A 113866-nucleotide genomic window follows, 5' to 3' on the forward strand; every position below is an offset into this window, starting at 1 on the left:
GCGTTGGCGAGCTGGCGCGCGCCTCTGGCGTTTCTGAGGTGACGATCCGCCAGGATCTTAATCTGTTAGAAAAACGCAGCTATCTGAAACGCGTTCACGGTTCTGCCGTTGCGCTGGAAAGCGACGACGTTGATGCCCGCATGATGTCCAACTTCACGCTTAAGCAGAAGCTGGCACAATATGCTGCATCGCTGGTCAACGATGGCGAAACCATCTTTATCGAGAGCGGCAGTGCCAACGCCCTGCTGGCCCGCTATCTGGCCGAGCGCAAGCGCGTTACGCTGATCACCGTCAGCCATTACATCGCCCATCTGCTTAAAGAGACCGACTGTGATGTGATCGTACTCGGCGGCATGTATCAGAAAAAGAGTGAAACCGTGGTTGGCCCGTTAACCCGCCTGTGTATCCAGCAGGTGCACTTCAGCAAGGCGTTTATCGGGGTGGATGGCTATCACGCGGAAACCGGCTTCACCGGCCGGGATATGATGCGTGCCGACGTGGTCAATGCGGTATTAGCCAAAGGCGTAGAGAACATTGTGCTGACCGACTCGTCAAAATTTGGCCAGATCCAACCTAATCCATTGGAGCCAATGAGCCAGATTGGGCGGGTGATCACCGATTCACGTATCGCCAACGACTACCAGCAATTGCTCAAACGCCAAGGTATCAAGTTGGATCTGGTTAACGAATAACGGCTGCGGGGCCCTTCGGCCCCGTGGTAAGGTTACTGCCCGTAGTAGGCATGCGCACCGTGCTTGCGCAGATAGTGCTTGTCCAGCAGGGTCTGCTGCATATTGCCCAACCCAGGCGCTAACTGGCGCGAAAAGATCCCCATATAGGCCAACTCTTCCAATACGACGGCATTATGTACAGCGCTGTCAGCGTCTTTGCCCCAGGCAAATGGGCCATGGGAATGCACCAGCACCGCCGGTATCTGGGCAGCATCCAACCCGCGCTCTTTGAAGGTTTCGACGATCACCTGCCCGGTTTCCCATTCATAACGGCCGTTGATCTCTTCGTCCCGCATTAGCCTGGTACAGGGAATATCACCATAGAAGTAATCTGCATGTGTCGTTCCCCAGGCGGGGATGGCTAATCCGGCCTGTGCCCAAATGGTGGCGTGGCGCGAGTGGGTGTGAACAATCCCACCCGCTGCAGCAAAGTTCAGGTACAGCACCCGGTGGGTATCCGTATCGGAAGAAGGCTTTTTACTCCCCTCCACCACCTTGCCGCTCTCCAGTTCCACCACCACCATATCGTCACGGGTCATGGCATCGTACTCAACGCCAGAAGGTTTGATCACCATCAGCCCCTGCTGGCGGTCTACGGCGCTGACATTGCCCCAGGTAAAGGTCACCAGATGATGGCGCGGCAACTGAAGGTTGGCTTCCAGCACCTGTTGTTTGAGTTCGTTTAGCATGATCATATCCTTGTGGCTTGGTCTGCGACCATTGTCAGCAGGCATGCCACAAGGCGGTATGGGATAGATCGCTAAAGACCACGTAGAGTTCTGCTGGATACACAAAGATGTGTGGTGGCTGATTCGGAATAATCGCCTGCCGACCCGGGCTAAATTAAGACTATTTCCCTATTTATCCCCCGTCAGAGATTTATACTGAAACAAGGCGAAAAAACCGCCCTGATTTTTTAATTGCCCTATTTTGTGCAATAAATGCCATTTTTTATTTCAAGGTTGTCTGGAAGGCAGCGCCAGGCCAGTTTGCTGATTACTGCCTATACTAAAGCTGTACTATGCCAGCAAAGTAGTTCCATATAGCCGATGCTAAGGAGAACTCATTATGATCATTAATCAACGTTTTGCCACCGCCGCCGTGGTGATTACCCTGGCCCTGTCGCTGAGTGCCTGTTCGAATATGTCTAAACGTGACCGCAACACGGCGATTGGTGCCGGTGCAGGTGCGGTAGGTGGTGCAGTGCTGACTAACGGCAGCGCGTTGGGGACCGTCGGCGGTGCCGCTGTTGGTGGTATCATCGGTCACCAGGTGAGCAAATAAGCCACGGCTTGCCGATACCTCTGCCAATAGGCTAGCAAAAGCTTTACGCTTTGACGTCTAATCGAAAATACTTTCAGGTCTATTCACACGTTGTTTTTACGAGCGCTGCCGCAGTAACCTCACTACGGCAGCGTTTATCCGTATGATTAACCACCAGCCAGTTTTACCTTCATCCCCTTGGCTTCCAACAGTTGCTTAAGCAGGTCGCGTTTGTCGCCCTGGATCTCGATCACGCCATCCTTCACCGAACCGCCACAACCGCATTTCTTTTTCAGTTCAGCAGCCAGTTTATCCAGTGCCGCATCATCCAGATCGACACCGGTGATCAGGCAAACCCCCTTGCCTTTTCTGCCGCTGGTCTGGCGTTGAATACGCACGATGCCATCGCCTTTGGCGCGCTCTGGCTTGGCTTCTTCCTGCTTGATACGCCCGCTGTCGGTGGAGTACACCAGGCGGCTATTATCATCATTCATGCTGGGTTCCTTACGCCAATGAGGCTCGAATAGCGCTGAGCGCTGCCGCTGGATCGGCGGATTGCGTAATCGGACGGCCAATCACCATATAATCAACTCCAGCGGCCAGAGCCTGCACCGGCGTCATTACGCGGCGCTGATCGCCAGCGGCACTGCCTTCAGGGCGAATACCTGGAGTAACCAGTTGGAACTGATTGCCACAGGCAGCTTTCAGGCGTGAAGCTTCCTGTGCAGAACAGACCACGCCGTCCAGGCCACAGTCGCGCGTCAGGCGAGCCAATCTTTCCGCCTGCTCTGCCGGGCTGAGTTCGATACCAATAGCGCGCAGATCTTCCGCCTCCATACTGGTGAGAACGGTTACGGCAATCAATAGCGGTGCATCCGCGCCATAAGGCAGCAGCGCCTCTTTGGCCGCGTTCATCATGCGAGCACCACCGCTGGCATGTACGTTCACCATCCATACGCCCAACTCCGCCGCAGCGGCTACGGCATGTGCCGTGGTGTTAGGAATATCGTGGAATTTCAAATCGAGGAAAACCTCAAATCCGCGCTGATGCAGATCGCGCACGATCTCAGGCCCGAACAGGGTGAACATCTCTTTACCCACTTTTAGCCGACAATCTTGCGGATCGATGCGGTCGGCAAAGGCCAATGCGGCGGAACGGTCAGCGTAATCCAATGCCACGATGATGGGCGATGATTTTAAGTCATTGTTATTTGAATTATTTTCAGACTTCATAGCTTCTACCTTGTGTGAAATGGACATGATGAGTAAGCCGCCAGCAAAACTGACCGCCGCATTCTACATGCCAGACAGCGGAAATCCCAGTCACGCAGTCTGTTGCCGTTACGTATTGTTAACGCAGCGTTGGTCATCGACTGTCAATAACCCCCTACGCCCTTAACTCAGGGTGAGTAAAACGCGGTAAAGAAGCGTAAATTATTAATCAAATAATTTGATTAACATACTCAAGCCTATCCGATTTCATCCGTTTATAAATGCTCTATTATTCAATACATCGAAAGCGGAAACACTTTCACCCTCAAAACTAAATTGGAGATACTCATGAAAGGCATCAAATATTTTGCAGCAGCTACCGTTCTGGCCCTAACCTCATTTGCCAGTGTTGCCGCTGAGCCGGTCAGTCAGCAACAGGCACAGAAACTGACAGAAGTTGGCGTAGTTTCTGCTGGTGGAGCCACCACATTGAGCAGCCTGGAAGCCAAACTGGCGGCCAAAGCCGAAGCCCAAGGCGCTAGCAGCTACCGCATTGTCGCCGCCGGTGGTAACAACATGCTGCATGGCAACGCGGTCATCTATAAATAAGTTCGAGCCAACCTCTAGATTATCTGAACGGGCGCTGCATTCGGCGCCCATCCTCTACGACACCACACCTCACCTGTTTTTATTCTGGTACCAACTTGCGGCAGACATTCAGTACCAATTGCCGCAGCCAACGATGAGCCGGATCCGCCTCGGCACGTGGGTGCCACAGCTGCGATATCGTAATCGGGCTGGTGGTTACCGGCAGTTCAAAAGCCCAGAGTGTCGCTACGCCCCCATCAATATTGGTCACCTGTTGATTGATCAGGAATGAGGCAGGCACCAACGCCACCAGATCAGATTCCTGAGCTACGGCCAAGGCAGCTGGAAAACTCGGCACCATGGCGGCAATGTTGCGCCGCAAACCTATTTCAGCCAATGCTTCGTCTACCGGCCCATAGGTGTGCTCCCGTCGGGAAGCGACAACGTGGCCCAAAGCGGCATACTGGCTGGCCGTCACCTCGAATTCCCGCGTCAGCGGATGCCCCGCTCTTACCACGCCAACGAAGCGATCCCTGAACAGCGCCTGCAGGCGTATTTCCGGCCCCATGGTTCCCAAAACACCAATCTCAAGATCGACCAGACCTTCACGCAGATGCTTTGAGGTTTTCTCTGGCTTGGGCGAAAAACGCAGACGCACTAAAGGCGCTGCCTTCGCCGCGGCCGAAATCAGTGAAGCTCCAAATGCCTCCACAAACCCCTCATTGGCACGAATGATAAAAGTTCGCTCCAGCGTGGCGAGGTTCAATTCTGTGGCTGAAGGACGCAGCACCGAACGCGCCGCAAATACGGCATTTTGCGTACGTTCACGAAGCTCCTCGGCATATGGCGTCAACACCATGTGCCGCCCGGCGCGCACCAACAAGGGATCTTCGGTAACGGTGCGTAGCCGGGTGAGCGTGCGGCTCATGGCCGAAGCGCTTAAACCAAGACGACGCGCAGCACCAGCCACGCTGACTTCAGCAAGCAACGCATCAAGGGCGATGAGTAAATTGAGATCGGGTTCAGTCATGGCTCATAGTATCTCGACCAGAAAAATGAGGAAAGCGTGGCGCGTTTGTATAGTTCACTTATGTTACAAATTTATTAAATTTTTATTACACACTAGACAGATCTGCACCGCTGACTTAGCTTGATGGTAACCTCCCGCGTAAAAGGCAGCAAAATGAGCGAGATATCGACACTGACCATCAAGATCCCTCTGGCACTGAAAGAGCAAATCAAGGCGATTGCCTTGGAAAACCAGCTTTCATTGAGTGCGGAGGTTTGCCAACGGCTGGAACATAGCTTCGAAGTCCCGGCCAAAGCCAACAAGAAAGTGGCTCCGTTGCATCATGACGATATTGATAATCAAGGTACCGAAGAGGAAGTTGAACAACCTCTTAGCCAGAAAGAGCTGAAGAAGCTGCGCCAACTGCTGAAAGGCGGCGCGAAAGGCAGCAAGAAAAAATAAGGCTAAATGAATTTGTAGGCGATGAGCATTAACTCAGTTCTCCCCCTCTCCCACAGGGAGAGGGAACCGACCGAGTTGGGATGAGGCGCAATTATTGCCCATCTAGCCCGCGTATAGGTTTAACCGAAGACCAGGCCCGGCACGAAGGGCAATGCCAGTAAAGTGAATGGGCGGTAAAGCCGCATTTGTGGCAGCGGTAGCGTGGTTTGGTGCGGATCTGCTCGCCCACCATATCCCGCAACAACAGCAGGCTTTCTTTGGCGCGCCCGTCTTCTGCATCAGCCAGATGATAATCCATCAGGCGATAAAACACGCGCATGGTCGGATGGCGCTGCAACTGGCGATTGATGTACACCTGCACCACATCGCTCCCTTCCTTCTGCTCGATCACTTCCGCCAGCATCAATTCCGCCGTGGCACCGGTATTCTCCGCCACACAACGTTTGAGGAAGTCTGCCCAGTCTTGCTCTTGTTGAGGCAAGTGCTGGTAGCATTCCTGCAGCATCGGCAACGCTTCGCTGACCAACTCCTTGTCTTGATCCAATACGCGCGTCAGCGTTTCTACCGCCTTGGCATACTCCTCTTGCGCCATGAAGATACGCCCAACCATGATCGACACGCGAGCGCACTGTTTATCCGCCGAGGCCGCGCGCTTGAGCAGGCTCATCGCCTTATCCAGATCGTCGCTGCCCATCGCCTGCAGGGCCAGCTCACAATAAAAATGTGCGATCTCGACGCGCTGCTTTTCCTTACCCAGCTTGACCAGTTTTTCTGCAACTTCGATGGCTTTCTGCCAGTCGCTGGTGGCCTGGTGGATCACCAGTAATTGCTGCAGCGCGGAAACACGGAAGTCTTCTTCATTGATTAACTGGCTGAACATGTCTTCGGCGCGGTCATACAACCCGGCGGCCATATAGTCACGCCCCAGTTGCTGTATCGCCAGCAGACGCTGTTCGAAGGTTAGAGAAGCGCTTTCCATCAAGGCCTGATGGATGCGGATGGCGCGATCGACCTCACCACGAGAGCGGAACAGATTGCCCAACGTCAGATGGGCTTCAACGGTATTGCTGTCCTCTTTCAACATGTCGAGAAACAGATCGACCGCTTTATCCTGCTGGTTGGAAAGCAGGAAGTTAACCCCAGCCACGTATTCACGCGACAGGCGGTTGGCTTCCTGTTGTTTATCCTGCTGAGCACTTCTGCGCCCCATGTACCAACCGTACGCGGCAGCTACAGGCAGCAACAGAAACAGCAGCTCTAACATAACAGATTATTCCTTGCTGACTGCGGGCAACGGTGCCGGCTCGACAGGTGCTTCGAGTTGCAGTTCCAGCCTTTTGATTTTCCGCTCTGCACGCCCAAGAGCGATACGTGTGCGCAGATAAAATAACCCACAAATAATCCAACCCAGCACAAAGCCAGCACCAAACAGGGTGGCCAACAGGGTTGATACCGGATATTCGCCCTGAGCAACCAAATAGTTAAACGTCACCACCTGGTCGTTATGCGCGCCCAGCGTGACTGAAGCCACGAATATCACCAGAACCAATAAAAAAATCAGTAAATATTTCACATTCTTTCCCGCAATGCCGAGTGAATCGGATGAACTCTACCCTCAAGGCCACAAACCGGAACCCAATACAGGGTTTGCAGCCCACGGGTAATTGCCGCTAAGTGGCGTCCCTATGACTTAAGTTAGCATTTCCCGTCGTAGCAGGGAAACCCTGGCAGACGATAAAACCGTAGATCTGCTGGGATATTCAGCAAGAAATGCAGCGCCTGAGCAAATTAATGAGAAAGCTTCTCAAAAACACGGGTTTGATAAGATATGGGGGCGAAAGAACAGATTGCAATGCGGGGTAAAAACCAGCGTTGATGCGGCCCCGAGTTGGAGCCGCGATTGGTGACAACGTCACGATAAATTTTCATCACCTTCCGTGCTAAATCACTTATCGCGTTCCCGCTCGCCGATTTCCTGCTGCTCCTGCGGGGGAATGGTGAGTGGCCCAAACCAACGCTGAGCCAGCCAACTTGCCAGGGTAACCAGCAGCCAGCTAATGACAATCGCCATCGCCAGATCCCGCGGCCAATGCATGCCGAGCATCAGGCGGCTTCCCATCACGCCAAATGCCCAAACCATCAGTACCGCTACGGTTTTAAAGTGCCTCCGTGGCCACAGTAACCCGACCCCCAGCAATGCCCACGTAGCGGCAAACATCGTGTGGCCTGAAGGGAACGAAAAGCCGGTCTCAAACTGCCAGTGTTTGCTCAGCCATTCAGGCACCAGCGCCTGGCCCTGCAACTGCTCTTTGACCAAGGCGCTACGCTGCTTTCTGTCCAACGAGTAGAAGTATTTTTCATCAATCTGATGGGTCGACTCCAGCCATATGACAAACGGCCGAGGTGCCTGCACCTGCTCTTTGATGGCGGATTTGACCGCCTGACCAATTCCGACTGCCGCAGACAGCAGGATGAACAACCCCACCGCCGCTTTCAGCCGAAAGCGTAAACACCACAGAAACCAGGCCGACAGCATCAGGCTGGTAAGGATCCCCCAGGGCGCAGTGACGGTTTCCGTCACCCAGAACAGCGCTTTTAACAGGCCGTCATTACCGCCGGGTTGCCAGTGCCACCCAAAAAGCCAGACCGCGAGGGGCAACAACAACAGCACAATCGCTCCGCCCGCCGTGCGTTTTGCTATCTTTAACATCCCATTATCCTTCCGCTGTGGTTAACCCGCAGTGTAACAATCTTGCTAACCCAGCAAAACAAGAGAAATTAGGCAGATAACTCACCTATTGTAGCAATAGGGGCGGTAAAACGCCGGATGCTGCTTTGCTGAGCACCACTCGGCCAGAAGTTATGGCAAAATAGCCACTAATGTATGAAATAGCGATCGTCGCCGTCTGTTTTAATGCTGGTCAGTCCCCTGTTCCAGTCGTAGGATGCACGCAGCGATTTGACAGGTAGTGTTTTTGGAGAGTGACATGCAGCTTAAACGTGTGGCGGAAGCCAAACTGCCAACACCATGGGGTGATTTTCTGATGGTGGGGTTCGAAGAACTGGCCACCGGGCACGATCATCTGGCACTGGTTTTCGGCGATATTACCGGCGAAACACCGGTCCTCTCACGGGTTCATTCCGAATGTCTGACCGGTGATGCGCTGTTCAGCCTGCGCTGTGACTGCGGTTTTCAACTGGAAGCCGCGTTGGAACAGATCGCCGAGGAAGGCCGTGGCATTTTGCTGTATCACCGCCAGGAAGGCCGCAATATCGGTCTGTTGAACAAGATACGTGCCTATGCCTTGCAGGATAAAGGGGCGGACACGGTGGAAGCCAACCATCAGCTAGGCTTTGCCGCCGATGAGCGAGACTTCACTCTGTGCTCCGATATGTTCAAACTGCTGGGGGTGGATGCGGTGCGCCTGCTGACCAATAACCCGAAGAAGGTCGAGATCCTGAGCGAAGCGGGCATCAATATTTCTGAGCGCGTACCGTTGATCGTTGGCCGTAACCCGAAGAACGAGCGTTATCTGGCCACCAAGGCCGCTAAAATGGGCCATTTGCTGGACAAAAACTAACAACAAGGGCGCCTTTGGCGCCCTTGTTCTCTCTAGAGCATTTTACGGATAACGTAGTGCAGGATGCCGTCATTCTGGTAATAAGTCAGCTCATTGCCGGTATCAATGCGGCAACGGGTATTCACCACCACCTTCCGGCCATCGGCATAGGTGATATTAACCGGAACCGTCTGGCCGGGTTTCAACGCCTGCAAACCACTCACGTCAATCAGTTCCTCCCCCGTCAAACCCAGCGTTTTGCGCGTTATTCCCTGCGGGAATTCGAGCGGCAAGATGCCCATACCGATCAGGTTGGAACGGTGGATACGCTCAAAGGATTCCGCGATCACCACTCGTACCCCCAATAAACGAGGGCCTTTGGCTGCCCAGTCGCGGCTGGAGCCGGAGCCATACTCTTTACCGGCGATCACCGCCAGTGGCACCTGCTCTTGCTGATACTGCATGGCGGCATCATAGATCGCCATCTGATTCTGCGAAGGCAGATGGCGGGTATACCCCCCCTCCACGCCCGGAACCATTTCGTTACGGATACGGATGTTGGCGAAGGTGCCCCGCATCATCACTTCGTGGTTACCGCGGCGCGAACCGTAAGAGTTGAACTCTTTCACCTCGACACCACGCTCGCTCAGATAACGCCCCGCCGGGCTGTCGCGCTTGATGTTGCCCGCAGGCGAGATATGGTCAGTGGTCACCGAGTCTGCCAGGATTGCCAGAATACGTGCGCCGTGAATATCCTGCACCGGATCCGGTTGCGCTTTCATGGTACTGAAGAATGGTGGATGGCGAATATAGGTAGAATCGGCTTGCCATTCGTAGGTCGCGGAACCGGTCACCTGGATCGCTTGCCAACTGGCATCGCCATCAAACACTGCACCATATTCCTTATGGAACATTTCGGTGCTGACTTCTGCTACGGCTTGGGCAATCTCCTGGCTGGTAGGCCAGATATCCTTCAGATAGACCGGTTTGCCGTCGTGGCCTTCGCCCAACGCATCTTTGGTCAGATCAACCTTCATGTTACCTGCCAGCGCATAGGCAACCACCAGTGGCGGCGAAGCAAGCCAGTTGGTTTTTACCAACGGATGGATGCGCCCTTCAAAGTTACGGTTACCGGACAGCACGGCCCCTACGGTGAGATCCCCTTCCTTGATCGCCTGCTCAATCGGTTCAGGCAACGGGCCAGAGTTACCAATACAGGTCGTACAACCGTAGCCAACCAGGTTAAAGCCCAATTGCTCCAGATACGGCGTCAGTTTGGCGCGATCGAAGTATTCGGTCACCACTTTGGAACCCGGTGCCAGTGAGGTTTTTACCCAAGGTTTAGTCTTCAAGCCCTTTTCAACGGCCTTTTTGGCCAACAGGCCAGCGGCCATCATCACGCTCGGGTTGGAGGTATTGGTACAGGAGGTAATGGCTGCGATCACCACCGCGCCGGTATTTAGCTCCAGGTTTTTGCCACCCAGCGTGAAGCTTTTCACTTCCTGCTTATCTTTCTGACCGCCAATTTCCAACTCGGTCGCGGCGGTGAATGCTGTTGGCACCTGCGGCAGCGCGACGCGGTCCTGCGGGCGTTTCGGCCCTGCCAGGCTTGCCTCAACCGTTGACATATCCAGCGACAGCGTGCTGGTAAACACCGGTTCATCGCCTGGATTACGCCACATCCCCTGAGCCTTGGCATAGGCTTCCACCAATGCGATCTGCTCAGCGCTACGACCACTTAACTGCAGGTAGCCCAGCGTCACGTCATCCACCGGGAAGAAGCCACAGGTTGCCCCGAACTCTGGCGACATGTTGGCAATGGTTGCCCGGTCTGCCAACGGCAAATCAGCCAGCCCATCACCATAAAATTCAACAAACTTCCCGACGACGCCGTGCTTACGCAGCATTTGGGTAACGGTGAGCACCAAGTCGGTGGCTGTAATACCCTCGGATAACTTACCACTGAGTTTAAAGCCCACCACATCCGGGATCAGCATGGAGACCGGCTGGCCCAACATGGCTGCTTCGGCCTCAATACCGCCAACGCCCCAGCCCAGAATACCAAGGCCGTTAATCATGGTGGTGTGGGAGTCGGTCCCCACCAGGGTATCGGGGTAAGCGATGCGTTGGCCGTTCTCTTCGGTATGCCAAACGGTTTGCCCCAGATACTCCAGGTTCACCTGATGGCAGATGCCGGTGCCGGGTGGCACCACGCGGAAGCGGTTGAAGGCCTTTTGCCCCCAGCGCAGGAAGGTGTAGCGCTCGTGGTTGCGCTCCATTTCGATGCGCACGTTTTCGCCAAAGGCGTCATCGTCACCAAACTCATCGACGGTAACCGAGTGGTCAATGACCAGATCGACCGGTGACAGCGGATTCACCTGATCGACTTTCCCGCCCAGGCGCAGAACGGCCTCTCGCATTGCCGCCAAATCCACCACGGCAGGCACGCCGGTGAAGTCCTGCATCAGCACCCGCGCCGGGCGATAAGCAATTTCACGATCGGCATGACCGGTTTGCAACCAGCCTACGATCGCCTTCAGATCGTCAACCTGTACCGTATCACCATCCACATGGCGCAACAGGTTTTCCAGTAACACTTTCATCGATTTCGGCAGCCGGTCAATATCCCCTAACTGTCTGGCCGCCAGTGGCAAACTGTAATAGTGATACTCACTACCCAGTGCTACCAGCTTATCCATACTCGTTTTGCGAAGATCGGACGACATAGCTCCTCCATTTTTTATTATGTCAAACCAGGGTGATTTCTGAGGTGTTATTTAAAGATAACACAAACGCCATGTAACGTTTTGATAACAACACGTATTGATCATAACGATAGGCAGGAGTAATCAAAGGCAGGAAGCTACTGGTAGGTCAATGAGTTAGCAGGTATCAGACAATAAAAAACCGCCCGTCGGCGGTTTAAATGGTGTAATGAGGTTCAAGTTAACGGCCTATTTGGTCGGCAGTTTGATGTCCTTGAACATCGCTTCAATCTCGTCATTGGTACGTAAAGCCACGGCGGTATCGACCACGTCGCGCGTCAGATGCGGTGCGAAACGCTGGATAAAGTCGTACATATAGCTGCGCAGGAAGGTGCTGCGGCGGAAACCGATTTTGGTGGTGCTATAGGTGAAGATATCGCGGGCATCCACCATCACCAAATCCGGATCCTGCACCGGATCGACCGCCATGCTGGCGATCACGCCAACACCCAGCCCCAGGCGTACATAAGTCTTGATGACGTCAGCATCGGTAGCGGTAAACACGATACGTGGCGTCAACCCCGCCCGGTTAAACGCGGTATCCAGCTCTGAGCGCCCGGTAAAGCCAAAGGTATAGGTGACGATAGGATACTCGGCCAGCTCTTCAATGGTAATATGGCTCTTGCCCGCCAAAGGATGATCGGGCTTCACTACTACCGCCCGGTTCCAGTGGTAGCACGGCAGCATGATTAAGTCGTCATACAGGTGCAGCGCTTCGGTAGCGATGGCAAAGTCTGCCGAGCCTTTGGAAACCGCTTCGGCAATCTGCGTTGGCGAGCCCTGATGCATATGCAGCGACACGCGCGGGTAACGCTCGATAAAGCCTTTAATCACATTGGGCAAGGCATAGCGTGCCTGGGTATGGGTGGTTGCCACATACAGCGAACCTTTATCCGGGTAAGTATGTTCCCCCGCAACGGCCTTAATGGCCTCCACTTTGGACAGCACTTCGCGAGCAATGCGGATAATTTCCTGGCCAGCAGGCGTCACCTGGGTAAGATGCTTACCGCTACGGGCGAAAATCTGGATACCTAGCTCATCCTCCAGCATCCTCACCTGCTTGCTGATACCCGGTTGCGAGGTATAGAGACCTTCAGCCGTGGAAGAGACGTTGAGGTTATGATTCACCACTTCTACGATGTAACGAAGCTGCTGCAATTTCATATTTGAATACCATCCTAGGTTAAAACACTGCGGCCTGCCGCAGCCAGGTATCTCGGTGTTGTCCCGGTATGCTTAATTCTCACAAGCCTTAAACACAGTGATTTCGCCCAGATGCTGATGAAAACGCCGTTGCTAATAAGCTTTAATCATAAAAAACGTTTTTATATAACCATTATATCATGTCGCGCCACCAAGTATAGAGCCGCTTCACAAGATGATAACGATCTTTTCGCATGATTATCAACGCCGCACCCTGCCGATAAAAATAAGAAAAAGCAGAGAAGAATAGATCCGCCAGCCGATTTTCGCCAATAAAAAACCAGCTCACTGAGCTGGTTTTTTGCTGTTGCCTTGCGCCTGGGTTACTTCTTGCCTTCAACCCATTTGCCATCAACGAAGAATGCGGACCAACCGGTGGCCTTGCCGTCTTTCTCTGATGAGACATACTGCTGCTTGGTTTTACGGCTGAAGCGCACCATCGTCTTGTTGCCTTCCGGATCGGCCACCGGCGCATCGGCCAGATAGCACAACTTCTCCGGCAAGCGATCTTTGAAGCGCAGCAACTCTTCCACTAACGGCGCACGGGTTTCACGCGATTTAGGGAAGGTGTTGGCCGCAAGGAACACGCCTGCTGCCCCATCACGCAACACAAAGTAGGCGTCCGATTTCTCGCACGGCAACTCTGGCAGCGGGACCGGATCCTCTTTCGGCGGAGCAACTTCACCGCTGCGCAGGATCTTACGGGTATTCTTGCAGTTTTCGTTGGTACAGCCCATGTACTTACCAAAGCGCCCCATTTTCAGGTGCATTTCGGAACCACACTTCTCACACTCAACGATCGGGCCGTCGTAACCTTTCAGGCGGAATTCGCCCTGCTCGATTTCGTAGCCGTCACAGGCCGGGTTGTTACCGCACACGTGCAGCTTGCGCTGGTTGTCGATCAGGTAGCTGTCCATCGCGGTGCCACACTTCTGGCAGCGCTTACGGGCACGCAGGGCGTTGGTTTCTGCATCATCCCCTTCGAGGATGTTCAGCACTTCCGCTTCCGGCACCAGGTTGATGGTGGTTTTACAGCGCTCTTTCGGCGTCAACGCATAACCGGAACAACCAAGGAACACGCCGGTACTGGCAGTGCGGATACCCATTTTGCGGCCACAGGTCGGGCAGTCAATGCTGGTCATCACCATCTGATTTGGGCGCATGCCGCCCTCTTCAGGATCCTTCTCGGCGGTTTCCAACTGCTCGCTGAATTCGGCAAAGAATTCGTCCAACACCGCTTTCCATTCCGCCTGGTTGTTGGCGACCTGGTCCAGGCCATTTTCCATGCGTGCAGTGAAGTCGTAATTCATCAGCTCACGGAAGTTTTCTTCCAGGCGATCGGTGACGATCTCACCCATTTTTTCTGCGTAGAACCTGCGACTCTCTACCCGCACATAACCACGATCCTGAATGGTCGAGATGATCGAGGCATAGGTAGATGGACGGCCGATTCCGCGTTTTTCCAACTCTTTAACCAGCGAAGCTTCACTGTAACGTGCCGGTGGCTTGGTAAAGTGCTGGCTCGGGATCAGCTTTTGCAGATCCAGCTCGCTGCCCACTTCGACAAACGGCAAGGTGCGATCTTCATCACCCTTACGCAGCGCAGGCATCACTTTAGTCCAGCCATCGAAACGCAGCGTACGGCCTTTGGCACGCAGCAGGAAATCGTCGGCTTTCACCGTCAGCGTGGTGGAGTCGTATTGCGCCGGTGTCATCTGACAGGCGACGAACTGACGCCAGATCAGCTGATACAGTTTCTGCGCATCCGCTTCCATATCTTTCAGCTGTTCAGCCAATACGCTGACATCGGAAGGACGGATCGCTTCGTGCGCTTCCTGGGAGTTTTCTTTGCTGCTGTATTGGTTAGGCGCCTTCGGCAGGTACTTGTCACCGAAGTTGTCACCGATATAACCACGCACCATGTTGACCGCGTCCTGGCTCAGGTTGGTGGAGTCGGTACGCATGTAGGTGATATGACCTGCTTCATACAGACGCTGCGCCATCATCATGGTTTTCTTCACGCCGAAGCTCAGGCGGGTACTGGCAGCCTGTTGCAGCGTGGAGGTGATGAACGGTGCACCCGGTTTGCTGCTGGTTGGCTTGTCTTCGCGGTCCAGCACCGTATAACGGGCTTTTTCCAGCAGGTTAAGCGCGGCATGAGTCTGCTCACGGTTAACCGGTTTGAATGGCTTATCGTGGGCGTGGGTGACTTCCATCTGCAGCGCAATTTCGCCTTTCGCCAGCAGATCGGCATGCAGTTCCCAGTATTCTTCGGGTACGAATGCCTTGATGTCGCGCTCACGCTCCACCACCAGCCGTACCGCAACGGACTGCACCCGGCCAGCGGACAGGCCACGGGCAATTTTTTTCCACAGCAGTGGCGACACCATATAGCCCACCACGCGGTCCATAAAGCGACGCGCCTGCTGTGCATTGACACGATCGATATTCAGCTCGCCTGGCGCTTGGAACGCCTGCTGGATCGCGTTTTTGGTGATTTCGTTAAACACCACGCGGCTAAAGCGCTTGTCGTCTCCACCGATCACTTCCCGCAGGTGCCAGGCGATGGCTTCCCCTTCGCGGTCAAGGTCGGTTGCGAGGTAAATGTGGTCAGCATTTTCGGCTAACGACTTTAACTCGGCGACCACTTTTTCCTTACCGGGCAAAATCTCATATTGCGCTTCCCACCCGTGGTAAGGATCGACGCCCATGCGATTGACCAGCGCGGTCTTTTCATCTTTCTTGACTTTCTTTTTGGCTTTGTCTTTGGTTTTGTCTTCGGTTGACTCAGCGCTCTTTTTGCTAGCTGAGCCACTGGTCGGCAAATCACGGATATGACCGACGCTGGACTTCACCACGTAGTCATTACCTAAATATTTATTAATAGTTTTGGCTTTTGCCGGGGACTCAACTATTACGAGAGCTTTGCCCATAATTACCTTTACCTGAATTTAATACTTCTAAAAAGAAGCCATTTGTCTCGCCGTACCGCGGCAATTCGTATCTCTTATTTATATTGCGGTACTCTGGCAAGAGATCAACCTGTTTTTTTCTAATGGTTGCCTAACTGGTCAACCTGAACGCATTTAGCCAGCCTAACCTGTTCACGCCGAACCCCAGAGGCCAGGCCAGCTATGACCTGCGTTGAGCGTAAACAAATCCTTCCACCGGAAGCCGCAAAATCCCACACTCTACCTGATAACAAACGCGACGCAACTTAATTAGCGCGGAAAATCTCATTTCGCCATGGCGGGCCAAATCACTGGCCGTCCAGACGGCAATTAAACCTTAGCTGGTTTGCGGACAAACGCGAACCCGCGCTAGAATACGTTCAGAATTTTCGCTTGCAGGAGAAATAAATGCGTAACAATACTCAACCCATCGAACGAGCAGATCTGCTTACTGAAGCAAATAACATCATCCGCCAACACGAAGATTATATGCACGGCATGGTGGCCACTGACGTTGAGCAGAAAGGCAGCGTGTTGGTTTTCCGCGGCGAGTTTTTTTTAGATCCCGAGGGTCTGCCAACCGCAAAAACCACCGCCGTATTTAATATGTTTAAGCACCTGGCCCATGTGCTTTCCGAGAAATATCATCTGGTGGATTAACCATTAAAAACGGGGCCATCTGGCCCCGCGTAAACATAGCCTTGCTGGCTTACAACAGCGGTTTTTCGCCGCGTTGCCACCAGCGCAACAGCAGACGATCGGCGCTCTCTGCCGCACTGCTGGTAAAGCGATCGATGAAGCGTTTACGGCGAGCATAACGCACCCCCACCACCTCATGGTTTTCCATCTCGGCAATCAACAGATCGTCACTGGTGCCGACCGCGTCAACCAGCCCTTTATCTTTCGCCTGAGTGCCATACCAATGCTCACCGGTCGCGACTTCTTCGATAGCCAATGAAGGGCGTTGCTGATGAACAAACTGTTTGAACAACTCGTGAGTTTCGTTCAGATCTTCACGGAATTTTTCCCGCCCTTGTTCGGTATTCTCACCAAACAGGGTCAAGGTGCGTTTGAACTGGCCAGCGGTGTGCAATTCCACGTCGATGTTGCTCTTTTGCAGCAAGCGATGGAAGTTGGGGATCTGGGCAACCACGCCGATCGACCCAATGATGGCAAACGGGGCTGCCACAATGCGGTCGGCCACGCAGGCCATCATGTAACCGCCGCTAGCCGCGACCTTATCCACCGCCACCGTCAGGCGGATACCGCCCTTGCGCAGGCGCTCCAGCTGCGACGCTGCCAGGCCATAGCCGTGCACCACCCCACCAGGGCTCTCCAAACGTAGCAGCACTTCGTCCTTGGCCGTAGCTACCGCCAATACGGCAGAGATCTCTTCACGCAGTGAGCTGACCTCATGGGCATCCATGCTTCCCTTGAAGTCCAGCACATACAGGCAAGGTTTGACTGCCTCTACCGCACCGGCCTTGGCACGCTGTTTTTTCAGCTTCTCGTCGGCCTTGTTCTGCTTTTTGAATTGCTTGCTCCAGGCCTTCTGCTCTGCCGCCCCCATGCGGGCAAGGCGCATTTCCCGTTGCATTTCACGATATTGCTCACCCAGGTCGGTAAGCTGTAGTTCCCCTTTCTGCTGGCTCTTGCGCTGCCCGAGGCTCACCGCCAGCAACGCCAGCGCGGCAATAGCAATCACCACCGTGGCAACTTTGGCCAGGAAAAGGCCATAAACAGATATAAACTCCACAGATACCGCCTTTATTTACAGTTTGTTAGTTGAGCGGGAGCAGCATGCAGCGCCCCTACCTACTTTTTAGCAAATGGCACCACGGCTGTCGCGCCTAAATGAAAATTCAGATTGATGAGCATGCGGTGCACCTCCGTGCTATGGGGTTGCCCGTAGCGGTAACCAAGCCGCTATTGTACCGTTTTTGTTACAAAAGAATGCCGTTTCTGTAGGTTACTCATTGAAAATGCGATCCATTTCAGGCATATAACAGACATTATTCATCAAATTACTGACAAAAATTCGCAGCGGATCGCCATTGTGGTTGAGCAACTCTGCTCCTGCCCGCGATCCGCAATCCACCCAAGCTCCCAGCCATAGCGCGGGAGCCGCCAACCAGGCGCGAGGAACTATTGTGCATTACCAACCTAAGCAGGATCTGCTCGAACAACGAATTATTCTGGTGACCGGGGCGGGCGACGGCATTGGCCGTGAAGCGGCGCTGACTTACGCTCGTTACGGCGCACAGTTGGTGCTGCTTGGCCGCACGGAAAGCAAACTGCAGGCCGTTCAGGCTGAAATTGCCGCCATCTCCAGCGCCCCGACGCATATCGTTACGCTGGATTTGTTACACACCACGCCAGAGCAGTGCCAAACCCTGGCGGAGGACTTGGCCACCAAGGTGCCACGCTTGGACGGCGTATTGCAAAACGCCGGTCTGTTGGGCGATATCGCCCCAATGGCCGAGCTTTCGATGACCATGTGGAACGAAGTGATGCAGGTCAACGTAAATGCCACCTTCATGCTTACCCAGGCGCTGTTGCCGTTGCTGCTAAAATCAAATGCGGGTTCGTTGGTATTCACCAGCTCCAGCGTTGGCCGAACCGGCCGTGCTGGCTGGGGGGCCTATGCCGTTTCCAAGTTTGCCACCGAGGGGATGATGCAGGTATTGGCCGATGAGTATAAAAACCGTAACTTGCGGGTAAATTGCATCAATCCTGGCGGAACTCGCACCAAAATGCGTGCATCTGCTTTCCCACAGGAAGATAAAAACAAGCTGAAAACACCGGCCGATATCATGCCACTCTATCTGTATCTGATGGGCGATGACAGCCGCCGTAAAACCGGCATGAGCTTCGATGCTCAGCCCAACCGTAAACCCGGCGCCGCCGAATAAGGAAGCTTTTAACATGGCTGAAGATCGTCACCAGCAACGCCAGCAACGGCTCAAAGAACAGGTGGATGCACGCATTGCCGCCGCGCAGGAAACGCGTGGTCTATTGCTGGTCTTTACCGGCAATGGCAAAGGCAAGACCACCGCTGCATTTGGCACCGTCACCCGCGCCGTCGGTCACGGTATGAGAGCTGGAGTGATCCAGTTCATCAAAGGCCAGTGGCCCAACGGCGAGAAAAACCTGCTGCAACAGCACGGCGTGGAATTTCAGGTGATGGCAACCGGCTTTACCTGGGAAACTCAGGATCGGGAAAGCGATACCGCCGCCTGTCAGGCCGTCTGGCAACATGGTAAGCGGATGTTGGCCGACAGCAGCCTGGATATGGTGCTGATGGACGAGTTGACCTATATGGTGAGTTACGGCTATTTAGAGCTGGCTGAGCTGCTGGAGGCGCTTGAGCAGCGTCCTGCGCACCAGACGGTGATTATCACCGGTCGTGGCTGTCATCGCGATTTGCTGGAGCTGGCGGATACCGTGACGGAGATGCGGCCAGTGAAGCACGCGTTTGAAGCGGGGATCAAGGCTCAGCAGGGCATTGACTGGTAACTGAATAATCCGTGGCCAAGCCAGAAGGCAAGGCCACGGTGATAAATTTAGCTACGCTTGGAAGACTTGGCCGGTTTACCCGGTTTGCTGCTGCCTGGTGCGCCACGACGGCTACCGGGAGCAACCTGGCTGTGACGTTTTACCGCACGGCGGATCTGGTTAGCCTTCACACGGCGACGATCGCGTTCCACCGGCAGTTTGCTGACGGTTTCCGGTTGCAGCTCCACCAGCTCACGCAGATAGTTGATCGCCTTGAGATCCAGCTCGGTATAGCCGCCACGAGGCAGGCCTTTTGGCAAATCGATATCGCCGTAACGCACGCGGATCAAACGGCTTACCTGCACACCAACGGCTTCCCACAGGCGACGTACTTCACGGTTACGGCCTTCGGTCAGCGTGACGTTGTACCACTGGTTGATCCCTTCACCACCCTGGAAGGTGATGGTACGGAATGCCGCCGGGCCATCTTCCAGTTGGACACCTTTGCTCAGTTGCTTGAGCTTTTCATCGTCGATCTGGCCGAACACGCGCACGGCGTACTCGCGTTCAACTTCGCGGCTTGGGTGCATCAGGCGGTTAGCCAGTTCACCGTCAGTGGTAAACAGCAGCAAGCCTGAGGTATTCACGTCCAAACGCCCTACCGCTACCCAGCGAGAGCCTCGCAGTTTTGGCAGGCGATCGAAGACCGTTGGGCGACCTTCTGGATCGCTACGGGTACAGAGTTCGCCTTCCGGCTTGTAATACGCCAGCACGCGGCAAACCGCTTCTTCGGATTCTTTGATCGAGACAACATGACCGTCCAGACGAATTTTCATCCCGGCGACCACTTCAACGCGGTCGCCCAGTTTGGCGATCTTGCCGTCGACGCTGATGCGACCCGCCTCAATCATGGTTTCTATTTCACGACGCGAGCCATGGCCAGCATTCGCTAATACTTTCTGTAACTTTTCGCTCATTGAGCAACCTCTAATGTCGCCTTCACAGGCGTCGGGGGGACTTTGCCGCCACTCTCAGCAAGGAGAGACGGCCGCAAAGATTAGCACTTGGTCAAAACCAACCGCTTATTATACAGGCTTTATCCCTCCTTGGCACTGACTTCGTCCGGCTGTTTAGCGGAAAGGCGCTGGATCGCCAGCCCCTTCACGGATCACTTCCGGAGAGGATTCAGTCAGATCGATAACCGTGGTCGGCTGCTGGCCCAGGAAACCGCCGTGGATCACCAGATCCACCTGCTTGCCAAGGTGTTCGCTGATCTCTTCCGGATCGGATTCGGCAAAATCATTGCCAGGCAACATCAGCGTAGTCGACATCATTGGCTCATTGAGCACTTCCAGCAATGCCAGAGCGATCGGGTTAGATGGCACACGCAGGCCGATGGTTTTACGCTTGTCATTCATCAGGCGACGAGGCACTTCTTTGGTCGCTTTCAGGATGAAGGTGTAATTGCCCGGCGTATTGTTCTTGATCAGGCGAAACGACGAATTGTCCACATAGGCATAGGTCGACAGCTCGGACAGATCGCGGCACATCAGCGTAAAGTTGTGGTTGCCGTCCAACTGGCGAATACGGCAAATACGCTCCAAAGCCGCCTTCTCTTCAAGTTTGCAGCCCAGCGCGTAGCCAGAGTCTGTTGGATAGACGATCACACCGCCCTTGCGCAGCACCTCTACGGCCTGATTGATCAGGCGCGGCTGCGGGTTGTCCGGGTGAATATAAAATAGCTGGCTCATCTCTAACTCCTGAAAATGATGCACGCGCAAAACAACGCCCGCGTTAAATCAATCTACTAGGTTCTGTTGGGGCAGTGGCCAATCGCGCCACACCGGTTCAACACCGCCGGGTAACCACAGTTTGCGACCCAACTCAATCCACGAACAGGGCTGATGAAAATCCGAACCCTGAGACGCCAATAATTGATAGTCCTGCGCATATTTAGCCAACACCGTACGCTCATGGGGGGCTTGCTGACACTGCGCCACCTCCATCGCATCGCCGCCATGTTCGGCAAAATAGGCCAGCAGACGCTTCAGCCATTTGGCCGTCAGATCGTAACGGCCCGGATGCGCCATCACCGCTTGACCACCGGATTGATGAATGACATCAATGGCTTGTTCTATTGTACACCACTGTGGCGGAACATAGCCGATTTTCCCTTTGGCGAGATACTTCTTGAACACCTGCGCCATGTTGGCGGCCATGCCCTGCTGCACCAGAAAACGGGCAAAATGCCCTCTGGTGACCGCTCCGTCCCCTGCCAGTTGTTGTGCTCCGGCATAGGCATCGGGAATACGCGCTTTCGCTAACCGAACACCGATTTCTTGCGCCCGCAGATTACGGCGCTCGGTCTGTTCGATCAGCAGCTGTAACAGTGCCGGATGGGCGATATCGAGCCCCAGCCCGACAATGTGGATCTCATGGTTTTCCCACAGGGTAGAAATCTCGACGCCGTTAACCAGCTGCAAAGGCAAGGCAAGATCGGCTATCGCGGCCGCAGCCTCTGCCAATCCGTTGGTGGTGTCGTGATCGGTAATAGCCAGCACGCCAACGCGCATCTCAACGGCTCGCTGCACCAGTTGAGTCGGCGTTAAGTAACCGTCCGAAGCGGTGGTGTGGCTGTGGAGATCGTACAGGGTAAAAGCGGAGGATTGTGGGCTGCTGTCTGTCAAAAGGGATATCCTGCGATGGCTTGGCTTTCTATCATAACCGTTATGGATGGCCGGACGGAAATCTATTCTGCCGATGGCGTTCCCGCCAGATTAACGATTTCACGCTAGCCGCTAACATATTGTGCAAAAAGAGAGTTGACATTGCCTCGCCGTTCCAGTTAACTAGTACACAAGTTCGCGGCAATAGCCGTGTTGGATGAAAATACAGAGAGCAACATGATGACTAAGCACACTTCTCTTCTTCGCTGGTGGCGTACTTCCCAATCAAGGGTCGAGTAATCACGCATACCTGTCATCTGACACTGCAGATTCCCTAGGCCCGCTCATTACAGCGGGCTTTTTTATGGACAAGATTTGACTGGAACTACCGAAGATGAACATCAAACCACAGCTCAAACTACTCACGGCACAGGCCGGTTACCGCAGCGATCCGACGGCGATTTTTCATCAGCTGTGCGGCGCCCGCCCTGCCACCCTGTTGCTGGACTCGGCGGAAATCAACAGCAAGCAAAACCTGAAAAGCCTGCTGATTGTTGACAGTGCCCTGCGCATTACCGCCTTGGGCCGTAAGGTCAGCCTTCAGGCGCTAACGGCTAACGGCGCAGCCCTGCTGCCACTGTTGGATGAGGCCTTGCCTGCCGACGTACAAATCCAGGTTCGCCCTAATGGCCGTGAGTTGACCTTCCCGGCAATTGATACGGTACAAGACGAAGATGCCCGCCTGCGTTCATTGTCGGTGTTTGATGCGTTGCGCACGATGCTGACTTTGGTCGATGCGCCAGCCGATGAGCGTGAAGCCATGCTGCTCGGCGGCCTGTTTGCCTATGATCTGGTTGCTGGCTTTGAAGACCTACCAGAGCTACGCCAAGACCAACGTTGCCCGGACTTCTGTTTTTATCTGGCAGAAACGCTGCTGGTGCTGGATCACCAACGCGGCGTAGCTCGTTTACAAGCCAGCGCATTCACCGGTGACAACGCTGAAACACTGCGTTTGCAGCAGCGTCTCGAACAGCTTCAGGTGCAATTGCAACAGACTCCGATCGCCATTCCTCATCAGAAACTGGAAGACATGCAGTTAAGCTGCAATCAGAGCGATGAAGAGTACGGCGCAGTAGTCAGCCAGTTGCAGCAGGCCATCCGCCACGGTGAGATTTTCCAGGTGGTGCCTTCTCGTCGCTTCTCTCTGCCTTGTCCTAACCCGCTGGCGGCTTACCAGACGCTGAAGGAAAACAATCCAAGCCCTTACATGTTCTTTATGCAGGACAACGAGTTCACGCTGTTCGGTGCCTCGCCAGAAAGCGCGCTGAAATATGAAGCCACCAGCCGCCAGATTGAGATTTACCCAATTGCCGGTACTCGTCCACGCGGACGCCGCGCTGATGGTTCACTGGATCTGGATCTCGACAGCCGCATCGAACTGGAAATGCGTACCGACCATAAAGAGCTGGCGGAACACCTGATGCTGGTCGACCTGGCCCGCAACGATCTGGCCCGCATCTGTGAAGCGGGTAGCCGCTACGTGGCCGACCTGACCAAGGTAGACCGTTACTCATTCGTGATGCACCTGGTTTCCCGCGTGGTCGGCAAGCTGCGTAGCGATCTCGACGTGCTGCATGCCTATCAGGCCTGTATGAATATGGGCACGCTGAGCGGTGCACCGAAAGTGCGCGCCATGCAACTGATTGCCGCCTCTGAAGGCACCCGTCGTGGCAGCTACGGCGGCGCGGTGGGCTACTTTACCGCTCATGGCGATCTCGATACCTGTATTGTCATTCGTTCCGCGTATGTTGAGGACGGCGTTGCCACCGTGCAGGCCGGTGCCGGTGTGGTGCTGGACTCCGTTCCGCAGGCGGAAGCCGATGAAACCCGTAACAAGGCACGTGCCGTGCTGCGTGCCATCGCCAGCGCGCACCAGGCCAAGGAGATTTTCTAATGGCCGATATCTTACTGCTCGACAACGTCGACTCCTTTACTTACAACCTGGTCGATCAGCTGCGTGCCAGCGGCCATCAGGTCGTGATTTACCGTAACCAGATTGCCGCCGAGGTCATCATCGCGCGCCTGCAACAGATGAAGCAGCCTATTTTGATGCTGTCCCCTGGCCCAGGTACTCCAGCCGACGCGGGCTGTATGCCCGAACTGTTACAACGCCTGCGCGGCCAGATGCCAATCATCGGTATCTGTCTCGGCCATCAGGCGATTGTGGAAGCTTATGGCGGCCACGTTGGCCAGGCCGGTGAGATCTTGCACGGCAAGGCTTCTTCCATTACTCACGATAACCAGGGGATGTTTGCCGGTATGGCCAACCCGCTGCCGGTCGCCCGCTATCATTCACTGGTCGGCAGCAATATCCCTGAAGGGCTGACCGTCAATGCTCGCTTCGGCGACATGGTGATGGCTGTGCGTCACGATGAACACCGCGTATGTGGTTTCCAATTCCATCCAGAATCCATTCTGACCACCCAGGGCGCGCGTTTGCTTGAGCAGACGTTGGCCTGGGCGCTGGCGAAATAATCAAGGGGAACCGACTATGCAACCTATTCTTGAAAAACTGTATCGCTCGGAGTCGATGAGCCAGGAAGAAAGCCAGCAGTTATTCAGCGCTATCGTGCGCGGTGAGCTGGAACCTAGCCAACTGGCGGCGGCATTGATCAGCATGAAGATCCGCGGTGAGCACCCAGAAGAAATCGCCGGAGCAGCCAAGGCGCTCTTGGCCGATGCTTTACCGTTCCCACGCCCGGACTATGCCTTTGCGGATATCGTCGGCACCGGCGGCGACGGCACCAACAGCATCAATATCTCCACGGCCAGCGCCTTTGTCGCTGCAGCCTGTGGGGTCAAGGTGGCCAAGCACGGCAACCGCAGCGTCTCCAGCCGTTCCGGTTCATCCGATCTGTTGGCCGCTTTCGGGATCCGACTGGATCTGCCTGCGGAAGAATCCCGCAAGGCATTAGACGAACTGGGTGTGTGTTTCCTGTTTGCGCCGCAATATCACACCGGTTTTCGCCATGCGATGCCGGTACGCCAACAGCTGAAGACCCGCACGGTGTTCAACGTCCTCGGGCCGTTGATTAACCCGGCTCGCCCACCGTTGGCGTTGATTGGGGTCTACAGCCCGGAGCTGGTGCTGCCAATCGCCCAAACCCTGCGCGTATTGGGTTATCAACGCGCTGCCGTCGTACACGGTGGCGGTATGGATGAAGTGGCGATCCACACCACCACTCACGTAGCCGAACTGAATGACGGCGAAATTGAAAGTTATCAACTGACACCTAAATCCTTTGGGTTGGAAAGCCACCCGTTGGGCTCCCTGCTGGGCGGATCGCCGGAAGAAAATCGTGACATTCTGGCAAGGTTGTTACAAGGTAAAGGCGAGCCAGCGCACGCCGCGGCGGTCGCCGCCAACGTCGCACTGTTGCTGAAACTATTCGGACAGGAAGACCTGCGCCAGAACGCGCAGCAGGCATTGGAAATGATCCACAGTGGGCAGGCTTACCAGCGTGTCACTGCTTTGGCAGCAAGAGGATAAATGATGCAGGAAACCGTGCTCAACAAGATTGTTCGTGACAAGGCGCAGTGGGTCGCGGCACGTAAGCAACAACAGCCATTAGCCAGCTTTCAAAACGAAATCGTGCCAAGCGAGCGTAGCTTTTATCATGCGCTACAAGGCACCAGAACGGCATTTATTCTCGAATGCAAGAAAGCCTCTCCTTCCAAGGGGCTGATCCGCGAGAATTTTAACCCGGTAGAAATCGCCTCGGTGTATAAGGACTTCGCCTCAGCGATCTCGGTACTGACCGATGAGCAATACTTCCAGGGCAGCTTCGATTTTCTGCCGCTGGTGAGTAAAACCGTGTCCCAGCCGGTGCTGTGTAAAGACTTTATGATCGACCCTTACCAGATCTATCTGGCACGTCACTACCAGGCCGACGCCATTCTGTTGATGCTGTCGGTGCTCGATGACGAACAGTACCGCCAACTTGCCGCGGTGGCACACAGCCTGAATATGGGCGTGCTGACCGAGGTGATTAGCGAAGAGGAATTACAGCGCGCGGTACAGCTCGAAGCCAAAGTGATCGGCATTAACAACCGCGATCTGCGCGATCTGTCTATCGATCTGGATCGCACCCGCACTCTGGCTCCTAAAGTGCCACATGGCGTGACGGTGATCAGCGAGTCCGGCATCAACAACTATCGCCAGATCCGCGAACTCAGCCGCTATGCCAACGGTTTTCTGATCGGCAGCGCGTTGATGTCGGAAACCAACCTGCGCAGCGCGGTACGCCGCGTGATCCTGGGCGACAACAAAGTCTGCGGCCTAACCCGGCCGCAAGATGCCGCAGCCGCTTATCAGGCAGGTGCCAACTACGGGGGTCTGATCTTCGTTGGCCGTTCCCCGCGTAACGTGGACATTGCCCGCGCCAGGGAAGTGATCGCCGGAGCACCGTTGAAATACGTGGGCGTTTTCTGTGATGCGCCGATCGCTACGGTCGCGCAAACTGCCGAGCGCCTTGGTCTGCATGCGGTGCAACTGCACGGCGCGGAAGACCAGGCTTATATCAACGCCCTGCGTGCCGAGCTGCCAGCCACCTGTCAGATCTGGAAAGCCTTGAGCGTGAAGGACAACCTGCCCGCTCGCGATCTGCAACAGGTCGATCGTTACCTGCTGGATAATGGTGCTGGCGGTACCGGAGTTCGCTTTGACTGGTCGGTGTTGCAGGGGCAAACGCTGGACAACGTGATGCTGGCAGGAGGCCTGAGTGCGGACAACTGCGTAGATGCGGCCCAACTGGGCTGCGCGGGCCTCGATTTCAACTCTGGCGTAGAGAGCCAACCCGGCATCAAAGATGCCGAGCGTCTGGCGGCGGTGTTCCAAACCCTGCGCGCCTACTGATTGCGAACCTCATTTAACGGATAATAACGGGAAAAATAATGACGCTGCTTAACCCTTACTTCGGCGAATTTGGCGGTCAGTACGTGCCGCAAATTTTGATGCCAGCCCTGAAACAACTGGAAGAGGCCTTCGTCAGCGCCCAGCGTGACCCTGAGTTCCAGGCAGAGTTTATCGATCTGCTGAAAAACTACGCGGGCCGCCCAACGGCACTGACGCTGTGCAAAAACCTGACTGCCGGTAGTAAAACCAAACTCTACCTGAAGCGTGAAGATCTGCTGCACGGCGGTGCCCATAAGACCAACCAGGTATTGGGCCAGGCACTGCTTGCCAAACGCATGGGCAAGACCGAGATCATCGCGGAAACCGGCGCTGGCCAACACGGTGTCGCCTCTGCGCTGGCCTGCGCCCTGCTCGGTCTGAAGTGCCGTATCTACATGGGCGCCAAGGACATCGAACGCCAGTCACCGAACGTATTCCGTATGCGTCTGATGGGCGCAGAAGTGATCCCGGTGCACAGCGGCTCTTCCACGCTGAAAGATGCCTGTAACGAAGCGCTGCGCGACTGGTCTGGCTCTTACGAGAAGGCCCACTACATGCTAGGCACTGCCGCAGGCCCGCACCCGTTCCCGACCATCGTGCGTGAATTCCAACGCATGATCGGCGAAGAAACCAAAGCTCAGGTGCTGGAGCGTGAAGGCCGTCTGCCGGATGCCGTATTGGCCTGCGTTGGCGGTGGTTCCAACGCCATCGGCATGTTTGCCGACTTTATCGATGATGTCAGCGTTGGTCTGATCGGCGTTGAACCCGCCGGCCTGGGGATCGAAACCGGCCAGCATGGTGCACCGCTGAAACACGGCAAAGTGGGGATCTACTTCGGTATGAAATCACCGATGATGCAAACCTCTGAAGGCCAGATCGAGGAGTCTTACTCGATTTCCGCCGGTTTGGACTTCCCTTCCGTTGGCCCACAGCACGCCTATCTCAACAGCATCGGCCGCGCAGAATACGTGTCGATCACCGATGATGAAGCACTGGAGGCTTTCAAGGAGCTTTCCCGCCACGAAGGGATTATCCCGGCGTTAGAGTCTTCCCATGCCCTCGCACACGCGCTGAAAATGATCCGTGAAGAGCCGCAGAAAGAACAGATCCTGGTGGTTAACCTGTCCGGCCGCGGCGACAAAGACATATTTACCGTTCACGACATTCTGAAAGCACGGGGAGAAATCTGATGGAACGTTATCAGCAACTGTTCAAGCGGTTGGAAAATAATAAAGAAGGCGCTTTCGTGCCGTTTGTCACCCTCGGCGACCCAAACCCGACGCTATCGTTACAGATTATCGATACGCTGGTGGATAACGGTGCAGATGCCTTGGAGTTGGGGATCCCCTTCTCTGATCCGTTGGCCGATGGCCCAACCATTCAAAGTGCAGCGCTGCGTGCTTTCGCTTCCGGCGTTACGCCAACGCACTGTTTTGAAATGCTGGCGGCGATCCGTCAGAAACACCCTGATATTCCGATTGGCCTGCTGATGTACGCCAACCTGGTGTTCCACGGCGGCATTGACGCATTTTATCATCGCTGCGCGCAAGCCGGTGTAGATTCGGTGTTGATCGCGGACGTACCTTTCGAAGAGTCCGCGCCTTTCCGCGCGGCGGCAACTCGCCACGGTATTGCGCCAATCTATATTTGCCCGCCAAATGCGGATGAAGATTTACTGCGTGAAATCTCGTCCCACGGCAGGGGTTACACTTACCTGCTGTCACGCGCCGGAGTAACCGGAACGGAAAGCCGGGCGCAGTTACCGCTGCACCATCTGGTCAATAAGCTGCGCGAATATCATGCGGCACCGCCGCTGCAAGGCTTTGGTATCTCTGAACCTTCACAGGTCAAGGATGCGTTGCAAGCCGGAGCAGCCGGGGCAATCTCTGGCTCGGCAATTGTTAAAATCATCGAACAGAATCAGGCACAACCGGCAGAAATGCTGGCCAAACTTGGCAAGTTTGTACGTGAAATGAAAGCCGCTACCCGCGTTTAATCTCCCCGCCCTCAACCACCGGATACTACGAAAGTATCCGGTGATAACACTTTGTTTACCCTCAATCTTGCCAAAGATATTTTCGCAAACAATTTGAACAAACCAGCAACCTGCCCCACAATCATATTTGCCGCTAAATATTCAGTGGTTCAGTGCATACGATTTCGTTAGCTGATTGAAATCAGCCTTTAATTTCAACAATAACATATGCAAGGAGAGTCATTTATGAAGCTATTTAAAACCCTTTCGGCGCTGTGCATGGCGGCTATTTTGGCTATGGCAGTTTCTGCCTGTGCTCCAACGGCAAAATCAGAAGGGACTGGCGGCTATATTGACGATACGGTCGTCACTACCAAAGTGAAGTCAGCACTGCTGGCGGATAAAACCATCAAATCCACCGAGATTAGCGTTGAAACCTTTAAGGGCCGGGTACAGTTGAGCGGTTTTGTCAGCTCCAGTGCCGATGCTAACCGTGCTATTCAGGTGACACGCGGCGTGGCAGGAGTTAAATCCGTCGAAAACGATATGCGCATTAAATAACTGAAGAGGGAGGCGCCGAACAGCGCCTCCTTTATTGCTGGCTTAGAAGCGGTAACCCGCACCAAACATAAACACCCACGGATCCAGACGCGTATCAATGCTCTGATGTTGATCACCCGCATCAAAGCGCACCTTGGTCTCGATATTCATCCACCAGACCGACATATTCAGCATCCAGTGCTCATCCAGGTTGTAATCCAGGCCTGCCTGCCCGGCAACACCCCAGGAATTTTTCAGATCCAGATTGCTTAAACCCGCATCCTTGCCGTTGTCGTTGAATTTCTCGTCGAAGAACATGGTGTAGTTCACACCAATACCCAGGTATGGACGCAGCTTGTCCTGCTTTTCGCCAAAGTAGTACTGCGCCATCAGCGTTGGTGGCAGTTGACGAACGGTTGCAATATCCCCGTTGACCGCTGGGCCACCCAGAGAAACTTTATGGCGGAACGGCGTTGCAGCCAGTAATTCGACGCCGATATTGTCCGTCACCATATAGCCAAAAGTCAGACCCAACTGGGTGTTGTTATTGGCGTTGAAAGATCCTTGGCCTAAAACGTTGTCCGAACCTGCATTGGGACGAACAGTTGCAGTCCCTGCACGGAACAGGAAATCACCCGCTTGATGCGCGCTTGCTACCATAGGAGCCATCAGAGCCCCTAACACCACCAGAGTTGTCTTTTTCATTATCCATTCCATTTGTGTGGTTTACAGTCCCGATGAATATACCTATTAACAGGTATTTATGATCCCATCGAGATCACATCTTAAGTGTAAAAATTTAAATTCCCACCAAAAACAAAGCCACCTAAGGTGTTAATAAATCGATAATTGATCTGAATCAATAAACGCCTTTTGTTGCAAATTTTATGCATGTTTACATTTCTGTTACCAAAAAAAGTTGCTAAAAAAAATGCCTCTGCGTAATTTCATCATTCCTGTTGGTTTTGGTTGGGCCGGTAAGGAGTCGGTGGCAATCAAGATGAGCGAAATTCAAAATCCCTGCACCAGCTGCGGCGCCTGCTGCGGTTATTTCCGAGTATCATTTTATTGGGCCGAAGCGGAAGATGGCGGCGGCGTGGTACCTATATCCTTAACTGAACCCTTGAGCCCCTTTCTGCGCTGCATGCAGGGGACCAACAGCAAGTCCCCGCGCTGCACCTCGCTGGTGGGTGAGATTGGTCAGGCGGTGTCCTGTTCGATCTACCCCAATCGCCCTAGCCCCTGCCGCGAATTCGATCAATCCGGGGAAAACGGCCTGCGCAATGAGGCCTGCGATCGGGCCCGTGAGCGCTACGGCCTGCCGCCCTTGCCGGTTCCCCTGCCATTATCATTGTCAGAGACCATAATCGCCCAAGAAATCAGCACAGTGCCATTCGCGGGGTGCCACAGCGGCGCGGAACAGGGTACAATCGCCCACTGATTTAACTACGTTCCCGACGCCAAGGAGTCTGCATGCCAAGCATGCCAATTACGGCCAACACGTTGTACCGTGACAGTTTTAACTTTTTCCGTAATCAGGTTGCCAGCATTGTGCTGTTGGCACTGCTGACCGCATTCATTTCTGTGCTGCTTAATCAGGCGTTTAGCCCCGATATCGAGCAGTTGAAGATCCTGACCGCGACGGAAAGTGATTTGGCCTCCAACGCCGGTGCCGGCATGGGGATCCAGGAAATTATTCAGCAAATGACGCCTGAACAGCAGATGGTGCTGTTGAAAGTGTCCGCCGCCGCCACGATTTCCGCTTTAGTGGGTAACGTGCTGCTGGTGGGGGGCATGTTGACGCTGATCCGCCTGGTTTCCGAAGGCCAGCGTACCAGTGCGCTGCGGGCTATCGGGATATCTGCCCCGCTATTGCCGCGTTTACTGTTGCTGTTGTTTGTCTGCACCTTGCTGACTCAGCTTGGCCTGACGCTGTTCGTCGTGCCCGGAGTAATCATGGCGATCTCGTTCTCGTTGGCCCCGGTGATTTCTGTGGCCGATGGGAAAGGCATGTTTGCCTCACTGAAGCTGAGCTGCAAGCTGGCCTTTGCCAACGCGCGGGTGATCGTACCGGCGATGATGCTGTGGTTGGCGGCCAAGCTGCTGGTGCTGTTTATGGTCAGTCATTTGTCTGTGTTGACGCCACACGTTGCCAGCATAGTGCTGACGGCTTTAAGCAATCTGGTTTCTGCCCTACTGCTGATTTATCTGTTCCGGCTGTATATGCTACTGCGAGACACTGCGCCCGCTTCTGGCGTGTCCCTGGATAAAAGATAAACAGGGTCTGTTGACGTTTAAGGGCACGCTTTTAGCGTGCCCTTTTTATTTACTGTGCCGTACCCGGTTCGGCCTGTTCCTTACTTTGTATCAGCTTGAGTGCCAGATAAAGGTCGGGCACCAGGATCAGATCCTTATCACGCCCCACCTGATTGATACGGAACCAGCGTGTTAACTCAGTGCGCCGTCCGGCCAGCACCAGCTTTACGTTACGCTGTAATAAATCACGTTTTAGCTCATCAATGGCCGCCAGTACGCTGATATCCGCATGGGTAAAGCTGGCCACCGCATCAACCACCACCCATCGCGGCTGGAACGGCGTACTGTCGACCAGATTGAGGATGCGCCGTTTGAAGTAGGCCACGTTAAAATAGGTCAGCGGGGAGTTAAAGCGGTACATCATCACGCCCTGCACCGCCTTCACCCCATTGTTGTTGCCCATTGAGTGGATCATGCCTTCCTCATTGACTCCCAGCAATTGCTCCGTAGGGCGGAACACGGTGCGGAGAAACTGCATCAGGCCAAGCAATACCGCCAAGCCAATGCCGCTGATCACCCCCACCAGCAGCACGCTGACGAAGGTGAAGGCCGCCAACCTGAACGCCTGGGCGTTACGCTTGCGCAGGATCCAGATGCCGCGAATGTCGATCAACGACCAGGCGGCGTACATCAGCACCACACCTAATCCGGCCACCGGAATAAATTGCAGCGGCGAAGTCAGGAACAACAGCACAATGCCAATGACAATGGCGGCAATAATTGATACCAGCTGGCTCTTGCCGCCATTGGCATCGTTTACCGCCGTACGCGAATCGGCCCCGCTGATGGCAAACCCTTGCGACAGCGCGGAAACAATGTTTACCAGCCCCAGCGCACGGAACTCCGCATCAGCATTAACCTCGTAGCCATTTTTCGCCGCAAAGCTGCGCGCCGTGAGCATCATGCTGACAAAGCTGACCACCGCCAGGTTGAGCGCCGGTATCACCATGTCACGCAATAAGCCCGGCTGAAAATCCGGCCACTGGACGATAGGCAGCATGCCGCTGAAGCCCCCTACGGTAATAATACCGTGCTGCTGCAAATTACCCGCCCAGGTGATAAAGGCGACCAACACGATGGCAAACAACGGCGCAGGCCAGTTAGGCCGCAACTTTTTAACCCCCACCAGCATCGTCAGCGTAAGCAATGAAATGCCCATCGTCGGCCAATCGCTGTGCAGAATGTTGCCGGGCAAGGCATAAATACGCTCAATCAGCTGCGCCGGTGGCGTACCGAACCCCAGCACTTTACCGATCTGATCGACGATGATGGTGACCGCCACGCCGTTCAGCAATCCGCTGAGGATCGGGCGCGAAAGCAGGTCTGCCAAGGCCCCGAGCCGGAAGCGGCTGGCCAGCAAACACCACCCCCCCGTCATGGCGGTCATCATGATGGTGAGCTGCCAGTGCAGCTCCATACTTCCTGCGGCAAGCGGAGTCACCACGGCAGCAATCACCGCACAGGTTGCCGCATCCGGCCCGACAATCAACTGCCGCGACGAGCCAAAAATGGCATAGGCGATCATCGGTAAAATACAGGAGTAAAGCCCGACCACCGGGCTGACACCGGCCAATTCGGCATAGGCAATCGCTACCGGTAAAGCTACCGCTGCGACCGATAACCCCGCACGAATATCCGGTTTCAACCAACCGCGTTCATATCCTAACAAATGCGTCAAACCGGGCGTCCACGCCCGCAGAGACTTCCACTGCATAGCTATTTTCCATGGTAAATTATGCGGCTATTATTATGCTTAATATGCGTCGTACACCCTGCGCTTGCAAATAACCGACGGTAACAATCGTAAGTTTATGCAAATTCTGGTGTTTACAGCAGCAATCTAGCGGACGAACACCGATAATCTGCCCTTTAGTGCGATACACAGAACGGGCCAATTCCGGTATAGTCGCCCGATGAACCTTTGATGGATTGATTTATGAAGCAGTTTCTTGATTTTCTACCCCTGATTGTCTTTTTTGCCTTTTATAAGCTTTACGATATCTACGTCGCCTCGGGTGCCTTGATCGTCGCCACCGCCCTGGCACTGGTCTTTACCTGGCTGAAATATCGCAAGGTAGAGAAGATGACGCTGATCACCTTTGCCATGGTCGCCGTATTCGGCACCTTGACCCTGGTATTTCACAACGACCTGTTTATCAAATGGAAGGTCACGGTCATCTACACCCTGTTTGCCCTGGCGCTGCTGATCAGCCAGCTGATACTGAAAAAGCCGCTGATCCAACGCATGCTGGGTAAAGAGCTGACCCTGCCGGACAGCGTCTGGAACCACCTTAACATTGCCTGGGCCCTGTTCTTCCTGGCCTGCGGCTTGGCCAATATCTATGTGGCATTCTGGATGCCGCAGGACGTTTGGGTTAACTTCAAGGTATTTGGCCTGACCGTGCTGACGCTGGTCTTCACCCTGTTGAGCGGGATCTATATTTACCGTCATATGCCTGAAGAGCAGAAGAAATAATGGCCGAACAACGACCTTTGCCTAGCGGTGAGCTGGTGCTGCGTACGCTGGCCATGCCGGCAGATACCAATGCCAACGGCGATATCTTTGGCGGCTGGCTGATGTCGCAAATGGACATCGGCGGCGCGATCCTGGCCAAAGAGATAGCCGAAGGGCGCGTGGTAACCGTGCGGGTAGACGGCATGACCTTTCTCAAACCGGTCGCTGTAGGTGACGTGGTGTGCTGCTATGCCAACTGTATCCGCAGTGGCCGCAGCTCGATTACCATCAATGTGGAAGTTTGGGTCAAGAAGGTGTCTTCTGCCCCAATCGGCCAGCGCTACCGTGCCACGGAAGCGGTCTTTACCTATGTAGCGGTAGATGACGGCGGTAGCCCTCGTGCCCTGCCAGACGGCAAGATGAACTTCCGCGTTGGCGAGTAAGCCTACGCCAGATAGCAAAAAGGTCGCAAACGCGACCTTTTTTATTGCTTACTCGACCGTTGAACCTTCCATTTTGAAGACGATGGTCTTCGTCAGGTTCTGCGCGGTTTTGGCTTCATAGCGCCATTTACGCATTGCCTGCTTCACCTCACGCTCGAACATATTACGTGGTTCCGCAGACAGAATACGCACGTTAGTCACACGCCCGTCGCTATCGACATCGAACTGAACCTTGACCTTGCCTTCAATCTGCAACGCCTGGGCGCGCGGTGGATACATCGGTTTGCCGATGCTCAGAGCTTTCGGCCCCAACTCACGGGAAGTCCCCGGCGCGGGTGCTGATGGTGCCTGTTTAACCGGTGCCTTATCGATCGGCTTGGCTTCGGATTGATTGTCGAACGGCGAAGGTTCACGCGGTTCGGTCTTCTTCACTTCACGCTTGACCGGCTTCTCTACCTTCGGCTTCGGTTTTGGCTTCGGCTTGGGTTTCTCCGGCTCCGGTTTAGGAATGGCTACCGGTACTGGCGGTGGCGGCTCGGGCTCCGGGATCGGTTCTGGTTCTGGCTCAGGTTCTACCTGCGGCTCCGGTTCCGCCGCAGCCGGCGGTGGCGGTGGCGGTTCTGCCAACGCGGTCATATTCACCATCATGACGCTGATAGGGGCATCTTCCTGCTTAGGCAGCTCCAACACTTCGTTGACGGAAGCGTAGAGCAAGGCGGCCACCAGGGCACTGTGCAAACCAACGGAGAGGACAATTGGCACGGAAATTCGGCGAATAAGGAACATTTTGTTTAGCGGCATAATGATTCTGTTTCCTCTGGTGCGCCAAGTTTAAATGCAAATAGCAATCATATTCAATAACGAAAGACAAACTATCGCTTTAATCGGCATCATTAGGCGCTAAAACCAGCAAACTCATAGGGATATTAACGTTTAATTAGCCTTTTATTGAGCTTTTCATACGGATTGTTAACCACTATGTCCCCTCACTCGTCATTCGCAGCACACGCCGTTATCCTCAGCACGGTAATGAATTTTTATCTGGATTGGCATTCCCTTGTCACAGGTTTTGCGCTACTTTGTGATTACCGTTGTATGGCAATGATTTTAAAGGTGAAATATGCTTTATCTGATCTACGCACAAGACGTACCTGGCACGCTGGAACAGCGCATGGCCGTTCGCCCCAGCCATCTGGCTCGCCTGCAAGCGCTGCGTGATGAAGGCCGGTTGGTGGTCGCTGGCCCTAACCCGGCTATCGATAGCAACGATCCAGGCCAGGCTGGATTTACCGGTTCTACCGTGATCGCCGAGTTCCCTTCGCTGGAGGCGGCAAAATCCTGGGCATCACAAGACCCGTACGTAGACGCTGGCGTATACGGCGAAGTCACGGTGAAACCGTTCAAGCAGGTATTTTAAGCAAAAAAAAGCCAGCACGGAGGTGGCTGGCTAAAAGTGGGTTCTTCGAGGGAATATCTTTATTCGCTAAACATACTCGCCAAGCGGAGCGATCGCCATCTATCAGTGTGATAGGTCAACCATTGCGAGCCGTATCGGTAAGAACCCACTTTTGTAGATCGGCAAACATCGCCTCCCATTCCTGCTGAGTAATATCCATGAAGCCGAAGAAGCGCAGCATGAAGGCTCCCTCGGTAGCCAAGAAGGCCAGGCGCGCCTTTCTCCCCGCTTCGGTGGTCAGATCCAAACCTGCTATGCGGCTGCGATACCATTCTCGCGTACTGTCCAGATGTTCTGGCGTCTGAATTAACGTCGCCATCAACCCGGCCGCCTTGGCGCTGGAAGCCTGATCCGAACTACGGGTAGCCTGCATATGCGCCTGGACGATGGTTAACGGGTCCGGATCGCTGCCCGCGATATCGTCAAAAACCTGCTCATAAACCTTGCCCCAACGATCAAACATCGCATCGATAAGCGCATCTTTGCTACCAAAGCAATATTGCACTCCCCCCTTGGAGATCCCCATGGCTTTAGCCACCGAATCGATAGTTAACCCTGCCGCACCTTGGGTCGCCACAATCTCTTCTGCGGTATCCAGCACCTTGTCACGATCGATACTCCGTTGACGCCCCATTGAGAAAGCCCCTTTTCAATACGTACGTATGGATTTATATTATAGCAGTATACCACCGGTGCTACCGGGTGGTTACCGTAAGGTGACGCAGCCGCGTCATCGGTTTACTAGGATACTCTTTATGCACGCCCAAAACCGCTGGCTGATCCTGGCAATGATCTCCAGTGCGCTATTTTTAATCATTACTGATATGACGGTGCTTTATACCGCGTTGCCGCGCCTGACCCAGGCATTGGATGCCACAGCTTCGCAAAAACTGTGGATCGTTAACGCCTACCCGTTGGTGGTTGCTGGCCTGCTGCCCGGAGCTGGCATGTTAAGCGACCGTCTTGGCCACAAGAAAATGTTTATCGCCGGTTTGCCGGTCTTTGCCTTGGCCTCACTGTGCGCCGCGTTCTCCCCCAGTGCCGAGCTGCTGATTGCGTCACGGGCTTTCCTGGCCATCGGGGCCGCGATGATGATGCCTGCCACGCTATCCATCGTGCGCCACGTCTTTACCGATGAGCGTGAGCGTGCGCTGGCAATTGGCATCTGGGCCGCAGTGGCCTCCGGTGCCGCCGCGCTTGGCCCGGTGGTAGGCGGCGTTCTGCTGTCCTATTTCTGGTGGGGCTCGGTATTTCTGATCAACGTGCCGGTGGTGATGCTGGTCCTGCCGCTGGCGGTCTATCTGATCCCTCGTTGCGGTGGAGACAGCCAACGCCCCTGCGACTTTATTAGCTCGCTACAGATCATGTTCGGCCTGGTGGCGTCGATCTATGCGCTGAAAGAGCTGAGCAAACCCGCGTTCTCCCTGAGTGACTTCGCCATTGCGGCGGCGCTCGGTACGCTGTTCCTAACCCTGTTTGTCCGCCGTCAGCAACGGGCGCAATACCCCATGATCGATTTCTCACTGTTCCGTAATCGCCTGTTTGCCAGCGGTGTCGGTGTAGCGATCGTTTCAATGATCGCGCTGATCGGGGTCGAACTGGTGTTAAGCCAACGGTTACAGTTGGTGCTAGGCATGACGCCGCTGCTGGCCGCGTTGTTTATTTTACCCATTCCGGTAGCGTCTGCTCTGGCTGGCCCGTTGGCCGGGGCCTTGCTACCGCGTTACGGCGAACGCTCCATGTTGGTAGGCGGCTTTATTCTCACCGCCTTAGGCATTGCGGGTGTCGCCCTGTGGTATCAAGGCAACGTCATTATGCAGTTGGTCTGCCTGTTTGTGGTGGGCTTTGGCCTCGGCGGTGCCATCACCGCTGCCTCAACGGCCATTATGCTCAATGCCCCCGAAGACAAGGCGGGCATGGTCGCCGCCATTGAAGATGTCTCGTGGGAGTTGGGTGGCGTGTTAGGCGTCACGCTACTGGGCGGGTTGATGACGGCGGTCTATAGCCACAGCCTGGTATTGCCTGCCAATCTGCCCGTAGGCGATCTCGCTTATGACAGCATTGATGAGGCGTTACGGTTAGCCGGAAACATGGGGGCGGATAGCGCAGAAAGGCTGACCCAGCTGGCTAGAGGTGCCTTTGATCAGGCCTTTATTGCCGTACTGATCGCGGCAGCGCTGCTGACTACCCTGAGTGCCGGGGTATTAAAGTTTGCTTTGCGCAAAAAGTCACCGCATTATTTTAATCGCTAACGTTAAGTGGGCGCTGTATGCAGCGCCCACTCAAGCCGGTTGAGGAATATCGGTTGTCTTCTTATACTTTTGTGGCTTGATCAAGTAACAACGCTGTGGCTTGAAAGACGACGGGTAAATTGGTTTGAGCGATTGAATTGATGCTTAGTAGCAACTTTAACCTTATGATAGATCCGGTTAACCTGTTTTGTATGGATATCAATCTAGATAATCGAAACAAATAATCAGGAGAAGATTATTATGGCAACGGCAAAGAAAGCGACCAAGACTCATATCGGCCTGGACACCAAACAATCAGCAAAACTCTCTGAAGCACTGAACGCCCTACTGGCTAACTACCAGGTGCTGTACATGAACGTGCGCGGTTACCATTGGAATATTTCCGGCCCGCACTTCTTTGAACTGCACGTCAAGTTTGAAGAAACCTACAATGACCTGCTGACCAAGGTGGATGAACTGGCAGAGCGTATTCTGACGCTGGGTTCCCAGCCTCGCCATGCCTTCAGTGACTATCTGAAAACGGCGGATATCAAGGAAGACACCAATGTCACCGACGATAAAGGCACCCTGCGCGGCTTGCTGGAAGGTTACGCCATTTTGTTGCAACAGCAGCGCGAACTGCTGACGCTGGCCGCAGAGGCCGGTGACGAGGGTACCTCTTCGCTGATGAGTGATTACATCAAAGAGCAGGAAAAACAGGTGTGGATGCTGAACGCCTATCTGGGTAAATAATCCAGGTCCAGCAAATAGCAGAACAGCCCGTTACGGGCTGTTCTTTTTTTACCACTCATAAGCCACAACGAACAATAAGGCTCTGCGATGTTGATCGTCCAAACGACGGCGAACACGAATGATATGCCGATTGCTGCACGACTGGCGCTCCAGCCAACGGTGCCTGCGCCTCTGGCTCTGCCGTAACATCCTCCAGCGGCCCACTTCATTTCTACTGCGTCTCATTTTACGTTACCCATCAATGCCAACCGCCGGCATTATAGCCCTTTCAACGCGCGATCCAAGTCGAGCGTTGACCACCGCCACCCTCCCACAGACGACAAAAAGTATGGTTTTTATTTTCAGCAAGTCCCTTTAGTCAATCATTTTTATGTAACTTAACTACCGAGAAAAGGTTTCACCTTTGTTGTTCTGTGCGTACACTCATTATTGGTGGCTTACGAACGGAAATTTTTGCCTTTATGACAACCTTTTATACCGTAATTAGTTGGCTCTTGGTGTTTGGCTACTGGCTGCTTATCGCCGGGGTCACATTGCGTATTCTGATGAAACGACGCACGGTGCCTTCGGCCATGGCCTGGCTGCTGGTGATCTATATTCTGCCATTGGTCGGTATCGTTGCTTATTTATCCTTTGGCGAACTGCACTTGGGCAAGCGCCGCGCAGAGAGAGCCAAGGCCATGTGGCCTTCAACCGCTCGCTGGTTGAATGAGCTTAAAGGAAGCAGCCGGATTTTTGCTACCGAATATAGTGAAGTGGCCCGCCCGCTGTTCCAGCTTTGCCACCACCGCCAAGGTATTGATGGCGTCAAAGGCAATCAGCTACAGCTGCTGACGACCACCGATTCAACGATGAATGCCCTGGTGCGGGATATCGAGCTGGCACGTCATAATATCGAGATGGTGTTTTACATCTGGCAGCCCGGTGGGCTGGTCGATCAGGTTGCCGAATCATTGATGGCCGCCGCACGCCGTGGCGTACATTGCCGTTTGATGCTGGACTCGGCTGGCAGCGTACAGTTCTTCCGCAGCCCTTATCCCAGCATGATGCGTAACGCCGGTATCGAAGTGGTTGAGTCACTCAAGGTTAACCTGTTCCGCGTATTCCTGCGGCGTATGGACCTGAGACAACATCGCAAAGTGGTGCTGATCGACAATTACATCGCCTACACCGGCAGTATGAATATGGTCGATCCACGCTTCTTCAAGCAGGATGCCGGGGTTGGTCAATGGATCGACCTGATGGCACGTATGGAAGGCCCGGTGGCAACCACGATGGGTATCGTTTACGCCTGTGACTGGGAGATCGAAACCGGCAAGCGCATTCTACCACCGCCGCCAGACGTGAATATCATGCCGTTTGAACAGGAAAGCGGCCACACCATCCAGGTTATTGCCTCCGGCCCGGGCTTCCCGGAAGAGATGATCCATCAGGCGCTGTTGACGGCGGTCTATTCTGCGCGTGAACAGTTGATCATGACCACTCCCTACCTAGTGCCAAGCGACGATCTGCTGCACGCCATCTGCACGGCAGCGCTGCGTGGCGTTGACGTCAGCATTATCGTCCCACGCAACAACGACTCAATGATGGTGCGCTGGGCCAGCCGAGCCTTCTTCTCAGAGCTGCTGGAAGCGGGCGTGAAGATTTATCAGTTTGAAGGCGGGTTGTTGCACACCAAGAGCGTGTTGGTCGATGGCCAGCTCAGCCTGGTCGGCACGGTCAATCTGGATATGCGCAGCCTGTGGCTGAACTTTGAGATCACCCTGGTGATTGACGACAGCGGTTTTGGTGCCGATCTGGCCTGCGTGCAAGATGATTACATCGCCCGCTCGCAGCTGTTGGACGCCAAGCAATGGTTGAAGCGCCCTTACTGGCACCGCCTGGTCGAACGCCTGTTTTACTTTTTCAGCCCGTTGCTGTAAAAGCGGCAACGAGCATGGTTTAATAACCTCAAATCATTTGTTATCAGGATTTTTATATGGACTTGAATAATCGCCTTACCGAAGATGAAACGCTGGAACAAGCCTACGACATCTTCCTGGAGCTGGCCGGCGACAATCTGGATCCCGCGGATATTCTGCTGTTCAATTTACAGTTTGAAGAGCGCGGCGGTGCCGAGCTGTACGATCCGGCAGAAGACTGGCAAGAGCACGTGGATTACGATCTGAATCCGGACTTCTTTGCCGAGGTGGTGATCGGCCTGGCGGACAGCGATGGCGAGCCTATCAACGATGTCTTTGCCCGCGTACTGATCTGTCGCGAGAAAGATAACAAGCTGTGCCACATTTTGTGGAAAGAATAAGCCGGTTAACGGTATAAAAAAACCTGCCAAATGGCAGGTTTTTTATTATTAATCAACCCATTACAACGGATCGACTTTCAGGCACGATACCGCATGACGGAAGCTGCCTTCCAGCAATGGACGCGTTTTAGCGCATTCCGGCCCGGCAATCGGGCAACGAGTGCGGAACACACAGCCAGAAGGCGGATTGATCGGTGATGGCAATTCCCCTTCCAGCAGTTGGATCTGCTTTTCCTTCTCCTTGTCAGGATCCGGCACCGGAACTGCCGACATCAGCGCCTTGGTATAGGGGTGCTGCGGGTTATGATAGACCTCATCATAAGTGCCCAGCTCCACCGCATGGCCCAGATACATCACCAGCACCCGATCGGAAATGTGTTTAACCACCGCCAGATCGTGAGCAATAAAGATTAGCGATAACCCCATCTCGCGCTGCAATTGCTGCAACAGATTCACCACCTGCGCCTGAATAGATACGTCCAAGGCGGAAACCGGCTCATCACAAATCACCAGTTTCGGTTCCAGGATCAAGGCGCGTGCGATGCCAATACGCTGGCACTGGCCGCCGGAGAATTCATGCGGATAACGGTTGATCAGGTTCGGCAACAGGCCCACCTTCAACATCATCGCTTTGACCTTATCCTTCACTTCCTGACGCGGCATTTTCGGATTATAGGTACGCAGCGGTTCGGCGATGATCTCACCGATAGTCATACGCGGGTTCAGCGAGGCCAGCGGATCCTGGAAAATCATCTGAATATCGCTGCGCGTTTTGCGCCAGTCGGCATCGCTCATGCCCAGCAGATCTTTGCCCAACCAGGCAACGCGGCCACTGGTCGCCTTCACCAGGCCGATAATTGCCCGCGCGAAGGTGGATTTACCGCAGCCTGACTCCCCTACCACCCCTAGCGTTTCGCCTTCAAACAGGCGTACGGTGACACCGTCCACTGCCTTCAGCGTTTTAGGTGCCTGCCAGAACCACTGCTTGTCATCATGAATATCAAAGTGAACTTTCAGGTCTGCGACTTCCAGCAGCACTCTTTTATCGGTTGCGGTCATACCAACGCCTCCACTGGCTTGAAACAGGCGCGCAGGCGCCCCTCACCAAACTGCTCCAATGGCGGAGCACTCGCGCACTGCTCCATCGCATACGGACAACGCGGTTGGAACGGACAGCCTTTTGGCAAACGCAGCAGGTTCGGCGGATTACCAGGGATGGTCATCAACGCTTCACCTTCGGCATCCAGACGTGGCACCGCATTGAGCAGGCCGATGGAATACGGGTGGCTCGGATGATAAAACACATCGCGAGCGCTACCGTATTCCATGGTGCGGCCAGCGTACATCACCAAGACCTTGTTGCAGATCCCGGCAACAACGCCCAAATCATGGGTGATCATGATGATCGCCGTATTGAATTCACGCTTCAGTTCGTTTAGCAGCGTCATGATCTGTGCCTGCACGGTAACGTCTAGCGCCGTGGTTGGCTCATCGGCAATCAGCAGTTTTGGCCGACATAGCAACGCCATGGCGATCATCACGCGCTGGCGCATCCCGCCGGAAAACTCATGCGGATACATACGCATACGCTTACGGGCTTCCGGCATTTTGACCGCATCCAGCATGCGGACCGACTCTTCAAACGCCTCGCTTTTGCTCATTTTCTTATGCAGCATCAGCACTTCCATCAACTGCTCGCCAACCCGCATATAAGGGTTCAATGAGGTCATCGGGTCTTGGAAGATCATCGAGATCTCTTCGGCCCGCAGCTTGTTGAGCTGGCTTTCTGGCAGGTTGAGAATTTCACGTCCGTTGAATTTTGCCGAGCCACCGATACGGCCATTGCTGGCCAGCAGGCCCATCAACGCAAATGCCGTCTGTGACTTTCCGGAACCCGACTCCCCAACGATACCCAAGGTTTCACCCGCGCGTAGATCGAAGTTGAGATCGTTCACCGCGGTGACATCGCCGTCTGGCGTACCGAACGTCACACGCAGATCTTTGACGTCCAGCAGCAGTCCGTTTTGTGGTTGAGAATTAATGCTCATGGTTGCACTCCTTAACGATCTTTCGGGTCGAGGGCATCACGCAGGCCATCGCCGATAAAGTTGAAACAAAACAGAGTGATAACCAGGAAACAGGCTGGGAACAGCAGCAACCACGGCGATACTTCCATCGAGTTGGCACCATCGCTCAACAATGCGCCCCAACTGCTCAACGGCTCCTGAGTACCTAGCCCCAGGAAGCTGAGGAAGGACTCAAACAGGATCATGCTCGGCACCAGCAGCGAGGCGTATACCACCACCACGCCCAGTACGTTCGGCACGATATGCCGCAGGACGATATTGCGAGTCGATACGCCGCACACCAGCGCCGCTTCGATAAACTCTTTGCGTTTAAGGCTGAGCGTCTGCCCGCGCACGATACGTGCCATATCCAGCCACGACACCATGCCGATCGCCACAAAGATCAGCAGGATATTTTGCCCAAAGAAGGTCACCAGCAGGATCACAAAGAACATAAACGGGAAGGAGTTCAGGATCTCCAGCAAACGCATCATCACCGAGTCGATCTTGCCGCCCAGATAGCCTGACAGAGAACCGTACAAGGTGCCTAGTACCACAGCCACCAGCGCCGCAGCCACGCCCACCATCAGCGAGATGCGTCCACCAATGGCCACGCGCACCAGCAGGTCACGCCCTGAGGAGTCAGTACCGAAATAGTGCCCCGACTCCAGGTTAGGCGCGGCGGACATCATTGCCCAATCGGTGTCATCATAAGCAAACTGCGACAGCCAGGGGGCACAGATCACAAACAGGGTGATCAGCGCTAACACAAACAGGCTGGTCACCGCCGCACGGTTGTGCATAAAGCGGCGACGAGCATCCTGCCACAGACTGCGCCCTTCAACTTCCAGCTGTTCGCTGAAGTTTTCCAGAGCTTCGCTGTTCTTTTTCGTCAACATCTTGCGTGCTCCAGCTTAGTAACGGATTTTCGGATCGATCACGGCATACAGCACGTCAACGATCGCGTTAAACAGGATGGTCAAGCCGCCGACCAGAATGGTCAGGCTCAACACCAGCGAATAGTCACGGTTCAGTGCACCGTTAACGAACAACTGACCAATTCCTGGCAGGCCGTAGATGGTTTCAATTACCATCGAACCGGTGATAATCCCGACAAACGCGGGCCCCATATACGACAGCACCGGCAGCAGCGCAGGTTTTAATGCGTGGCGCAGAATGATACGGCGCATCGGCAAACCTTTGGCACGGGCGGTACGGATAAAGTTGGAGTGCAGCACTTCAATCATCGAGCCACGAGTGATACGGGCGATGCTGGCGATATAAGCCAAAGACAGTGCCACCATCGGCAGGATCATGAACTTCAACGCCCCACCATTCCAGCCCCCACCGGGCAACCACTTCAAGGTGATGGCGAATATCAACACCAGTAAGGGGGCGACAACAAAGCTGGGGATCACCACACCGGTCATGGCGAACCCCATCACCGTATAGTCCCACTTGGTATTCTGCTTCAACGCAGCAATGACGCCAGCGCTCACTCCCAGCACCACCGCCAGTACAAATGCGGCGAAGCCCAGTTTGGCAGAGACCGGGAAAGATGCCTTGACCAGGTCATTGACCGAATAATCTTTGTATTTGAACGAAGGGCCGAAATCGCCTTTCGACAGTTGCACCAAATAATGCCCGTACTGTTTCCAGATCGGATCGTTAAGGTGGTATTTGGCTTCAATGTTAGCCAATACTTCAGGTGGCAGCGCGCGCTCACCGGTAAATGGGCTACCGGGTGCAAGACGCATCATAAAGAACGAGATGGTGATGAGGATAAATAGTGTCGGGATCGCCTCTAACAAGCGACGAAAGATAAATTTAAGCATTGCCCTAACCCTGTGCTTGAGCCTGATAACGGCTTATAGTCTTAAAATAGGCTGGCGACCCGTGTCGCCAGCCCTGGCCGCATCAATGCTTGATGATGTACAGGTTTTTATCGTAAACGTTATCAAGTGGGTCTTTGCCGGAGTAACCCCCCACGTAAGGTTTCACCAGGCGAGCATTCACATAGTAATAAAGCGGAACGATAGCAGAGTCTTTATCCAGCTGAACTTCGGCTTTCTGATACAGGCCGGCACGCTCTTCTTTGGTTTTCGCCGTCAACACGTTAGCCATCAACTTGTCGAATTCTGCACTCTTATAGTGCGGAGTGTTACTGCTACTGTCCGACAACATCATGTTCAAGAAGGAGCTTGGTTCGTTGTAGTCGGCACACCAGCCAGCACGTGATACGTCATAGGTGCCCTGATGGCGTGTATCCAGGAAGGTTTTCCACTCCTGGTTCACCAGCTTCACGTCCACACCCAGGTTTTTCTTCCAGATAGACGCGGCAGCAATGGCCAGTTTCTTATGCAGATCGGAAGTGTTGTACAGCAATGAGAAGGTCAGCGGTTTGCCTGGGCCATAACCGGCTTCGGCCAGCAGTTTTTTGGCTTCTTCATTGCGCTTTTCCTGCGTCCAGCCAAACCACTCTGGCGGGGTCAACTTGGCACCGTCGGTGTAAGGAGGAGTAAAGCTGTAAGCTGGCAGGTCACCCTGGTTCTTCACCTTGTTGACGATAATGTCGCGATCCATCCCCAGCTTCAGCGCTTCACGAACGCGAGCATCGGTGAACGGTGCTTTTTGGTTGTTGATTTCGTAGTAATAAGTACACAGGTAAGGATCAACGTGCACTTCGTTCGGGATCTCTTTTTTCAGCTTCTGGAACAGTTCGATCGGCATGTTGTTATAGGTCATGTCGATTTCGCCGGTACGGTAGCGGTTGACGTCAGTGACTTCTGAAGCGATCGGCAGGAAGGTGACTTTATTAATGATAGTTTTGGCGTTATCCCAGTATTGCGGGTTACGTTCCAGCACGATACGTTCGTTAACCACCCAGTCTTTCAGCTTGTATGCGCCGTTGCTGACGTAGTTCTGTGGCAAGGTCCACTTTTCACCAAACTTCTCTACCGCTTCTTTATTCACCGGCTTCATGGCGTAGTGCGGGGTCATTTCTACCAGATACGGAACCGGCTCGGTCAGCGTCACCTGGAAGGTATGATCGTCGATGGCTTTCACGCCCAGCGTCGATTTGTCTTTTTTACCCGCGATGATGTCATCCACGTTTTCTACGTGGGCATATTGCAGATAGCTGGCATAAGGAGAGGCGGTTTTTGGATCAACCAAACGCTGCCAGCTATACACGAAATCTTGTGCCGTTACCGGCTCACCGTTCGACCATTTGGCGTCTTTACGCAGGTGGAAGGTCCACACTTTAAAATCTTTGTTGTCCCAGCTTTCTGCAGCCCCCGGCACCACTGAGCCATCCAAGCTGTTATTTGCCAACCCTTCCATCAGATCGCGCGTCACGTTGTTTTCAGGCACGCCTTCGATCTTGTGCGGGTCTAGGGATTGTACTTCGGAACCGTTGTTCTTAACGATTTCCTGCTTGTCTGCCAGCTGTACGCCTGCTGGCACATCAGCCGCAAAAGCAGTTCCTGCCGCCGTAAAGCCTAGCGCCGCAATAATGCCTGCTGCCAGCAGGGACTTCTTAGTGATGTTGGTCATGTGTATAAACTCCAGTTTTTATTATCACAACTCCGTCGTGGGAGCTGCGTTGCCCGTTAACCGGGGGTTGCTATGGCTGGACGCCGTGGAACGAAACGGCGCTGCCTTTCCTGTGTATTACCGGCCGCTATCACCGCTGGTAACACCCTTCATTACTGCTTGATGATGTAAAAGTTTTTCAGATCGATATAGTCTTGCGGATCTTTGCCGGTGAAACCACCAACCGTAGGTTTGACCAGGCGAGCACTGACCCGATAATAAACCGGGACCAGTGCAGAATCTTTGTCCAGCAAGGTCTCGGCTTGTTGATAAATGGCACTGCGTGCAGCTGCGTCCGGCGCTTGCAGGGTGCTGGCCATCAGCGCATCGAACGCCGGGCTTTTATAGAAGAAGGTGTTATTGCTGCTGTTGGAAAGCAGCATATTCAGAAACGCGCTCGGTTCATTGTAATCCCCACACCAGGTGGCACGGGCCACATCAAACTGCCCTTCATGACGGCTCTGTAGCGAGGTTTTCCACTCCTGATTTTGCAGTGTGACCTGTGCGCCGAGGTTCTTCTTCCACATTGAGGCAGCAGCAATGGCCTGCTGCTTATTTTGATCGGAGGTGTTGTACAACAGGGTAAATTTGAGCGGCTTCTCAGCGGTGAATCCCGCCTGAGAAAGCAGTTTCTTCGCTTCTTCGTTGCGTTTTTCCTGCGTCCACCCAGCCCACTCCGGCTGGCTGAAGTTGCCCCCCTCGGTAAAGGTTGGCGTAAAGCTGTAGGCGGGGATTTGGCCCTGGCCCATGATCTTGTTGGCAATAATGTCGCGATCCAGCGTCAATTTGACAGCCGCACGTACGCGCTCGTCGGTAAACGGCGCACGCTGATTGTTGATCTCATAATAGAAGGTGCACAGGTAAGGGTTAACGTGCAGCTGTTCTGGGATCTCGCGTTTCATTTTGGCATACAGATTCGGCGGGATGGCGCTATTGGTAATATCGATTTCACCGCTGCGGTAGCGGTTAATGTCGCTGACCTCGGAGGTCAACGGCAGGAACGTGGCCTGCTCGATCACCGTCTTGCTGTTATTCCAGTAGCTCGAACTGCGTACGAGCACGATACGTTCGTTGACGACCCACTCGGATAAGCGATATGCCCCGTTGCCCACGTAGTTCTGTGGCAGTGTCCACTTGTCGCCAAATTTCTCGACTACCGACTGTTTGACCGGCTTCATTGAGGTATGGGAAAGCATACTGACAAAATAGGGCACCGGCTCGCTGAGCGTCACCTTCAACGTTTTCTCATCAATGGCGCTGACACCAAGCGATTCAGGCGGTTTCTTACCGGCAAGAATAGCGTCAATATTTTCAATTCGTGCGTATTGCAGGTAGCTGGCATAAGGAGAGCCCGTTTTGGGATCCGCCAAGCGCTGCCAGCTGTAAACGAAATCCTGCGCAGTCACTGGGGAACCATCGCTCCATACCGCCCCTGGACGCAAGTGGAAGGTCCAAGTCTGGTAATCAGTGTTTTCCCAGCTTTCCGCCACCGCAGGGGCCAGATGGCCATTGGCATCGGTGCTGACCAACCCTTCCAGCAGGTTGAGGATAATATTGCTTTCAGGCGTTCCTTCGACCTTATGCGGATCCAACGAAGCGACTTCTGAACCGTTGTTGATCACCATGCGCTGCAGTGGTGCCAATTGCACACCGGCCGGAACCTCAACGGCCTGCAGGTTTTGGCTGGCGATCATCCCCAACACGGCGGCGATGATAACGGCCAACGGTTGATGCTTCGTGGTTTGCGGCATAGTACAGGCTCCTTTTCACTGCTAAGCAATAATGGTGAAATAGTTATCAAGCAGGCTAAATAAACAGATACCAGCAAAAATCATTCCTATCTGGCACGCCAAAGATAAGATTTTTCCGTCTGACAAGTTGCTCGGAAATTAGCAGAAGCAAAAATTCATAGCCAATAATTTTTACAGAAATGTTAAGCATTTCTCTTTTATTATCCCATAGCCCTACAGACACCTAGCCTTCCCACTTGCCCAGAGAGAGATTAATGCCATGATTTTATTAGATAAATAACAGCTTCACTTTTAACCTTTTCTTCTCAGATGAAAAAAACCACTCAAAAGAAACATTCAGTTAACAAAATCGCCGTTCAGAGAATAAACACCTGCCTATGCGTGGTTAATCACTAATAACACCTGTGTGAAACGGAGACAAGCCCTACAGAATGATGTGATTAAATTAACAACAGTTTTACCCATAGGGAGACAAAAACCCCCGCCACGGGGATTATAAAAGTGGAGAAAATAACATCTTGGTGCTTTATCAACCGATAAAGTGAGATTTGTGCCACAGGATTGGGCAATAGAATGAAAAGTAGGCAGGTTGTGCACTTTAATAATGCATTGGCTGAGATAATTTGAAAAATTAAAAATAACTTAAGCCGCAAACAAGATTATCCGCGGCTTTATTAAGGTTATAACAGCCCTAGGAAAATGGCTTTAATCCCGGTGACAATAAATTCGATCCCCAGCGCCATCAACAACAGCCCCATGATACGGGTAATGACGTTGATGCCGGTTTGCCCCAGTAGACGCACCAGCAGCGGAGCTGCCCGGAACAATAGCCAACAACAGAAAGCGAACAAGGCGATCGCCACGGTAAAACCTAACAGGTTCTGCCAACTGTGGTAACGAGAGCTCCAGACGATGGTGGAACTGATGGCACCCGGCCCGGCCATCAGCGGCAGCGCCAAGGGAACGACCCCGATGCTTTCACGGATCGCGCTCTCTGATTTTTCCTGCTTGTTCTGTTTGTCTTCACCTAGCTTGCCGCTGATCATCGACATGGCGATGGTCACCACCAGAATGCCGCCTGCAATACGGAAAGAATCGATAGAGATACCAAACATACGCAATATGCCCTCGCCCAGGAACAGCGAGGTCCACAAAATAATCGCCACCGACAGGTTAGCCGTCAGGTTGGTTTTGTTACGCCCGACCTCGGCCTGATAGCTGGTCATGCTGATAAATACCGGCAGAATACCTACCGGGTTGACCAACGCAAACAGGCCGACAAAGAACTTGATGTAGCCGGAAAAATCCAACAGAGATTGGCCCACGAAAAACTCCGCATAAATAGCTGTAAAAAGAGACACTGCCGATGCGCGCTAATGTAATGGAATTACGTCAGCTAATCCATCCACCCAGACAGCATTTTTCCCTACCCCAACAGAATGTTACAAAACAATTCGCTATTGTTAATGCCTTGTATGTTGTTTGCTGACATCAGGTATCATCTCATCCACCATCAAACACATTGTTGATAATCGCTCTCAACAAACGTCAGCTGAAAGGTGTCAGCATGCGATTTTTATGACGTAAATCACAAAATATCTACTCAGGAATAGTTAAGCTCTTAGTCGTAGTCAAAAGGGAGTACGAGGTAGAGATACCGATTTCTCTCTCGCTTGCCTACTACCAACTTGCACTTGGTAAAGCTCTTTAAGTAAATCAGCAGTATGGGTCGCTAACTGCGGGAAAAGTCTCATTATTTAACAGACGCCTTCCTGACAGATGTCTATACTAGTTCCTCGAACGGCTTATTTACTGAAAGAGTTTAACATTTATCAGGAGAGCATCATGGCTGTAACGAATGTCGCTGAATTGAACGAGCTAGTTGCACGTGTCAAAAAAGCCCAGCGCGAGTATGCCAACTTCTCACAAGAGCAAGTTGATAAGATCTTCCGCGCCGCTGCCCTCGCCGCCGCAGATGCCCGTATTCCTCTGGCTAAACTGGCCGTTGAAGAATCAGGCATGGGTATCGTTGAAGACAAAGTCATCAAAAACCACTTCGCTTCCGAATACATCTATAACGCCTATAAAGACGAAAAGACCTGCGGGATCCTCTCCGAAGATGAAACTTTCGGTACCATCACCATTGCAGAGCCAATTGGCCTGATTTGCGGTATCGTGCCAACCACCAACCCAACTTCTACCGCAATCTTCAAAGCGCTGATCAGCCTGAAGACCCGTAACGGCATCATTTTCTCCCCGCACCCACGTGCCAAGAACGCCACCAACAAAGCCGCAGATATCGTGCTGCAGGCTGCCATTGCGGCTGGCGCACCGAAAGACATCATCGGCTGGATCGACCAGCCAACGGTTGACCTGTCCAACCAGCTGATGCATCACCCAGACATCAACCTGATCCTGGCAACCGGTGGCCCAGGCATGGTTAAAGCCGCTTACAGTTCTGGTAAACCGGCTATCGGCGTTGGTGCCGGTAACACTCCAGTTGTAGTCGATGAAACTGCCGACATCAAACGCGTTGTTGCTTCCATCCTGATGTCAAAAACCTTCGACAGCGGTGTGATCTGTGCGTCTGAACAGTCCGTGATCGTGGTGGACTCCGTATACGATGCAGTGCGCGCGCGCTTCGCTTCCCACGGCGGCTACATGCTGCAGGGCAAAGAGCTGAAAGCCGTTCAGGACATCATCCTGAAAAACGGTGGCCTGAACGCCGCTATCGTTGGCCAGTCTGCACCAAAAATCGCTGAAATGGCCGGTATCAAAGTGCCTGCCAACACCAAAATCCTGATCGGTGAAGTGAAACTGGTTGACGAATCTGAGCCATTTGCTCACGAAAAACTGTCACCTACCCTGGCAATGTACCGTGCCAAAGATTTTGAAGACGCCGTCAGCAAAGCAGAGAAATTGGTCGCCATGGGCGGTATCGGTCACACCTCTTGCCTGTACACCGATCAAGATAACCAGACTGCGCGTGTAGAGTATTTTGGCGACAAAATGAAAACCGCACGTATTCTGATCAACACCCCGGCTTCTCAGGGGGGTATCGGTGACCTGTACAACTTTAAACTCGCTCCGTCACTGACGTTGGGCTGCGGTTCCTGGGGTGGTAACTCCATCTCTGAAAACGTCGGTCCAAAACATTTGATCAACAAGAAAACTGTAGCGAAGCGAGCAGAAAACATGTTGTGGCACAAACTTCCTAAATCAATCTACTTCCGCCGTGGCTCACTGCCAATCGCGCTGGAAGAAGTGGCTACCGACGGGGCAAAACGCGCCTTTATCGTTACCGACCGCTACCTGTTCAATAACGGCTATGCGGATCAGATCACCAAAGTTCTGAAATCACACGGTATTGAAACTGAAGTATTCTTTGAGGTTGAGGCTGACCCAACGCTGAGCATCGTACGTAAAGGTGCCGAGCAGATGAACTCCTTCAAACCAGACGTGATCATTGCGCTGGGTGGTGGTTCACCAATGGACGCAGCAAAAATCATGTGGGTGCTGTATGAACATCCTGAAACCCACTTCGAAGATCTGGCACTGCGCTTTATGGACATCCGTAAGCGTATCTACAAGTTCCCGAAAATGGGCGTGAAAGCGAAAATGATCGCCGTCACCACCACTTCAGGTACCGGTTCAGAAGTGACACCGTTTGCGGTTGTGACCGATGACGCGACCGGCCAGAAATACCCACTGGCTGACTATGCTCTGACCCCGGACATGGCGATTGTCGATGCCAACCTGGTGATGAACATGCCTAAATCCCTGTGCGCCTTCGGCGGCCTGGATGCGGTCACCCACGCCCTGGAAGCCTACGTTTCCGTACTGGCCAACGAATATTCAGACGGCCAGGCGCTGCAAGCGTTGAAACTGCTGAAAGAATATCTGCCAGCCAGCTATCACGAAGGGGCGAAAAACCCGGTTGCTCGTGAGCGTGTACACAACGCTGCTACCATCGCCGGTATCGCGTTTGCCAACGCCTTCCTGGGTGTTTGCCACTCAATGGCCCACAAACTGGGTTCTGAGTTCCATATCCCGCACGGTCTGGCTAACGCCATGTTGATCTCTAACGTTATCCGTTATAACGCCAACGACAACCCGACCAAGCAGACCGCCTTCAGCCAGTATGACCGCCCTCAGGCACGTCGTCGCTACGCGGAAATCGCAGACCACCTCGGTCTGAGCGCTGCCGGTGACCGTACCGCACAGAAGATCGAGAAACTGCTGAAATGGTTGGACGAAATCAAGGCAGAACTGGGTATTCCAACCTCGATCCGCGAAGCTGGCGTACAGGAAGCCGACTTCCTGGCCAAGGTCGACAAACTGTCTGAAGATGCGTTTGATGACCAATGTACCGGTGCTAACCCACGTTATCCGCTGATTGCCGAACTCAAGCAAATCTTGATGGATACCTTCTACGGTCGCGAATTCAGCGAAGCGACTGAAGAAGAGGCGGTAGTTGTAGCACCGGTTGCAGCTAAAGCGGAAAAAAAGTCCAAGAAATAACCGTTCTCTGAATGGTCAAAACCCGCCGAAAGGCGGGTTTTTTTATGCATGAGATAAATTGCACCCAATGAGCACCACGCTATTTGGACAGCAATCCCAGCTGACCTACAGGGTGGCATCAAAAAACGCCGCATAGGCCTTCTGCGGCGCTTATGGCGCAATATCACTCTGGAGCTTTGATCGCTTCCTTATAGTGCTTGCGGCATACCGAAACATAGCTTTCGTTACCCCCGATCACCACCTGCTCCCCCATATGCATCGCCTTGCCATCATCCCCCAGGCGCAGCACCATATTGGCTTTACGCCCGCAATGACAAATGGTCTTCAATTCGACCAGTTTATCGGCCCAAGCCAGCAGATGATGGCTGCCAACAAACAGTTCCCCAAGAAAATCCGTGCGCAAGCCATAACACAGCACCGGAATATCCAGCTGGTCGACCACCTCGCAAAGTTCTTCAACCTGCTCCTTGGTCAGAAACTGGCTCTCATCCACCAGCACGCAATGCACGGGCTGCTGCTGGTGCTCCTGATTAATCATGGCGTACAGTTGAGTGGCGTTATTGTAAAGCTGTGCTTGCGACGACAACCCAATCCGCGAACTCACTTTGCCCACGCCAAAGCGGTGGTCGATCTCCGCGGTAAACACCAACGTACGCATACCACGTTCTTGATAATTATATGAAGATTGTAACAGCGCCGTCGATTTCCCCGCATTCATAGCGGAATAATAAAAATAAAGCTGAGCCATGTGGCCGCGACTCCAATGGTTTAAAATATATACCCAAAGACTTTCCGGTTGTAGCGTAGCCTCCGTTGACTCATCCTCTGGTCTTGCTGGCGCGCTACACTGCGCCCTTGCCAATCAGGGCGAATATATTCAGCCCCGGTTAATGAGTCTGTTGCGGTTAACAACGCTGCGGCCTGAGAGACGGAGGGTATATACTGTCGGAAGGTGCAGGTTGACAGTGTAGCATAGACCGTGGCCAGACTCAGCAAGCGGGCTGACATTATCTTGGCCTAAGAAAATAGCCATCAACCAAGTTTCATGTGAAACATTTTACACGCGCAACGGACACTTTTACATCTATTTACAGATTACTGAGGTTTATCAAGCACAATTAATTATTGTTAATGATTAACTAAATTCATTAATGCTCAAGCGGATATGTACTGTCAGCAAGCAAACAGCCTGCCTTGCCCCTCCCGCCAGCAATGCAATTAAATGTGTTTTGAGCGATGACTGCCCGGTTAATTGGAACGCTTAACAACTTACTCACTCCTGACAGGCTGTTTACCGTTATACCCCCATTCTTTACAGTACTAGTCCTTTTGGGGAAGTGATTATGGACACAAATCCTTCCCGATACTGTTATAGAGCATAATTATGCCACGTGGGCCAAAATGACTTTAAGCTCGGCGATTATGCCTTGCGGTTGGACAATTTGGCTTAAAACCCAGGGGGGGGATTAAAGCCTGTTTCCCCTATGTTATTAGTCGGACAGTTCTCAATATCGGTTTTTTAAAGATAAATTTAGTCACTCTTTCAATTTGGCTATTGCAGAAAAGAAAGGAGCACTCTATTATTATCGTCACGCCCCCCCACCAATATAATTTGAGACTAGAACAATGAGCGAAGCATTGAAGATTTTGAACAACATCCGTACTCTACGTGCACAGGCAAGAGAATGCAGCCTGGAAACACTGGAAGAGATGCTGGAGAAGCTGGAAGTTGTTGTTAACGAACGCCGCGAAGAAGACAGCCAGGCTCAAGCAGAAATTGAAGAGCGCACTCGTAAACTGCAACAATACCGCGAAATGCTGATTGCAGACGGTATTGATCCAAACGAGCTGCTGCAAACTATGGCTGCTACCAAAGCCGCTGGTAAAGCAAAGCGTGCTGCACGCCCAGCTAAATACCACTACAAAGACGAAAACGGCGAAATGAAAACCTGGACTGGCCAGGGCCGTACTCCAGCCGTGATTAAAAAAGCTATCGAAGAGCAAGGCAAGTCCCTGGACGATTTCCTGCTGTAATAGCATTTTAGTTACCTTAAAAAGGCTCCCTATGGGAGCCTTTTTGCTTTGCAGCCACGGCAATCACCTTGACCTTCACGCGGGTGACTAGCAAAATTCTGATTTACAGGAAAAGAAAAAGGGGCCGAAGCCCCTTTATTTTACCCGTCTATCGTTCGGTTACTGAACGTTATAAAACGCCCGATACCAATCAACGAACCGTTTAACCCCTTCATCAACGCTGGTCTCCGGTTTAAACGCGATAGTCTGGTAAAGCTCATCGGTATCCGCACTAGTATCCAAAACGTCACCAGGCTGCATCGGCAGCATATTTTTGTGCGCCGTGATACCTAGCGCTGCCTCCAGAGCATGAATATATTCCATTAACTTAATAGGGCTACTATTGCCGATATTATAGACATGGTAAGGCGCAGAACTGCTGGCTGGAGACCCTTGCTCCACCGTCCAATTGGCATTGGGCTGAGGAACGATGGCCTGCAAGCGCACTACCGCCTCGGTAATATCATCAATGTAAGTAAAGTCACGATGCATCTCACCGTGGTTATATACATCAATACTCTCACCGGCCAATATCGCCTTGGTGAATTTAAACAGCGCCATGTCAGGACGCCCCCAAGGGCCATATACGGTGAAAAAGCGCAGGCCGGTGGTTGGCAGACCATATAAATGCGAATAGCTGTGCGACATAAGCTCATTGGCTTTTTTCGTCGCCGCATACAGGGATATTGGGTGATCGACCGAGTCATCCGTCGAAAACGGCAGCTTGCGATTCAGGCCATAAACCGAGCTGGAAGACGCGTACAACAGATGCCCAACCTTATTATGCCGACACCCTTCAAGAATGTTCAAATGGCCAATCAGGTTGGAATCAGCATAAGCCAAGGGGTGATCCAGCGAATAACGCACCCCGGCCTGGGCGCCGAGGTGAATGACCCGCTCAAACTGATGTTCCGCGAACAGCTCGGCAATTCCATTGCGATCGGCCAAATCCAGTTTGATAAACTGAAATGCTGGCTGATTAGCCAGCATGTCGAGTCGTGCCTGTTTCAAGCTGACAGCGTAATAATCATTCAGGTTGTCGATACCGACAACCTGATGCCCCATGGCTAGCAGACGCTCCGTTACGTGATAACCAATAAACCCTGCAGCGCCTGTAACCAGGAATTTCATGCTCACCTCTTAGATGACCGGCTTAATCGATGCGCCACGACCAATACCATAATACGTAAAGCCACGAGCTTGCAGACGTTCTGGATCATACAGGTTACGGCCATCAAAAATGACGGGCTGCTTCAAGGCTGCCTTAATCGCATCAAAATCCGGAGCACGGAAATTCTGCCATTCGGTACAGATCACCAACGCATCGGCTCCCTGTAACGCCGCTTCTTTGGTCCCCATCAGTTTCAGATCGGCACGTTGCCCATAGATACGCTGCGCTTCGGCCATGGCTTCCGGATCATAGGCCTGCACACTGGCACCTAGCTCCCACAGCGTCTCCATCAGTACGCGGCTGGACGCTTCACGCATATCGTCGGTATTAGGTTTAAACGCCAAGCCCCACAGCGCAAAGGTTTTGCCTTTTACATCATTAGCAAAATGATGCTTGATGAACTGGGCCAGCTTATGTTTCTGCTGGTTGTTCACCTGCTCTACCGCCTGCAACAGCTTAGGCTGATAACCGATATGCTCTGCGGTACGGATCAGCGCCTGAACGTCTTTCGGGAAACAAGAGCCGCCGTAGCCGCAGCCTGGATAAATGAAGTGATAGCCAATACGCGAATCCGAACCGATCCCCTGACGCACTTTTTCAATGTCCGCACCCAGCATCTCTGCCAAATTGGAGATTTCGTTCATAAAGCTGATTTTGGTCGCCAGCATGCAGTTGGCAGCATATTTGGTCAGCTCTGCGCTGCGGATATCCATCAGTATCATGCGGTCGTGATTGCGGTTGAACGGCTCATACAACTCACGCAGCGGCTCGATGACGTCTTTGTTGTCGGTGCCCAGCACGATGCGCTCAGGGCGCATACAATCGGCAACAGCGGCACCTTCCTTGAGGAACTCCGGGTTGGAGACGACATCAAACGCCAAGTCGCTGCCACGCTTGCGCAACGTTTCGGTCATCACTTCACGAACTTTATCAGCGGTACCTACCGGTACGGTTGACTTATCGATCACCACTTTACGGTCTGTCATATGTTCGGCGATGGTGCGTGCCACGGCGGTGACATATTTAAGATCGGCAGAACCATCTTCGTCCGGTGGCGTTCCCACAGCGATAAACTGGATCGTGCCATGATCAACACCGGCTTTCGCATCGGTAGTGAAATGTAGGCGACCAGCTTCATAGTTTTGCTGTACCAACGAAGTCAAGCCCGGTTCAAAGATCGGAATATTGCCTTTTTTGAGGTTTTCGACCTTCTGTTCATCGATGTCGATACACATGACATCATGACCCACGTCAGCCAACACGGCTGCCTGCACCAGGCCAACATAGCCAATACCGAAAACGGTTACTTTCATCGGGAAGTCCTAATTTTCAAATTTAACAAAAAGTTATCAAGCTACTCCTGTTCGTCTGCCACCCTAGGCAGCAGCCAAACCAACAATTCTTTACCCATGTCGGGTGGTCTTTTCGTCTCGACACGCGATGCGTCAAAGAGCTCACAAACGGGCTTATCAACCGCAAAGGCTACAAAGGTCCTGATGATCTATCCAAGTAGCTCTATTTTCGCTCTCAAATTGCGCACTTACTCCGCCATACGAAAAACCTGCAAAGTATACCAGCTTAAATCGGCTGAGTATTACCCCAAGTTCAAATAGCAATAAATTAAGACAACTTCCTATGGAAACGACGGTGATGGAATAGTCAGAGACAATTGCGGAAGTTCTATTGATGATTTATTCAGCACTTAGCATCAGACGTAACCGGCCGCCGCTGCCCCACACCTGGCACTGCCAGGCATCACAGCGTTGGCTAATTTGATTCATGTAAGTGGTGCCAAGCGTTCCCAAGGGTACGCCATTACTTAATTGAATCAGGTTATCCCCTGTATTTACATTGGCATGCAAACCGGCAGAGGCCAGCACCAGATTCTTATATTCGGCATGATAGTAGCCCACCAACAGCGGAAATTGGCCTTCCAACTTGCCTTGGCGCAATAATTGGTTAACTTGTTTTAACAATGCAGACATTTGCGGCAGGCGATGCTGTTGATTGGCTAAATGATCTTGTAATAAACCGTTGAATAACGCACGCAATAACAAGGCAGCCATCACGCCATTATCTCCTGCACGGGTGACATCCAGGCAATAAAACGCCAGATCTTTATCCGACAATGCAGCGATATCCAGCACCAAACCCGGATTATCGCTGGTGGTTAATTGCCGATAATTAATACGGCAACCGGCAATAGACTGCTGCACGGGGGGTTGTAACTGCTTGAGTAATCTCACGGCCTCGGAGGGATTTTGACTTAATGCCTGCCAATCCTGGAACAGGTCGGCCTCTTCGATTGCCTGCGAAGTGAACATGTTAGGGTAGAGGCAAGCCAGCACCGCTTCGCGCAGCCGATTGAGGTCACTCAACGGCTTCAGCAACACATCCTGTACGCCGAGCCGCAACACCTTGGCGATATCCGCCATCTTATCGGTCGCCGAGATCACCAATACCGGGATCTTTATCCCTTGCAAACGCAGATGCTCAACAAACTCGATGCCGTCCATTTCCGGCATGGCGAGATCGCACAGGATCAGATCGGGAGAAAATTCCTCAACCGCACTCAACGCCACAAGGCCATTGGCCGCCTCGCTGGTTTGCGCTCCCAAGGAAGCAAGATAACCTACAAGCACAGAACGGAAAACCTGCTCGTCCTCAACGATTAAGATGCGCTTGTTTATCAGTGGTAATGCCATCGACCCAGCCTCTTCCCTTTTGATGTTGTAATAGTGGCTCATAATGAGCACTTGTGCTTGTCGAAAACACGCCCGATAGCATCATTCCACCCTAACAGATGGTAATCATTTATTTTTTATCAATGGTGCCAAAACATCTATCTGTTTTTCTACCGCCAAGCGGCCTGCCTCTATTGCCTCGCTGGCGCGATGGAAATCCAGGGTGGATATTTGTGGGCAATACGGCTGGATCAACACGTCTGGCGGGTCACTGGCCATACGGCTTCGCTTCACCCGATTCTCCAGCATCTGAATCGAGGCGCTCATGATTTCCATCGCCGTGGGGGTGAAGGTGGTTTTCTTCAGCATCATTTTGTTCATGCGTTCCCGCAGGCGGTCGCGCCAGTTATTGGCATCGACAATGCTTGTTTCACCCTGATCGCCAGCGTCATTACGTATCGAAAACAGATCCTGCTGCATCAGGTGCGCATCATGCTGCAAATCCACGGCAATCACTATGTCTGCCCCCATCGCCCTGGCCAATGAGATAGGAACCGGGTTGACCAAGGCACCATCCACCAACCAATACCCGTCAAACCAGACCGGTGCCAACAAGCCCGGCATACTGCAGGAAGCACGAATAGCCTGGTGGATATCCCCTTTGGTCATCCACAGCTCACGGCCGGTACTGAGGTTGGTGGTCACCGCCCCGAATTTCAGTGAGCAGTCGGTAAAGTCGTTAATTTTCAGTATTTGGCCAACGACGTTAAATACGCGTTCGCCGCGTAATAATCCACCGCGCTGCCAGGAGAGATCCATCAGCCTGATCACGTCCCAGTAGCTGAATGATCGTACCCATTTCTCCATCGCTGGCAACCGATGGCTGGCAAACGCAGCCCCAACCAGTGCTCCCACGGAACATCCTGCAACAATATCTGCTTCGATACCCAGCTTACGCAATGCGTTAATCACGCCGATATGCGCCCATCCCTTGGCGGCACCGGCCCCTAATGCCAACCCGATTTTAACTTTCCGCATGCTTCGCCTATCCTTTGCACAGTGAATTCACTCAGCTCAATCGCAGGGTACATTGTCATCAACGAATAATGTTAGGTAACATATGCTTTAAATTCATTTTAGCTGCGGCTTTACATCACGCTAGCTAACCACTGAGAGGCGTTATTTTGACTGAGCTATGCCCCTGCGGCAGCGGGCAGGACTACAGCGCTTGCTGTGCGCCCTATATAACAGGTACTCAATACGCTATGTCGCCGGGCATATTAATGCGTTCGAGATATTCCGCCTATGTAAAACGGGATGTGGATTATCTTATTGCGACCTGGCACCCAGACTGCAATCCCGAAGAGTGGCGCAGCGCCATCAGCAGCAGCTTTGGCAATACCGAATGGCTTGGGCTGACGGTGGTAGCGGAAACCGCCGGCAATAGCGTCGATGAGGGGTTCGTGGAATTCATCGCCCGATCGCGCGATGGAGACAGCGAGAGTGCCATGCACGAGCGTTCCCGCTTCCTTCGCCTTGAACAACGCTGGTACTATATCGACGGAACCAAACCTCAACCGGGCAGAAATGCCGTTTGCCCCTGCGGTTCAGGCAAAAAATATAAAAAGTGCTGCGGGCAATAAGCCTGCGGGTTCAGAATCAGACGGAATCGACACACTCATGCCACAGCAAAACGTACAAAGAAAAATTTTACGCACCATCTGCCCCGATGCCAAAGGGCTGATCGCCAAGATCACCAACATTTGTTACAAGCACGAATTGAACATTGTGCAGAACAATGAGTTTGTCGATCACCTCACCGGTCGTTTCTTTATGCGTACCGAGCTGGAAGGGATCTTCAATGATACGACGCTGTTGGCCGATCTGGACGGCGCGTTACCAGAAGGTTCAGAGCGTGAACTGCACAGTGCAGGCCGCCGCCGTATCGTGGTGCTGGTCACCAAAGAAGCCCACTGCCTGGGCGATCTGCTGATGAAAAGCGCCTATGGCGGCCTGGACGTTGAGATTGCCGCCGTGATTGGCAACCACACCACGTTGCAGACGCTGGTTGAACGCTTTGACATTCCGTTCCATTTGGTCAGCCACGAAGGACTGACGCGTGAACAGCATGATCAACAGATGATCGCACAGATCGACCAATACCAACCGGATTACGTGGTATTGGCCAAATATATGCGCATGCTCACCCCGGCTTTCGTTCAGCATTACCCGAACCAGGTGATCAATATTCACCATTCGTTCCTGCCAGCCTTTATCGGTGCGCGCCCTTATCATCAGGCTTATGAGCGTGGCGTGAAGATCATCGGGGCAACGGCGCACTACGTGAACGACAGCCTGGATGAAGGCCCAATCATTATGCAGGACGTTATTCATGTCGATCACACCTATTCGGCTGAAGATATGATGCGTGCCGGGCGTGACGTGGAGAAAAACGTACTTAGCCGCGCACTGTATCGCGTGCTGGCGCAACGCGTGTTCGTCTACGGTAACCGCACGGTGATCCTGTAATTGGTTAACAAAGCGGTGTCTTTCGTTCACGGAAGCACCGCTGAGAATAAAAAAGCGACAAACAATTCATTTTCTGCATTTCAATGCTTTACACAAGCGTTTCATTTGATATGATGCGCCCCGCTTACCGAGACAGACGTTTCGCAAGCAATTATGTCGTACCGAGGGATCTAGCCGATTCCCAGTAACAAGTAGTGAACCATGAGCATCATGGTGGGGTTCCCGAGCGGCCAAAGGGAGCAGACTGTAAATCTGCCGTCACAGACTTCGAAGGTTCGAATCCTTCCCCCACCACCATCTTCTCCTAGAGCACTGAAATGAAATGTTGTTCAGAGTTTCATTTAGCACTGAAGGGAAGGATGAGAAGCTTCGACCAAGGTTCGAGTCCACACAGTGGACAACGCGCTTGCGCGGTAATCCTTCTCACCACCGTAACTGTGGCCAAAGAGATGGATTAGTCAGCACTGCCAGAAAGATTTTGCCAACTTTCTGTTCAAAATTAGCAACCATGAATACCATGGTGGGGTTCCCGAGCGGCCAAAGGGAGCAGACTGTAAATCTGCCGTCACAGACTTCGAAGGTTCGAATCCTTCCCCCACCACCATCTCTTTACGTACCTCCCACATTTGAAGTCATCACGTCACTCCCATGTACCACCGAATTGGGAAGGATGAGAAACTTCGACCAAGGTTCGAGTCCACGCAGTGGACAACGCGCTTGCGCGGTCATCCTCCCCACCACCATCTCTTTACGTACCTCCCACATTTGAAATCATCACGTCACTCCCATGTATCACCGAATTGGGAAGGATGAGAAACTTCGACCAAGGTTCGAGTCCACGCAGTGGACAACGCGCTTGCGCGGTCATCCTCCCCACCACCATCTCTTTACGTACCTCCCACACTTAAAATCATCATTTCACTCCCATGCACCGCCGAAATCGCGCATCCATGCGCTCAACGGACGGCTAACCTGCTATGACTCCCACCTGCCTCAAGCTTAGGTGTAGCGGTATAAAGCACCATTACTCAGACAACGAGTTTCGACTGTAAGAAGTCATCCTTCCCAGCTCTATCGCAATACCAATTCCCCTTGAACTAAATCCCACAATTCGCTATACCACTGGCTTCGTTAAAAGCAGCAAGGGAAAGTCATGCGTAACAACATTTGTATCTTTTGTGGTGCCAGCGAGGGCAATAATCCAGCCTATGTCGAACATGCCCGCCAACTAGGTCATCTGCTTGCCACCCAAGGGCGGCGTCTGGTGTATGGCGGTGGTAAAAAAGGATTAATGGGTGTGGTAGCAGACGCGGTACTAGAGGCTGGTGGTGAAGCAATAGGCATCATTCCCCAACGGCTGGTCGAGGCCGAAACGGCGCACCGTGGCCTGACCGAGTTGGAAATCGTCCCCGACATGCACACCCGTAAGGCGCGGATGGCCGAACTGGCCGACGGCTTTATTGCCCTGCCTGGCGGCATCGGTACGCTGGAAGAGCTGTTCGAAATCTGGACCTGGGGGCAGATCGGTTACCACAGCAAGCCGGTCGGACTACTGGATGTTAACGGTTTTTACCGCCCGCTAAGCCAGTTTTTACAGCATGTCGCCGATCAAGGCTTTATGCGGCATGATTATCTCAAGACCTTGCATATCAGCGATTCTCCGGCAGCCTTAATCCAGCTGTTTGATGACTATCAGCCGCAGAATTACGACCGCTGGGCGAAATAATCCCTGCCTACCAGCGGCAAACCGCCGCTGGTCCACGTTACATTTTCAGCCAAACTCTGCTACTATCTGAACACATTTTTCGGATAAAAACGGCAGCGCTCATGAAGTTTGTTTCTTTTAATATCAATGGACTGCGTGCACGTCCGCATCAACTGGCAGCAATTATCGAGCAGCATCAGCCGGATGTGATCGGCCTGCAGGAAACCAAAGTCCACGACGATATGTTCCCGCTGGAAGAAGTTAGCCAACACGGCTATCACGTGTTCTATCATGGGCAGAAAGGTCATTACGGCGTGGCGTTGCTGACTAAAGATGAACCTCTTGCCGTACGCCGCGGTTTTCCTACTGATGAAGAAGATGCACAGCGTCGTATCATCATGGCCGACCTGGCAACGCCACAAGGCACATTGACGGTGATTAATGGTTACTTCCCGCAAGGAGAAAGCCGCGACCACCCTATCAAATTCCCAGCCAAAACCCGCTTTTATCAAGATCTGCAAAATTATCTGCAACAACTGCCGGCAGAGTCGCAGGTGTTGATCATGGGCGATATGAACATCAGCCCAAGCGATCTGGACATCGGTATTGGTGAAGAGAGCCGCAAACGTTGGTTGCGCACCGGAAAATGCTCCTTCCTGCCTGAAGAGCGTGAATGGATGGGCCGCCTGCTGGACTGGGGTCTGGTAGATACCTACCGTCATGCCAACCCTGAGCGTAACGATGAGTTCTCGTGGTTTGACTATCGTTCGCGCGGTTTTGATGAAAACCGTGGTCTGCGCATCGATCTGTTGCTGGCTAGTACCTCATTGGCTGGGCGTTGTACCGCCACCGGCATTGATTATCAGATCCGTGCCATGGAGAAACCTTCAGACCATGCTCCTGTCTGGGCCGAGTTCGCACTGTAATCTCCCAGCCCCGATGCAGGTCGGGGCAACATTGAATCCAAGCTATGAAAATCATTGATGTCGTTGCCGCCATTATCGAACAAGATGGCAAGATCCTGCTCGCCCAGCGCGACAACAGCAGCGATCAGGCTGGCCTATGGGAGTTTCCCGGCGGTAAGGTCGAAATGGCTGAGAGCCAGCCCCAGGCGCTCACCCGTGAACTGAGGGAAGAGTTGGGCATTATCGCCAAAGTGGGGAGTTTTGTGGCCAGCAATCAGTGGCCGCAAAAGGAGAGGATTATTCGGCTACATGCTTGGCAGGTTGTCTCCTTCAGCGGGGAATTACAGCTACATTGCCATAGCGCATTTGCTTGGGTTACGCCCGAGCAAGCCAGAGATTACCCGCTAGCCCCCGCCGATATTCCCCTGTTGGAAAGCTATATCCGCTTCACCCCACCCCTCTCCCACAGTGGTAAGGCGCTGTAATAGCGCCGTTGTCAGGAATTGAAATCAATTGGCGGCACGGTTAAGGTGAGTACAGAAATCAGGCAGTTAAAATCACCGCTTGAGGCGGATCCAGATTAACGGATTGGTGCCCGTGACGTTAGGGTCGCGCGCGCACTGCATCATCTCGTCGCCCACTTTCAGCAGCGCACCTTCAGAATAGTTTTGATTCTGATAAATGCAGCAACGGTTGCAGGGCGGCGGCGTTGTCGTAGTACGTGCGGTACCCCATATTTCAGGGGAAACCGGCACGACGACATCGACGTTGCCGCGATTGGCCAATACGCCGGTGGAAAACAATGCCAAACAACCAATCAACAAGGGTATGCGGCTCATTCACTTTTCTCCCGTGCCTTACCGGCACTTTTTTTACGCTTTTTCGCCCCGGCTGACGGTGCAGGCGACAAGCCACGAAACGCTATACTAGCCCGGCTCTGCTTAGCCTGATAGATCAGCTGTTGCAGTGTGCCCTCCAGCGGTTGCATAAAGTCCTGATAACGGCAGGATTTTTCGCTGATTTGCGTCAACGTAGACTCCCACTGCGCCGTCATGTCAGGGCGTGCAGCCAGGTCCGGCAATGAATGGATCAGTGCCCGCCCGGTTTCGCTGGAATGAATATAGCGCCCTTTCTTGTAGAGAAACGCCCGCTTGAAGAGCAGCTCGATAATACCTGCGCGCGTTGCCTCTGTTCCTAAACCATCGGTCGCTCGCAGGATTTTCTTTAACGCTTTATCCTGCACAAAACGCGCAATCCCGGTCATGGCCGACAATAGGCTGGCATCGGTAAAGGGCCGTGGCGGTTGAGTCTGGCGTTCAACCACTTCACCACGCTCGCACAGCAACTCATCGTCTTTGGCGACAACAGGCAGCGGTGCACCTTCGTTTTCCTCATCACGCTCTTTACTACCCAACAGGGTACGCCAGCCCGCCTCAGCCAGGAAACGCGCCTTGGCGATAAACTTGCCGCCGGCGATATCCAGCTCGATGACGCATTTGCGGAACATTGCATCCGGGCAGAACTGCATCAGATACTGCCGGGCCACCAAGCCATAAACATTCAGTTCGTCCTGGCTCAGGCTGGCCTTGCTGGCACGCGCAGTGGGAATAATCGCGTGGTGAGCATCGACCTTTTTATCGTCCCAACAACGGTTACGGCGCTCGCTATCGATAATCGGCTGTGGATAAAGATCCGGCTGATGTACGCTGATGGCATTCAATACCGCATGGCGTCCGGCAAAATGTTCCTCTGGCAGATAACGGCAGTCAGAACGCGGGTAAGTGATCAGCTTGTGTGTTTCATACAACCGTTGGCAAACGTCCAGCACCTGCTGGGCGCTGAGGTTAAAGCGTTTTGACGCCTCAATTTGCAGCGTGGAAAGAGAAAACGGCAACGGAGCGGTGTCTGATTCCCGTTTATCATTATACGAGGTGACCAGCGCCGGTGCGCCTTCGATGCGTTTAACCACGTGTTCGGCCAATGGCCGGTGTAATAAACGCCCCTCTTCATCCTGGTATGGTTCGCAGGATTCACTCGGCTGCCACAGGGCGACAAAGCGCTCTTCCTTCGGCGTGACGATATGCGCCTTCACCTCAAAGAAGTCTTTCGGGACGAAGTTTTCGATCTCTTCATCGCGCCGCACCACCAGCCCCAACACCGGCGTCTGTACCCGCCCCACGGACAACACACCATCATAGCCCGCGTTACGCCCTAGCAGCGTATAAGCCCGGGTCATGTTGATGCCGTAAAGCCAGTCGGCACGCGCACGTGCTAACGCGGAAACGCACAGCGGGATAAAGTCACGGTTATCACGCAGACGCTGTACCGCACGCTCCACCGCCTGCGGGTTGAGATCGTTAATCAGACAACGCCGCACGTTCTGGCGCTTTTCCTGGGTCAGAGCCAGATAATCCAGCACCTCATCCACCAGCAACTGCCCTTCCCGATCCGGGTCACCTGCGTGGATCACTTCGTCGGCCTCTGCCAACAGCTTTTTGATCGCGTTCAGCTGCTTGCTGACCGAAGGGCGCGGCTGCAACAGCCACTTCTGCGGGATTATCGGTAAGTCGGCCAACGACCAGCGCGCGTAACGGCTATCGTAAGCATCCGGCTGGGCCTGTTCTAACAGGTGCCCAACGCACCAGGTCACCACATCGTTGCTGCCACAGGCAATAAAGCCGTCCCCCCTGCGATGGGGCTTGGGTAATACATCAGCAATGGCGCGGGCCAAACTCGGTTTTTCGGCTATAAAAAGTCGCATTATTCACCGTTATTCTGGCTATACGTCATCAGGAACTCTCTGACTTGCGCGTAATTACCGCGAAAGATCACACGTTGGGTTTTCTTTTCTAATTGATAGCGATACATCGGGTCGTAATAGTGTTGCAGCAGCGGCACCAGCCATTGCTGGTGCGCTTCGCTTTGACCACTGAGCCGTTGCACTTGCAGCGCCGATTCCAGACGCAGCGTCAACTGCTGGAACAGTTCCAGCCCCAGGCGGCGGCGGATGGCAAACAGGCCATGATGCAAATATTCATCATATTGCCGCCAGCCGTCTTGCTCGCCATAGGCTTGCTCAAAGGCAATGCGCATCCGGTCGATGTACTCATCTTGCAGCCGTGCCACGCGCACGTCGAACGGATCGTCAATCACCACCAGGGCTGCCTGTTGCATACCATTGAACAGCCCTAAGGGTAGATTATTCGAACCGATGATCCGACTTTCATCTTCCAACACCCAATGGCGGCAACCGCCGTGCTGTTTCTTCAACATGCACGTTGCCAGCTGATTCTCAAAATCAATTTGGCTGGACTGTTTCACCAGCGTACGGCCAAAGGAGGAACCGCGATGATGGGCGATCCCTTCCAGATCGATACCGGCCGCCAATTCATTAATCAACAGCGTCTTGCCGCAGCCGGTATTACCGCCAACGATCAGCATAGGCAACGCAGCAGCAGCCTCAAGCGCACCGAGCAAAAAATTGCGCAGCGCCTTGTAGCCACCAATCACGCGTGGGTAGTCAACACCGGCCTCTCGCAGCCACTGTTGTACCAATTGCGAACGTAGACCACCGCGGAAACAGTAGATATAACCTTCCGGCTGCCGGGCACACTGTTCGATCCAGGCCTGCGTGCGCTGCTCACGCAGTTTACCGTTGACCAGGCTGTGTCCAAGAGCGATTGCAGCTTGTTGACCCTGCTGTTTGTAGCAGGTGCCTACCGCCTGACGTTCACTGTCGCTCATCAGCGGCAGGTTAACTGAACAGGGGAATGCTCCCTGCGTAAACTCTATCGGCGCGCGCACGTCAATCAGCGGCACATCCTGTAGAAAAAGGCGCTGGTAGTCTTGCGTATCCTGTCGAGTCTGCACCGTTGACACTAGACAACCTCGATCAGTGGTTTACCCGCCTGTGCGGCCTGCAATTCACCAATCGCGTTCAGCGTGATGCCATGGCGAGCGGCTATCGCCTGCACTTCGGCTTCGGCTTCCGGCAAGACCGCCAGCAGCAAACCGCCGGAGGTTTGCGGATCGCACAGCAATTGACGTTGCAGATCGCTCATGGCCCCCACCAGGTGACCATAGCTTTCAAAGTTACGCCCGGTACCTCCCGGCACGCAGCCTTCGCTGATGTAACGCTCGACATCCGGCAGTTTCGGCACGCATTCGAACCATACGGTTGCCTGCAGATCGGAACCCTGGCACATCTCGCTAAGGTGGCCAAGCAGGCCAAAGCCGGTAACATCGGTCATCGCCGTGACGCCTGCCACTTCGGCAAAGTCCGCCCCGGGCTTGTTCAACTGGTACATGACCTCAGTAGCCAAGCCTTGGTGTTCGGCCAGCAGTTTGCTTTTCTTCTCTGCGGTGGTCAGTACGCCAATGCCCAGTGGTTTGGTCAGAAATAGCTTGGTGCCGGCCTGCGCCGCACTGTTTTTCTTCACCAGCTCGGTTTTGACGATACCTGTTACGGCCAAGCCAAAAATCGGCTCAGGAGCATCGATCGAATGGCCACCCGCCAATGCAATCCCCGCCTGCTGGCAAGCATAGCGGCCACCGTCGATCACCTGTTGGGCAACCTCTGCGGGCAACTTGGCAATCGGCCAGCCGAGAATAGCGATGGCCATGATCGGTTTACCGCCCATGGCATACACGTCGCTGATGGCGTTGGCTGCCGCAATACGGCCAAAATCAAAGGGATCGTCGACGATCGGCATAAAGAAATCTGTGGTGCTGATAATGCCCACGCCGTTACCGATGTCATACACCGCAGCATCATCACGCGTTTCATTACCCACCAGCAGATGGGGATCGATAAACTTTTCCTGCTCACTATGCAGTATCGTTTCAAGCACTTTGGGTGAGATTTTACAGCCGCAGCCAGCGCCGTGGCTGTACTGGGTCAAACGAATGGCCGGCGATGTCATAGTCCACTCCCTCTGGGTAACAAACGAACGTAAGGATATCACAATGGGATATAGGGTAGCGCTTGCCGAGGGGATTGATAAGAGCAGGTTGGCATTATGCGTACGACCTGCTCAGAAACAGTACAAAACTGCGGGTTATCGCGCATTCTCGAGCGAGTTCCCGCATGGCGGATTAGAAGTAGCGGACGAAAGGCGTACTGTCCGGAGCGACCACTTTAGTGGAACCTTTTAACTGCGGCGTGCCCAGATAGAGGAAACCGACGATCTCGTCCTGCTCGCGGCAGGCGAAGGCTTCGCGCACCAACGGATGCTCTGTCCAGGCACCGCTGCGCCAGATGCCATTAAAGCCCTGCGCCAAGGCGGCCATTTGCATCGCCTGCACCGCGCAGCCGGCAGAGACAATCTGCTCCCAGCGAGGCACTTTAGGATGCTCACTGCAATGAGCAACCACCGTGATAATCAGTGGCGCACGAAAAGGTGCCTGTTTGGCCTTTTCTACTGCACTCTCATCCAGCTCATCGTGTCTGGCGGCCGCTTGCAGTAATTCACTGAAGCGTTGCAGACCCTGATCCTCGATCAGGATAAAACGCCACGGTTGCAACGTCCCGTGATCCGGTGCGCGCAGCCCGGCGTTGATGATATTCTGACGCACTTCACCTGTGGGTGCCGGGGCGGTCAGGCGTGACGCAGAACGGCGATTGAGTAAAAGATCCAGTGCATCCATCATTAACTCCTGATAACAATTTTCGTATAAATCACGTTAACATAGCTCTACATAGAGTTACAGCCTCTGTAATACTGTCTATACCCGTTGCCATTCAAGCTGCATGGGGATAAATGGCAGGTGATTTAAAGCTGACATTTCTTCGGCCGCTCATTAGGATAGCGGAACATTCTAGACTCTTGTTGGAGAGCACATGCGCACATTGGGGCGAATTATTGCAGGTATTTTCAGATGGACATGGCGTCTGCTGAATTTTGTCAGGGAACTTATCCTGAACTTGTTCCTGATTTTCTTGATCCTGGTCGGGGTCGGTATTTATCTCTCACTCCAAGGCAACTCTTCGGTAGCAACCCCGCATGGCGCACTGCTGGTCGATCTCAGCGGCGTGGTGGTCGATCAACCTTCGGTGAACAACCGGGTTCGTCAGTGGGGCCGCGAACTGTTGGGCGCCTCCAGCAACCGTCTGCAGGAAAACTCACTGTTTGACCTGGTGGATACCATTCGCAAAGCCAAAGATGATAAAAACATCACCGGCATGGTGTTGCAGCTGAATGATTTTGCCGGGGCAGATCAGCCGTCCCTGCAATACATCGGTAAGGCACTGCGCGAGTTCCGCGATAGCGGTAAACCGATCTATGCCATCGGCGACAGCTATAACCAGACGCAATACTACCTGGCCAGCTATGCCAACAAGATCTATCTGTCACCTCAGGGTGCCGTCGATCTGCATGGTTTCGCCACCAACAACCTTTACTACAAATCCCTGTTGGAAAAGCTGAAGGTCACCACCAATATTTTCCGCGTGGGCACCTATAAATCTGCCGTAGAACCGCTGATCCGTAACGATATGTCACCGGCAGCGCGGGAAGCCGATAGCCGCTGGGTCGGCGGGCTGTGGCAAAACTACTTGGATACGGTGGCGGCTAATCGTCAACTCACGCCAGATCAGTTGTTCCCAGGCGCAGCAGATATTCTCAGTGGCTTAAAGGCAGCGGGTGGCGACACCGCGCAATTCGCGCTGAACAGCAAACTGGTCGATGAGCTGGCCTCACGTACTGCGATAGAAACACAGTTGGTGAAAACCTTCGGTTGGGATAAGCAGAGCAATGACTTCAATGCGGTCAGCATCTACGATTACCAGCCGCAACCGGCACCGGATCAGGGCGGTGAGATCGCCGTTATCTTTATCAATGGCGCGATCATGGATGGCCCACAGACGCCAGGATCGGTCGGTGGCGATACCACGGCCTCACAACTGCGTCAGGCACGTCTGGATCCAAAAATCAAAGCCGTCATCCTGCGCGTCAATAGCCCTGGCGGTAGCGTCAGCGCTTCAGAAGTGATCCGCTCCGAGCTGGCCGCGGTTCGCGCCGCAGGTAAGCCGGTGATGGTTTCCATGGGCGGAATGGCCGCGTCTGGCGGTTACTGGGTGTCGACACCGGCAGATTATATTATTGCCAGCCCGAGCACCCTCACCGGCTCCATTGGTATCTTTGGCGTGATCAACACCTATGAGAACACGCTGGACAGCGTTGGAGTACATACTGACGGCGTCGCGACGTCGCCACTGGCCGATCTGGCCGTGACCAAAGCCCTGCCACCAGAGTTCTCACAGATGATGCAGTTAAACATCGAGAACGGTTACAAGAACTTCATCAACCTGGTGGCAACCTCTCGGAAAATGACGCCGGAGCAGGTCGATCAAATTGCTCAGGGTCATGTCTGGATCGGTAGCGACGCCAAGAAAAATGGCCTGGTCGACCAACTGGGTGACTTTGACGACGCAGTGAAGAAAGCGGCAGAGCTGGCCAAGCTGCCACAGTGGCAACTCAACTGGTTTATCGATGCTCCTAGCATGACGGATATGCTGCTCAGCCAGTTTGGCGTTTCTATCCATGCCATGCTGCCTGCGGCGATCCAGTCAATGCTGCCCGCTCCGTTAGCATCGGTGGCGCTGGCGGTGAAAGAACAGCCTGACCTGTTTAATAACCTGAACGATCCACAGCATCGTTATGCCATATGCCTGACTTGCGGAGAGGTCCGTTAACAAATAAATCTCTAGCCCGGCATCCGCCGGGCTTTTTTTCTCCTGCCATCTCCCTATAATTCAGCCTATCTGACAGCCACAAGATCAAAGCCATGCAAAAGAAATCCATTTACGTCGCCTATACCGGCGGCACTATCGGTATGCAGCGTTCCGAACAGGGCTACATCCCGGTTTCCGGCCACCTTCAGCGCCAGTTGGCGCTGATGCCCGAGTTCCATCGGCCAGAAATGCCGGATTTCACCATTCATGAATATGCCCCGTTGATCGACTCTTCGGATATGACCCCCGAAGACTGGCAGCATATCGCCGACGACATCAAACAGAATTACACCCGCTATGACGGCTTTGTTATTCTGCACGGCACCGACACCATGGCGTTTACCGCTTCAGCCCTGTCCTTCATGCTGGAGAACCTGGATAAGCCGGTGATCGTCACCGGATCGCAAATCCCGCTGGCAGAATTGCGCTCCGACGGCCAAACCAATCTGTTGAATGCCCTCTATCTGGCCGCCAATCATCCAGTGAACGAGGTCAGCCTGTTCTTCAACAACAAGCTGTTTCGTGGCAACCGCACGACCAAGGCACATGCCGACGGCTTTGATGCCTTCGCCTCCCCTAATCTCCCGCCCTTACTGGAAGCAGGTATCCACATACGCCGCCAGACCGGCATCGCCTCTCCAGTGTGCAACGGGGAATTGATCGTGCATAACATCACGCCACAGCCCATCGGCGTGGTGACGATTTATCCGGGGATTTCCGGTGCCGTGGTACGTAACTTCCTGCTGCAACCGGTCAAAGCACTGATCCTGCGCTCTTACGGCGTCGGTAACGCGCCGCAAAAGGCCGAACTGGTGGATGAATTGCGTGACGCCTCCGAGCGTGGCATCGTAGTGGTCAACCTGACACAATGTATCTCTGGCCGGGTCAATATGGAGGGCTATGCGACCGGTAATGCCCTGGCCCATGCTGGTGTGATCAGCGGTTTTGATATGACGGTGGAAGCCGCGCTGACCAAGCTGCATTATCTGTTGAGCCAGCCGTTAACCCCAGAAGAGATCCGCAGCCTGATGCAACAAGACCTGCGTGGCGAACTGAGCGCTGCGGGCTAACCGAAGTAGGAATTCTGATGAAAACAGCACTGCTGCTGATTGATTTGCAAAACGACTTTTGCCCCGGCGGCGCTTTAGGCGTGGCAGAAGGTGATGCCACCATTGCCGTCGCCAATCAGGCTATCGCAGCCAGCCTGGCCCGTAACGAAACGGTGGTCGCCAGCCAGGACTGGCACCCGATGGATCATCGCAGCTTCGCCATTAACTCCAACGCACAGATTGGCACGCTTGGGGAACTTGAAGGGCTGCCCCAGATTTGGTGGCCAGTGCACTGCGTTCAGGGCAGCCCTGGCGCAGAGCTTCACCCTCAGCTTGATAAGCAGCACATCGCAGCGATATTCCGTAAGGGTGAGAACCCGGATATCGATAGCTATAGTGCTTTTTTTGATAACGGGCTCCGGGCGCAAACGGCACTCGATGGCTGGCTGAAGGAGCGCGGCATCACTCATCTCGCCGTGATGGGGCTAGCCACCGATTATTGTGTCAAGTTCAGCGTGTTAGATGCTTTGCGTTTGGGTTATCAGACTCAGGTCATTACCGATGGCTGCCGAGGTGTCAATTTACGTCCCGACGACAGCGAACAGGCGTTAGCCGAAATGCAGTCGGCTGGCGCACAATTAGTTACACTGTCACAGTTTACTCAGCGTTAACGGTTTTGGGGGCTGCTTGACCTTGGCGCCCCATATCCCCGCCAAACGTTTTATTTTCGACGCTGCTCACATTCTCACCATTCTTCTACGCGCTCACCTTGTCCCCTCTCGTCTCTTTTGTTGTGATGACCGCTGATGCATTGGCATCAATAAGTTATACGCATCCGGGGCCTACCGAGCCCGGCTTTATTGATACCGCCCCAGGCGGTTCAGGTCGGCCTTGCTGACCAAAGGAGACAACATGGCTTTAACCCGTAAACTGCTGCCCTTGCTGGTAGCGGTGCAACTCGGTATTGCTGGCGCAGGCATCGCGCACGCCGCACCTTATCTTTCTGTTGGCTACTTTAACGGCGGTGGCGACGTGACCGCCGGGCCGGGCGGTGATATCAACCAGTTGGACGTCAGCCAGATCACCCACCTCAACTACTCTTTTGGCCTGATTTATAACGCTGAAAAAGAAGAAACCAACCCGGCACTGAAAGATCCCTCCCACCTGCACCAAATCTATCTCTCACCAAAAGTCGAAGCAGACTTAAAGCGCTTACCCGTATTGCGCCAACAAAACCCGGCGTTGAAGGTTTTGCTGTCCGTTGGCGGCTGGGGAGCCCGTGGGTTCTCCGGCGCGGCAGCCACACCGGAAAGCCGGGCTGTGTTTATCCGTTCAGTGCAGGAGGTGATTGCCAAGTATCAGCTAGATGGTATCGATCTGGATTGGGAATACCCGGTTAACGGTGCCTGGGGATTGGTGGAAAGCCAACCGGCCGACCGGACCAACTTCACCTCCCTGCTGAGCGAACTGCATCAGGCGCTGGGTAAAGATAAACTGCTGACCATCGCCGTGGGGGCCAACGTCAAAAGTCCGCAGGAATGGGTCGACGTTAAGGCTATCGCGCCCTATCTGGATTACATCAATCTGATGACCTACGACATGGCGTACGGTACCCAGTATTTCAACTCCAATCTCTATGACTCCAAGGAGTGGCCAACCGTGGCCGCCGCCGACAAGTACAGCGCCGACTTTGTGGTTAACAACTATCTGGCCGCCGGGCTGAAGCCTGCTCAACTCAATCTGGGGATCGGTTTCTATGGCCGGGTACCTAAACGTGCCACCGAGCCAGGTATTGATTGGGATGTGGCAGATGCGGCCAAGCATCCCGTCACCCAGCCCTATTTCACCACACGTGAAAAAGACGTCTTCAAGTCGCTGGGCGTGGATTTGGATAAAGACAGCTACATCAAGTACAACGATATCGTGAACAAGATGCTGAAAGACCCACAACGGCGCTTCACCGCGCATTGGGATAACGAGGCCAAGGTGCCCTATCTGATGATGAAGTCAGCCGCAGGCAAGCCGCTGTTCGCAATAAGCTATGAAAACCCACGCTCGGTAGCCATCAAGGCCGAGTACATCAAGAGCAAAGGATTGGGAGGGGCGATGTTCTGGGAGTATGGCGCGGACGATAACAACCGCTTGGCCCATCAACTGGCGGAAAGCTTAGGCTTGAACCCGAAGAAGCAATAAAACCTTCAGGGCGATGACAACATCGCCCTATCAGCAACAGGTTACTGCGGCTTCAGCTTGGCCAACGGCTCGGCCATAAACTGCTGCTTCAGCTCCTGTTTGCTTTTCATCACGATTTGCCCATCGGTGCCAATGCTCATATGCTGTGGGTCCGCATTGTTCATCGACTGCCACAGCATCACCGCCTGCAGGCTGTGTTCTTTCTGCTCTGGCGTCAATGCCACACCATCCGGCCACTTGCCCAGTTCCACAGCCAGCACCAGCCGCTGGTAGATTTCCGGCGTCATGGCCGCAATCAGATCTTTTACTTCCATCAGAGCATGTCCTCACCCAAGGATGAATAATTAGCTGAATCGATTTTGTTGGTTTAGTTACAGCTTAACCTGCCGTTTGCTCGCCATTCTCGTCGTCGGTGAAATTCAGTGACGCGGAGTTGACACAGTAACGTTCGCCAGTCGGCTGCGGACCATCGGGAAACACGTGTCCCAAATGCGCGTCGCAGTTACCACAGCGGATCTCAACTCGATGCATATTATGTGAATTATCATCAAGATAACGAATAGCATCATCCGAGACCGGCTGATAGAAGCTGGGCCAGCCGCAGCCAGAATCAAACTTGCTGGCGGAGAAGAACAGTGGCGCGTTACAGCACAGGCAGTGGTAAACGCCCTCACGCTGGTTATGCAGTAATTTACCGCTATAGGGGGCTTCGGTGCCACGCTCTTGCGTCACATAACGTTGGATATCATTCAGTTCCGTGAGCGGTGTCTTAGGGGTTGTCTCTTTAGCCATTTGTGCTATTCCCGCAATGTGGATAATGTCAACGAAAACAATGAGTAATAATAACAAAAAATTAACAACGCTGCAGGCCTTTTTAGCCTAAACTGTACGGCATAAAGGTTACGCTGCCGCCATATGTGACTTCGATCACATATCTTGCACGTGCTGACTTTATTCTTGGCGGTTTGCCCCCATATCGATGGGAGGACAAACGTGAATGGAATGTGCGATTTGTGTGCAAAACCGGCCTTCTGGTTTGACTTGCAGCAAGAATTGACACGATTCCGCTTGACGCTCGGTAAGGTTTTTGTAATTTTACAACCAACCTTTTATTCACTAACAAATAGCTGGTGGAATATATGACTATCAAAGTAGGTATCAACGGTTTTGGCCGTATCGGTCGCATTGTTTTCCGTGCTGCTCAGGAACGTTCTGACATCGAAATCGTTGCAATCAACGACCTGTTAGACGCAGAGTACATGGCTTACATGCTGAAGTATGACTCTACTCACGGCCGTTTCGACGGTACTGTAGAAGTTAAAGACGGCCACCTGGTTGTTAACGGCAAAACCATCCGTTGTACCTCAGAAAGAGATCCGGCTAACCTGAAGTGGAACGACGTCAACGTTGACGTCGTTGCTGAAGCAACTGGCCTGTTCCTGACTGACGAAACTGCACGTAAACACATCGCTGCAGGTGCTAAGAAAGTTGTTCTGACTGGCCCATCTAAAGATGACACCCCTATGTTCGTTATGGGCGTGAACCACAAGTCTTACGCTGGCCAAGAAATCGTTTCCAACGCTTCTTGTACCACCAACTGCCTGGCACCACTGGCCAAAGTCATCAACGACAAGTTCGGCATCGTTGAAGCTCTGATGACCACTGTGCATGCCACCACCGCAACTCAGAAAACCGTTGATGGCCCGTCTCACAAAGACTGGCGCGGCGGCCGCGGCGCATCCCAGAACATCATCCCTTCTTCTACCGGTGCTGCTAAAGCAGTAGGTAAAGTAATCCCAGAACTGAACGGCAAACTGACCGGTATGGCGTTCCGCGTTCCTACTCCGAACGTATCTGTGGTTGACCTGACTGCTCGTCTGGCTAAACCAGCTTCTTACAAAGAAATCTGTGCTGCTATCAAAGCCGCTTCAGAAGGCGAGCTGAAAGGCGTGCTGGGCTACACCGAAGACGAAGTGGTTTCTACCGATTTCAACGGCGAGAAACTGACTTCTGTGTTCGATGCTAAAGCCGGTATCGCGCTGAGCGACACCTTTGTGAAACTGGTTTCTTGGTACGATAACGAAACTGGCTACTCAAACAAAGTACTGGACCTGATCGCTCACATCTCCAAGTAATGGCTTGATGCGCAGTTGATTATCAAGGGCGACACTAGTGTCGCCCTTTTTATTTGTTTTTGCGGCGAAAAGAAGGCAACAACATGAACGAAAAAATCTTCACCCTACCCGTTAGCGAACAAATCACCCCTTTTATCAGCCAACGCCAACTGGACGAACTGCCAGTGGTGGTGGTTTCTCACCCGAAAGTCCGTGCGGCCATTACTCTGCAAGGGGCCCATCTGCTGGCCTGGCAACCAAGCGGTGATAAGCCGGTGTTTTGGCTGAGCAACAATACGCCATTCAAAAACGGCGTGGCGATCCGCGGCGGCGTCCCGATCTGCTGGCCGTGGTTTGGCCCGGCAGGTAGTCCATCCCACGGTTTTGCCCGTAATCAGCCATGGCAGCTCACCGCGCACGATGAAGACGAAAACGGCGTGATCCTGACCTTCACGCTGCAAGACAACGAACAAACCCGCAAATTGTGGCCACATGCTTTCACCCTGATCGCCCGCTTCAAGCTGGGTGAAGAGTGCGAGATGGAGCTGGAATCACACGGTGATTACCAGGCTACCGCTGCTCTGCACAGCTATTTCCAGATCGGCGACATCGACAAGGTGAAAGTTGCCGGTTTGGGCGAGCATTATATCGATAAGGTGGCGAAGGGGATCGAGGCACGTCAGGTTGGCGAGCTGGAGTTTACCGGGCAAACCGATCGCATCTACACCCAGGCAACGCCTTGCAGCCTGATCAAAGATCCGGTATTGCAAAGGACTATCGAGGTCAATCATCACCATATGAGCGATGTGATCGCCTGGAACCCAGGCGTCGAGCTTTCCTGCAGCATGGCCGACATGCCAAACGACGGTTACAAAACCATGGTTTGTGTGGAAACCGGGCGCGTGAGCAAGCCGCTGATCGCCTCAGGGGAGCAACCTGCCCGCTTGGCGATGAAAATCCGCAGCATTAAAAACAGCTGATCAAACTGGGGCGAGTCATTTCGCCCCTCTTCTCGTCATCATCGACCGCACCACAGATGTGCAAAAGGAGCGTTTCCGCCCCTTTTCGATGCACTCACTGCACCAAGATAATGCACCGTACGCTTAGAAGGTGTATGTCACACCCGTCCACAGCATGCCGGTATAAGATTTATCAACCATTGGGCTGTCTTTAACTTCGCTGTCCAGGCGCGTATAACGCCCCGTGAAGAAGGCATTCCAGTTGGCGTTGATATTATAGTTGGTGGTCAATTCGACGTATGGCGACCAGCTATCGCTCGGCTTGTATGTATTGAAGGTACTACGGCGTGACTCATCGCCATTGATGCCATAGTAGTATTTGTTCTGGTTTGAGCTGTTCCAGTTTACCCCGATGCCCGGAGCAAAACTCCAGGAGTCCACCTGGAACTTATAGAGATAGGCAATATCGCCCACCAGGCCGTTACTGTTGTTCAGCGTATCGCCAGAGAAGGCCGTACGGATCGTTCCCCACTCAGCCCTATGTGTAAAGGCCACACCGGCCATCATGGTGCTACGGCGCTTGTCCAACTGCTTCATGCGATCGTCGTCACTGTCGCCTGGCTTATAGTGCAACGGTGAGTAATAGGCGATCAGGCTCAGCTGATTTTGCTGATCTTTCCACAGGTTGTAACCGGCCAACAGCGTATGGAAGTAAAAATCATCGCCATCGTAATTGATGATAGGAACGGGATAGACACGATCCTGATAACCACGATAAGGATCGGGGCTGACCAGCGCTGAAGCACCGAGTGACCAGCTTCCTGCCTGAGCACTGTGCGCACAAACCATTGCGGAAGCGATAATTGCTAGCGTTTTGAGTTTAGATATCTTCACTGGCTTTTTCCATAGATAACAAGATGTAATTAACCGCTATAGTTTATGTGAAAACCGAGGAGCCTGCCGGATCTTTACAATAGAAAACAACCAAGATCGAATAACTTAGAACCCAAAGATGAATTATTGATGGCAAAAAGATGACGTTTTTTGCCGCAACCCGCGCCAGACAAGGCATTTGCCGCCCCTAGCCATAACTGAGTCATTGAAATGACTTAAAAAAGACCCTTTCTCTTGCAGGAAATTTTCCAGTATGCAACTAAGCTTAAAATCAGAAGGTGAATTTAGGCTGAGCCCAGTGGCAATACAGCGCAACTCGCGAGAATAAGCGCACCAAGTTGGCATACGGGTTGCTGTACTCAGTCATAGCTTCACGCTTTCGGGAGCCAGAATACCAACACCAGCTCCTTTTTTAACCTGTGCTAATAACGAAAGGACGGGCATCGCCATGAACATATTTGACCACTATCGCCAGCGCTACGAAGCTGCCAAGGACGAAGAGTTCACACTGCAGGAATTTCTTTCCATCTGCCGGCAAGATCGCAGTGCCTATGCCAATGCGGCAGAACGTCTACTCATGGCTATCGGTGAACCAGTCATGGTCGATACCGCGCTTGAGTCGCGTATGTCTCGCCTGTTCTCCAACCGCGTGATCGCACGCTATCCAGCATTCGAGGAGTTCTACGGCATGGAAGAAGCTATCGAACAGATAGTTTCTTACCTGAAACACGCTGCCCAGGGCCTCGAAGAGAAGAAACAAATCCTTTATCTGTTGGGCCCGGTGGGTGGTGGTAAATCCTCGCTGGCAGAACGGCTGAAAGCCTTGATGCAGCGTGTGCCAATTTACACCCTGAGCGCCAACGGCGAGCGCAGCCCGGTCAACGACCATCCGCTGTGCCTGTTCAACCCGCAGGAGGATGCCACTATTCTGGAAAAAGAATACAACATCCCGACGCGCTATCTTGGCACCATTATGTCGCCGTGGGCCGCGAAACGCCTGCATGAGTTCGGCGGTGACATCACCAAATTCAAAGTGGTGAAGGTTCGTCCTTCAATACTTGAACAAATTGCCATCGCCAAAACCGAACCGGGCGACGAGAACAACCAGGATATTTCTGCGTTGGTCGGTAAAGTGGATATCCGTAAATTGGAAAACCATGCGCAGAACGATCCGGATGCCTATGGCTATTCCGGCGCACTGTGCCGCGCCAACCAGGGGATCATGGAGTTCGTAGAGATGTTCAAAGCGCCTATCAAGGTGCTACATCCTCTGTTGACCGCCACCCAGGAGGGTAACTACAACGGTACCGAGGGGATCTCTGCCCTGCCGTTCAGCGGTATTATCCTGGCGCACTCTAACGAATCGGAATGGGTGACCTTCCGCAACAACAAAAATAACGAGGCCTTCCTCGACCGTGTTTACATCGTCAAGGTGCCTTACTGCCTGCGGGTGTCGGAAGAGATTAAAATCTACGACAAACTGCTGGATAACAGCGAACTGACCCACGCGCCTTGCGCCCCTGGCACGTTGGAAACGCTGGCTCGCTTTACCGTACTGTCGCGTATGAAAGAGCCAGACAACTCCAGCATCTATTCGAAGATGCGTGTCTACGATGGTGAAAGCCTGAAAGACACCGATCCGAAGGCCAAGTCGTATCAGGAATATCGTGACTATGCCGGGGTGGATGAAGGTATGAACGGCCTTTCGACCCGTTTCGCCTTCAAAATTCTGTCTCGGGTGTTCAACTTTGACCATGCCGAAGTCGCGGCTAACCCGGTACACCTATTCTATATACTGGAACAGCAGATCGAGCGTGAGCAGTTCCCGCAGGATCTGGCGGAGAAATACCTGGAGCACCTGAAAGGCTACCTGATCCCGAAATACGCCGAGTTTATCGGCAAAGAGATCCAGACCGCCTATCTGGAATCCTACTCGGAATACGGCCAGAATATTTTTGACCGCTACGTGACCTATGCAGACTTCTGGATCCAGGATCAGGAGTACCGTGATCCGGATACCGGCCAGCTGTTTGACCGTGAGTCATTGAATGCTGAACTGGAGAAAATCGAGAAGCCAGCGGGTATCAGCAACCCGAAAGATTTCCGCAACGAAATCGTCAACTTTGTCCTGCGTGCCCGTGCCAATAACAGCGGCCGGAACCCGAACTGGACCAGTTACGAGAAGCTGCGTACGGTCATCGAGAAGAAAATGTTCTCGAACACCGAAGAGCTGCTGCCAGTCATTTCCTTTAATGCTAAAACCTCAACGGATGAGCAGAAAAAACACGATGACTTCGTTGACCGGATGATGGAGAAAGGTTACACCCGCAAGCAGGTTCGTCTACTGTGCGAATGGTATCTGCGGGTGAGAAAATCTTCATAAACCGACGACCGCTGACGTCATAGATAGCCTATACCTGGGGATTTCGGGTTGTCGCCTGAAATCCCCAAGGTAGAGAAAGTTGGCAACGTTGTTTGGGGGATGTATGGCGTATTTCATTGACCGACGGCTGAATGGCAAAAACAAGAGCATGGTGAACCGCCAGCGCTTCTTGCGTCGCTATAAGTCGCAAATCAAACAGTCGATTGCCGAAGCCATCAACAAGCGTTCGGTCACCGACGTGGACAGCGGGGAATCAGTTTCGATCCCCGGTGGCGATATCAACGAGCCAATGTTCCATCAAGGGCGCGGCGGTAAACGCCATCGCGTTCATCCAGGTAACGATCACTTCGTACAAAATGACCGCGTTGAACGCCCACAAGGCGGCGGCGGAGGTGGCGGCGGCCAGGGCAATGCCAGCCAGGATGGGGATGGCCAGGATGAATTTGTCTTCCAGATCTCCAAAGATGAGTATCTCGACCTGTTGTTCGAGGATCTGGCGCTGCCCAACCTGAAGAAAAATCAGTACAAACAGCTGACCGAATACAAAACCCACCGTGCTGGCTACACCGCCAACGGCGTGCCGGCCAATATCAGCGTAGTGCGTTCGCTGCAAAACTCGCTGGCGCGACGAACCGCCATGACCGCCGGTAAACGACGTGCTCTGCATGAGCTTGAAGACAGCCTTGCCCAGTTGGAAAACACCGAACCGGTGCAACTGCTGGAAGAAGAGCGCATGCGTAAGGAGATTGCCGAGTTGCGCAAGAAAATCGACAGCGTGCCGTTTATCGACACCTTCGACCTGCGCTACAAGAACTACGAGCGTCGGCCTGAACCCTCAAGCCAGGCGGTCATGTTCTGCCTGATGGACGTTTCTGGCTCAATGGATCAGGCAACCAAAGACATGGCCAAACGCTTTTATATTCTGCTGTATCTGTTCCTCAGCCGAACCTATAAGAACGTTGAGGTGGTCTATATTCGTCACCATACCCAGGCGAAAGAAGTGGATGAGCAGGAGTTCTTCTACTCACAGGAAACCGGCGGCACCATCGTTTCCAGCGCCCTGAAGCTGATGAACGAAGTGGTCGAGGAGCGTTACGATCCTGCACAGTGGAATATCTATGCCGCTCAGGCTTCGGACGGGGATAACTGGGCTGATGATTCACCACTGTGCCATGAACTGTTGTCAAAAAACATTCTGCCGATGGTGCGTTACTACAGCTATATCGAAATTACCCGCCGTGCTCACCAGACGCTGTGGCGTGAATATGAGCATCTGCAGGCGACGTTTGAAAACTTTGCCATGCAGCATATCCGCGAGCCGGATGATATCTATCCAGTGTTCAGGGAACTGTTCCACAAGCAGACTGCGTGAACTAATAGAAAACGGCCAGCAACGAGAGTTAGCTGGCCGTTTTAGCTCCCAGAGGCGCGGCATCCTCACCCTTCCGCCAAGTTCTAACATGCTCAACCGCTATAAATTCAGCAGCACTGCCATTTGATCAACGCTTCGATACGTGAGGCACAGATATCAAGCTCATTCTGGCTCACCTGCAAGGCCATGACAGCATCCCCGAAAGTCTCCCCGGTAAACGGTGTCTTCTCACACTGCTGTAGCAATGCCGCTGGCGGGTATACGTAGATCAGTTGTGGAGCCGGTGGCACCGGTTTTGGTTGCTCCGCGCAGGATATCGAGAGCATCAGCAGGCAACCGCTGATGACCGCAGTCGTTATCCTCCAGCGCTTTGCGTAACGTTCTATTTTCAGCATCGGCTTTCACTCTCTTTTGCTGTTCAATCTGGAGCTGTTGTTCGGTAGCACGACGATCGGCATCCGCTGCACCTTTCAGCGCATTGATGGTTTCATCCCTTCTATTCAATGCACTGCCCAACTCCTCATTATCTTTCCGGTACTGGCCTATGTCGGCATTCAACGCATCAATACGCTGACTCATGCCAAACAACAGGGCTGCGAAACCTAAGATCATCAGTAGCTGCCAATGGCCTTTGGAAAACTGGATTAGCCCTGCCAGGTTCATGATAGAGATACCTCGCACTCGGCAGGCTGGCGATTCACCAAATCCCGCAGCTCTTGAGCCTTGGCAAATTTCCAGTAAAGAGAGCGACCGCCAGCATTTTGTTCACTTGTCTGCATTTGAGAAACCCCTGACCAATCCAAGCCACTGCTTGGATGAACAGTATCGCTAAGAAGAAGGATTGGGGATATTCGAAGGGGTTGTACCAGCCATGCCACAACTCACCATCTGCTAATAGTTGGCATTCGCGATGAGAAAAACCCACCGATTATTGTCACCGTCAGTGAAAAATCATCGGCAGGAATATCAATCAGATCAGAGCGAAGTTAACTGGCCGCTGTACAGCACCGGACCGGTAGGAAGCCCTGTAGGTGAGCCACCCGCAGGCTCGAGGCTGATGGCAATGGTCATGCCCTGCGCCAGCGTCATCGAGTTCACTGCCAGCTCGGTCGGCTTCTCTGCAGCAACCAACCCTAAGGAACGCGGCTTTTCACCCGGCGGGATCGCCCACAGTTGCAGGCTATTGGCTACGGCTAGCGTTTGCGGGTTAAGCGGGGTCAGTCTCAGATGGCGTTTGCCACTGTCCATGCTGACAATCCATTGCCCAGTGCCCTGCTGACCCGCATTGAGTACCACTGCCGGAGCAAAATCCGGCGGCTGTGTGATAAAGCGCGGCACCAGCAACAACGCGGCCAAACCGGCTGCCAGCGCCCAACCAAGATAATCCCAGCGTTTACGTCGCGGTACTACCTCAATGGGCAAACTAAGCTGGATTTTTTTCCACACGCGTTCTGGTGGCAATACTGGGGTCAGCGCCAGATCCAACGGAGCCAGCAGCGTTTGCCAACGTGCAACCAAGGCGGCCAGCGTCGGCTCCCGCTGGATACGCTGTTCAAATTTCAACCGCGCGGGCCCGCGCAACGTGCCCAAGGCATATTCCGCTGCTAAAGCCGAGTCATACTCACCTTTGCTTTTCATAGGCCCACACAGTTTTTCAAATGATCCAACGCCCGGCGGATCCAGCTTTTGATCGTGCCAAGCGGTTGTTGCAGATGTGCCGAAACCTCACCATGAGACATGCCTTGGTAGTAAGCCAACACAATGCTCTGCCGTTGTTCAACGTTCAGATGGTTCAGGCACTCGGCCAGTTTTCCAGCCTCCTCACCCAGCAGCAACTGACTGACAGGTTCTTCCGTGCTCGCCCCCAGGTCATCCAGCCACTCCTCTTCCGTTTGCCCCGCCCGGCCACCGGCACCGCGCAGCCAATCAATAGCCTTGTTGCGCACAATGTGCGTCAGCCAGGTCAAAGGGGAGCTGAGATTGGGGTCATAGCTGGCAGCGCGATTCCATACGCTGATAAAGCTTTCGTGTAACACCTCTTCGGCCCAGGACTGGCGACGCAGTAAACGCAGAGCAACGGCAAACAATCGGGGCGAGGTCTGCCGATAGAGTTGTTCAAACGCGTTGCGGTCGCCAAGCGCAACGGCCTGCATCAATTCGACATGCTGTTCGGGAAGTGCTTTGGTCATGTCCTGTCCTATCAAGGTGCGGGTAGCCTTTTGGCAGCCTGCACCTAGTATAGACGGGATTTATTTTGGCAACAGTACGCTATCGATAACGTTGATCACGCCATTTTTCTGATAAACATCATAGGTGCTGATGTTGGCAATATGACCTTGACCATCTTTGAGCTGAATATTGTGGGGGCCGTTATTCATAATCCACAGCGGTTGGCCATTCACCGTTTTCAGCTCGGCTGTGCCGTGCCCTTCCTTGATTTTCTTCTCCAACTGTTTCATATCATAGCGGCCAGCAACCACATGGTAGGTCAGCACTCCGGTCAGTGCCGCCTTGTTCTCAGGTTTGAGCAAGGTATCGACCGTTCCGGCTGGCAGTTTGGCAAAGGCTTCATTGGTCGGAGCAAACACCGTAAACGGACCGGCGCCTTGCAGAGTATCAACCAGGCCAGCAGCCTTTACCGCAGCGACCAGTGTAGTGTGATCTTTGGAGTTGAGGGCATTCTCGACAATATTTTTGCTGGGGTACATGGCGGCACCGCCCACCATTACCGTATCGGACATCATGGCAGCCATTGAGACGCTACTGAGCAACAGTGATGAACACAGGGCAGTACAGAGAAGCTTTTTCATGGTCATATCCTCGAAGGGTGATGTGGGAAGATGTCCTCACATAGCCATATACGTAGTGAACGAGAATATTGGATGCAGTAATCTGGAAATATTTTTCGTGCGGGGAAAATGGATGTAAAAAACCCCGGCGTAAACGCCAGGGTTAAAAGTAGTGCCGGTCGCTTTCCCGGCTGTCATGATGCGGCGCAAGCGTCCATCGAACACTCCAGCATTGCACGGCCTAAGCACGGCCTTTTCACAACAGAAAAGCAAACTTTGGTGAAATTGGCTTTTCTGTCTACCCTCATGGCAAGGAGGATATATTCAACCCCGGCACCAGGCCGGGATTGATGTGGTAGTGTTAATATCGCTTGTCTGCTCCGGCCTAAACCATCATCGCTATTGCAAGTTTCAACCACACTACCGAGTCACATTACATTGCTGTAACGTTAACCGCTGATGGGCCTTTGGCGCCATTTTCGATGCTGAATTCAACCTGCTGGCCTTCATCAAGCGTCTTGTAATCATTACCCTGGATTGCAGAGAAGTGTACGAACACGTCTTTGCTGCCATCAGCAGGAGAAATGAAACCAAAACCTTTACCAGCGTCAAACCATTTTACTAAACCAGTCATTTTATTAGACATAGATACTTCCTTCATTGTTTTTTTAGGCCGCCATAATGGCGAAAGAGGTCTGCAATTCAGTGGAAACTTATGGGGGCACTAGAAGGAAATTCGCGGAAGAAGAGGTATCTGTCGGATATCGCTAATACTGAGAACTACTTTACTAAAACTGCTTTCATAAGGTCTGTACTTCAAACCGATGACGCTATTTACTCATAACCCAGAGTTATTAGCAAGGGCTATTTATAATTAATTTCGATAAGGCGCGCTTTCTCCCGTGCGACAAGCCGCCCTCCCCCCCCTTTTACACCACATTAACACATTGATTACTTGTGGGGAGCCGCCTAGAATGAGCGGTAAAAATTACCGGGATGGTTTTCATGTTATCGCTGTGGGAAGTCACGCAATACGTTTATTTTATTGGCCTGTTGGTTTCGATGATTATCACTTTTCTGGTCAGCCGCGATACCCTCCCCATCCGCCTGCTTAGCGCGCTGATCATCGGCCTGACCTGGCCACTCAGCCTGCCCGTGGTGCTGCTGTTTTCGCTGTTTTAGCGCCTCATCCCGCTAACGTTCAGCGGGATGAGTATGGTTTAGCCGTTAAAAGTCATAGCCCACGGTAGCGATAACCGAACGCCCCGCTCCCCAATAGCAGTAGCCAGTGCCATAGCAGCCAGCAACATATTCCCGGTCTGTCAGGTTATTGGCGTTCAACTGCACATAAGCCCCTTTCAACGACGGTTTTACGCTGGCCAGATCCATGCGCACCGAAGCATCCAGCAGCGTGACCGAAGGAATACGCAGGGTATTCTCATTATCCGCCCACTGTTTGCCAATATAACGTACGCCAGCCCCCAGATTGATACCCAGCCCCGCCTGATACTGCCCCCATAAAGAGGCCATCTGATTAGGTGCCAGGTATGGCGTATTGCCATCGTTACCGTCAACGGCGTCTTTGAATTTCACTTGGTTATAGCTGTAACCCGCAATGACGTTCAGGCGCTCGCTCACCTGGCTACGGGCCTCCAGTTCAATCCCTTGTGAATGTACCTTACCGGCAGGCACATAGTAGCTATCCTTCACCACGCGGTTGGCTACGTCATTCTGCGTCAGGTCATAGAGGGCAATGCTATAGATCGAGCTGCTGCCAGGAGGTTGATACTTCAGCCCAGCCTCATATTGCTCGCTGGTGGTCGGTTTGAGCAGATGCCCCTCTTTATCGGCCAGGACCGCTGGCGTCACCGCAGAGCTGTAGCTCATATACGGCGAGAAACCGCTGTCAAAGTGGTACAGCAAAGAGGCGCGGCCCGTAAAGTGGTCGTCAGTACGGGCATCGGTAGAATCGGTATTCAGCACGGTATTCCTGGTTTCCAACCGGTCAACGCGCCCGGAAAGATTGAGATACCAGTTGTAGAGGCTGACTTCATCCTGCAGATAGACTCCGGTCTGCTCATAACGCCGTTTAGAATCGGTATGACTGAGAATAGTGATACCTGGCCCGCCGGAGACGCCGGTGAACGGATTCAACGGCGTGGCCGAACCAGACTCTTCCCACAGGTTATTGGTAAAACGCTGATAATCCAGCCCCAGCATCACCTTATGTTCCAACGCGCCAGTTACGAATTCCGCCGCCAGTTGGTTATCCACCGCATAAGCATCCAATGACGTATTGGAGCCGCTGTACCAACGGTTCAACTCGCTGCGGTCGGCGTTCCAGCCAATCTGGTAAACCTGCTCCAGCTCCACGTTGGAGTGGGTGTAGCTGGCATTTTGACGGAATGACCAGACGTCATTAAAACTATGTGAGAAGTCATAACTGTAGATTTGCTGCCAACGTTTGAACACATTGCGGCTGCTTTCGCCGTCAAAAAATCCCCGGCCCAGCTTGTCCCCACTGGTGGTATAAATACTGCCGTCTGACGGCACCGCGCTGTGGTAGCCACCGGAAGGGTCTTTTTGCAAATTGGCCTGCAGCAGCAAAGAGGTATTTTCATCCGGTTGCCACAGCAACGAAGGCGAAATCGCATAGCGCTCTTCACGCTGATGGTCATACATGGTGTCGCTGGTGCGGGTAATGCCGGTCAAACGGTATGCCCACTGATCGTTCAATGCCCCAGTCGAATCAAACGCACCGCCTTTGGTATTGTTGTTCCCGGCCATCACATTGACGTGATTTTCACTCGCAAACTGCGGCCGTTTGCTGGTCATCGCCACCAACCCGCCAGGGATACTTTGCCCATACATCACGGAGGACGGGCCCTTAATCACGTCGATGCGTTCCAGGAACCAAGGGTCGATCTGCAAAGCGTTATAACTGCCGCCGTCGCTAAGCAGGCGTAAGCCGTTCAGGAAGGTGTTATTGACGTCGCCACCGTGAAATCCGCGCAGAGCAATAGTATCGTAACGCGTCGCGCCACCAGAGAAGTTAGTAAAAACGCCTGGGGTATATTTCAGCGCATCGTTAACCGTCAAAGCCCCTTGGTCGCTCATCTGTTGACGTGTTACTACGGAGACGGATTGTGCAGTGAGTACCAGAGGCCGATCCGTTTTAGTGGCCCCCTGGCTGGTACTGGCCTCATAGCCATGCGTCGCCGTTTCCGCCGTATCGGCGGGTTTGGCCGTTACCACGAGGGTATCTTCAGCAAAAGAGGTCAGTGGCAGGAAAATCGCTAACGAGCAGTAAAGATAAGAGCGACTGGCAGGAAAAAACGCAGGCATACCTGTATTCCCCATGGGATCCATTGAAATTGCACCGAAAACTTACCGCGCCGGCAACGCTGGCCAGTTTGATGTACAGAGGTTACGGTGCTCTGATGTTGTTAAATAACAAATACTAATAACAATGATAATTATTATCTTTACCAACAATGAATTCAAGTAGCAAAATGCACTCTGGTGATGGGCGTTTCAGGCGGGTTTATTGGCTTATAAATGGGGCTTCATCATAGAAAAAACCTTTTTCTCAGCAGGTTATGCTGTTGAGGCGTTTAGTTTTCATTTAGCTGTTAAGTGCTATAAATCTGGATAACTCAAGGAGAGTGCATGACTCAAACAGTAAATCCCATTTCAGCCCCCTCCAGAAGACTGAAAGTGGTCTATGGCTGGTATGTTTATACGGTGTATGTGTTACTGGTCTTTAATCTCTATCTGGCGGTTTACAACACTTGCGTTCGCCACCCCTTTGAATCACCGTTAATCTCCATGGCTCATAGCCTGTTTATCGCTTTTCTGCTCAGTCAGATCCTGAAGAAACGCAGCGGCTTCAGTTGGGTATTGCTGATCTACTTTATGGTCATGCGCCTGTATTACGCCAATATTTTGCACACTGAGTTCTCCGTCACCAGCCTGAGCCTGGTTTGGGTCGTCATGACGCTGTTGCTGGCTGGTACTCTGTCCGTCAGGCAATTCAACGCTAACAAGGTGCAACAGGAATGGTTGGCGCGCTTTGGTTGGCGCCAATGGGCTGTGTTAGTCGGGATAGCGGCGATATTGACACTATTACTCACCCGCGACTATCTGGGGTGACGGGTGGCTGCGGGATGTGAGGTTCAGAGATATCCACCATGCGGCAGAGTTTACTTAAGTTTTGGGCGTTTTCGCAGATTTTATCGGTAACGTAAACGCCAAAATAGCCTAATACCAGCAGATAGCCGATCATACATAGAATAAAAATAAGTGTTCTCAACGCTAGCTACCAACTCTGCAACATGACTAAAGTCATCATACCGTGAACAGACCGTTTTCGCCTATTTCAAAGTAACTGGATATTCTGCCAGACTGTATGCAGTACCATCACGATCTTGTTCAGCCTGGAGACCCCATGAACCATTTGATGCTAGATATTGAAACGCTGGATATTACCCCGAGCGCAGTGATCCTGGTGGTTGCCGGCGTGTTTTTTAACCCCAAGACCGGTGAGTTAGGGGCAGAATTTGAAGCGGCAGTAAACAGCCAGCAGGAACAACCGGGCCGGACAATCAGTCTGGATACCGTGGCCTGGTGGGCAAAACAGTCAGACGAAGCTCGTAAACTGGCCTTCGGGGGCAGCGAAAGTCTCAAGCGGGTCTTGACCAACCTGAGCCGTTTTATTCATATGCACAGCACCGACACGGTGAAAGTCTGGGGTAATGGCAAAGAGTTTGACTGTTCGATCCTGGAACATGCCTACTACCAGTTGGCAATGCCTTGCCCCTGGAAGTTCTGGGATACCCAAGATGCCCGCACTATCATTACTCTGGCAGAGCTGCATGGTTTCAATCCCAAGAAACAGCGTCCGTTTGAAGGCACACCACACCGGGCGCTGGATGATGCCAAACACCAGGCACGCTACGTTGCGGATACCATTTCAGCGCTTTATTACCGCCAGCCCGCGGCAAAATGATCGCGCCAGGGAAAATCAAGCGCAAACGGTTTCCTGTCTGTCATCAATACGTTATCGCTTCCCATTTGCGGTTGGGATCTCTACTCTAGTCCTCTTTGTCATTCGGATGTGCCATTTTTGTTATGCAAAAATTTCTCTTTCTCCTGCTTAGCCTGGTGTTGCTCGGCCCTCTGGGAATCGATCTCTATCTGCCCACCATTCCTGCCATTGCCCTAGGCCTTAACAGCAGTGAAGCCTTGATCCAATCCACTATTTCGCTGTTTATTCTGGTATTGGGTCTTGGTCAGGTGATCGCCGGTCCGCTGGTAGATAATTACGGCCGTAAGCCGGTGGCCATCGCCGGGATCCTCATTTACATGGTGGGCGCAGCCATGGCCGCGCTGGCGACAACGGCGGAAATTTTTGTCGCTTCGCGCCTGATCCAAGGCGTAGCCGTTTGCTGCACCGCCGTTGTCGCATTCAGTGGCGTGCGCGATCGGATGAATGGCGATGACGCCGCACGAGCTTTCGGTTTCCTCAACGGCACGTTGAATATCATTCCTGCACTGGCCCCGCTGCTAGGTGGCTTGCTGGCAGAAGCTTTCGGCTGGCGCGCCCCATTCTGGTTCCTGGTCGGTTACGCCGCGGCGGTGTTATTGCTGGTCATCTTCTTCCTACCAGAAACCCGCCCCGCCACTACCGTAGCAGTCAAAGGGCTGCCTGTAAGACAGTATCTGCGCATTCTTGGCGATCGCCGTTTTATTACCTTTGCCATAGTTAATGCCGGGGCGATGGGGATGGCGCTGACCTATGTGTCATTAGCACCTAACGTGCTGATGGGTACCGCCGGGTTAACACCGTTGCAGTTCTCTTTGGTATTTGGTGCCAACGGTTTCTGGATCATGCTGGTCAGCTTTGTCGCCAACCGCATCATTCACAAGATTGGCCGCCCTTTCTGTCTGGCGACCGGCGGCATACTGATGGGGTTAGGCTGTCTAGCTTTAGTGTTGGGCGTGGCACTGCTGGGTGAAGCTGCACAAAGCCATTGGTTGGCTTATATCCTGCCCGTGGCCTGCGCCTGCGCCGGATTGGCTTTTGTCATGGGGCCGTCAACCAGCTATGCGTTAGAGCCTTACTCTAACGAAGCAGGTGTGGCTTCAGCACTGGTAGGCTTTATTCAGATGGCAGGAGGTGCCGCATTGGGCCTGATCGCCATGGCGTTACCGCTGCAGCCCAAACTGTCGCTGGCGTTAGTGATGTTGGTAGGTTGCCTGCTGGCGCTACACGCACGGCAGCGCAGCAAGCAAATCAAAGGGCAGTTGAAAAAGATCGCCTGAAGCTATTTCTCAATAACAATAGGCACTCGTGCCGCCAAGGCTGTCAGCAGCTCGTAACCCAAGGTTCCGGCTGCGGCAGCCACATCATCAACGTGCAGATGCCTCCCCCACAGTTCGACGTCAGTGCCAATGGTTGCCTGCGGGCACGGCGTCAAATCCACCGTCATCATATCCATGGAAACTGAACCCACGGTATGCGTCAGAATACCGTCCACCCAGACCGGAGTGCCGGTGGGCGCATGGCGAGGGTAGCCGTCCGCATAACCACAGGCTACGACGCCGATACGCTGCGCCCTACCAGCGGCATAACGCCAGCCATACCCTACCCGATCTCCCGCTTGCAGCTGTTGGATGCCAATGATTTTGCTGCTCAGCGTCATCGCCGGTTGCAAACCGGTGTCGGCGATGTCCTGCCAGTTGCCGCTGGGCGATGCGCCATAAAGTATAACCCCCGGCCTCACCCATTCCCCCTGCGTCTGCGGGTGCCACAAGGTGGCCGCCGAGTTGGCCAGACAACGCGGCAGATCAACCGCAGCAGTGGCGCGGTCAATCACGGCCATTTGCTCCGTTACACCTTCAGCACCGTCGGCGGTGGCAAAGTGGCTCATCAGCGTTATCGAACCAATATTACGCAGCTCCTTTGCGGTTAACCATGCGCTGTGCAAGCGCTCAGGGGCAAACCCTAGGCGGTTCATACCACTGTTCAACTTGAGATAAACATCCAGTGGGGCCTGTAAACGCGCTTCGGCAATAGCCTGTAGTTGCCAGTCGCTGTTCACCGCAGTGGTTAACCGGTAACGATCGATCAGCATCAGGTCGGCGGGCTGGAAAAAACCCTCCAGCAACAGAATCGGCCCCTGCCAGCCAGATTCGCGTAGTAACACTGCCTCGGCCAGATCGAGCAAGGCAAAACCATCGCTATTCTCGCCCAGGCTGCGCCAGACATGCTGCAAACCGTGGCCATAAGCATTGGCCTTAACAACGGCCCAGATTTTAGCCGACGGAGCAAAACGACGAACTACCTGCAGGTTATTGGTCAACGCGGCCAAATGCAGCGTAGCGGTAATCGGGCGAGGCATGGGCTCTCCTATCAGATTGGGGTTCAGCGTGCCGGGTGCACGTCATTCAAGGGAACAACAGGTCCCTGCCGAAAGTCTGCGCGGTAACGCGCCACCGCCAGATCGTCTGAAGCAATGGCCGGGGTGATACCAGAGATCAAGTCGGCAAGCAACTGCCCGGAGCCGCAGGCCATCGTCCAACCCAAGGTGCCATGGCCGGTATTTAAATAGAGATTTTTCAGCGGGGTGCGCCCCACGATAGGCGTGCCATCTGGCGTCATCGGGCGCAGCCCCGTCCAGAATGTGGCCTCTTCAACCCGTCCACCGTTCGGGTACAGATCGCGTACCACCATTTCCAGCGTTTCACGCCGCTTCTGCTCCAACTGGGTATTGAAGCCAACAATTTCCGCCATACCGCCCACACGGATGCGCTTATCGAAGCGAGTGATGGCAATTTTATAGGTTTCGTCCAGCACGGTAGAGAATGGCGCGGCCGCTTCATCGGCGATCGGGATGGTTAATGAGTAACCTTTCAACGGATAAACCGGAATGGACACCAGATCGCGCAGTAGCGCGGTTGAATAGGCGCCGAACGCCACAACATAGCTGTCGGCAGTCATGATTTCACCATCACACTGCACGCCGGTAATTTTATCTCCTTCCACCAGCAAACGTTCAACGTTGCGGTTAAACAGGAAGTTGACTCCAGCCTGCTGAGCCAGCTTGGCCAACTGCTGGGTGAACAGTTGGCAGTCCCCGGTTTCATCATTCGGGAGTTGTAAGCCGCCAGTAAGCTTGTGAGCAACCTGCGACAACGCCGGTTCAACCGTCGCCAACTGGCTGGCCTCCAGCAGTTTGTAAGGCACCCCGGCATCTTCCAGCACGGCAATGTCCTTGGCCGCGCTATCAAACTGCTGCTGGGTGCGGAACAGTTGCAGTGTGCCACCTTGACGGCCTTCGTACTGGATACCGGTTTCCTGACGCAGAGCTTTAATGCAGTCGCGGCTGTATTCCGCCAGACGCACCATACGGCCTTTGTTGGTCATATAGTGGGCGGTGTCGCAGTTTTTCAGCATCTGCCACATCCAACGCAGTTGGAAACTGCTGCCGTCTAGGCGAACTGCCAACGGCGCGTGACGTTGGAACATCCATTTAATCGCCTTCAACGGTACCCCAGGTGCTGCCCAAGGTGCGGCGTAACCCGGAGATATTTGCCCGGCATTGGCCGCACTGGTTTCCAAGGCTGGCCCGGGTTGACGGTCGATCACCGTCACCTCATGGCCCGCTTTTGCCAAGTACCACGCACTGGCAACCCCTACCACTCCGCTACCTAAAATAACCACTCTCATCGCTGACTCCAGCCCAAGGATCGATAAAGCACAATCTACCAATAACAGGAAATTAACTCAGTGGAAAAAACTACTCAACAACTCGTTTATTAATCGTGACAACATTCACAATTATTTTATCGTCGATGCGCCCGGCTTTGGCAATAGCGGTCAAAAAATAACGATAAGATACTGTTAAAGCGCATTTTGCCGATAAAACAGGCTCTGTATCCCCACAAGACATCGGCGAAAATCTCCAGTGGTACCTGGAATGACGACTCGCAACATTAAGAATATAAATCTGTTTAATTAAATATTTCAGGCTAATAATTCCAACCACCTCCATTGCGCATCAGTTTCCTCTGCTTCACGGTTCGAATGCCTGATTGAGTGCCGCCACAGGCCGCAAAGCCGGTTTGAGCGAAGCTGCCGCAAGTGGTTATCAATGCCCAGCACAGATGATTTCAAACGATTTATTACGACTTGGACTATCATTGTTAAAGGGTCTGCCAAAAGAGCCGACGCCGTTCATAACGAGGGTGCGCTGATGACTACTTCGACACAGAAAAAGGTTAAGGAAGATAAACGTCTGAGCGATGGACCGGACTGGACATTCGACCTGTTGCAGGTATATCTGGAACAGATTGACCGGGTTGCCAAACATTACCGGCTCGACACCTATCCGCATCAGATCGAGGTCATCACCTCCGAGCAGATGATGGATGCCTATTCCAGCGTCGGGATGCCGATCAACTATACCCACTGGTCATTCGGTAAAAAGTTCATCGAAACCGAGCAGCGCTATAAACATGGCCAGCAGGGGTTGGCCTATGAGATCGTGATCAACTCCAACCCGTGTATTGCCTATCTGATGGAAGAAAACACCATCACCATGCAGGCACTGGTTATGGCTCATGCCTGCTATGGGCACAACTCGTTTTTCAAAAATAACTATCTATTCCGCAGTTGGACCGACGCCAGTTCGATCGTCGATTATCTGCTGTTTGCCCGCCATTACATCAGTGAGTGTGAGGAACGCTATGGCGTGGAAGAAGTAGAAAAGCTGCTGGACTCTTGCCATGCGCTGATGAATTACGGGGTCGATCGCTACAAACGGCCACAAAAAATCTCGCTGGTGGAAGAAAAAGCCCGCCAAAAGAGCCGTGAGGAGTATCTGCAAAGCCAGGTCAACTCGCTGTGGAAAACCCTGCCGCGAGTCGATCGCGAAGCCCTGCCGGAACAGGCCGTGCGTTTTCCACGGGAGCCGCAGGAAAACATTCTCTACTTTATGGAGAAGAACGCCCCGCTGCTGGAATCCTGGCAGCGTGAAGTGCTGCGTATCGTGCGCAAGGTAAGCCAGTATTTCTACCCACAAAAACAAACGCAGGTGATGAACGAGGGCTGGGCCACCTTCTGGCACTACAGCATCCTTAACCACCTGTATGACGAAGGGCGCGTGACGGATCGCTTTATGCTCGAATTCTTGCACAGCCATACCAATGTGGTCTACCAGCCACCGTACAACAGCCAATACTACAGCGGCATCAACCCGTACGCACTGGGCTTTGCCATGTTCCAGGACATCAAGCGGATCTGTCAGTCGCCGACCGAAGAAGATCGCTACTGGTTCCCGGATATCGCCGGCAAAGACTGGTTGGATACCCTGCACTTCGCCATGCGTGACTTCAAGGATGAGAGCTTTATCAGCCAGTTCCTGTCACCGAAGGTGATGCGTGATTTCCGCTTGTTTACCGTGCTGGATGACGACCGCAACAATTACCTGGAGATTTCAGCAATCCACAACGAAGCGGGCTACCGGGCGATACGTCAGGAGTTGTCGGCTCAGTACAACCTGAGTAACCACGAGCCCAATATTCAGATCTGGAATGTAGATCTGCGTGGCGATCGTTCATTAACGCTGCGCTACATTCCGCAGGACCGGGCGCCATTAGATAAAAGCCGCAGAGAAGTGATGAAACACCTTCATCGTCTGTGGGGGTTCGACATTATTCTGGAGCAGCAAAACGAAGATGGCAGCGTAGAATTGCTGGACCGCTGCCCACCAAGACCCAACGCATTATAAAGTAGCAATATGACAAAGGGGCGCATGCAGCGCCCCTTCAACTATCTGATTTCGTGAATGACGCGAATTAACGACGCGCTTCGGTCAAATCGCTTGGCATAGTGCCCTGCATGCTCTGCCAAATAGCCCCGCTCTCTTTACCGTAGTTACGCACGCAATCCATCACCTGATCGTACATCTTCTCATGACACAGGCTAGACAGCTTGTTGTAGAAGGTCAGTGCGAGTTTGCGCGCTTCCGGGTTGGAGAAGTAATAACGACCAACGCGGGTATATAGCCCTTTCAAGCCATTGAGGATCAAACCATAAATCGGGTTGCCCGAAGCAAAGGCCAAACCACGGAAAATTTCATAGTCGAGCTGGTTGAAGGCATCCGCCTGATCGTCAACCAGCGCCGCTTTAGCCAACACTTCCTGCGCCTGCTCCGGGTGGTTACGCACCGCCGCACGGATAAAGATCGAGGCAATATTGGTCCGCACCGACAGTAGATTATCGATCAGCTGCGGTACGCTGTTGTGATCGAGCCGGGCCAGGGTTTCCAGAATATTAAGGCCGGAGGTTTCCCAGAAATTGTTCACCTTGGTCGGTTTACCGTGCTGAATAGTCAGCCAGCCATCACGGGCCAATCGCTGTAGAACCTCACGTAATGTGGTGCGCGTGACGCCAATCAGTTCTGAAAGCTCACGTTCCGCGGGCAAAATAGAGCCGGGAGGGAAGCGGTTATTCCAAATACTTTCAATAATATACTCTTCCGCGAAACCGGCAGGACTCTGCGCCTTTATAACCATGTGTTTGATGTTCCGTAACGACGATAATCAGTAATTGTAATCGGCAGATCATACCAGATCGCCGGGGCATCACATAGCGTGAGCCAAAAACAATAAACGAAAGTGTGCATAAGCTGGCAAAAAGATGAAAAAAACCACTTCGCCGAAATTTCAGTCTATTGGGTCATCCTTATTTGCATCAGGCCCACTGCCGTTGTTAGGGTATGACGAGCCAACTCACTTTAAGGTTTCGCAAAAACAAGCATGGATATGACAATACGCTCGGCTTTGGTAAAGAACTTTCTCGGGGCGTCCCCCGACTGGTACAAACTGGCCATCATCAGTTTTCTGGTGATCAATCCCTTGGTGTTTTTTCTGGTCAGCCCTTTCGTGGCAGGCTGGTTACTGGTTATCGAGTTTATATTTACTCTGGCGATGGCTCTGAAATGCTACCCGTTACAGCCCGGTGGACTACTGGCCATTGAGGCAGTGTTGGTCGGCATGACCAGCCCCGCACACGTGAGCGCGGAAATTGCCAGTAATCTTGAGGTGTTATTGCTGCTGGTGTTTATGGTGGCAGGCATCTACTTTATGAAGCAGTTGTTGCTGTTTGTGTTTACCAAACTGCTGCTGAACATCCGCTCAAAGATGCTGCTATCGCTATCCTTCTGCGTTGCCGCGGCACTGCTCTCTGCCTTCCTGGATGCTCTGACCGTGGTGGCGGTAGTGATTAGCGTCGGCACGGGTTTTTATTCGATCTACCATAACGTTGCCTCCAATCAGAAGACCGATATTAGTGACGATAGCCGCCTGGAAGATGCTGACCATAAACAGACGCTAGAACAGTTCCGAGGATTTCTGCGCAGCCTGCTGATGCATGCAGGCGTAGGCACCGCGCTCGGGGGCGTGATGACCATGGTGGGCGAGCCGCAGAACCTGATCATCGCCAAAAGTGCCGGATGGGGCTTCGGCGAATTTTTCCTGCGCATGACCCCCGTCACGCTGCCGGTGTTCGTTTGCGGTCTGTTGGTTTGCCTGCTGGTTGAACGTTTTGCGGTATTTGGCTACGGCACCAAACTGCCGGAACAGGTGCGTAGCGTACTGAAAGAGTTCGATCGCCAGGCAACGGCCAAGCGTAGCCGCCAGGAAAAGATGAAGTTGGTGGTACAGGCGTTAATCGGCCTCTGGCTGGTCATTGCCTTGGCCTTCCACCTGGCGGAAGTGGGCCTGATTGGCCTTTCAGTGATCATTTTGGCGACCTCGCTGTGCGGCGTAACCGATGAGCATGCGATCGGCAAAGCTTTTCAGGAAGCCCTGCCTTTTACCGCGTTGCTGACGGTGTTCTTCACCGTCGTGGCGGTGATCATTGAACAGCAGCTGTTTACTCCGGTGATCCACTATGTGTTACAGGCACCGCCGAGCTCACAGCTTTCCCTGTTTTATCTGTTCAACGGCCTGCTCTCTTCCGTTTCTGATAACGTTTTTGTCGGTACGGTATACATTAACGAAGCGCGGGCGGCACTGGCGGATGGAGCGATTTCACTGCAACAGTTCGAACTGTTGGCGGTAGCGATTAACACCGGTACCAATCTGCCATCGGTGGCTACACCCAACGGGCAGGCTGCTTTCCTGTTCCTGTTGACTTCTGCCCTGGCGCCGTTGGTACGCCTGTCTTATGGCCGCATGGTCTGGATGGCGTTGCCTTACACGTTGGTGTTGACTCTGGTTGGCCTGCTGTGTGTGCAGCATACCCTGGCACCGTTAACGGACCTGTTTACCCAATGGCACTGGTTAACGCCGCTACCACTTGACGCGACGGCCCCAATCGCTGCACATTAGCCGCCATGACCGACCCCGCAAGCGACGATATTTTTCACTGAATCGTCGTTAGATAGCTGGCAGCGGGGATGAATTGGTTTACACTGCCGGTTCAATTGCTTACTGCATGGAAGAATATAGATATGTTGCAATTCTTTAACCGCTGCTCACAGGGGCGCGGTGCTTGGCTGTTGATGGCTCTGACTGCATTGGTACTGGAGTTGGCGGCCCTCTATTTTCAGCACGTGATGCTGCTACAGCCTTGCGTAATGTGTATCTACGAACGTGTCGCGCTGTTCGGGATTTTGGGAGCGTCGCTGCTTGGTGCATTGGCACCAAAGTCGCCGCTACGCTATGTGGCGATCCTGCTGTGGATTTACAGCGCCTGGGAAGGCCTGCAGTTAGCCTGGAAACACACGATGATCCAGCTGCATCCATCGCCGTTTAATACCTGTGATTTCTTTGTCAGCTTCCCATCCTGGCTGCCGCTAGACAAATGGGCACCGGCGGTGTTCCACGCTTCGGGTGACTGCTCGGTGCGTCAGTGGCAGTTCCTGTCGTTGGAAATGCCACAGTGGCTGGTGGGGATTTTTGCTGCCTATTTGCTGATCGGGATTGTGGTCCTGCTCAGCCAATTTGTCCGCCAACGTAAACGCGATCTGTTTGGCCGCTAACGGTTTAACATCGCAAAAACGGCGCCTGAGGGCGCCGTTTTTTATGGCCGCTGACAACCTATCTCCGGGCTCACAGCATAGGGAACTGCATGACGCTGCACCCGTTAGGATCATCAATCGTATCGCGTGTGGTAAGCAAACAACTTCAAGTATGGGTAAAGTAATACACGAGCACAATCAGTACTCCAGCCACGGCAAACAGGCGCACCATCTTCATCATCACATTCTCATCACAGGGCGGAGGTGCCGACAAGCTACCTAAGATTTTGTTTAAAAAGAAGCATCCCCCAGGCGATTACGGCGTAATTTACATAACATTAAGTTTTGTTGTGGCTCCCCGCCGATATCTCGCCCAATCTTTGACAATTCCGCCCTTTCAAGCACAGATATATTGACTACACTTAATCACTGATTGGCCGTTTTTCATTCACCATATTAATACTTTAAGGCGGATATTAATAAAATGATGACATATATAAGCCACTCCCCTCATCCGCCCTGATTTATTTACCCTCTCGTTTAACTTTCGTTTAACTTGGCTGCCCGATTAGGGGGCTATTTCGGCTATGCTCTGCATGATAAACGCCTACGTCTACCAAGACCGCAGGCGCTCCCCCACTGAACAGTCGCAGCCAATAAGATAGACAGGGTATTTTGAGCAAGGGAACACTATGTCAGAAAATAAAATCAATCTGCAATCGGCCATCACAACGCTGCCCTATTTAGACTGGAATGCCACCTCCTGTGCCAATCTGGATGCAGTAGCCGAATTGGAAAGCGGCAAGGTGCTCTATTTCCCTCATCTGGCCTTTAATCTGACCGACGCGGAAAAAACCTTACTCACCCCAGAGTTGGTCGATCCTAAACGCAAAAATATTAGCTACCAGCCAGAACAGCAAAAGCTGACGGGGGTTGCGCTTGAGGCCAAACGCGAAGCGGTACATAAATTACTGGCTCGGCACTATCAAGCCTGCCAGCATTTAGTCAATTCCGTCCTGCCCGAATATCGGCACGCAGTGCAAATGCCCACCAACAGCCTGCGCCTGCATCCTATATCCGCCTGGACAGCCACGACCTCATGGCGCAAGGACGACCGCCGCCTGCATGTGGATGCGTTCCCTTCGCGCCCCAATTATGGCAACCGTATTTTACGCATATTCACCAACATCAACCCTCACGGTGAAAGCCGCCAGTGGCGCGTTGGGGAGCCGTTCCCGGAATTGGCACAACGTTTTCTGCCACGCCTGAAACGTTATTCGCCCTTCTCCAGTTGGTTGCAAAATAAAGTTGGCATTACCAAAACACGACGTAGCCACTACGATCACCTGATGCTGCAAATGCACGATGCGATGAAGGCAGATAAAGACTATCAGGAAAGCGGCCCCCAGCAGGCGGTTGAATTTCCCCCTGGAAGCAGCTGGATCTGTTTTTCCGATCAAACCCCGCATGCCGCCATGGCCGGGCAATATATGCTGGAACAAACCTTTATTTTACCAGTGAGCGCCATGAAAAACCCGCACCATGCCCCGCTGAACGTCTTGCAAGACATGTTACACAAGCCATTGATATAGAAACCTGGCTTTTCAGCCGATCCGCGGATTATTCGGTGGATCGGCCATAACTTCGATCTGTGTCACCCCAATGTTGCAGCAAATTTGGTAGATTAATCACGCAGTAGTATGCACATCACCTACTCATTATGGAGGTTGTATGTACAAGACTATCTTAGCGCCCATTGATTTGGCAGAAATCGAGTTAACACAGAAAGTCATTCCCACTATTAATTCACTGGCAAGCATCGACTACCCGCATATCCATTTCCTCGCCGTACTTTCCCCCATGCTCTCATATTATGAGTATGGTCTGTCGCACCCCGAGCGGTTGCTGCCCAGCGATGATGAGCGGATACAAATTGCGCTAGCGGAGTTAAAGAAAGCCGTTACGGCGTTTGATATCCCGGAAGGTCGAGTGCACTGTTCGGTAGAGATCGGCGCGCCACGGGATCGGATTTTAAATTTTGCAGATGAGATCAGCGCCGATCTGATCGTTGTCGGTTCGCGCAGGCCAAGTATCACTACCTTCTTGCTTGGCACAACGGCATCATCGGTCGTCAGGTATGCCAAAACCTCGGTCTTGGTGGTGCGATAAGCCTACTGCCCAGACCGCTTTTAATACCGCGACACCACAAGCTTGAGACAGGTGGGAGTCAATGCAGGTTAGCCGCCCGTTGAGCGCAGGGATGCGCGATTCGCCCCCCACAGGTTCACGGCGTGTCGGCGTTCTACTCTCACCTGTAACACTATTCGATACAGCTAGTTAGTTTATTTCGACATACCATTACTCACCTAGCCCAGCTAGGTTTGTTAAGAATATGGTCCTGCCAATCCACGACTTCACTTTCACGCACCGCGATATGGCGTACGGTAATGCGCTCACCGTGCATTGCCGCTTTTGATCCGCTGACCAACGGGTGCCAGTCGAACAAGGGTTTACCCTCGCCAATAAGGCGATAGGCGCAGGTTGGCGGCAGCCAGTCGAACGTGGTGAGGTTTTCGCGCGTCAGCTTGATGCAGTCTTCTTCCAGCTCAAAGCGGCGCTCGTAGTTGCGGCATTGGCAGGATTTGATATTGAGCTGATCGCAGGCCACGTTGGTGAAGTAAATCTCATCGGTATCTTCATCGATCAGCTTGTTCAGACAGCATTGCCCACATCCGTCGCACAGCGATTCCCACTCTGCCTCAGACATTTCGTCCAGCGTCTTCTGTTGCCAAAAAGGGAGTTGTGACATATCGACTTCCGAAAATAGGTAAATGAACAAACCACCTGCAAGCAGGTTCAAGGGGGCACACTATATAGACACTCAGCGCAAAAGGAAATGTTTCCCCGGCTGCCCCTGCCAGCCGCAACGACATCCAACGTGGATAATTACAGTGTAAGGCACCAAAGAGGTTTCTGCCTGCAGCACCCAGAAAGCCCGACAGGCAGAAAGACAGAGCGGGATTAAATCACTCGGGTACTGAGGGTTTTACCGTTAAGCGAAATTTTCAGCATATCGCCGGAAACCATTGGCCCGACCCCTTGAGGAGTACCGGTCAGAATGATGTCGCCCGCACGCAGCGTAAAGAAACGGCTCATATAGGCGATCAGCGGCAAGATCGGATTGATCATATCGCGGGTATTGCCCTGCTGGCGCAGTTCGTCATTGATCGACAAAGACAACTCGGTATTTTGCGGATCGCCAAATTCAGCCACAGGAATAAAGCCGGAGATTGGGCAAGAGCCATCAAACCCCTTGGCTTTTTCCCAAGGTTGCCCCGCCTTCTTGAAGCCGGCCTGCAGATCGCGCAAGGTCAAATCCAGCGCCACGCCATAGCCCGCAATGGCACGGGCCACACGATCTTCATTGGCCTGCTTTAACGGGGTGCCAATCAGCACCGCCAACTCGACTTCATGATGAATCGACCCCAGCCCCTTGGGGATCGCTACCGGTTGACGAATATCACACAATGCCGTTTCAGGTTTGATAAACAACACCGGCTCAGGCGGGGTGACACTCCCCATCTCCTTGATGTGATCGCTGTAGTTGCTGCCTACGCAAACCACTTTGCTTACCGGGAAATCAAGCAACGCTCCTTGCCAGTCTCTATGTTGATACATACCGCCTCTCCCAACCACAGTGTAAGGGCCAGATAATCTCAGCCCATGATACGTACGGGGTGCCATGCCAGGCACCTGGTAGTTACCGACCTATTGACCGATACCGTCGGCCATCATTCCCACGCTGATCGCGAAATAATACGAACGATTCCAGTGCATGAGAGTACGGAAGTTATCATAAACTAGGAATGCGCGTCCTTGCATATCATCTGGAGCAATCACCCAACTACGCAAGCCTGAGGCTGGTAAAGGTGATCCATCCGCTAACACCACCCCTTTAGCCGCCCACTGTTCCTCGCGATGCCCCTGGGAATCTTTCAACCCTAGTTGTTCAGCATTGAATTGCGCGGGCAGTTTGACTTCACGGCCCCAACCAACCCCAGGCTGCCAGCCTTCGGTAGCCAGGTAGTTGGCGGTGGAGGCAAACACATCGTCGAGATTATTCCAGATATCGATTTTACCGTCACCGTCCCCATCTGCGGCATAGGTCAAAAACGAGGTCGGCATAAACTGGCTCTGCCCCATCGCCCCCGCCCAAGACCCTTTCAGGTTGCCCGCATCAACGTGGCCCTGCTCAATAATCTGTAAGGCTGCCATCAACTGTTTGGTAAAGAACGCTTCACGGCGGCCTTCAAACGCCAGCGTCGCCAACGCAGAAACAACGTCTTCCTTACCCTGTATCTTGCCAAAGGCGCTTTCCATACCCCATAGCGCGACAATATATTGCTCCGGGACGCCATAACGTGCCGTCACTCGTGCCAGCCGTGGCTGATATTGCTGACGCATCTCGCGGCCCCGCTGGATCTTCCACGTGGGCAACACTCGGCTGAGGTAATCATCCAGCGTAATTTTCTTTTCCAACTGATTACGATCGGCATTAATCACCCGATCGACAAAATGCGCGTTGGCAAACGCGTTCTCAACGGTAGCCGCTGGGATACCCTGCTTGATGGCCCGCCGCTTCAGTTGTTCCACATAGGCCGGGAACTCCGCGGGATCACGCCCGGTTTCGGCCAGCGTACTCCCGGCAGGCGGTGCAACAGGTGCAGACGCAGGAGCCGCCCCCACCTGTTTAACGCAGCCAGCCAAAAGGAGCAGCGTTAGCATCATCGACATCTTCTTCATGATTTTCCCTACCTGTGACGACCTGCCGCCAGATGCAGATGATGCTTAAAAGCTGGCGTTAACACAGGGTTGAAAATCGACGCCAGGTTATTTGTTGGCGTCAGACAAATGAAGGTTTAATAGGTTTTCCACCGGCGGTGGGAACTGCAGATAAAACCCTTCCTGTTTTAGGGCTTCTTTCACCTTCTCGATATCCGCTGAGGCCAATTTCTTACGCCCGTCGAGCGACAGCATCATGGCATACTGCGGAGTGCCAAAACTTTTCATCAGATCTTCCGGCACCCGAGAGAAATCGTCTTTTTTTTCGACATAAAGATAAGTCTGATCGCGCTTGGCACTTCTATAGATGACACAAAACATTTTTAAAACTCTATTTAATTGAGGCAGCGTCTTGCCTGGATATAACTCTGACTATAACATGCTTATAGTACTTCGGAATATCGCACCCCGAGTGGTATTCCGGGGATTTAAGTTGCTGAGACTGAGTCAGGATAGATGTCACAATCGCCAATTGAGCTAAAAGGCAGCAGTTTTACCCTATCGGTGGTTCATTTACATAATTGCGAACCCGAGGTAATACGCCAGGCACTGCAAGAAAAGGTGGAACAAGCGCCAGCTTTTCTCAAAAATGCCCCTGTTGTTATTAATGTTGCTACGCTGAACGGCGACGCAGACTGGAAAGAAATTCAACGGGCTGTCACTGCGGCTGGGCTGCGCGTGGTCGGCATCAGCGGTTGCAAAGATGAGCGGCAGAAACGGTCCATCGCCCGCGCCGGTTTGCCACTGCTCAATGAAGGTAAAGGCCAGAAGGCGGCCCCGCAGGCTCCGGTGATCGCACCAGTGCCTGATAATGCCACAGCCAAAACACGCATCATCAGTACTCCTGTCCGTTCAGGTCAACAGATTTACGCCCGTAACAGCGATTTGATCGTCACCAACAGCGTCAGCGCCGGTGCCGAACTGATTGCCGACGGCAATATTCATATTTACGGTAGCATGCGTGGCCGTGCACTGGCTGGCGCCTCTGGCGATACCCAGTGTCAGATTTTTTGCACGCACCTGGGTGCTGAGCTAGTCTCTATCGCAGGGCAGTACTGGTTGAGCGATCAGATCCCGTCCGAGTACCTCGGGCAGGCAGCAAGGCTCAGCCTGTTGGATAATGCTTTAACCATACAACCTTTAAATTAAGCCCTTTTGACAAGGAATCCATTTCATGGCACGCATTATTGTTGTTACATCGGGTAAAGGGGGCGTTGGCAAGACCACATCAAGTGCGGCCATTGCGACCGGCTTGGCCCAGAATGGCAAGAAAACCGTGGTGATCGACTTTGATATCGGTCTGCGTAATCTTGACCTCATCATGGGATGTGAACGCAGGGTAGTTTACGATTTCGTGAACGTTATCCAAGGTGACGCCACGCTGAACCAGGCGTTAATCAAAGACAAGCGCACCGACAACCTCTACATTCTGCCCGCTTCGCAAACCCGTGACAAAGACGCACTGACTCGTGAAGGCGTGGAAAAAATCCTCAGCGATCTCGACGAGATGGCCTTCGAATTTGTGGTTTGTGACTCACCTGCAGGGATCGAATCCGGTGCCTTAATGGCGCTGTACTTTGCCGATGAAGCCATCATCACCACCAACCCGGAAGTGTCTTCAGTACGTGACTCCGACCGTATCCTGGGCATTCTGGCTTCCAAATCACGCCGTGCCGAGAGAGGGGAATCCCCGATCAAGGAACATCTGCTGCTAACCCGTTACAACCCGGGCCGCGTCAGCCGTGGCGACATGTTGAGCATGGAAGACGTGCTGGAAATCCTGCGTATTCCACTGCTTGGCGTGATCCCGGAAGATCAGTCGGTATTACGTGCCTCTAACCAGGGCGAACCTGTTATTCTTGATAGTGAGTCCGATGCCGGTAAGGCCTATGACGATACCGTTCACCGCCTGTTAGGGGAAGAACGCCCGTTCCGCTTCATCGAAGAAGAGAAAAAGGGCTTCCTGAAACGCCTTTTTGGGGGATAAACCATGGCTCTGTTAGACTTCTTTCTGTCCCGCAAAAAATCAACAGCCAGTGTAGCCAAGGAACGGCTGCAGATTATCGTCGCAGAACGTCGTCGTGGGGACAGCGAACCCCACTATCTGCCCGATTTAAAGCGCGATATTCTTGCGGTAATTTGTAAATACATTCAGATCGACCCCGAAATGCTGCACGTGCAATTCGAGCAGAAAGGGGACGATATTTCGGTACTTGAACTTAACGTGACGCTACCGGAATCGGAAGAAACGCCTAAATGATTGCGATGCAATGAGTGCCTCCTGTATATTTTTATACAGGAGGTCACTGTATATTCGTCCAGTTATAAACGCGCTCGTAAAAATAAAAACTCCGCGCTATTGAGATAACTCTCAGTTCTTTTTGACACCACTTTCTTTATGGTGAATGCTGGCGATCAAGATTTTCTTCGCTTTATTTTTAGCGAGATGAAACGGAACAGTTTGTTTTAAACTGCCCCGCCTGATGTTTAACGATTAATAATCCTGTAGGATCGCCTGCAACGGCGCGGCTAATAGCTCGCCACGCCAGCCACTGATTAACTCAGGCAGCGAGTCACTCTCTTTCAATTTCCAGTGCCAATTCAGCAACTGGTTAATCTGCCGCCGCGAAGCCAGCAGTTCGACGCTAAGGCCACTCTGCTCACTCACCAACGTAATGGCAGCCTTAATCTCCTTGAACACTTTCTTATAGCCAGGATGATCGACCAGGTTGCTCAACGGTGCCGGCAAGGCTGATTCATCCAGAGCATTCGCTTGCGCCACCAGCGCCACCAGGGTTTTGCCATGATAGCGGATCTCCGGGCCACTCAACCCCAGCGCCTCCAGTTCACCGAGCGAGCCCGGCATATAGCGCGCCACGGCCCATAGGTTCTCTTCACGCACCACAAAGTTCACCGCCAGATCGCGTTCGCGCGCCTGACGCAAACGCCATTCAGCCAGTTTTTGCAGGCAAGCCAACTGGCGAGGACGTAACTGCCAGGCATTGGTGATTTCACGATAGGCCAATTCCGGCGCTAGCGCCTCACTGCGCCGTTGGCAGAGCAAGCAGCACTCGTTATCGGCTGCAGCGGTCCAACCCGCCTCCTCAGTCTCCTGCACCAGTTGCTTGGCCATCGGCAACAGATAGAACACATCAGCCGCGGCATAAACACATTGGCGCTCGGTCAATGGTCGTGCCAGCCAGTCGGTACGCGATTCACTCTTATCGAGATCGACCTGCATATACTCCGTCACCAGCTTGGCAAAGCCACAGGACAGCGTATGGCCGCTGAAGGCCGCCAGGATTTGGGTGTCGACCATCGGTGTCGGCAGCGTCTTGAAGGCGTTCAGAAACACCTCCAGATCCTCGCTACCAGCGTGTAGAAATTTCACTACGGCGGTATCGGCCAGCAGGTCGATAAAGGGTTGCCACTGCTTGATGGGAAGCGGATCGATCAGGGAAAGTTGTTCACCATCGTATAGCTGGATCAGGCCTAACTGCGGATAATAGGTACGCGTGCGGACAAACTCGGTATCCAGCGCCACCTGGGCGTAGTTTCTTGCCTGCTCGCAGACCTGCTGCAATCCGGCGTCGGTAGTGATCAACTGATAATTCAAAACATCATTCTCTTGGTGGTTTTTCATGATTCAAACACAACAACGCCGGCTATTCACCGGCGCTGTTGAAAAGGAGCAGTAACGATTGGCCTAGGCGGCATCGGCAGCCTTGGGCTTTTTCTGTTCGTCACGCAGTTCCCGTCGTAAGATCTTGCCGACGTTCGACTTCGGCAGTTCGTCACGGAACTCAACAATTTTTGGCACTTTATACCCTGTCAGGTGCCGACGGCAATGGGTTAGCAACTCTTCTTTGGTGAGTGAACCATCTTTCTTCACCACACAAATCTTCACCGCCTCACCCGAGGCATCGCTGGGCACCCCGATGGCCGCACATTCCAACACTTTCGGATGCTGACTGACGACCTCTTCGATCTCGTTCGGATAGACGTTAAAACCAGAAACCAGGATCATATCTTTCTTACGGTCAACGATGCGGATAAAGCCCTCATCATCCACGGTAACGACATCCCCGGTCGCCAACCAACCATCGCGCAACACTTCGTCCGTCGCCTCAGGGCGTTGCCAATAGCCTAACATAACTTGCGGCCCTTTAACCCAAAGTTCACCGGGTTGACCGAGCGGCACATCTTTGCCGCCATCATCCACCAACCGGATATCCGTAGATGGCACCGGTAGGCCGATGCTACCGCTGTAATGCTTCAAGTCATGCGGGTTGCCAGCAACCAGCGGAGAACACTCCGTCAGCCCATAACCTTCCAGCAAATGATGCCCGGTCAGCTTTTCCCACTTTTCCGCCACCGATCTCTGCACCGACATCCCTCCGCCGACAGAAAGCCGCAGCGTGGAGAAGTCGAGTTTCTGGAAATCTTCATTGTTCAAAAGCGCATTAAACAGGGTATTTACCCCAGTCATGGCGCTGAACGGATATTTTGCCAGTTCCTTCACCAAGCCCGGAATATCACGTGGGTTGGTGATCAGCAGACTACGGCCACCTAACTCGATAAACAGTAGGCAGTTCACCGTCAACGCAAATATGTGATACAGCGGCAAGGCGGTGACCACCAACTCTTGCCCTTCACGCAGTAACGGCACATAAGCCGCCTTGGCCTGTACCAGGTTGGCCTGCATGTTGCGGTGGGTCAGCATCGCGCCTTTCGCCACGCCGGTAGTGCCGCCGGTATACTGCAGGAACGCCAGATCGGTATTGATAATATCTGGCTTCACGTATTGCAGACGGCGTCCACGCTGCAACGCGCTACGAAACGAGATGGCATCCGGCAGGTCATACTTGGGCACCAGCCGCTTGATGTACTTCACCACAAAGTTGACCAGCGTCCCCTTGGCTGCGGAGAGCTGATCGCCCATACGGGTCAGAATAACGTGTTTAACCTGCGTTTTGAACACCACCTTTTCCAAGGTGTGGGCAAAGTTGGAGACGATGACAATCGCGCTGGCACCGCTGTCGTTCAACTGATGTTCCAACTCACGGGGGGTATACAGCGGGTTGACGTTGACCACCACCATCCCCGCCCGCAAGATGCCGAACAGGGCGATCGGATACTGCAACAGGTTGGGCATCATCAGTGCCACACGGTCGCCTTTTTTCAGCCCCAACTCATTTTGCAGGTAGGCAGCAAACGCTCGGCTACGCTCTTCCAGCTTGCGGAAGGTCATCACCTCACCCATGTTGATAAAGGCGGGTTGATCCGCATAACGGGCAACCGCATTCTCAAACATTTCGATCAGGGATGTGTATTGATCGGCATCGATTTCTGCCGGAACATCCGCCGGGTAACGTTTTAACCAGACCTTTTCCAAGCTATTACTCCTGAAATCATTACTAATTATCATCGTAGCCCCCAAAATTGCAGCCAAACTTTAACAATATTTTAACTCAGCGTACCAGTTTGGGTTTTAAACAATATTCAGGTTGCGATGTGCGTCACTAATTGCCGACACAACCGCACAACAAAAAAAGTTAAGGCGGCCATTAAGCCGCCCTAAAGTGTAAAAACTATCCTACTTGCCGAGACCTGAAACCTGCGTCCTTACTCCGTAACGAATGTTTGTACTTGCGCCGGACCTGGATTATACCAACCATACCCCCCGCCCCAGCCTGGGCCCCACGGGCCATTATGCCAGCCCCACGGCCCCATAGGCTGTGGTGGCATCACAATCTGCTGGGCAATGCGCCAACGCTTGAAGCCGGTCGCATCCATGGTGACAAAGCGGTAAGGCGTCATGCCAATCTTGCCGTCCCGTAGGCCGGTGATCGGCCCAACCACGGTGACCAGTTGCCCTCTGAAGTCGACCGGATCGAGGAAACCGTTAACTGAAGCCAGCAAACGGCCTTGCGAAGGTTCCCCCAATATCGGGCGAGCGCCAGAATCCAGCGGCACCGCCGCAATCTCCAGAATGGTACGCCCACGTTCATTAGCCACCGCAACGACGGTACCGCCGAAGCGTGCTTCTGCACCGGTAAACTGTTTCGGCGCGTTTTGCACCATCGACAGTTGATCGACCGGCGTGGGGCTGGTGCCTTGGATGGCATCCGGAATAGTCACACAGCCAGAGAGCGCCAACACGCTGCCTGCGATTGCCAGCGTTAACAGCTTTTTACTCAAAGTACGGGTTAACATCATCGCAATCTCCTGATTTAGCTGTAACTTCGACAACACACCTTAGCGCAAGTTGCAGGCGGAGCTGTTTTCTATCGGCGACAACTGTAGATTAACTATAGGAAACTATTCGCGTCCCGGTAGCTTCTTCCATGTCACTTCATTACGCAAATAGGTCGGCTCAGCATTTTCCACGCTGACCGCCAGGCCCTGTTGCCAAGCCTGTAGCGCCAGAGGCAGCATATCTTCGGCCTGCGGCAACAGCATTTGCCCGTCGGTAACGTGCAGCGAGGAACCGGCAACCAAATCCGGGTAGGTTTGCCAGCCGGTACCCACATGCGCCCAATCGCCTTGCAAATGCTGCGCACGCTCCAGAGCCTGCTGTGGAGACAGCACCGCTTCCCCTTCGCTTTCCAGCCACTGGCCATCAAGCTGACGTTCAAACTGGCCCCAATAGACCTCGCCCATGCGGGCATCGATTGCCGCCAACACTCGTTGTGCGCCGGTCATGCGCCAGGCACCTTGCGCCATGGTTTGCAACGTGGAAATCCCGAGCATCGGCAGCTCGGCGCCAAGCGCCAACCCTTGGGCAATACCAATACCGATACGCACGCCGGTAAAGCTACCGGGGCCACGGCCAAAGGCCAAGGCATCGAGTTGTGAAAGGGATAATCCAGATTCGGCCAGCACCTGCTGCACCAGCGGCAAAATGCGCTGGGTGTGCTCGCGTGGGCACAGTTCAAACAGGGCGTGAACTTCGCCTTGATTCCAGATAGCGACAGAACATGCTTCCGTCGCCGTATCGATCGCTAAAATTCGCGTGGACATGCCAAACCTCAGGCGGGAAATATCAGTGGTTTCATACAGGGCGCGCATTGTAGCACACCCCGGAAGTCGCGCCTATTCACCCTTGAGGAAGGCAATAGCCTGCGCCAGATCGCGGGTACGCGGCGTTGGCGGCAGGCTGTTGAGGAACACCTCACCATAAGGGCGCATCACCAGGCGGTTATCACAAATTACCAGCACGCCCCGATCGTCAGTATCGCGGATCAGACGGCCAACCCCCTGCTTGAGCGTAATCACCGCATCTGGCAGTTGCACGTCGTTGAACGGATCACCACCGCGTAAACGGCAATCTTCAATGCGCGCCTTCAGCAAAGGGTCGTCCGGCGAGGTAAACGGCAGCTTATCGATAATCACGCAGGAGAGCGCATCACCGCGCACGTCCACCCCTTCCCAGAAGCTGCTGGTCGCCACCAGTAACGCATTGCCCGCTTCGACAAACTGCGCCAATAGCTGACCCTTGCTGGTTTCCCCTTGCAACAGCACCGGCAGCGTCAAGGTGGCGCGGAACTCTTCAGCCAGCTCACGCATCATCTGATGCGAGGTGCAGAGGAAGAAACAGCGGCCCCGGTTGGCCTCAATCATTGGCCGCAGCATTCGGGCCAACTGACGTGCGCCACCAGGTTGATTCGGCGAAGGCAAGAAACGTGGTACGCATAGTAGCGCCTGATTGGCATAGTCAAACGGGCTGGGTAACAATAGTGTTTTGGCCTTATTCAGCCCCAAGCGGTCTGTAAAGTGACCCATTTGCTCATTCACCGACAGCGTTGCCGAGGTGAAAATCCAACTGCCCGGCTTTTCATCCAGCATCTCGCGGAAGCGGTCTGATACCGTCAATGGCGTCAGCGCCAACACAAAACTGCGTGAGTTACATTCATACCAATAGCTGAAGCCGGGTTCGTTAACCTCTTTGAGCCGCTTAAGACGGGTGCGGAACTGCGTAGCACGCTCGAAGGCGGCATCCAGCAACGCCGAACGGCCAAGGGAAAGCTTGACCACGTCGTAACACAGTTCCAACGCATCATCGAGTAGCAGCAAGGCGCGCTGGACGTTAGGTTGAGAAAGCACCTCACGAAGGTTACCGCGAAAACCCGGTTCCCCCAGCGCTAAACGGAAATCCTGCGTACTCTGGCTAAGGCGATCAGCGCTCTTTTGCAACTGTGCGCTATCGCGTACCTCGGTGCGGTAGGCAATGGTAATGTCTTTGGCCAGATCCATCAGTTGGCGGCTGGTCAGCTGCTTGCCGAAGTATTGGCTGGCGATATCCGGGATCTGATGCGCTTCGTCGAAGATCATCACGTCCGCTTCCGGGATCAGTTCGGCAAAACCGCCCTCCTTGACCACCATATCCGCCAGAAACAGATGATGGTTAACCACCACCACGTCGGCATCCATTGCCCGGCGTCGGGCCTTGACCACGAAGCACTCTTTATATAGTGGGCAATCGCTGCCCAGACAGTTATCGTTGGTGCTGGTCACCAATGGCCAGACAAAGCTGTCTTCCGCCACATCGCTGCACGAGCTGATATCCCCTTCTTCCGTCAGGGTTGACCAACTGCGCAGCCGTACCAGATCGATCAGCGTCTGGCCAGCCAGTTCGCCACCGGCCATGGATTGCTGCTCCAGACGTTCCAGGCACAGATAGTTGGAACGCCCCTTCAGCAGCGCCAGCTTGCCTTTATATTTTAATGCCTTGGCCACGGTGGGCAGATCGCGGGCGTAAAGCTGATCCTGCAAGGCCTTGGAGCCGGTGGAAATGATCACCTTGCGCTTTGATCGCAGCGCCGGTGCCAGATAGGCGTAGGTTTTACCGGTGCCGGTTCCTGCCTCGACGACCAGTTCCTGTTTGAAATTGATGGCTTCCGTTACCGCCTCTGCCATCAATCTTTGCGGTTCACGGGGTTTGAACCCTTTAATTGCCTGCGCCAATGCGCCTTCTGGTGCGAAATCGTCTGCCACGCTATCTCTCTGCCGGTATCATTCAGCGGTGATTATGCCAAGCCTGCCACGCCGCTACCACCGACTTTATCCACTCGCACACATCCGTTCCCGGCTGTGATACGCTTATGACGTTGATGATAAGGAGATAATTGCATGAATATCGAACGAATTGATCCGGCACAGCGCTGGTCAGAAGCGGTG

The 113866-nt window shown here is 53.3% G+C and carries 109 protein-coding genes, 2 tRNA genes and 1 other annotated feature (2 of these 112 only partly in view); of the genes, 54 read left to right on the forward strand and 57 right to left on the reverse strand.

Annotation, left to right across the window (positions count from 1 at the left end):
* Nucleotides 1-692, forward strand: the 3' portion of a protein-coding gene (locus ACKWMY_RS05800; RefSeq protein ID WP_024529282.1) for a DNA-binding transcriptional regulator YciT. It extends 55 nt beyond the left edge of the window; only the last 692 of its 747 coding nucleotides appear in the window; its start codon lies beyond the left edge, outside the window; its stop codon occupies nucleotides 690-692.
* A 32-nt stretch (nucleotides 693-724) separates the two neighbouring features.
* On the opposite strand, the gene araD is transcribed toward ACKWMY_RS05800, so the two are convergent.
* Nucleotides 725-1420: an L-ribulose-5-phosphate 4-epimerase gene (araD, locus tag ACKWMY_RS05805; RefSeq protein ID WP_199061751.1), complete on the reverse strand. Its 696-nt coding sequence runs from the start codon at nucleotides 1418-1420 to the stop codon at nucleotides 725-727.
* A gap of 376 nt (nucleotides 1421-1796) precedes the next feature.
* Between araD and osmB the strand changes: the two genes are divergently transcribed.
* Nucleotides 1797-2015: an osmotically-inducible lipoprotein OsmB gene (osmB, locus tag ACKWMY_RS05810; RefSeq protein ID WP_024529280.1), complete on the forward strand. Its 219-nt coding sequence runs from the start codon at nucleotides 1797-1799 to the stop codon at nucleotides 2013-2015.
* 146 nt (nucleotides 2016-2161) lie between these two features.
* On the opposite strand, the gene yciH is transcribed toward osmB, so the two are convergent.
* On the reverse strand, nucleotides 2162-2488 hold the full coding sequence (yciH, locus tag ACKWMY_RS05815; protein WP_024529279.1) for a stress response translation initiation inhibitor YciH: 327 nt from the start codon (nucleotides 2486-2488) through the stop codon (nucleotides 2162-2164).
* 10 nt (nucleotides 2489-2498) lie between these two features.
* Entirely contained in the window at nucleotides 2499-3227 is a 729-nt protein-coding gene (gene pyrF, locus ACKWMY_RS05820) for an orotidine-5'-phosphate decarboxylase (RefSeq protein ID WP_024487003.1), read from the reverse strand.
* Between the two features lie 327 nt (nucleotides 3228-3554).
* Here pyrF and bhsA point away from each other — a divergent pair, with 327 nt between their 5' ends.
* Nucleotides 3555-3815, forward strand: coding sequence for a multiple stress resistance protein BhsA (gene bhsA / locus ACKWMY_RS05825; protein WP_024529278.1), 261 nt, complete (start codon nucleotides 3555-3557; stop codon nucleotides 3813-3815).
* A gap of 79 nt (nucleotides 3816-3894) precedes the next feature.
* Here the strand turns inward: bhsA and ACKWMY_RS05830 are convergent, their stop codons facing one another.
* Nucleotides 3895-4824 (reverse strand): LysR family transcriptional regulator, encoded by a 930-nt coding sequence (locus ACKWMY_RS05830; RefSeq protein WP_024529277.1) that lies wholly within the window; start codon nucleotides 4822-4824, stop codon nucleotides 3895-3897.
* A 153-nt stretch (nucleotides 4825-4977) separates the two neighbouring features.
* On the opposite strand from ACKWMY_RS05830, the gene ACKWMY_RS05835 reads away from it, so the two are divergent.
* The gene (locus tag ACKWMY_RS05835; protein ID WP_074029387.1) at nucleotides 4978-5265 is read left to right on the forward strand and encodes an Arc family DNA-binding protein; all 288 of its coding nucleotides are present in this window, start codon (nucleotides 4978-4980) and stop codon (nucleotides 5263-5265) included.
* Between the two features lie 91 nt (nucleotides 5266-5356).
* Here the strand turns inward: ACKWMY_RS05835 and lapB are convergent, their stop codons facing one another.
* The 3 genes from lapB to pgpB all read right to left on the reverse strand — a co-directional run bounded on the left by lapB (nucleotide 5357) and on the right by pgpB (nucleotide 7975).
* Nucleotides 5357-6529 carry a lipopolysaccharide assembly protein LapB gene (lapB, locus tag ACKWMY_RS05840; RefSeq protein WP_024529275.1) on the reverse strand — a complete coding sequence of 391 codons (1173 nt, stop codon included), beginning with the start codon at nucleotides 6527-6529 and terminating at the stop codon, nucleotides 5357-5359.
* A 6-nt stretch (nucleotides 6530-6535) separates the two neighbouring features.
* On the reverse strand, nucleotides 6536-6838 hold the full coding sequence (locus tag ACKWMY_RS05845; RefSeq protein WP_024486501.1) for a LapA family protein: 303 nt from the start codon (nucleotides 6836-6838) through the stop codon (nucleotides 6536-6538).
* 372 nt (nucleotides 6839-7210) lie between these two features.
* Nucleotides 7211-7975 (reverse strand): phosphatidylglycerophosphatase B, encoded by a 765-nt coding sequence (gene pgpB, locus ACKWMY_RS05850; RefSeq protein ID WP_409486028.1) that lies wholly within the window; start codon nucleotides 7973-7975, stop codon nucleotides 7211-7213.
* 277 nt (nucleotides 7976-8252) lie between these two features.
* Here pgpB and ribA point away from each other — a divergent pair, with 277 nt between their 5' ends.
* Nucleotides 8253-8846 carry a GTP cyclohydrolase II gene (ribA, locus tag ACKWMY_RS05855; protein WP_024529263.1) on the forward strand — a complete coding sequence of 198 codons (594 nt, stop codon included), beginning with the start codon at nucleotides 8253-8255 and terminating at the stop codon, nucleotides 8844-8846.
* A 32-nt stretch (nucleotides 8847-8878) separates the two neighbouring features.
* On the opposite strand, the gene acnA is transcribed toward ribA, so the two are convergent.
* The 3 genes from acnA to topA all read right to left on the reverse strand — a co-directional run bounded on the left by acnA (nucleotide 8879) and on the right by topA (nucleotide 15726).
* Nucleotides 8879-11551, reverse strand: a complete 2673-nt coding sequence (gene acnA, locus ACKWMY_RS05860) for an aconitate hydratase AcnA (protein ID WP_409486029.1) — start codon at nucleotides 11549-11551, stop codon at nucleotides 8879-8881.
* A 228-nt stretch (nucleotides 11552-11779) separates the two neighbouring features.
* Nucleotides 11780-12754 carry an HTH-type transcriptional regulator CysB gene (gene cysB / locus ACKWMY_RS05865; protein WP_021181263.1) on the reverse strand — a complete coding sequence of 325 codons (975 nt, stop codon included), beginning with the start codon at nucleotides 12752-12754 and terminating at the stop codon, nucleotides 11780-11782.
* A 362-nt stretch (nucleotides 12755-13116) separates the two neighbouring features.
* Nucleotides 13117-15726, reverse strand: a complete 2610-nt coding sequence (gene topA / locus ACKWMY_RS05870) for a type I DNA topoisomerase (RefSeq protein ID WP_409486030.1) — start codon at nucleotides 15724-15726, stop codon at nucleotides 13117-13119.
* A 426-nt stretch (nucleotides 15727-16152) separates the two neighbouring features.
* On the opposite strand from topA, the gene ACKWMY_RS05875 reads away from it, so the two are divergent.
* The gene (locus tag ACKWMY_RS05875; RefSeq protein ID WP_021181261.1) at nucleotides 16153-16404 is read left to right on the forward strand and encodes a YciN family protein; all 252 of its coding nucleotides are present in this window, start codon (nucleotides 16153-16155) and stop codon (nucleotides 16402-16404) included.
* Between the two features lie 49 nt (nucleotides 16405-16453).
* Here the strand turns inward: ACKWMY_RS05875 and sohB are convergent, their stop codons facing one another.
* Nucleotides 16454-17500 (reverse strand): protease SohB, encoded by a 1047-nt coding sequence (gene sohB / locus ACKWMY_RS05880; RefSeq protein WP_409486031.1) that lies wholly within the window; start codon nucleotides 17498-17500, stop codon nucleotides 16454-16456.
* Between the two features lie 394 nt (nucleotides 17501-17894).
* On the opposite strand from sohB, the gene ACKWMY_RS05885 reads away from it, so the two are divergent.
* Together ACKWMY_RS05885 and cobO are read left to right on the forward strand one after the other, a co-directional pair.
* Nucleotides 17895-18656 (forward strand): YciK family oxidoreductase, encoded by a 762-nt coding sequence (locus ACKWMY_RS05885; protein WP_059200952.1) that lies wholly within the window; start codon nucleotides 17895-17897, stop codon nucleotides 18654-18656.
* Nucleotides 18657-18669: 13 nt separating this feature from the next.
* Nucleotides 18670-19260, forward strand: a complete 591-nt coding sequence (cobO, locus tag ACKWMY_RS05890; RefSeq protein ID WP_409486032.1) for a cob(I)yrinic acid a,c-diamide adenosyltransferase — start codon at nucleotides 18670-18672, stop codon at nucleotides 19258-19260.
* Nucleotides 19261-19307: 47 nt separating this feature from the next.
* On the opposite strand, the gene rluB is transcribed toward cobO, so the two are convergent.
* The 3 genes from rluB to rnm all read right to left on the reverse strand — a co-directional run bounded on the left by rluB (nucleotide 19308) and on the right by rnm (nucleotide 21926).
* Entirely contained in the window at nucleotides 19308-20216 is a 909-nt protein-coding gene (gene rluB / locus ACKWMY_RS05895; RefSeq protein WP_024486388.1) for a 23S rRNA pseudouridine(2605) synthase RluB, read from the reverse strand.
* 153 nt (nucleotides 20217-20369) lie between these two features.
* Nucleotides 20370-20990 (reverse strand): L-threonylcarbamoyladenylate synthase, encoded by a 621-nt coding sequence (locus ACKWMY_RS05900; RefSeq protein WP_024529259.1) that lies wholly within the window; start codon nucleotides 20988-20990, stop codon nucleotides 20370-20372.
* A gap of 48 nt (nucleotides 20991-21038) precedes the next feature.
* Nucleotides 21039-21926 carry an RNase RNM gene (gene rnm, locus ACKWMY_RS05905; RefSeq protein ID WP_024529258.1) on the reverse strand — a complete coding sequence of 296 codons (888 nt, stop codon included), beginning with the start codon at nucleotides 21924-21926 and terminating at the stop codon, nucleotides 21039-21041.
* 240 nt (nucleotides 21927-22166) lie between these two features.
* Nucleotides 22167-22271: a sequence feature (Trp leader region), on the forward strand.
* 28 nt (nucleotides 22272-22299) lie between these two features.
* Between rnm and ACKWMY_RS05910 the strand changes: the two genes are divergently transcribed.
* From ACKWMY_RS05910 to ACKWMY_RS05940, 7 genes are all read left to right on the forward strand, one after another.
* Nucleotides 22300-23859 (forward strand): anthranilate synthase component 1, encoded by a 1560-nt coding sequence (locus ACKWMY_RS05910; protein WP_074029217.1) that lies wholly within the window; start codon nucleotides 22300-22302, stop codon nucleotides 23857-23859.
* The gene (locus ACKWMY_RS05915; protein ID WP_024529256.1) at nucleotides 23859-24440 is read left to right on the forward strand and encodes a glutamine amidotransferase-related protein; all 582 of its coding nucleotides are present in this window, start codon (nucleotides 23859-23861) and stop codon (nucleotides 24438-24440) included. The genes ACKWMY_RS05910 and ACKWMY_RS05915 overlap by 1 nt, the downstream gene beginning before the upstream one ends.
* 16 nt (nucleotides 24441-24456) lie before the next feature.
* The gene (gene trpD / locus ACKWMY_RS05920) at nucleotides 24457-25455 is read left to right on the forward strand and encodes an anthranilate phosphoribosyltransferase (protein ID WP_065685698.1); all 999 of its coding nucleotides are present in this window, start codon (nucleotides 24457-24459) and stop codon (nucleotides 25453-25455) included.
* Between the two features lie 3 nt (nucleotides 25456-25458).
* A complete protein-coding gene (gene trpCF, locus ACKWMY_RS05925) occupies nucleotides 25459-26820 on the forward strand; it encodes a bifunctional indole-3-glycerol-phosphate synthase TrpC/phosphoribosylanthranilate isomerase TrpF (protein WP_409486092.1) in 1362 nt (453 codons plus the stop codon).
* Nucleotides 26821-26858: 38 nt separating this feature from the next.
* Nucleotides 26859-28049 (forward strand): tryptophan synthase subunit beta, encoded by a 1191-nt coding sequence (gene trpB / locus ACKWMY_RS05930; protein WP_199061761.1) that lies wholly within the window; start codon nucleotides 26859-26861, stop codon nucleotides 28047-28049.
* Nucleotides 28049-28855, forward strand: a complete 807-nt coding sequence (gene trpA / locus ACKWMY_RS05935; RefSeq protein ID WP_409486033.1) for a tryptophan synthase subunit alpha — start codon at nucleotides 28049-28051, stop codon at nucleotides 28853-28855. Before trpB ends, trpA begins: the two co-directional genes overlap by 1 nt.
* A 225-nt stretch (nucleotides 28856-29080) precedes the next feature.
* Nucleotides 29081-29395: a BON domain-containing protein gene (locus tag ACKWMY_RS05940; protein ID WP_024529251.1), complete on the forward strand. Its 315-nt coding sequence runs from the start codon at nucleotides 29081-29083 to the stop codon at nucleotides 29393-29395.
* A gap of 42 nt (nucleotides 29396-29437) precedes the next feature.
* Here ACKWMY_RS05940 and ompW read toward each other — a convergent pair whose 3' ends face one another.
* A complete protein-coding gene (gene ompW / locus ACKWMY_RS05945; protein ID WP_024529250.1) occupies nucleotides 29438-30079 on the reverse strand; it encodes an outer membrane protein OmpW in 642 nt (213 codons plus the stop codon).
* A gap of 295 nt (nucleotides 30080-30374) precedes the next feature.
* Between ompW and ACKWMY_RS05950 the strand changes: the two genes are divergently transcribed.
* Together ACKWMY_RS05950 and ACKWMY_RS05955 are read left to right on the forward strand one after the other, a co-directional pair.
* Nucleotides 30375-30815, forward strand: coding sequence for a YkgJ family cysteine cluster protein (locus ACKWMY_RS05950; RefSeq protein WP_024529249.1), 441 nt, complete (start codon nucleotides 30375-30377; stop codon nucleotides 30813-30815).
* Nucleotides 30816-30856: 41 nt separating this feature from the next.
* The gene (locus ACKWMY_RS05955) at nucleotides 30857-31651 is read left to right on the forward strand and encodes a YciC family protein (protein ID WP_024529248.1); all 795 of its coding nucleotides are present in this window, start codon (nucleotides 30857-30859) and stop codon (nucleotides 31649-31651) included.
* A 49-nt stretch (nucleotides 31652-31700) separates the two neighbouring features.
* On the opposite strand, the gene ACKWMY_RS05960 is transcribed toward ACKWMY_RS05955, so the two are convergent.
* Nucleotides 31701-33404 (reverse strand): SulP family inorganic anion transporter, encoded by a 1704-nt coding sequence (locus tag ACKWMY_RS05960; RefSeq protein WP_261160126.1) that lies wholly within the window; start codon nucleotides 33402-33404, stop codon nucleotides 31701-31703.
* A gap of 222 nt (nucleotides 33405-33626) precedes the next feature.
* Between ACKWMY_RS05960 and ACKWMY_RS05965 the strand changes: the two genes are divergently transcribed.
* Both ACKWMY_RS05965 and yciA read left to right on the forward strand, forming a co-directional pair.
* Nucleotides 33627-34166: a septation protein A gene (locus ACKWMY_RS05965; RefSeq protein WP_021181242.1), complete on the forward strand. Its 540-nt coding sequence runs from the start codon at nucleotides 33627-33629 to the stop codon at nucleotides 34164-34166.
* Nucleotides 34166-34588 carry an acyl-CoA thioester hydrolase YciA gene (gene yciA / locus ACKWMY_RS05970; RefSeq protein ID WP_024529246.1) on the forward strand — a complete coding sequence of 141 codons (423 nt, stop codon included), beginning with the start codon at nucleotides 34166-34168 and terminating at the stop codon, nucleotides 34586-34588. Before ACKWMY_RS05965 ends, yciA begins: the two co-directional genes overlap by 1 nt.
* A gap of 48 nt (nucleotides 34589-34636) precedes the next feature.
* Here yciA and tonB read toward each other — a convergent pair whose 3' ends face one another.
* Complete coding sequence (gene tonB / locus ACKWMY_RS05975; RefSeq protein WP_368459005.1) at nucleotides 34637-35389, reverse strand: TonB system transport protein TonB; 753 nt, start codon at nucleotides 35387-35389, stop codon at nucleotides 34637-34639.
* 319 nt (nucleotides 35390-35708) lie between these two features.
* Here tonB and ACKWMY_RS05980 point away from each other — a divergent pair, with 319 nt between their 5' ends.
* On the forward strand, nucleotides 35709-36005 hold the full coding sequence (locus ACKWMY_RS05980; protein WP_409486034.1) for a YciI family protein: 297 nt from the start codon (nucleotides 35709-35711) through the stop codon (nucleotides 36003-36005).
* 115 nt (nucleotides 36006-36120) lie between these two features.
* Here ACKWMY_RS05980 and ACKWMY_RS05985 read toward each other — a convergent pair whose 3' ends face one another.
* Nucleotides 36121-36678, reverse strand: coding sequence for a TetR/AcrR family transcriptional regulator (locus tag ACKWMY_RS05985; protein WP_065685693.1), 558 nt, complete (start codon nucleotides 36676-36678; stop codon nucleotides 36121-36123).
* A 121-nt stretch (nucleotides 36679-36799) separates the two neighbouring features.
* Between ACKWMY_RS05985 and ACKWMY_RS05990 the strand changes: the two genes are divergently transcribed.
* Nucleotides 36800-38296, forward strand: coding sequence for an MFS transporter (locus ACKWMY_RS05990; RefSeq protein WP_024529242.1), 1497 nt, complete (start codon nucleotides 36800-36802; stop codon nucleotides 38294-38296).
* A gap of 240 nt (nucleotides 38297-38536) precedes the next feature.
* A complete protein-coding gene (locus ACKWMY_RS05995) occupies nucleotides 38537-39028 on the forward strand; it encodes a Dps family protein (protein WP_021181236.1) in 492 nt (163 codons plus the stop codon).
* Nucleotides 39029-39076: 48 nt separating this feature from the next.
* Here ACKWMY_RS05995 and ACKWMY_RS06000 read toward each other — a convergent pair whose 3' ends face one another.
* A complete protein-coding gene (locus ACKWMY_RS06000; RefSeq protein ID WP_004945296.1) occupies nucleotides 39077-39253 on the reverse strand; it encodes a YciY family protein in 177 nt (58 codons plus the stop codon).
* Between the two features lie 236 nt (nucleotides 39254-39489).
* Between ACKWMY_RS06000 and cls the strand changes: the two genes are divergently transcribed.
* Both cls and ACKWMY_RS06010 read left to right on the forward strand, forming a co-directional pair.
* Complete coding sequence (gene cls, locus ACKWMY_RS06005) at nucleotides 39490-40950, forward strand: cardiolipin synthase (RefSeq protein WP_024529241.1); 1461 nt, start codon at nucleotides 39490-39492, stop codon at nucleotides 40948-40950.
* Nucleotides 40951-41006: 56 nt separating this feature from the next.
* Nucleotides 41007-41330 carry an HI1450 family dsDNA-mimic protein gene (locus ACKWMY_RS06010; protein WP_021181235.1) on the forward strand — a complete coding sequence of 108 codons (324 nt, stop codon included), beginning with the start codon at nucleotides 41007-41009 and terminating at the stop codon, nucleotides 41328-41330.
* Nucleotides 41331-41390: 60 nt separating this feature from the next.
* On the opposite strand, the gene oppF is transcribed toward ACKWMY_RS06010, so the two are convergent.
* The 7 genes from oppF to ACKWMY_RS06045 form a co-directional block, all read right to left on the reverse strand.
* Nucleotides 41391-42389, reverse strand: a complete 999-nt coding sequence (oppF, locus tag ACKWMY_RS06015; RefSeq protein WP_021181234.1) for a murein tripeptide/oligopeptide ABC transporter ATP binding protein OppF — start codon at nucleotides 42387-42389, stop codon at nucleotides 41391-41393.
* On the reverse strand, nucleotides 42386-43378 hold the full coding sequence (locus ACKWMY_RS06020; protein ID WP_065685690.1) for an ABC transporter ATP-binding protein: 993 nt from the start codon (nucleotides 43376-43378) through the stop codon (nucleotides 42386-42388). Before ACKWMY_RS06020 ends, oppF begins: the two co-directional genes overlap by 4 nt.
* An 11-nt stretch (nucleotides 43379-43389) precedes the next feature.
* Nucleotides 43390-44295, reverse strand: coding sequence for an oligopeptide ABC transporter permease OppC (gene oppC / locus ACKWMY_RS06025; RefSeq protein ID WP_024528795.1), 906 nt, complete (start codon nucleotides 44293-44295; stop codon nucleotides 43390-43392).
* Between the two features lie 15 nt (nucleotides 44296-44310).
* Entirely contained in the window at nucleotides 44311-45231 is a 921-nt protein-coding gene (gene oppB, locus ACKWMY_RS06030; RefSeq protein ID WP_024528794.1) for an oligopeptide ABC transporter permease OppB, read from the reverse strand.
* An 82-nt stretch (nucleotides 45232-45313) separates the two neighbouring features.
* Nucleotides 45314-46951 carry an oligopeptide ABC transporter substrate-binding protein OppA gene (oppA, locus tag ACKWMY_RS06035; protein ID WP_074029223.1) on the reverse strand — a complete coding sequence of 546 codons (1638 nt, stop codon included), beginning with the start codon at nucleotides 46949-46951 and terminating at the stop codon, nucleotides 45314-45316.
* 152 nt (nucleotides 46952-47103) lie between these two features.
* Nucleotides 47104-48741, reverse strand: coding sequence for an ABC transporter substrate-binding protein (locus ACKWMY_RS06040; RefSeq protein WP_409486035.1), 1638 nt, complete (start codon nucleotides 48739-48741; stop codon nucleotides 47104-47106).
* Between the two features lie 680 nt (nucleotides 48742-49421).
* A complete protein-coding gene (locus ACKWMY_RS06045; protein WP_409486036.1) occupies nucleotides 49422-50066 on the reverse strand; it encodes a YchE family NAAT transporter in 645 nt (214 codons plus the stop codon).
* A gap of 520 nt (nucleotides 50067-50586) precedes the next feature.
* Here ACKWMY_RS06045 and adhE point away from each other — a divergent pair.
* A complete protein-coding gene (gene adhE, locus ACKWMY_RS06050) occupies nucleotides 50587-53262 on the forward strand; it encodes a bifunctional acetaldehyde-CoA/alcohol dehydrogenase (RefSeq protein ID WP_024528792.1) in 2676 nt (891 codons plus the stop codon).
* A 163-nt stretch (nucleotides 53263-53425) separates the two neighbouring features.
* Here adhE and ACKWMY_RS06055 read toward each other — a convergent pair whose 3' ends face one another.
* Nucleotides 53426-54010, reverse strand: a complete 585-nt coding sequence (locus tag ACKWMY_RS06055; RefSeq protein ID WP_024528791.1) for a thymidine kinase — start codon at nucleotides 54008-54010, stop codon at nucleotides 53426-53428.
* Between the two features lie 878 nt (nucleotides 54011-54888).
* Between ACKWMY_RS06055 and hns the strand changes: the two genes are divergently transcribed.
* Nucleotides 54889-55296 (forward strand): histone-like nucleoid-structuring protein H-NS, encoded by a 408-nt coding sequence (gene hns / locus ACKWMY_RS06060; protein ID WP_024486694.1) that lies wholly within the window; start codon nucleotides 54889-54891, stop codon nucleotides 55294-55296.
* A gap of 159 nt (nucleotides 55297-55455) precedes the next feature.
* Here hns and ACKWMY_RS06065 read toward each other — a convergent pair whose 3' ends face one another.
* The 4 genes from ACKWMY_RS06065 to rssA all read right to left on the reverse strand — a co-directional run bounded on the left by ACKWMY_RS06065 (nucleotide 55456) and on the right by rssA (nucleotide 60228).
* Complete coding sequence (locus tag ACKWMY_RS06065; RefSeq protein ID WP_024528790.1) at nucleotides 55456-56466, reverse strand: NAD-dependent epimerase; 1011 nt, start codon at nucleotides 56464-56466, stop codon at nucleotides 55456-55458.
* A 9-nt stretch (nucleotides 56467-56475) separates the two neighbouring features.
* Complete coding sequence (locus ACKWMY_RS06070; protein WP_074029229.1) at nucleotides 56476-57819, reverse strand: UDP-glucose dehydrogenase family protein; 1344 nt, start codon at nucleotides 57817-57819, stop codon at nucleotides 56476-56478.
* Between the two features lie 378 nt (nucleotides 57820-58197).
* Entirely contained in the window at nucleotides 58198-59211 is a 1014-nt protein-coding gene (gene rssB, locus ACKWMY_RS06075; RefSeq protein WP_024528788.1) for a two-component system response regulator RssB, read from the reverse strand.
* A 105-nt stretch (nucleotides 59212-59316) separates the two neighbouring features.
* Nucleotides 59317-60228: a patatin-like phospholipase RssA gene (gene rssA / locus ACKWMY_RS06080; protein ID WP_261160123.1), complete on the reverse strand. Its 912-nt coding sequence runs from the start codon at nucleotides 60226-60228 to the stop codon at nucleotides 59317-59319.
* 146 nt (nucleotides 60229-60374) lie between these two features.
* Here rssA and ACKWMY_RS06085 point away from each other — a divergent pair, with 146 nt between their 5' ends.
* The 7 genes from ACKWMY_RS06085 to ACKWMY_RS06115 all read left to right on the forward strand — a co-directional run bounded on the left by ACKWMY_RS06085 (nucleotide 60375) and on the right by ACKWMY_RS06115 (nucleotide 64814).
* Complete coding sequence (locus ACKWMY_RS06085; protein ID WP_074029231.1) at nucleotides 60375-60833, forward strand: YchJ family protein; 459 nt, start codon at nucleotides 60375-60377, stop codon at nucleotides 60831-60833.
* Between the two features lie 37 nt (nucleotides 60834-60870).
* The gene (gene purU, locus ACKWMY_RS06090; RefSeq protein WP_409486037.1) at nucleotides 60871-61719 is read left to right on the forward strand and encodes a formyltetrahydrofolate deformylase; all 849 of its coding nucleotides are present in this window, start codon (nucleotides 60871-60873) and stop codon (nucleotides 61717-61719) included.
* 212 nt (nucleotides 61720-61931) lie between these two features.
* A tRNA-Tyr gene (locus ACKWMY_RS06095) sits at nucleotides 61932-62016 on the forward strand.
* 222 nt (nucleotides 62017-62238) lie between these two features.
* Nucleotides 62239-62323, forward strand: a tRNA-Tyr gene (locus tag ACKWMY_RS06100).
* Nucleotides 62324-62872: 549 nt separating this feature from the next.
* Nucleotides 62873-63445: a TIGR00730 family Rossman fold protein gene (locus tag ACKWMY_RS06105; protein WP_024528785.1), complete on the forward strand. Its 573-nt coding sequence runs from the start codon at nucleotides 62873-62875 to the stop codon at nucleotides 63443-63445.
* Nucleotides 63446-63546: 101 nt separating this feature from the next.
* Nucleotides 63547-64350: an exodeoxyribonuclease III gene (gene xthA, locus ACKWMY_RS06110; protein ID WP_199061769.1), complete on the forward strand. Its 804-nt coding sequence runs from the start codon at nucleotides 63547-63549 to the stop codon at nucleotides 64348-64350.
* Between the two features lie 44 nt (nucleotides 64351-64394).
* Entirely contained in the window at nucleotides 64395-64814 is a 420-nt protein-coding gene (locus ACKWMY_RS06115) for a pyrimidine (deoxy)nucleoside triphosphate diphosphatase (RefSeq protein WP_074029235.1), read from the forward strand.
* 72 nt (nucleotides 64815-64886) lie between these two features.
* Here the strand turns inward: ACKWMY_RS06115 and ACKWMY_RS06120 are convergent, their stop codons facing one another.
* From ACKWMY_RS06120 to ACKWMY_RS06140, 5 genes are all read right to left on the reverse strand, one after another.
* Nucleotides 64887-65168: a DUF1496 domain-containing protein gene (locus tag ACKWMY_RS06120; protein WP_024528782.1), complete on the reverse strand. Its 282-nt coding sequence runs from the start codon at nucleotides 65166-65168 to the stop codon at nucleotides 64887-64889.
* A complete protein-coding gene (locus tag ACKWMY_RS06125) occupies nucleotides 65165-67090 on the reverse strand; it encodes a DNA topoisomerase III (protein ID WP_024528781.1) in 1926 nt (641 codons plus the stop codon). The genes ACKWMY_RS06120 and ACKWMY_RS06125 overlap by 4 nt, the downstream gene beginning before the upstream one ends.
* Nucleotides 67090-68208 (reverse strand): tRNA 2-selenouridine(34) synthase MnmH, encoded by a 1119-nt coding sequence (gene mnmH / locus ACKWMY_RS06130; RefSeq protein WP_024528780.1) that lies wholly within the window; start codon nucleotides 68206-68208, stop codon nucleotides 67090-67092. Before mnmH ends, ACKWMY_RS06125 begins: the two co-directional genes overlap by 1 nt.
* The gene (gene selD / locus ACKWMY_RS06135) at nucleotides 68208-69251 is read right to left on the reverse strand and encodes a selenide, water dikinase SelD (RefSeq protein WP_409486038.1); all 1044 of its coding nucleotides are present in this window, start codon (nucleotides 69249-69251) and stop codon (nucleotides 68208-68210) included. The genes mnmH and selD overlap by 1 nt, the downstream gene beginning before the upstream one ends.
* 172 nt (nucleotides 69252-69423) lie before the next feature.
* The gene (locus ACKWMY_RS06140) at nucleotides 69424-69975 is read right to left on the reverse strand and encodes an NAD(P)H nitroreductase (protein WP_024528779.1); all 552 of its coding nucleotides are present in this window, start codon (nucleotides 69973-69975) and stop codon (nucleotides 69424-69426) included.
* Between the two features lie 193 nt (nucleotides 69976-70168).
* Between ACKWMY_RS06140 and sppA the strand changes: the two genes are divergently transcribed.
* The 4 genes from sppA to ACKWMY_RS06160 all read left to right on the forward strand — a co-directional run bounded on the left by sppA (nucleotide 70169) and on the right by ACKWMY_RS06160 (nucleotide 75303).
* Complete coding sequence (sppA, locus tag ACKWMY_RS06145) at nucleotides 70169-72022, forward strand: signal peptide peptidase SppA (protein WP_409486039.1); 1854 nt, start codon at nucleotides 70169-70171, stop codon at nucleotides 72020-72022.
* A gap of 92 nt (nucleotides 72023-72114) precedes the next feature.
* A complete protein-coding gene (gene ansA / locus ACKWMY_RS06150) occupies nucleotides 72115-73131 on the forward strand; it encodes an asparaginase (RefSeq protein ID WP_024528777.1) in 1017 nt (338 codons plus the stop codon).
* Between the two features lie 17 nt (nucleotides 73132-73148).
* Nucleotides 73149-73781, forward strand: coding sequence for a bifunctional nicotinamidase/pyrazinamidase (gene pncA, locus ACKWMY_RS06155; RefSeq protein WP_024528776.1), 633 nt, complete (start codon nucleotides 73149-73151; stop codon nucleotides 73779-73781).
* A gap of 241 nt (nucleotides 73782-74022) precedes the next feature.
* Nucleotides 74023-75303 (forward strand): glycoside hydrolase family 18 protein, encoded by a 1281-nt coding sequence (locus ACKWMY_RS06160; RefSeq protein WP_409486040.1) that lies wholly within the window; start codon nucleotides 74023-74025, stop codon nucleotides 75301-75303.
* A 41-nt stretch (nucleotides 75304-75344) separates the two neighbouring features.
* Here the strand turns inward: ACKWMY_RS06160 and ACKWMY_RS06165 are convergent, their stop codons facing one another.
* Nucleotides 75345-75617 carry a YeaC family protein gene (locus ACKWMY_RS06165; protein WP_021181206.1) on the reverse strand — a complete coding sequence of 91 codons (273 nt, stop codon included), beginning with the start codon at nucleotides 75615-75617 and terminating at the stop codon, nucleotides 75345-75347.
* 64 nt (nucleotides 75618-75681) lie between these two features.
* The gene (gene msrB / locus ACKWMY_RS06170; RefSeq protein ID WP_074029247.1) at nucleotides 75682-76095 is read right to left on the reverse strand and encodes a peptide-methionine (R)-S-oxide reductase MsrB; all 414 of its coding nucleotides are present in this window, start codon (nucleotides 76093-76095) and stop codon (nucleotides 75682-75684) included.
* A 347-nt stretch (nucleotides 76096-76442) separates the two neighbouring features.
* Between msrB and gapA the strand changes: the two genes are divergently transcribed.
* Together gapA and ACKWMY_RS06180 are read left to right on the forward strand one after the other, a co-directional pair.
* Nucleotides 76443-77438, forward strand: coding sequence for a glyceraldehyde-3-phosphate dehydrogenase (gene gapA / locus ACKWMY_RS06175; protein WP_409486041.1), 996 nt, complete (start codon nucleotides 76443-76445; stop codon nucleotides 77436-77438).
* Between the two features lie 83 nt (nucleotides 77439-77521).
* Nucleotides 77522-78397 (forward strand): D-hexose-6-phosphate mutarotase, encoded by an 876-nt coding sequence (locus ACKWMY_RS06180; RefSeq protein ID WP_199061773.1) that lies wholly within the window; start codon nucleotides 77522-77524, stop codon nucleotides 78395-78397.
* 123 nt (nucleotides 78398-78520) lie between these two features.
* On the opposite strand, the gene ACKWMY_RS06185 is transcribed toward ACKWMY_RS06180, so the two are convergent.
* Nucleotides 78521-79225, reverse strand: a complete 705-nt coding sequence (locus ACKWMY_RS06185; RefSeq protein WP_037434855.1) for a MipA/OmpV family protein — start codon at nucleotides 79223-79225, stop codon at nucleotides 78521-78523.
* 493 nt (nucleotides 79226-79718) lie between these two features.
* Between ACKWMY_RS06185 and yeaG the strand changes: the two genes are divergently transcribed.
* Entirely contained in the window at nucleotides 79719-81653 is a 1935-nt protein-coding gene (gene yeaG, locus ACKWMY_RS06190) for a protein kinase YeaG (protein WP_021806619.1), read from the forward strand.
* A gap of 103 nt (nucleotides 81654-81756) precedes the next feature.
* Nucleotides 81757-83025 carry a YeaH/YhbH family protein gene (locus tag ACKWMY_RS06195; RefSeq protein ID WP_024485395.1) on the forward strand — a complete coding sequence of 423 codons (1269 nt, stop codon included), beginning with the start codon at nucleotides 81757-81759 and terminating at the stop codon, nucleotides 83023-83025.
* A 228-nt stretch (nucleotides 83026-83253) separates the two neighbouring features.
* Here ACKWMY_RS06195 and ACKWMY_RS06200 read toward each other — a convergent pair whose 3' ends face one another.
* The 5 genes from ACKWMY_RS06200 to cspA form a co-directional block, all read right to left on the reverse strand.
* On the reverse strand, nucleotides 83254-83688 hold the full coding sequence (locus ACKWMY_RS06200) for a DUF2570 family protein (RefSeq protein WP_074029253.1): 435 nt from the start codon (nucleotides 83686-83688) through the stop codon (nucleotides 83254-83256).
* A 312-nt stretch (nucleotides 83689-84000) separates the two neighbouring features.
* Entirely contained in the window at nucleotides 84001-84663 is a 663-nt protein-coding gene (locus tag ACKWMY_RS06205) for an anti-sigma factor domain-containing protein (protein ID WP_199061777.1), read from the reverse strand.
* Complete coding sequence (locus ACKWMY_RS06210) at nucleotides 84660-85214, reverse strand: sigma-70 family RNA polymerase sigma factor (protein ID WP_024528767.1); 555 nt, start codon at nucleotides 85212-85214, stop codon at nucleotides 84660-84662. Before ACKWMY_RS06210 ends, ACKWMY_RS06205 begins: the two co-directional genes overlap by 4 nt.
* A 60-nt stretch (nucleotides 85215-85274) precedes the next feature.
* Nucleotides 85275-85835 (reverse strand): fasciclin domain-containing protein, encoded by a 561-nt coding sequence (locus ACKWMY_RS06215; RefSeq protein WP_024528766.1) that lies wholly within the window; start codon nucleotides 85833-85835, stop codon nucleotides 85275-85277.
* A 412-nt stretch (nucleotides 85836-86247) separates the two neighbouring features.
* Nucleotides 86248-86460, reverse strand: coding sequence for an RNA chaperone/antiterminator CspA (cspA, locus tag ACKWMY_RS06220; RefSeq protein WP_024485401.1), 213 nt, complete (start codon nucleotides 86458-86460; stop codon nucleotides 86248-86250).
* A 359-nt stretch (nucleotides 86461-86819) separates the two neighbouring features.
* Here cspA and ACKWMY_RS06225 point away from each other — a divergent pair, with 359 nt between their 5' ends.
* Nucleotides 86820-86996, forward strand: coding sequence for a GhoT/OrtT family toxin (locus ACKWMY_RS06225; protein ID WP_024528765.1), 177 nt, complete (start codon nucleotides 86820-86822; stop codon nucleotides 86994-86996).
* 45 nt (nucleotides 86997-87041) lie between these two features.
* Here ACKWMY_RS06225 and ACKWMY_RS06230 read toward each other — a convergent pair whose 3' ends face one another.
* Nucleotides 87042-89159: a TonB-dependent siderophore receptor gene (locus tag ACKWMY_RS06230; protein WP_409486042.1), complete on the reverse strand. Its 2118-nt coding sequence runs from the start codon at nucleotides 89157-89159 to the stop codon at nucleotides 87042-87044.
* A 324-nt stretch (nucleotides 89160-89483) separates the two neighbouring features.
* On the opposite strand from ACKWMY_RS06230, the gene ACKWMY_RS06235 reads away from it, so the two are divergent.
* The 3 genes from ACKWMY_RS06235 (at nucleotide 89484) to ACKWMY_RS06245 (ending at nucleotide 92138) form a co-directional block, all read left to right on the forward strand.
* Nucleotides 89484-89966, forward strand: a complete 483-nt coding sequence (locus ACKWMY_RS06235; protein ID WP_074029259.1) for a hypothetical protein — start codon at nucleotides 89484-89486, stop codon at nucleotides 89964-89966.
* A 295-nt stretch (nucleotides 89967-90261) separates the two neighbouring features.
* Entirely contained in the window at nucleotides 90262-90822 is a 561-nt protein-coding gene (locus tag ACKWMY_RS06240; RefSeq protein ID WP_409486043.1) for a 3'-5' exonuclease, read from the forward strand.
* Between the two features lie 122 nt (nucleotides 90823-90944).
* A complete protein-coding gene (locus ACKWMY_RS06245; RefSeq protein WP_074029261.1) occupies nucleotides 90945-92138 on the forward strand; it encodes a multidrug effflux MFS transporter in 1194 nt (397 codons plus the stop codon).
* A 2-nt stretch (nucleotides 92139-92140) separates the two neighbouring features.
* Here the strand turns inward: ACKWMY_RS06245 and dadX are convergent, their stop codons facing one another.
* Complete coding sequence (dadX, locus tag ACKWMY_RS06250; RefSeq protein WP_308870432.1) at nucleotides 92141-93217, reverse strand: catabolic alanine racemase DadX; 1077 nt, start codon at nucleotides 93215-93217, stop codon at nucleotides 92141-92143.
* 23 nt (nucleotides 93218-93240) lie between these two features.
* Nucleotides 93241-94545 carry a D-amino acid dehydrogenase gene (locus tag ACKWMY_RS06255; RefSeq protein ID WP_024528760.1) on the reverse strand — a complete coding sequence of 435 codons (1305 nt, stop codon included), beginning with the start codon at nucleotides 94543-94545 and terminating at the stop codon, nucleotides 93241-93243.
* 526 nt (nucleotides 94546-95071) lie between these two features.
* Between ACKWMY_RS06255 and ACKWMY_RS06260 the strand changes: the two genes are divergently transcribed.
* On the forward strand, nucleotides 95072-96607 hold the full coding sequence (locus ACKWMY_RS06260) for a SpoVR family protein (protein ID WP_024528759.1): 1536 nt from the start codon (nucleotides 95072-95074) through the stop codon (nucleotides 96605-96607).
* A gap of 67 nt (nucleotides 96608-96674) precedes the next feature.
* Here ACKWMY_RS06260 and fadR read toward each other — a convergent pair whose 3' ends face one another.
* Complete coding sequence (fadR, locus tag ACKWMY_RS06265) at nucleotides 96675-97394, reverse strand: fatty acid metabolism transcriptional regulator FadR (protein WP_021181184.1); 720 nt, start codon at nucleotides 97392-97394, stop codon at nucleotides 96675-96677.
* 243 nt (nucleotides 97395-97637) lie between these two features.
* Between fadR and nhaB the strand changes: the two genes are divergently transcribed.
* The 4 genes from nhaB to ACKWMY_RS06285 all read left to right on the forward strand — a co-directional run bounded on the left by nhaB (nucleotide 97638) and on the right by ACKWMY_RS06285 (nucleotide 102013).
* Nucleotides 97638-99212: a sodium/proton antiporter NhaB gene (nhaB, locus tag ACKWMY_RS06270; protein WP_024528758.1), complete on the forward strand. Its 1575-nt coding sequence runs from the start codon at nucleotides 97638-97640 to the stop codon at nucleotides 99210-99212.
* 122 nt (nucleotides 99213-99334) lie between these two features.
* Nucleotides 99335-99865 (forward strand): disulfide bond formation protein DsbB, encoded by a 531-nt coding sequence (dsbB, locus tag ACKWMY_RS06275; protein WP_024528757.1) that lies wholly within the window; start codon nucleotides 99335-99337, stop codon nucleotides 99863-99865.
* 671 nt (nucleotides 99866-100536) lie between these two features.
* Nucleotides 100537-101436 (forward strand): Kdo hydroxylase family protein, encoded by a 900-nt coding sequence (locus tag ACKWMY_RS06280; protein WP_024528756.1) that lies wholly within the window; start codon nucleotides 100537-100539, stop codon nucleotides 101434-101436.
* 139 nt (nucleotides 101437-101575) lie between these two features.
* Nucleotides 101576-102013, forward strand: coding sequence for a universal stress protein (locus ACKWMY_RS06285; protein ID WP_024528755.1), 438 nt, complete (start codon nucleotides 101576-101578; stop codon nucleotides 102011-102013).
* A 193-nt stretch (nucleotides 102014-102206) separates the two neighbouring features.
* Here ACKWMY_RS06285 and ACKWMY_RS06290 read toward each other — a convergent pair whose 3' ends face one another.
* The 4 genes from ACKWMY_RS06290 to ACKWMY_RS06305 form a co-directional block, all read right to left on the reverse strand.
* Nucleotides 102207-102653 (reverse strand): YcgN family cysteine cluster protein, encoded by a 447-nt coding sequence (locus tag ACKWMY_RS06290; protein WP_021181179.1) that lies wholly within the window; start codon nucleotides 102651-102653, stop codon nucleotides 102207-102209.
* Nucleotides 102654-102865: 212 nt separating this feature from the next.
* Nucleotides 102866-103522, reverse strand: coding sequence for a fumarylacetoacetate hydrolase family protein (locus ACKWMY_RS06295; RefSeq protein ID WP_024528753.1), 657 nt, complete (start codon nucleotides 103520-103522; stop codon nucleotides 102866-102868).
* A gap of 90 nt (nucleotides 103523-103612) precedes the next feature.
* The gene (locus ACKWMY_RS06300) at nucleotides 103613-104647 is read right to left on the reverse strand and encodes a lytic transglycosylase domain-containing protein (RefSeq protein WP_024528752.1); all 1035 of its coding nucleotides are present in this window, start codon (nucleotides 104645-104647) and stop codon (nucleotides 103613-103615) included.
* Between the two features lie 87 nt (nucleotides 104648-104734).
* Nucleotides 104735-105007: a YcgL domain-containing protein gene (locus tag ACKWMY_RS06305; protein WP_021806638.1), complete on the reverse strand. Its 273-nt coding sequence runs from the start codon at nucleotides 105005-105007 to the stop codon at nucleotides 104735-104737.
* 135 nt (nucleotides 105008-105142) lie between these two features.
* Between ACKWMY_RS06305 and minC the strand changes: the two genes are divergently transcribed.
* Genes minC through minE form a run of 3 tightly spaced genes read left to right on the forward strand, consistent with a single transcriptional unit; the run spans nucleotide 105143 to nucleotide 106946 of the window.
* Nucleotides 105143-105835 carry a septum site-determining protein MinC gene (minC, locus tag ACKWMY_RS06310; protein ID WP_409486044.1) on the forward strand — a complete coding sequence of 231 codons (693 nt, stop codon included), beginning with the start codon at nucleotides 105143-105145 and terminating at the stop codon, nucleotides 105833-105835.
* Between the two features lie 25 nt (nucleotides 105836-105860).
* Nucleotides 105861-106673, forward strand: coding sequence for a septum site-determining protein MinD (gene minD, locus ACKWMY_RS06315; protein WP_065685655.1), 813 nt, complete (start codon nucleotides 105861-105863; stop codon nucleotides 106671-106673).
* Between the two features lie 3 nt (nucleotides 106674-106676).
* Nucleotides 106677-106946 (forward strand): cell division topological specificity factor MinE, encoded by a 270-nt coding sequence (minE, locus tag ACKWMY_RS06320; protein WP_021181173.1) that lies wholly within the window; start codon nucleotides 106677-106679, stop codon nucleotides 106944-106946.
* Between the two features lie 234 nt (nucleotides 106947-107180).
* Here the strand turns inward: minE and rnd are convergent, their stop codons facing one another.
* The 5 genes from rnd to ACKWMY_RS06345 all read right to left on the reverse strand — a co-directional run bounded on the left by rnd (nucleotide 107181) and on the right by ACKWMY_RS06345 (nucleotide 113683).
* Complete coding sequence (rnd, locus tag ACKWMY_RS06325; protein ID WP_037434853.1) at nucleotides 107181-108302, reverse strand: ribonuclease D; 1122 nt, start codon at nucleotides 108300-108302, stop codon at nucleotides 107181-107183.
* A 90-nt stretch (nucleotides 108303-108392) separates the two neighbouring features.
* The gene (gene fadD / locus ACKWMY_RS06330) at nucleotides 108393-110081 is read right to left on the reverse strand and encodes a long-chain-fatty-acid--CoA ligase FadD (protein ID WP_409486045.1); all 1689 of its coding nucleotides are present in this window, start codon (nucleotides 110079-110081) and stop codon (nucleotides 108393-108395) included.
* A gap of 230 nt (nucleotides 110082-110311) precedes the next feature.
* Nucleotides 110312-110902: a Slp family lipoprotein gene (locus tag ACKWMY_RS06335; RefSeq protein ID WP_074028783.1), complete on the reverse strand. Its 591-nt coding sequence runs from the start codon at nucleotides 110900-110902 to the stop codon at nucleotides 110312-110314.
* Between the two features lie 105 nt (nucleotides 110903-111007).
* Entirely contained in the window at nucleotides 111008-111709 is a 702-nt protein-coding gene (tsaB, locus tag ACKWMY_RS06340) for a tRNA (adenosine(37)-N6)-threonylcarbamoyltransferase complex dimerization subunit type 1 TsaB (protein ID WP_024528747.1), read from the reverse strand.
* A gap of 72 nt (nucleotides 111710-111781) precedes the next feature.
* A complete protein-coding gene (locus ACKWMY_RS06345; RefSeq protein ID WP_024528746.1) occupies nucleotides 111782-113683 on the reverse strand; it encodes an ATP-dependent DNA helicase in 1902 nt (633 codons plus the stop codon).
* A gap of 135 nt (nucleotides 113684-113818) precedes the next feature.
* Between ACKWMY_RS06345 and ACKWMY_RS06350 the strand changes: the two genes are divergently transcribed.
* A protein-coding gene (locus ACKWMY_RS06350) for a RidA family protein (protein ID WP_021181167.1) crosses the window boundary here: on the forward strand, nucleotides 113819-113866 show its 5' portion. The gene runs 297 nt beyond the window's last position; only the first 48 of its 345 coding nucleotides appear in the window; it begins with the start codon at nucleotides 113819-113821; its stop codon lies beyond the right edge, outside the window.

The organism is Serratia sp. J2, from assembly GCF_046269175.1.
Taxonomy (GTDB): Bacteria; Pseudomonadota; Gammaproteobacteria; order Enterobacterales; family Enterobacteriaceae; genus Chania; species Chania fonticola_C.

What these genes read in the sequence shown, in the direction of transcription:
- ompW (WP_024529250.1), bottom strand. Translation starts at nt 30,079, where the DNA reads ATGAAAAAGACAACTCTGGTGGTGTTAGGGGCTCTGATGGCTCCTATG.
- ACKWMY_RS05835 (WP_074029387.1), top strand. Translation starts at nt 4,978, where the DNA reads ATGAGCGAGATATCGACACTGACCATCAAGATCCCTCTGGCACTGAAA.
- ACKWMY_RS06180 (WP_199061773.1), top strand. Translation starts at nt 77,522, where the DNA reads ATGAACGAAAAAATCTTCACCCTACCCGTTAGCGAACAAATCACCCCT.
- oppF (WP_021181234.1), bottom strand. Translation starts at nt 42,389, where the DNA reads ATGACCGCAACCGATAAAAGAGTGCTGCTGGAAGTCGCAGACCTGAAA.
- pncA (WP_024528776.1), top strand. Translation starts at nt 73,149, where the DNA reads ATGAAAACAGCACTGCTGCTGATTGATTTGCAAAACGACTTTTGCCCC.
- ACKWMY_RS06195 (WP_024485395.1), top strand. Translation starts at nt 81,757, where the DNA reads ATGGCGTATTTCATTGACCGACGGCTGAATGGCAAAAACAAGAGCATG.
- ACKWMY_RS06210 (WP_024528767.1), bottom strand. Translation starts at nt 85,214, where the DNA reads ATGACCAAAGCACTTCCCGAACAGCATGTCGAATTGATGCAGGCCGTT.
- ACKWMY_RS06255 (WP_024528760.1), bottom strand. Translation starts at nt 94,545, where the DNA reads ATGAGAGTGGTTATTTTAGGTAGCGGAGTGGTAGGGGTTGCCAGTGCG.
- fadR (WP_021181184.1), bottom strand. Translation starts at nt 97,394, where the DNA reads ATGGTTATAAAGGCGCAGAGTCCTGCCGGTTTCGCGGAAGAGTATATT.
- gapA (WP_409486041.1), top strand. Translation starts at nt 76,443, where the DNA reads ATGACTATCAAAGTAGGTATCAACGGTTTTGGCCGTATCGGTCGCATT.
- ACKWMY_RS06115 (WP_074029235.1), top strand. Translation starts at nt 64,395, where the DNA reads ATGAAAATCATTGATGTCGTTGCCGCCATTATCGAACAAGATGGCAAG.
- ACKWMY_RS05910 (WP_074029217.1), top strand. Translation starts at nt 22,300, where the DNA reads ATGAACATCAAACCACAGCTCAAACTACTCACGGCACAGGCCGGTTAC.
- ACKWMY_RS06225 (WP_024528765.1), top strand. Translation starts at nt 86,820, where the DNA reads ATGTTATCGCTGTGGGAAGTCACGCAATACGTTTATTTTATTGGCCTG.
- cobO (WP_409486032.1), top strand. Translation starts at nt 18,670, where the DNA reads ATGGCTGAAGATCGTCACCAGCAACGCCAGCAACGGCTCAAAGAACAG.
- ACKWMY_RS06140 (WP_024528779.1), bottom strand. Translation starts at nt 69,975, where the DNA reads ATGGATGCACTGGATCTTTTACTCAATCGCCGTTCTGCGTCACGCCTG.
- ribA (WP_024529263.1), top strand. Translation starts at nt 8,253, where the DNA reads ATGCAGCTTAAACGTGTGGCGGAAGCCAAACTGCCAACACCATGGGGT.
- ACKWMY_RS06290 (WP_021181179.1), bottom strand. Translation starts at nt 102,653, where the DNA reads ATGTCACAACTCCCTTTTTGGCAACAGAAGACGCTGGACGAAATGTCT.
- ACKWMY_RS05980 (WP_409486034.1), top strand. Translation starts at nt 35,709, where the DNA reads ATGCTTTATCTGATCTACGCACAAGACGTACCTGGCACGCTGGAACAG.
- rssA (WP_261160123.1), bottom strand. Translation starts at nt 60,228, where the DNA reads ATGCGGAAAGTTAAAATCGGGTTGGCATTAGGGGCCGGTGCCGCCAAG.
- ACKWMY_RS06105 (WP_024528785.1), top strand. Translation starts at nt 62,873, where the DNA reads ATGCGTAACAACATTTGTATCTTTTGTGGTGCCAGCGAGGGCAATAAT.
- ACKWMY_RS05830 (WP_024529277.1), bottom strand. Translation starts at nt 4,824, where the DNA reads ATGACTGAACCCGATCTCAATTTACTCATCGCCCTTGATGCGTTGCTT.
- selD (WP_409486038.1), bottom strand. Translation starts at nt 69,251, where the DNA reads ATGACATCGCCGGCCATTCGTTTGACCCAGTACAGCCACGGCGCTGGC.
- minC (WP_409486044.1), top strand. Translation starts at nt 105,143, where the DNA reads ATGTCACAATCGCCAATTGAGCTAAAAGGCAGCAGTTTTACCCTATCG.
- araD (WP_199061751.1), bottom strand. Translation starts at nt 1,420, where the DNA reads ATGCTAAACGAACTCAAACAACAGGTGCTGGAAGCCAACCTTCAGTTG.
- pyrF (WP_024487003.1), bottom strand. Translation starts at nt 3,227, where the DNA reads ATGAAGTCTGAAAATAATTCAAATAACAATGACTTAAAATCATCGCCC.
- cspA (WP_024485401.1), bottom strand. Translation starts at nt 86,460, where the DNA reads ATGTCTAATAAAATGACTGGTTTAGTAAAATGGTTTGACGCTGGTAAA.
- xthA (WP_199061769.1), top strand. Translation starts at nt 63,547, where the DNA reads ATGAAGTTTGTTTCTTTTAATATCAATGGACTGCGTGCACGTCCGCAT.
- nhaB (WP_024528758.1), top strand. Translation starts at nt 97,638, where the DNA reads ATGGATATGACAATACGCTCGGCTTTGGTAAAGAACTTTCTCGGGGCG.
- ACKWMY_RS06235 (WP_074029259.1), top strand. Translation starts at nt 89,484, where the DNA reads ATGACTCAAACAGTAAATCCCATTTCAGCCCCCTCCAGAAGACTGAAA.
- purU (WP_409486037.1), top strand. Translation starts at nt 60,871, where the DNA reads ATGCCACAGCAAAACGTACAAAGAAAAATTTTACGCACCATCTGCCCC.
- ACKWMY_RS06205 (WP_199061777.1), bottom strand. Translation starts at nt 84,663, where the DNA reads ATGAAAAGCAAAGGTGAGTATGACTCGGCTTTAGCAGCGGAATATGCC.
- trpA (WP_409486033.1), top strand. Translation starts at nt 28,049, where the DNA reads ATGGAACGTTATCAGCAACTGTTCAAGCGGTTGGAAAATAATAAAGAA.
- ACKWMY_RS06000 (WP_004945296.1), bottom strand. Translation starts at nt 39,253, where the DNA reads ATGAGACGCAGTAGAAATGAAGTGGGCCGCTGGAGGATGTTACGGCAG.
- ACKWMY_RS05985 (WP_065685693.1), bottom strand. Translation starts at nt 36,678, where the DNA reads ATGGGGCGTCAACGGAGTATCGATCGTGACAAGGTGCTGGATACCGCA.
- ACKWMY_RS06215 (WP_024528766.1), bottom strand. Translation starts at nt 85,835, where the DNA reads ATGAAAAAGCTTCTCTGTACTGCCCTGTGTTCATCACTGTTGCTCAGT.
- ansA (WP_024528777.1), top strand. Translation starts at nt 72,115, where the DNA reads ATGCAAAAGAAATCCATTTACGTCGCCTATACCGGCGGCACTATCGGT.
- ACKWMY_RS06070 (WP_074029229.1), bottom strand. Translation starts at nt 57,819, where the DNA reads ATGAAAGTAACCGTTTTCGGTATTGGCTATGTTGGCCTGGTGCAGGCA.
- msrB (WP_074029247.1), bottom strand. Translation starts at nt 76,095, where the DNA reads ATGGCTAAAGAGACAACCCCTAAGACACCGCTCACGGAACTGAATGAT.
- ACKWMY_RS06260 (WP_024528759.1), top strand. Translation starts at nt 95,072, where the DNA reads ATGACTACTTCGACACAGAAAAAGGTTAAGGAAGATAAACGTCTGAGC.
- ACKWMY_RS06285 (WP_024528755.1), top strand. Translation starts at nt 101,576, where the DNA reads ATGTACAAGACTATCTTAGCGCCCATTGATTTGGCAGAAATCGAGTTA.
- ACKWMY_RS05915 (WP_024529256.1), top strand. Translation starts at nt 23,859, where the DNA reads ATGGCCGATATCTTACTGCTCGACAACGTCGACTCCTTTACTTACAAC.
- yciH (WP_024529279.1), bottom strand. Translation starts at nt 2,488, where the DNA reads ATGAATGATGATAATAGCCGCCTGGTGTACTCCACCGACAGCGGGCGT.
- pgpB (WP_409486028.1), bottom strand. Translation starts at nt 7,975, where the DNA reads ATGTTAAAGATAGCAAAACGCACGGCGGGCGGAGCGATTGTGCTGTTG.
- ACKWMY_RS06165 (WP_021181206.1), bottom strand. Translation starts at nt 75,617, where the DNA reads ATGGAAGTAAAAGATCTGATTGCGGCCATGACGCCGGAAATCTACCAG.
- ACKWMY_RS06245 (WP_074029261.1), top strand. Translation starts at nt 90,945, where the DNA reads ATGCAAAAATTTCTCTTTCTCCTGCTTAGCCTGGTGTTGCTCGGCCCT.
- dsbB (WP_024528757.1), top strand. Translation starts at nt 99,335, where the DNA reads ATGTTGCAATTCTTTAACCGCTGCTCACAGGGGCGCGGTGCTTGGCTG.
- yeaG (WP_021806619.1), top strand. Translation starts at nt 79,719, where the DNA reads ATGAACATATTTGACCACTATCGCCAGCGCTACGAAGCTGCCAAGGAC.
- ACKWMY_RS06335 (WP_074028783.1), bottom strand. Translation starts at nt 110,902, where the DNA reads ATGTTAACCCGTACTTTGAGTAAAAAGCTGTTAACGCTGGCAATCGCA.
- ACKWMY_RS05950 (WP_024529249.1), top strand. Translation starts at nt 30,375, where the DNA reads ATGAGCGAAATTCAAAATCCCTGCACCAGCTGCGGCGCCTGCTGCGGT.
- acnA (WP_409486029.1), bottom strand. Translation starts at nt 11,551, where the DNA reads ATGTCGTCCGATCTTCGCAAAACGAGTATGGATAAGCTGGTAGCACTG.
- topA (WP_409486030.1), bottom strand. Translation starts at nt 15,726, where the DNA reads ATGGGCAAAGCTCTCGTAATAGTTGAGTCCCCGGCAAAAGCCAAAACT.
- ACKWMY_RS06230 (WP_409486042.1), bottom strand. Translation starts at nt 89,159, where the DNA reads ATGCCTGCGTTTTTTCCTGCCAGTCGCTCTTATCTTTACTGCTCGTTA.
- sppA (WP_409486039.1), top strand. Translation starts at nt 70,169, where the DNA reads ATGCGCACATTGGGGCGAATTATTGCAGGTATTTTCAGATGGACATGG.
- cysB (WP_021181263.1), bottom strand. Translation starts at nt 12,754, where the DNA reads ATGAAATTGCAGCAGCTTCGTTACATCGTAGAAGTGGTGAATCATAAC.
- ACKWMY_RS06305 (WP_021806638.1), bottom strand. Translation starts at nt 105,007, where the DNA reads ATGTTTTGTGTCATCTATAGAAGTGCCAAGCGCGATCAGACTTATCTT.
- ACKWMY_RS06010 (WP_021181235.1), top strand. Translation starts at nt 41,007, where the DNA reads ATGGACTTGAATAATCGCCTTACCGAAGATGAAACGCTGGAACAAGCC.
- ACKWMY_RS06185 (WP_037434855.1), bottom strand. Translation starts at nt 79,225, where the DNA reads ATGGTTTGTGCGCACAGTGCTCAGGCAGGAAGCTGGTCACTCGGTGCT.
- ACKWMY_RS06040 (WP_409486035.1), bottom strand. Translation starts at nt 48,741, where the DNA reads ATGCCGCAAACCACGAAGCATCAACCGTTGGCCGTTATCATCGCCGCC.
- ACKWMY_RS05940 (WP_024529251.1), top strand. Translation starts at nt 29,081, where the DNA reads ATGAAGCTATTTAAAACCCTTTCGGCGCTGTGCATGGCGGCTATTTTG.
- ACKWMY_RS05995 (WP_021181236.1), top strand. Translation starts at nt 38,537, where the DNA reads ATGGCAACGGCAAAGAAAGCGACCAAGACTCATATCGGCCTGGACACC.
- rssB (WP_024528788.1), bottom strand. Translation starts at nt 59,211, where the DNA reads ATGGCATTACCACTGATAAACAAGCGCATCTTAATCGTTGAGGACGAG.
- rluB (WP_024486388.1), bottom strand. Translation starts at nt 20,216, where the DNA reads ATGAGCGAAAAGTTACAGAAAGTATTAGCGAATGCTGGCCATGGCTCG.
- lapB (WP_024529275.1), bottom strand. Translation starts at nt 6,529, where the DNA reads ATGTTAGAGCTGCTGTTTCTGTTGCTGCCTGTAGCTGCCGCGTACGGT.
- ACKWMY_RS06240 (WP_409486043.1), top strand. Translation starts at nt 90,262, where the DNA reads ATGAACCATTTGATGCTAGATATTGAAACGCTGGATATTACCCCGAGC.
- ACKWMY_RS06160 (WP_409486040.1), top strand. Translation starts at nt 74,023, where the DNA reads ATGGCTTTAACCCGTAAACTGCTGCCCTTGCTGGTAGCGGTGCAACTC.
- adhE (WP_024528792.1), top strand. Translation starts at nt 50,587, where the DNA reads ATGGCTGTAACGAATGTCGCTGAATTGAACGAGCTAGTTGCACGTGTC.
- ACKWMY_RS06200 (WP_074029253.1), bottom strand. Translation starts at nt 83,688, where the DNA reads ATGAACCTGGCAGGGCTAATCCAGTTTTCCAAAGGCCATTGGCAGCTA.
- hns (WP_024486694.1), top strand. Translation starts at nt 54,889, where the DNA reads ATGAGCGAAGCATTGAAGATTTTGAACAACATCCGTACTCTACGTGCA.
- ACKWMY_RS05990 (WP_024529242.1), top strand. Translation starts at nt 36,800, where the DNA reads ATGCACGCCCAAAACCGCTGGCTGATCCTGGCAATGATCTCCAGTGCG.
- tsaB (WP_024528747.1), bottom strand. Translation starts at nt 111,709, where the DNA reads ATGTCCACGCGAATTTTAGCGATCGATACGGCGACGGAAGCATGTTCT.
- trpD (WP_065685698.1), top strand. Translation starts at nt 24,457, where the DNA reads ATGCAACCTATTCTTGAAAAACTGTATCGCTCGGAGTCGATGAGCCAG.
- oppB (WP_024528794.1), bottom strand. Translation starts at nt 45,231, where the DNA reads ATGCTTAAATTTATCTTTCGTCGCTTGTTAGAGGCGATCCCGACACTA.
- ACKWMY_RS06125 (WP_024528781.1), bottom strand. Translation starts at nt 67,090, where the DNA reads ATGCGACTTTTTATAGCCGAAAAACCGAGTTTGGCCCGCGCCATTGCT.
- ACKWMY_RS06055 (WP_024528791.1), bottom strand. Translation starts at nt 54,010, where the DNA reads ATGGCTCAGCTTTATTTTTATTATTCCGCTATGAATGCGGGGAAATCG.
- ACKWMY_RS06065 (WP_024528790.1), bottom strand. Translation starts at nt 56,466, where the DNA reads ATGAAATTCCTGGTTACAGGCGCTGCAGGGTTTATTGGTTATCACGTA.
- ACKWMY_RS06020 (WP_065685690.1), bottom strand. Translation starts at nt 43,378, where the DNA reads ATGAGCATTAATTCTCAACCACAAAACGGACTGCTGCTGGACGTCAAA.
- tonB (WP_368459005.1), bottom strand. Translation starts at nt 35,389, where the DNA reads ATGCCGCTAAACAAAATGTTCCTTATTCGCCGAATTTCCGTGCCAATT.
- minE (WP_021181173.1), top strand. Translation starts at nt 106,677, where the DNA reads ATGGCTCTGTTAGACTTCTTTCTGTCCCGCAAAAAATCAACAGCCAGT.
- ACKWMY_RS06300 (WP_024528752.1), bottom strand. Translation starts at nt 104,647, where the DNA reads ATGAAGAAGATGTCGATGATGCTAACGCTGCTCCTTTTGGCTGGCTGC.
- ACKWMY_RS06280 (WP_024528756.1), top strand. Translation starts at nt 100,537, where the DNA reads ATGTCAGAAAATAAAATCAATCTGCAATCGGCCATCACAACGCTGCCC.
- ACKWMY_RS06295 (WP_024528753.1), bottom strand. Translation starts at nt 103,522, where the DNA reads ATGTATCAACATAGAGACTGGCAAGGAGCGTTGCTTGATTTCCCGGTA.
- oppC (WP_024528795.1), bottom strand. Translation starts at nt 44,295, where the DNA reads ATGTTGACGAAAAAGAACAGCGAAGCTCTGGAAAACTTCAGCGAACAG.
- ACKWMY_RS05875 (WP_021181261.1), top strand. Translation starts at nt 16,153, where the DNA reads ATGCGTAACAATACTCAACCCATCGAACGAGCAGATCTGCTTACTGAA.
- trpCF (WP_409486092.1), top strand. Translation starts at nt 25,459, where the DNA reads ATGCAGGAAACCGTGCTCAACAAGATTGTTCGTGACAAGGCGCAGTGG.
- ACKWMY_RS05900 (WP_024529259.1), bottom strand. Translation starts at nt 20,990, where the DNA reads ATGAGCCAGCTATTTTATATTCACCCGGACAACCCGCAGCCGCGCCTG.
- trpB (WP_199061761.1), top strand. Translation starts at nt 26,859, where the DNA reads ATGACGCTGCTTAACCCTTACTTCGGCGAATTTGGCGGTCAGTACGTG.
- ACKWMY_RS05955 (WP_024529248.1), top strand. Translation starts at nt 30,857, where the DNA reads ATGCCAATTACGGCCAACACGTTGTACCGTGACAGTTTTAACTTTTTC.
- ACKWMY_RS05960 (WP_261160126.1), bottom strand. Translation starts at nt 33,404, where the DNA reads ATGCAGTGGAAGTCTCTGCGGGCGTGGACGCCCGGTTTGACGCATTTG.
- yciA (WP_024529246.1), top strand. Translation starts at nt 34,166, where the DNA reads ATGGCCGAACAACGACCTTTGCCTAGCGGTGAGCTGGTGCTGCGTACG.
- ACKWMY_RS06120 (WP_024528782.1), bottom strand. Translation starts at nt 65,168, where the DNA reads ATGAGCCGCATACCCTTGTTGATTGGTTGTTTGGCATTGTTTTCCACC.
- ACKWMY_RS05965 (WP_021181242.1), top strand. Translation starts at nt 33,627, where the DNA reads ATGAAGCAGTTTCTTGATTTTCTACCCCTGATTGTCTTTTTTGCCTTT.
- oppA (WP_074029223.1), bottom strand. Translation starts at nt 46,951, where the DNA reads ATGACCAACATCACTAAGAAGTCCCTGCTGGCAGCAGGCATTATTGCG.
- dadX (WP_308870432.1), bottom strand. Translation starts at nt 93,217, where the DNA reads ATGCCTCGCCCGATTACCGCTACGCTGCATTTGGCCGCGTTGACCAAT.
- minD (WP_065685655.1), top strand. Translation starts at nt 105,861, where the DNA reads ATGGCACGCATTATTGTTGTTACATCGGGTAAAGGGGGCGTTGGCAAG.
- bhsA (WP_024529278.1), top strand. Translation starts at nt 3,555, where the DNA reads ATGAAAGGCATCAAATATTTTGCAGCAGCTACCGTTCTGGCCCTAACC.
- cls (WP_024529241.1), top strand. Translation starts at nt 39,490, where the DNA reads ATGACAACCTTTTATACCGTAATTAGTTGGCTCTTGGTGTTTGGCTAC.